The organism is Flavicella sediminum (genome assembly GCF_006381105.1).
In the GTDB taxonomy this organism is placed as follows: domain Bacteria; phylum Bacteroidota; class Bacteroidia; order Flavobacteriales; family Flavobacteriaceae; genus Flavicella; species Flavicella sediminum.
The window spans coordinates 89,808-181,435 of record NZ_VDET01000013.1; the positions used below are offsets into that span (position 1 = coordinate 89,808).

At 34.2% G+C, this 91,628-nt stretch carries 51 protein-coding genes and 1 pseudogene (1 of these 52 only partly in view); 43 read left to right on the forward strand and 9 right to left on the reverse strand.

Annotated elements, in window-relative coordinates:
- Both FGM02_RS12175 and FGM02_RS12180 read right to left on the reverse strand, forming a co-directional pair.
- A protein-coding gene (locus FGM02_RS12175; protein WP_243739398.1) for a right-handed parallel beta-helix repeat-containing protein crosses the window boundary here: on the reverse strand, positions 1-759 show its beginning. It extends 822 nt beyond the left edge of the window; only the first 759 of its 1,581 coding nucleotides appear in the window; its start codon is at positions 757-759; its stop codon lies beyond the left edge, outside the window.
- A gap of 34 nt (positions 760-793) precedes the next feature.
- Positions 794-1,825, reverse strand: a complete 1,032-nt coding sequence (locus FGM02_RS12180) for a glutaminyl-peptide cyclotransferase (RefSeq protein WP_139958653.1) — start codon at positions 1,823-1,825, stop codon at positions 794-796.
- Between the two features lie 124 nt (positions 1,826-1,949).
- On the opposite strand from FGM02_RS12180, the gene FGM02_RS12185 reads away from it, so the two are divergent.
- Positions 1,950-2,201, forward strand: a complete 252-nt coding sequence (locus FGM02_RS12185; protein ID WP_139958654.1) for a type B 50S ribosomal protein L31 — start codon at positions 1,950-1,952, stop codon at positions 2,199-2,201.
- An 87-nt stretch (positions 2,202-2,288) separates the two neighbouring features.
- Here the strand turns inward: FGM02_RS12185 and FGM02_RS12190 are convergent, their stop codons facing one another.
- The gene (locus FGM02_RS12190; RefSeq protein ID WP_139958655.1) at positions 2,289-4,478 is read right to left on the reverse strand and encodes a B12-binding domain-containing radical SAM protein; all 2,190 of its coding nucleotides are present in this window, start codon (positions 4,476-4,478) and stop codon (positions 2,289-2,291) included.
- Between the two features lie 214 nt (positions 4,479-4,692).
- Here FGM02_RS12190 and FGM02_RS12195 point away from each other — a divergent pair, with 214 nt between their 5' ends.
- On the forward strand, positions 4,693-4,980 hold the full coding sequence (locus FGM02_RS12195) for a hypothetical protein (RefSeq protein WP_139958656.1): 288 nt from the start codon (positions 4,693-4,695) through the stop codon (positions 4,978-4,980).
- Positions 4,981-5,042: 62 nt separating this feature from the next.
- Complete coding sequence (locus FGM02_RS12200; protein WP_139958657.1) at positions 5,043-6,902, forward strand: SulP family inorganic anion transporter; 1,860 nt, start codon at positions 5,043-5,045, stop codon at positions 6,900-6,902.
- Positions 6,903-7,292: 390 nt separating this feature from the next.
- On the opposite strand, the gene FGM02_RS12205 is transcribed toward FGM02_RS12200, so the two are convergent.
- From FGM02_RS12205 to FGM02_RS12215, 3 genes are read right to left on the reverse strand one after another with little or no spacing between them, the layout of a single operon-like run.
- Positions 7,293-7,895, reverse strand: coding sequence for a carbonic anhydrase family protein (locus FGM02_RS12205; RefSeq protein WP_139958658.1), 603 nt, complete (start codon positions 7,893-7,895; stop codon positions 7,293-7,295).
- 23 nt (positions 7,896-7,918) lie between these two features.
- A complete protein-coding gene (locus tag FGM02_RS12210) occupies positions 7,919-9,517 on the reverse strand; it encodes a SulP family inorganic anion transporter (protein WP_139958659.1) in 1,599 nt (532 codons plus the stop codon).
- Between the two features lie 34 nt (positions 9,518-9,551).
- Positions 9,552-10,223 carry a TetR/AcrR family transcriptional regulator gene (locus FGM02_RS12215; RefSeq protein WP_166461173.1) on the reverse strand — a complete coding sequence of 224 codons (672 nt, stop codon included), beginning with the start codon at positions 10,221-10,223 and terminating at the stop codon, positions 9,552-9,554.
- A gap of 182 nt (positions 10,224-10,405) precedes the next feature.
- Here FGM02_RS12215 and ligA point away from each other — a divergent pair, with 182 nt between their 5' ends.
- Complete coding sequence (gene ligA, locus FGM02_RS12220) at positions 10,406-12,403, forward strand: NAD-dependent DNA ligase LigA (RefSeq protein ID WP_139958660.1); 1,998 nt, start codon at positions 10,406-10,408, stop codon at positions 12,401-12,403.
- A gap of 10 nt (positions 12,404-12,413) precedes the next feature.
- Here ligA and FGM02_RS12225 read toward each other — a convergent pair whose 3' ends face one another.
- Entirely contained in the window at positions 12,414-13,352 is a 939-nt protein-coding gene (locus tag FGM02_RS12225; protein ID WP_139958661.1) for a phosphatase PAP2 family protein, read from the reverse strand.
- Positions 13,353-13,606: 254 nt separating this feature from the next.
- Between FGM02_RS12225 and FGM02_RS12230 the strand changes: the two genes are divergently transcribed.
- The 33 genes from FGM02_RS12230 to FGM02_RS12390 all read left to right on the forward strand — a co-directional run bounded on the left by FGM02_RS12230 (position 13,607) and on the right by FGM02_RS12390 (position 80,382).
- Positions 13,607-15,172: a sulfatase gene (locus FGM02_RS12230; RefSeq protein WP_243739399.1), complete on the forward strand. Its 1,566-nt coding sequence runs from the start codon at positions 13,607-13,609 to the stop codon at positions 15,170-15,172.
- 11 nt (positions 15,173-15,183) lie between these two features.
- On the forward strand, positions 15,184-16,689 hold the full coding sequence (locus tag FGM02_RS12235) for a sulfatase (RefSeq protein ID WP_139958663.1): 1,506 nt from the start codon (positions 15,184-15,186) through the stop codon (positions 16,687-16,689).
- A gap of 473 nt (positions 16,690-17,162) precedes the next feature.
- A complete protein-coding gene (locus FGM02_RS12240; protein ID WP_139958664.1) occupies positions 17,163-20,228 on the forward strand; it encodes a SusC/RagA family TonB-linked outer membrane protein in 3,066 nt (1,021 codons plus the stop codon).
- Between the two features lie 15 nt (positions 20,229-20,243).
- Positions 20,244-22,010 carry a RagB/SusD family nutrient uptake outer membrane protein gene (locus FGM02_RS12245; protein ID WP_139958665.1) on the forward strand — a complete coding sequence of 589 codons (1,767 nt, stop codon included), beginning with the start codon at positions 20,244-20,246 and terminating at the stop codon, positions 22,008-22,010.
- Positions 22,011-22,023: 13 nt separating this feature from the next.
- Positions 22,024-23,649 (forward strand): SwmB domain-containing protein, encoded by a 1,626-nt coding sequence (locus tag FGM02_RS12250; RefSeq protein ID WP_139958666.1) that lies wholly within the window; start codon positions 22,024-22,026, stop codon positions 23,647-23,649.
- A gap of 277 nt (positions 23,650-23,926) precedes the next feature.
- Positions 23,927-28,042, forward strand: coding sequence for a hybrid sensor histidine kinase/response regulator transcription factor (locus FGM02_RS12255; protein WP_139958667.1), 4,116 nt, complete (start codon positions 23,927-23,929; stop codon positions 28,040-28,042).
- A gap of 377 nt (positions 28,043-28,419) precedes the next feature.
- Positions 28,420-29,835, forward strand: a complete 1,416-nt coding sequence (locus FGM02_RS12260; protein WP_139958668.1) for a glycoside hydrolase family protein — start codon at positions 28,420-28,422, stop codon at positions 29,833-29,835.
- A gap of 21 nt (positions 29,836-29,856) precedes the next feature.
- On the forward strand, positions 29,857-31,377 hold the full coding sequence (locus FGM02_RS12265) for a sulfatase-like hydrolase/transferase (protein ID WP_139958669.1): 1,521 nt from the start codon (positions 29,857-29,859) through the stop codon (positions 31,375-31,377).
- 10 nt (positions 31,378-31,387) lie between these two features.
- Entirely contained in the window at positions 31,388-33,265 is a 1,878-nt protein-coding gene (locus FGM02_RS12270) for an arylsulfatase (RefSeq protein ID WP_139958670.1), read from the forward strand.
- A 51-nt stretch (positions 33,266-33,316) separates the two neighbouring features.
- Positions 33,317-34,831, forward strand: a complete 1,515-nt coding sequence (locus tag FGM02_RS12275) for a sulfatase-like hydrolase/transferase (protein WP_243739400.1) — start codon at positions 33,317-33,319, stop codon at positions 34,829-34,831.
- A 3-nt stretch (positions 34,832-34,834) separates the two neighbouring features.
- Positions 34,835-35,056 carry a hypothetical protein gene (locus tag FGM02_RS12280; protein ID WP_139958672.1) on the forward strand — a complete coding sequence of 74 codons (222 nt, stop codon included), beginning with the start codon at positions 34,835-34,837 and terminating at the stop codon, positions 35,054-35,056.
- Positions 35,053-36,885 (forward strand): glycoside hydrolase family protein, encoded by a 1,833-nt coding sequence (locus FGM02_RS12285; protein ID WP_139958673.1) that lies wholly within the window; start codon positions 35,053-35,055, stop codon positions 36,883-36,885. Before FGM02_RS12280 ends, FGM02_RS12285 begins: the two co-directional genes overlap by 4 nt.
- A 113-nt stretch (positions 36,886-36,998) precedes the next feature.
- A complete protein-coding gene (locus FGM02_RS12290; RefSeq protein ID WP_139958674.1) occupies positions 36,999-38,969 on the forward strand; it encodes a right-handed parallel beta-helix repeat-containing protein in 1,971 nt (656 codons plus the stop codon).
- Positions 38,970-39,179: 210 nt separating this feature from the next.
- On the forward strand, positions 39,180-41,429 hold the full coding sequence (locus FGM02_RS12295; RefSeq protein ID WP_139958675.1) for a glycoside hydrolase family 3 C-terminal domain-containing protein: 2,250 nt from the start codon (positions 39,180-39,182) through the stop codon (positions 41,427-41,429).
- Positions 41,430-41,515: 86 nt separating this feature from the next.
- The gene (locus FGM02_RS12300) at positions 41,516-43,177 is read left to right on the forward strand and encodes a 3-keto-disaccharide hydrolase (protein ID WP_139958676.1); all 1,662 of its coding nucleotides are present in this window, start codon (positions 41,516-41,518) and stop codon (positions 43,175-43,177) included.
- A 194-nt stretch (positions 43,178-43,371) separates the two neighbouring features.
- Positions 43,372-44,700: a hypothetical protein gene (locus FGM02_RS12305; protein WP_139958677.1), complete on the forward strand. Its 1,329-nt coding sequence runs from the start codon at positions 43,372-43,374 to the stop codon at positions 44,698-44,700.
- Positions 44,701-44,849: 149 nt separating this feature from the next.
- Positions 44,850-46,853 carry a glycoside hydrolase family 127 protein gene (locus FGM02_RS12310; protein WP_139958678.1) on the forward strand — a complete coding sequence of 668 codons (2,004 nt, stop codon included), beginning with the start codon at positions 44,850-44,852 and terminating at the stop codon, positions 46,851-46,853.
- A gap of 77 nt (positions 46,854-46,930) precedes the next feature.
- Positions 46,931-48,259, forward strand: a complete 1,329-nt coding sequence (locus FGM02_RS12315) for a glycosyl hydrolase family 28-related protein (protein ID WP_139958679.1) — start codon at positions 46,931-46,933, stop codon at positions 48,257-48,259.
- A 171-nt stretch (positions 48,260-48,430) separates the two neighbouring features.
- Positions 48,431-49,759: a hypothetical protein gene (locus FGM02_RS12320; protein WP_139958680.1), complete on the forward strand. Its 1,329-nt coding sequence runs from the start codon at positions 48,431-48,433 to the stop codon at positions 49,757-49,759.
- Positions 49,760-51,838: a T9SS type A sorting domain-containing protein gene (locus FGM02_RS12325; RefSeq protein ID WP_139958681.1), complete on the forward strand. Its 2,079-nt coding sequence runs from the start codon at positions 49,760-49,762 to the stop codon at positions 51,836-51,838.
- 592 nt (positions 51,839-52,430) lie between these two features.
- Positions 52,431-55,505 (forward strand): SusC/RagA family TonB-linked outer membrane protein, encoded by a 3,075-nt coding sequence (locus FGM02_RS12330; RefSeq protein ID WP_139958682.1) that lies wholly within the window; start codon positions 52,431-52,433, stop codon positions 55,503-55,505.
- 15 nt (positions 55,506-55,520) lie between these two features.
- Entirely contained in the window at positions 55,521-57,278 is a 1,758-nt protein-coding gene (locus FGM02_RS12335; protein ID WP_139958683.1) for a RagB/SusD family nutrient uptake outer membrane protein, read from the forward strand.
- A gap of 12 nt (positions 57,279-57,290) precedes the next feature.
- Positions 57,291-58,964 carry a hypothetical protein gene (locus tag FGM02_RS12340; protein WP_139958684.1) on the forward strand — a complete coding sequence of 558 codons (1,674 nt, stop codon included), beginning with the start codon at positions 57,291-57,293 and terminating at the stop codon, positions 58,962-58,964.
- A gap of 248 nt (positions 58,965-59,212) precedes the next feature.
- Positions 59,213-63,316 carry a hybrid sensor histidine kinase/response regulator transcription factor gene (locus tag FGM02_RS12345; RefSeq protein WP_139958685.1) on the forward strand — a complete coding sequence of 1,368 codons (4,104 nt, stop codon included), beginning with the start codon at positions 59,213-59,215 and terminating at the stop codon, positions 63,314-63,316.
- A 383-nt stretch (positions 63,317-63,699) separates the two neighbouring features.
- Positions 63,700-65,217, forward strand: coding sequence for a sulfatase-like hydrolase/transferase (locus FGM02_RS12350; RefSeq protein WP_139958686.1), 1,518 nt, complete (start codon positions 63,700-63,702; stop codon positions 65,215-65,217).
- Between the two features lie 26 nt (positions 65,218-65,243).
- On the forward strand, positions 65,244-66,923 hold the full coding sequence (locus tag FGM02_RS12355; protein ID WP_139958687.1) for a glycoside hydrolase family protein: 1,680 nt from the start codon (positions 65,244-65,246) through the stop codon (positions 66,921-66,923).
- A gap of 11 nt (positions 66,924-66,934) precedes the next feature.
- On the forward strand, positions 66,935-68,470 hold the full coding sequence (locus FGM02_RS12360; RefSeq protein WP_139958688.1) for an arylsulfatase: 1,536 nt from the start codon (positions 66,935-66,937) through the stop codon (positions 68,468-68,470).
- Between the two features lie 80 nt (positions 68,471-68,550).
- Positions 68,551-71,601, forward strand: a complete 3,051-nt coding sequence (locus FGM02_RS12365) for a glycoside hydrolase family 2 TIM barrel-domain containing protein (protein ID WP_139958689.1) — start codon at positions 68,551-68,553, stop codon at positions 71,599-71,601.
- Positions 71,602-71,647: 46 nt separating this feature from the next.
- Positions 71,648-73,180: a sulfatase family protein gene (locus FGM02_RS12370; RefSeq protein WP_166461175.1), complete on the forward strand. Its 1,533-nt coding sequence runs from the start codon at positions 71,648-71,650 to the stop codon at positions 73,178-73,180.
- A gap of 10 nt (positions 73,181-73,190) precedes the next feature.
- Entirely contained in the window at positions 73,191-74,702 is a 1,512-nt protein-coding gene (locus tag FGM02_RS12375; protein WP_208021512.1) for a sulfatase family protein, read from the forward strand.
- A gap of 414 nt (positions 74,703-75,116) precedes the next feature.
- The gene (locus tag FGM02_RS12380; RefSeq protein WP_139958691.1) at positions 75,117-76,700 is read left to right on the forward strand and encodes a glycoside hydrolase family 27 protein; all 1,584 of its coding nucleotides are present in this window, start codon (positions 75,117-75,119) and stop codon (positions 76,698-76,700) included.
- 100 nt (positions 76,701-76,800) lie between these two features.
- The gene (locus FGM02_RS12385) at positions 76,801-78,234 is read left to right on the forward strand and encodes an arylsulfatase (protein WP_208021513.1); all 1,434 of its coding nucleotides are present in this window, start codon (positions 76,801-76,803) and stop codon (positions 78,232-78,234) included.
- Between the two features lie 213 nt (positions 78,235-78,447).
- Positions 78,448-80,382, forward strand: a complete 1,935-nt coding sequence (locus FGM02_RS12390; RefSeq protein WP_139958693.1) for an FAD-dependent oxidoreductase — start codon at positions 78,448-78,450, stop codon at positions 80,380-80,382.
- A 68-nt stretch (positions 80,383-80,450) separates the two neighbouring features.
- Here FGM02_RS12390 and FGM02_RS12395 read toward each other — a convergent pair whose 3' ends face one another.
- Positions 80,451-81,830, reverse strand: a complete 1,380-nt coding sequence (locus FGM02_RS12395; RefSeq protein WP_139958694.1) for a hypothetical protein — start codon at positions 81,828-81,830, stop codon at positions 80,451-80,453.
- A 199-nt stretch (positions 81,831-82,029) separates the two neighbouring features.
- Here FGM02_RS12395 and FGM02_RS12400 point away from each other — a divergent pair, with 199 nt between their 5' ends.
- The 6 genes from FGM02_RS12400 to FGM02_RS12425 all read left to right on the forward strand — a co-directional run bounded on the left by FGM02_RS12400 (position 82,030) and on the right by FGM02_RS12425 (position 91,041).
- Positions 82,030-83,361 (forward strand): glycoside hydrolase family protein, encoded by a 1,332-nt coding sequence (locus FGM02_RS12400; RefSeq protein ID WP_139958695.1) that lies wholly within the window; start codon positions 82,030-82,032, stop codon positions 83,359-83,361.
- 114 nt (positions 83,362-83,475) lie between these two features.
- A complete protein-coding gene (locus FGM02_RS12405) occupies positions 83,476-85,089 on the forward strand; it encodes a sulfatase-like hydrolase/transferase (RefSeq protein ID WP_139958696.1) in 1,614 nt (537 codons plus the stop codon).
- A 268-nt stretch (positions 85,090-85,357) separates the two neighbouring features.
- Positions 85,358-86,776: a hypothetical protein gene (locus tag FGM02_RS12410; protein WP_139958697.1), complete on the forward strand. Its 1,419-nt coding sequence runs from the start codon at positions 85,358-85,360 to the stop codon at positions 86,774-86,776.
- Positions 86,777-86,859: 83 nt separating this feature from the next.
- Entirely contained in the window at positions 86,860-88,146 is a 1,287-nt protein-coding gene (locus tag FGM02_RS12415) for a glycoside hydrolase family protein (protein WP_139958698.1), read from the forward strand.
- A gap of 14 nt (positions 88,147-88,160) precedes the next feature.
- On the forward strand, positions 88,161-89,783 hold the full coding sequence (locus tag FGM02_RS12420; protein WP_139958699.1) for a T9SS type A sorting domain-containing protein: 1,623 nt from the start codon (positions 88,161-88,163) through the stop codon (positions 89,781-89,783).
- A gap of 190 nt (positions 89,784-89,973) precedes the next feature.
- Entirely contained in the window at positions 89,974-91,041 is a 1,068-nt protein-coding gene (locus tag FGM02_RS12425) for a GntR family transcriptional regulator (RefSeq protein WP_139958700.1), read from the forward strand.
- Between the two features lie 97 nt (positions 91,042-91,138).
- Here the strand turns inward: FGM02_RS12425 and FGM02_RS12430 are convergent.
- Positions 91,139-91,628, reverse strand: a pseudogene (locus FGM02_RS12430) (hypothetical protein); the annotation flags it as partial.

Genomic DNA, 91,628 nt, shown 5'->3' on the forward strand with positions numbered 1-91,628 from the left:
TTTATTATCTAAAGTTCCATTAATTTGTATTGTTGCGTTTTTTTCGATAATCAAAGCAGCTTTGTCGTGGAAAAACAATTGCGCGCCAGCATCAATGACCAAAGTTTTATTTTCAGGAACAATGCAATAATTATACAAAGAATAGGATTTTGCATTCGTAAAATGTAGTTCACTATTTGTTAAAACTCTTTTGGCAACGGTATCTCCATAAATATCGGTGGTTTCAAAGCTTGTAAAATGAGCAAGTTTTCGAACGGGATCTGTAATGGTGTCTCTTATTTTTTTTAATTGAGCAGTTGTTAAATCTGAATAAATAAAATGAGCATCTTTTACAGTGGTAATTAATTTTACATCTTGCAATTTTTCTCCAGAATGAAAAACTATCGAATCTTTGTAAATAGGGTCACTCAATAAGTCAAAATCAATGGTTGCTTCAATTAAAACATACAAGCTGTCTTTGGCAAGTAGGGGTGTGTTCTCAAAAGATTTTCCTGGTATTCCGTCTACATTTAATCGGTAAAAAGAATTGTCTCCTCTTCCTAAATTGATAGAGGGGATATGGATGTCTTTGTTACTTTTGTTATAGACTTTTAAAGCATAGGTACTGCTACTAATATTGGTGAAAATGGTATCTAAAAAAATGGTATCTCTTGAGAAAGTTAAGTTTCCAGTACTTTCAATAGTTGAAAAATCTTTCCGACAAGAAATAGAAAATGCAATCAGACAAAAAATTACTAGAATAGAATAGAGGTTTCTCATTAAAATGGACTTTTGGTAAAGATACTATTTCTAATTATTTCTTAGCGACTAATTCGATTTCAAAAGTTTTGTTCCAATTTTTTCCCGTAACAAAGAGTCTGTTGTTTTCTTGGTCGTAGGCAATACCATTTAAAACATAGTCCTTGTTATTTGCCGAATGATCTACCAGTTTACTTAGTTCGTTTAAGTTGGCAACGCCTTCAATAGTTCCGTTTTTTGGATCGATAATAATGATGGTGTTTTTTTGCCAAATATTTGCGTAAATTTTTCCATTGATGTATTCAATTTCATTTAATTGTTCGGCTTTTCTTTTGTTGGTATAGGCTTCAATAAAATGAATTTCTTTGTGATTTTCTGGGGTTAAAAACCAAATACGTTCTGTACCGTCAGATTTGATCAATTCCTTATCGTTATGTGTTAGTCCCCAACCTTCAACGCTTTTTCCGTAAGAAAAAGAGCCTTCTTGTTCAAAGCTTTCCAAATCGTACACAAAACCTATTTTTCCTTGCCAAGTTAATTGGTGAATTTTATTGTTAAAGATGGTGATTCCTTCTCCAAAATATTTAGCATCTAAATCTTGCTGCTGCAGTACTTTTCCTGTGGTAATTTCTGTTTTTCTAATAGAAGACTGTCCTTTTTGTCCGGTGCTCTCATATAGAAAACCATTGTGGTATTCAAAACCTTGCGTAAAAGCTTTGGCGTCATGCGGAAAGGTATTGATCAGTTTAAAATCGTAAATAATGGGTTTTTTATCCGCTAAGAAATAAATGGCATTGTGCAAAGATTTGCTTTTTCCTTCGTAATAAACTACGGCAGTTAATGTATGTTTTCCTAGAATTTCATTTTGGATGTTTATTTCGATTCCATTTTGAGTCGCAATTTTTTTTCCATCAAGTTTAAATTCAATAGAATCAAATTCTTTTCCATTTAATTCTTGGACAGAAAAACTCAATTTTTTATCAATATTAATTTTTTTCGGACTATTAAATTTGAATTCGATATCTTCGTTACATCCTATGATTAGTAGGCTAATACTTAAAAATAAGGCTGAAATTCTTAATGACATTTGTTAAATTTTGATATTTAAAACTATTTCAAGCAAATAAAACAATTTATTTGTTTGAAATCTAAAAATTATAGTTAAATTTGCAATCTCAAAAATAAGAATTAAAGTTTAAAAATATAATAAGATGAAGAAAGGTATACATCCAGAAAACTACAGAATGGTTGCTTTTAAAGATATGTCAAACAACGATGTATTTTTAACACGTTCTACTGCTAATACAAAAGAAACTTTAGATGTTGATGGAGTTGAATACCCATTAATCAAATTGGAGATCTCTAGAACATCTCACCCTTTTTACACAGGTAAAACGAAATTGGTGGATACAGCTGGACGTATCGACAAGTTCAAAACGAAATACGCAAAGTTCAAAAAGTAAGCTACTTTTTAACTTTAAACTTATAAAAAAACCTATCATATTTTATGATAGGTTTTTTGTGTTTTCTAAACGTAAGGAAATAGATCCTTACAATACCAACAATCCGTTTTCTTTTATTTGAGTCATTTGTTTTGAAAACCAAAACAATTCAAAATCTTCAAATTGCAATTCGAAGTCTTTTTTTAAGGCAGCGTAGGTACTAGTTGTACTTGTTGTGTTGTATTGGCTTAAGATTCCTTGCAACCAAAGTCCTTTGTCTTCTTCAAATTGAATAGCAATTGTTTCTGTTTTGCTAAATAGTGTCATTTTTAGCATGTTCCAAGAATTATTTCTTTTGGTTTTTGTGTAAATCTCGATTTCAGGTTGTACACCAAGCCATATAATTTTTGCGTTGGGTTTTGTATTGAATTTATTTTCGGATTGTAAACAGTTTTCAATATAATTTAAAGGAATGCTTGTTTTGGGGGTTATAAATTCGAACCAATCATTTACGGGCAGATCAAAACCGATACCATGCATAAAATTGAAAATTGATTTTTTCAATCCATAGCTAAATTTATCATGTTTAATATTGGTCTTGTCCTTAAATTCAACATCGTTGTGCGCAAAGCTGATTTCTTTTTGTAAAGGGGTAATACCAAAATTTGCAGGTTTTAATCCAATTGGACTATGCGCTGTTAAAGAAAATTGATGCCAAAATCCAGATTGAATAATTCCAAGTTCAAATAATTGTTTTACCATTTCCAAACTATCTATGGTTTCTTGAACGGTTTGTGTAGGGTAGCCATACATTAAATAGGAGTGTACCAAAACTCCTGCATTTGTAAAATGATGGGTTACCTGCGCTACTTGTTCTACCGTTACACCTTTGTCTATTAATTTTAACAAACGGTCGGAGGCGACTTCCAGTCCGCCAGAAACGGCAATACAACCTGAGGCTTTTAATAGCAGGCATAAATCTTTGGTAAAGCTTTTTTCAAAACGAATATTGGTCCACCAAGTAACCGATACATTTCTTTTTAAAATTTCTAAAGCAACCGCACGCATCAAAGCAGGTGGTGCAGCTTCATCAACAAAATGAAATCCAGTTTCTCCGGTTTGTGCAACTATTTCTTCAATTCTGTCTACTAACAATTTCGCAGCAACAGGTTCGTAAATTTTTATATAATCTAAAGAAACATCACAAAAAGAACATTTCCCCCAATAGCAACCATGTGCCATGGTTAATTTATTCCAACGACCATCACTCCAAAGACTGTGCATAGGATTGGCAATTTCTATAACGGAAATATATTGGTCTAACAATAAATCAGAATAATCGGGTGTGCCAACATCTTTTTGTTTGTAGTCAGATTTTGTAGATGTGTTGTTGTAATAAACAGCGCCATCTTTTAGTTGAAAGGTTCTTTTGAATTGAAATTTTTCCAGGTTTTCTTCTTTCAAAGAAGCTACCAATAATTCAACAGGAAGTTCACCGTCATCTAAGGTGATATAATCAAAGAATTCAAAAACACGAACATCGGTCAAACTTCTTAATTCAGTGTTCGGGAAACCACCTCCCATTGAAACTTTAATTTCAGGATATTTTTTTTTGATGAACTGCGCACATCGAAAAGCACTGTATAAATTTCCAGGGAAAGGAACTGAGATTCCAATTAATTTTGGTTTTGTTTCTTCAATTCTTTCTTCTAAAATGGCAAGTGTTAATTTATCTATATAGGTCAGTTTTTCTTCTAGCTTGCTGTATAGTGGGTCAAAAGAATGTGCGCTTTGACCAATACTTTCGGCGTAACGACTGAAACCAAAGTTTTCATCTATGCACTCAATAATAAAATCTGAAATATCTTCTAAATAGAGCGTAGCCAAATGTTTGGCTTTGTTTTGCTGTCCCATAGCTCCAAATGCCCAATCCAAATCGTCTAGTTGTTGAAAACGATTAGCTTCGGGTAAATAATTTTCGCTACAAATTTGACGAGATAAGGTTTGATTTTTTCCTTGTAAAAAACGCACAACCGTATCAATGGTTTGAAAATAGTCATTTCTTAAGGCATAAATTCTTTTGGCATTGTCAGTTTGTATAGTATTCTCTTGAAAAGCTTTGTCAAAAATCTGCTGCAAACTCGATTTTGAAAACAAGGCTAAAATTACTTCCATTCCTAAATCCATTTGAAAACAACTAATATTTTTAGTGTTTAAAAAACCTTTTAAGTAGGCAGTTGCAGGATAAGGCGTGTTAAGCTGAGTAAATGGGGGAGTTATAAGTAGTACGTCCGTCAAATTTCTATATTTTCGATAAAGATACAAATCATATGTGTGAGACCCATGTTGCTAAATTATAAAATCTTAAATTTAGGTGTAGTTTTTGATATCTAAATAACAATCGCATTTATTGAAAGAATTTTAGAGTACGTTGTTTTTAAAATAAGTCTTTAAAAAAAACGCTAAGCTTTGCTCAATGACTACATTTGTATGCTACCTTAAAACGATCACTATGAAAAAAAATAAATTCTTTTCTTTTTTATCTAGACAGCTAGTGCTGATAGGTATTGCTTCCTTTATGCTAAGCGGACCGGCTTTGGTTTTGGAAGATTTTTTAGATATTGAAGAAGTAGCATGTGTTTTAGAAAGTGACATGGATCAAGAAAGTGAAAAAATATTGGAAAGTATTGAATTGCTGCTTATTGAAAGTCATTGGGTAACAAATTCAAAAATAAATAAAAAACCGCTCTATGTTTATGAGAGTTTTGTAGTGGATACAAGTCCACCACCAGAAAGTTAAATAGTAGTTGACATTTAAAGTGTATTACAATTTTTTATTTTACTAATTAATTATTATTTGACATGAAAAAATTATTTTCAAACATCAAAGGAGATGCTTTTGGTGGTATTACGGCGGGTATTGTTGCCTTGCCTTTGGCTTTGGCATTCGGTGTGTCCTCAGGTTTAGGACCAAGTGCAGGTTTGTATGGAGCTATTTTCTTAAGTTTCTTTGCCGCACTTTTAGGAGGAACAAGTACGCAAATTTCAGGACCAACTGCACCAATGACCGCAGTAAGTATGCTTGTTATTTCAGGAATTATAGCCATGAATGATGGCGATGTAAGCAAAGCATTACCTGCAATACTTACCGTTTTTGTGATGGCTGGAGTTTTTCAAGTGGGCTTAGGTGTTTTGGGGTTAGGAAAGTATATAAAATACATACCTTATCCGGTTGTGTCGGGATTTATGACAGCAATTGGGGTTATTATTTTGATTACCCAAATTTTGCCTACCATCGGGTATTATCCAAAAGAAGATGCTGAATTTGTAAATCAGTTCAAACCTCAAGCAGAGGAAATTATTCTAGAATCTATTTTAAAGGAAGAAGTAGGAGAAGGGATTTTGGTTTTAGAAGATTTTTCAGAAACCATTAAAAGAGCACAAGGTATTGATGCAGTAGCAATCCGGAAGGAAACAAAAACACTTGCAGCAAACTATGCTTCAGGAGTGTTAGGAACTTTAAAAGTATTGCCTAGAGGGCTTTCGCATATTAGTTGGTTAGAATTGATTTTAGCCTTAAGTACTATATTTATTATTTACGGATTTAAAAGAATAACGATGGCAGTGCCAAGTACTTTAGTGGCCTTGGTTGTTGTTTCAGGAGTAGCCTATGGTTTCGATTTAGGGTATAAGCCAATTGAAGAAATACCAAGTGGTTTGCCTTTGCCAAATTTGGCTATTTTTACAGAATTTAGTCTTTCAAGCGTTACGCCCTATATTTTTACGGCAATTACTTTAGCGCTATTAGGAGCTATAGATTCTTTGCTGACCAGTGTTGTGGCAGATAATATGACCAAGACAAAGCACAACCCGAACAAGGAATTGATAGGTCAGGGATTGGGAAATAGTATTGCTGCAATTTTTGGAGGAATCCCTGGAGCTGGAGCCACTATTAGAACTGTTGTAAATATCAATTCCGGAGGAAAAACAAAACTTTCAGGAATGATTGCTGGGGTGATGTTGCTAGTTATTCTTTTAGGTTTAAGTCCTGTAGCTTCAAAAATACCAGCAGCCGTTTTGGCGGGTATTTTAATAACTGTAGGAATAGGAGTAATGGATTATAAAGGTTTAAAGGCAATACCTGCGATGCCTAAAGATACCAAGCTAGGTCCCTTTAAAATTAGTTCCGATGTAATGATTATGGTTGTTGTTTTGGTCTTGTCTACTTTTTGGAATTTGGTAAACGCCGTTGGTATTGGATTGATCATTGCTTCTTTAATTTTTATGAAGAAAATGGGGGATTTAACCGCAAAAAGGTCAGATGTGAAGTCCCTGAAAAAAGAAACAAACTGGAAAGATGAAGCCAATTTTCCAGAAAAACTGAAGGAAGAGGTATTTATAAAACACCTAAAGGGACCATTGTTTTTTGGTTCGACTAGTAATTTTCAGGAATTGGCAGAACAGATTCCTGATACCGCATCTACAATAATTATTAGAATGGGACGCATGCAGTATATTGACCAGTCTGGTTTGTTTGTTATTGAAGATATTTTGGTCGATTTAAAGAGTGCGGGTAAAAATGTGTTATTGGTTGGTTTGTTAGAGCAACCGCGATATATGCTAGAACGAATAGATATAATTCCCGATTTAATTCCGAAAGAACATGTATTCAAAAACTTTGAACTTTGTTTAGATTGGGTAAAGAAAAACCTAAACAAATAGCAAAAAAAAAGATTCTTATCAAGCGATAAGAATCTTTTTTTTTTAGTAAAGTTCTGTTTGTAAAAACTGAACTTCTCCATTGTTTACATGGTAAGAAACTCCAATAACTTCAATTTGTCCGTTCTTTTCTGCAAATGTAAGAGTAAGAATTTCTTCTCAAATTCTTTCAATAGACATCTTTTTTTAAGGCGATATATGGATCAGTCTGTTTTGAGAGGTTTCGATATATGCTAGAACGAATGGCTATAATTCTCGATTTAATTTCAAAAAAACAGGTATTCAAAAACGTTGAACTTTGTTTAGATTGGGTAAAGAAAAATCTAACTAAATTGCAAAAAAAAAGATTCTTATCAAGCGATAAGAATCTTTTTTATTTAGGTAAAGTTCTGTTTATAAAAACTGAACTTCCCCACTGTTTACATCGTAAGATGCTCCAACAATTTCAATCTCTCCATTCTTTTCCATCTCGGCAAGAATTGGGCTTTCAACGCGAATTCTTTCAATAGACAATTGTACGTTTACAATGGCTGTTTCTTCAATAGATTCAGTGGTAACTTCTTTGTTTACCTTTTTAACGGCAGGTTGAATTTTTTCTAATAAAGTAGTTATGTTTCCTAATTCAACATGGTTACAGGCTGCAGTAACAGCTCCACATTTTGTATGTCCTAAAACAACAACAATTTTAGAACCTGCAACTTTACATCCGTATTCAATAGAACCTAAAACATCTTCGTTGATTACATTTCCTGCAACTCTAACACTAAATACATCTCCAATTCCTTGGTCAAAAACCAATTCTGCAGGTACTCTAGAATCGATACAGCTTAAAATTACTGCAAAAGGAAACTGTCCGTTACTTGTTTCTAATACTTGTTGTTTTAAATCTCTTTGTGCTTTAAGATTTTGAACAAATCTTTTATTCCCCTCTACTAAAATGTTGTGTGCTATTTGAGGAGTTAATGTTTCTTGTATTTGTTTTGTTTGTGTTTTCATATGGTGTGCGATTTATAAGGTTATTATTTTAAGGCCAAGTCACTTTTTGGTCTAGATTTAAAAAAATCTATAAAACTATCAGGATTTTCCACAACTCCTCTTTTAGATGTTAGCTTAATGCTAATGTTTCTGTTAGAGGCTTTGTCTAAGAAGTCTTCAAAAATCTCGATAATATCATGGTCTAAAAATCGTGTTTTTAGCAAATTAATTTCTAAATGCGTGTTTTCAGGAATGTTTTCTAATTCTCTCATAATGGCACCTTTGTTGAAAAAAGTTACTTCTTCAGCTAAATCCATTTTTACATGGTGATAGGTATTGTCTCTTTCTTTAATGTGTAAGAAGTGAGAGTTTTGGAAACTTTTGTAGAGAACAATAATAATTCCAATACATAGTCCAATTCCAATTCCTATTAATAAATTGTATTGTACAAGAAGTACAGTAATTAAAAAAGGAACATATTGTTGCCATCCTAATGAGAACATACTTTTGAATGTTTTAGGATTGGCTAATTTATAACCTACAACCAAAAGGATTGAAGCTAAAACAGCCAATGGAATCATATTAAGAACTGTCGGAATAATTAATACAGAAATCAATAATAAGAAACCGTGCAATATAGCCGATAATTTTGTTTGTCCACCAGACTGAATGTTAGCAGAACTTCTTACAATTACTTGGGTAATTGGAAGTCCACCGATCAAACCAGAAATAATATTACCAGAACCTTGAGCTACAAGCTCTCTGTTTGTTGGTGTTACTCTTTTTCTAGGGTCAATTTTATCGGTTGCTTCAACACAAAGTAAGGTTTCCAAACTTGCAACTAAGGCAATGGTAAAACCAGTAATCCATACTTCTTTGTTACCAATGGCTCCAAAATTAGGAAAGCTAAACTGATTTAAAAAAGAATCAAAATTTTCAGGAATTGGCACATTTACCAAATGTTCTGCTGAAATTGACAAGGCTGTGTTATTACGAGTTACTAAGAAATAGATAACACCAATAATCACCGCTACAAAAGGTCCTTGAATCAACGTGAAAATTTTTGATTTTTTCTCCAATACATTAGCCCATAGTATAATAACGGCAAGCGCAATAGCTCCAATTAAAGTGGCTCCAAGACTGATCCCGTTGATAGAATTGATGATTTCTGAAAAAGTATTGCTTCCATCTACTTGGAAAAAGAAGAAATCTCCTTCAGGATCTGCGTCATAACCGAAAAAATGTGGAATTTGTTTTAGAATAATAATCAAACCAATTCCTACTAACATTCCTTTAATAACAGAAGAAGGGAAATAATATCCAATAACTCCAGCTTTTATAATACCAAACACAATTTGTATGACCCCACCAATTACGACAGCTAATAAAAAGCTTTCATAACCTAAAGATTGAATTGCCGTCATAACAATTGCAGCCAATCCTGCAGCAGGTCCACTAACTCCAACAGCGGAACCACTAATGGCTCCAACAATGACTCCTCCAATAATACCGGCAATCATTCCAGAAAATGGGGGTGCTCCACTTGCTAGGGCAATTCCTAAACATAAAGGTAGGGCAACAAAGAAAACAACAATACTTGCTGGAAAGTCGTTTTTGAAATTTTTGAATAAATTTGTGTTCATAGACATTGTTTAATTTAATTATTGATTTGTTACTTTATTTTAAATAGCTAAAAACTAGTTCTTTGTAGAATTTAGTAATGGCGTTTTGTTCATTTGTAAGATCTGTTAGTTCCGGAAGATGTTCAGAAAAATATTTTTGCTGATGCGCTCCTTCAATAACCGTAGAAATAAGCATATGGGGGTATTTAAAGTCGGGGTTGATTTCCAAAACGATGGCACCAACTCTGTTTACTACAGATTTATAGGCTTTAAAACATCCTTTTTTATTTTCTTCATCAACATCTTTTGTATGGTAGGCTTTTATAGATTCCGAAAAGATAATTTTACTCAACATAATTTCATTCACATACGAAATATCATCATCAATCAATACAGGTTGTGTTAACAAATCAATAGCAGAATCTAATCGATCTAGAGGAGAAGCTACATTGGTGGTGGCAAAAGCAAGTCTGTATTCAGTCCATGTCCAATACCAACTTGTTAAGTAAATAAGCAACATGTGCTTGTTTACAAAATATCGGTAAATAGAACTTTCTGGAGAATTTATAGCGAGACCTAATTTTTTAAACGTGAAATCTTCAAACCCCATTTCATTGATCATTGAAATACTGTTTGAAATTATCTTTCTTCCTAGTTTTGACGAATCAGGGTTTTTTGAATACAACTCCGGATCTATATCAAATTGAATTTGTAGTTTTTGTATCATAATTAAATTTCGTTTGCAAATATACTAGTATTACTATCGTTTATGCAAACTTTATAACTGTTAAAGAGTGTTAAAATTTTATTTTCTAGCTTTTTTCGTTTTATTTAATGTTGACAAACATTTTTTATTCCTGTTTTTGAAATCGAAAAATAACTGTATTTTTAGCAGGTAAAAGAGAAAACATGTCCACAACTATCCAAGAACAGATTGAGAAATTAAGAGCAGAACTTCATGAGTATAATTACCATTATTATACCTTGGATAAGAGCACAATATCTGATTTCGAATTTGATTCTAAATTGAAAGCCTTGCAGCAATTAGAAAATGAGAATCCTGATTTTTTTGATGCAAACTCGCCTACGCAAAGAGTTGGTGGCGGAATTACAAAGAATTTTGAGACCATTGTTCATAAAAACAGAATGTATTCTTTAGACAATTCATATTCAAAAGAAGATTTGTTGGATTGGGAAACAAGAATAAAAAAAGTAATTGAAGGTCCTGTAGAATATACCTGTGAATTAAAGTACGACGGAGCTTCGATTAATATTACTTATGAAAATGGTGTTTTGATAAAAGCAGTGACAAGAGGGGATGGTTTTCAAGGAGACAATGTGACAAACAACATCAAAACAATTAATACCTTACCACTAAAATTACAGGGTTCGTTTTTAGATTCTTTTGAAATTAGGGGAGAAATTGTATTGCCTTTGCAAGGTTTTGAGCAAATGAATAAAGAAAGATTGGCAGTAGGTGAAGAGCCTTATGCAAATCCGAGAAATACAGCAAGTGGTAGTTTAAAACTGCAAGATAGCTTAGAAGTGGCAAAACGACCATTGGAATGTTTGTTATATCAAGTTGTGGCAGATCAAAAATTATTTGAAACACATGCCACAATGTTAGAAAATGCAAGAGCTGCAGGTTTTCATGTTCCTACAGATTTATTTGTGGCAAAATCTATTGATGAGGTGATTTCTTTTGTGGAGCGTTGGGATATGGAACGTGCCAATTTGCCTTATGAAACGGATGGAGTTGTGATAAAAGTAAATTCTTTACGACAACAAGATGAACTTGGTTTTACGGCCAAAGCACCTCGTTGGGCTATCGCCTATAAATTTAAAACAGAACAGCAAGCTACGGTATTAAATGAAATTAGTTATCAAGTCGGACGAACAGGTGCCATTACTCCCGTAGCAAATTTAGTTCCAGTTGCCTTAGGGGGAACTGTTGTTAGAAGGGCGTCTTTGCACAATGCCGATCAAATTTCAAAATTAGATATTCGCATTGGAGATACCGTTTTTGTAGAAAAAGGTGGAGAAATTATTCCTAAAATTGTGGGTGTTGATCTTACTCAACGACCTGTAAATTCAGTTCCTACAGTATATATTAGCAACTGTCCAGAATGTGAAGCTGAGCTAGTTAGAACAGAAGGTGATGCCAAACACTTTTGTCCAAATGAGTTTGGTTGTCCGCCTCAAATAACCGGAAGAATTCAGCATTTTATAAGTCGAAAGGCAATGGATATTGAAGGGCTAGGTGGCGAAACGGTAGATTTATTAAGAAAAGAAGGCCTTATTTCAAATTATGCAGATTTGTATGAATTGACCCTGGAACAAATAATTCCTTTGGAAAGAATGGCTGAAAAGTCGGCGCAAAATATGCTTGCTGGAATTCAAAAATCTTTAGAAATTCCGTTTGAAAAAGTTTTGTTTGCTCTTGGTATTCGATTTGTTGGAGAAACGGTTGCAAAAAAATTGGCGAAGCATTTTAAAAGTATGGAGGCTTTGATGAATGCTAGTTTTGAAGAATTGGTAAAAGTGGATGAAATTGGCGATAGAATTGCGGAAAGCATTGTCGCTTTTTCTAAGGATGCATTAAACCGCGACTTGGTGGCTAGACTGAGAACTTATGGCGTTCAACTAGAAGTTTCCGCAGAATCCTTAGTAGGGAAAACAGAAAAATTAGAAGGTGCTGTCTTTGTCGTATCGGGAGTATTTCACAAAATGTCTAGAAATGAATTGAAAAAAGCCATTGAAGATAATGGAGGAAAAGTTTCAAGTTCTATTTCTAAAAAGACAAATTACGTGGTGGCCGGAGAGAATATGGGACCTAGTAAATTAGAAAAAGCGTCTAGTTTAGGTGTACCAATTATCAGTGAAGACGATTTTATAAAGATGTTGTAAATTATTATCCCTAAAAAGTTCCCACAAAATGAAGTCCCACCATGTTTTCTGAAACTTGAGGAATCAGTTGTTTTCTTAGCTTAAATTTCTTTTTAGAATGTTGAGATAAGCCTTTGTTTTCTTTTGCTTTTTGTTTTCTGCTACTCAAAACTACAGATCTACCAATGATGGTTCCAATAATTCCGCCAACCACCATGTCTGATACCCAGTGTTGGTGTGAAGGGAAATCTGACATAAAAACAATTGAAATAAATCCATAAGGAATCCAGTAGTTGTCAAATTCCATTTGCATAACTTTTGCCACAGAGAAAAAAGCAGTGGCATGAAAAGAAGGCATTCCCGTTCCTCCAGGTTTACTATTAAAATAGATAGGGTGATAGTTCCCAAAATCCCAATTATTATCGGTCCATTCAGAAGGGTCTTGATCACTTCCTTCTCTATAAGGTCTATTTCTAGCAAATAAAGTTTTTAAGGCAACATGAGAAATCACATAAGAATAGAGTAAGGATTTTACGGCATTTGTCGCGGCCATTTGTCCTTTTTCATAATTAAAAGCAAAGGAACCTGCGTATAAGGAAGCAATGGAAGCAGAGATGTAAAGATCATTTCCTTTAAACCAGTCAAAATTACTATTGAAAACTTTTGTTTTGGGTAGCGAATAATCGATTGCTGGTTCAATATGATTGTGTAAAAAATCGGTGGTGTATTTGTCAACGGCAATAAGTCCTAAAATTCCTCCCGCATACATGGCGGTTCTTTTCCAGTCCTTAGAAAATGTTTTTCCCATTTCGGAAAAATCTCCTGGAACTGAAAATAAATTGTTTTTTAACACTCTTCCAGCCACTTTAAATCGACTCTCATTCTCTATTTTTTTTAGTTGTAAACTATCCACTTGTGCATTGGCTAGTGATACAGAACAAATACAAATTATTAAAAGGAATTTTTTCATAGGTAACAAACAATTTTACGAGCCAAAAATAGGGATTATCTGACAAATAATGAGAGAAGATTCAAAAAACGAAAAACAAGGAATTTTCAATGGGAATACACTTTGTTAACGGAGATAGAATTTTTTGTCTTAGAAAAGTACGAATTTGAACTTGTAGAAACATTGTACATACTTACACAGACGCTTCCTTCTAAAAGAAAAAATACATTTGTATACTAATTTTTGTTAATTGAATAAAACACATAATGTATAGAATGAAGAGTTTTAAAAAAATAATGTCACCATGTAAATGGAGTTTTGTTTTGCTGTGTATGATCGTTTTTACTTCTTGTAAATCTCATAAAAAAGCAGAAAATAATTCTTCAAAAGAAAAAACTAAAAAGACAAATATTGTTTTTATCCTTGTTGATGATTTGGGCTACGCGGATGTTGGGTTTAATGGATCTACATATTTTGAAACTCCAAATTTAGATGCCTTGGCCAATGAAAGTTTGGTTTTCGATAATGCTTATATGTACCCTACGTGTTCTCCTTCAAGAACCGCAATTTTTACAGGGCAACAATCTTTTAGAACTGGAGTTTATGGAGTGCCTGTTTTAGAAAAAGGAACAGCTGAAGAAAATATTTTTTCTCGTTGGACGGTTGGAAAGGAGTTTCCTATTTATGCAGAGCCATTGGCAAAAAACGGGTACAAATCTATTCATATTGGAAAGTGGCACATTGTAGGTCCTTATCCTAAAAAAGAATTGAATAGCGAATGGCCAATTGCACAACGTTTGTCACAACCAGATCCGGGAGATTTTAGTTGGGTGAAAGCGCACAAAACTCCAGAAATTCAGCAATATTATCCTGAAGGACGTGGTTTTATAAAAAATGTTGGTGGTACATTTAGAGGAGATCCTGCTTTAGAAGAAGGAGGGTATCATAGTGAAAGAGGTGGCTATTGGGCTCCTTTTGAAAATCCATTTATAGAGCAAAAAACAACAGACAGCTGGTTAACAGATAGATTGACGGATGAAGCAATTGAGTTTATGGACGTACATAAAGACGAGCCATTTTTGATCAATTTAGATTATTATGCTGTACACAAACCTATTCGTTCTAGAAGTGATGAATTGTATGCTAAATATATTGGGAAAGAAGATTCTATTACCGGACAAGGTGTGTCAAATAATGCGAAGAAAAAGAAAGAATATACCGCTTATGCAACCATGGTAGAATCTGTGGATACGAATATTCAAAGAATTATAAAGTATTTAAATGACAATAACTTGCGTGAAAATACGATGATTATTGTAACTTCAGATAATGGTTACAATGGTGGTCAAAGTAGAAATAACTTATTACGTGGGGCAAAAAGAGATGTATACGAAGGAGGGATAAAAGTACCAATGTTGGTCAACTGGCCAGCTAAAATAAAACCAAGAAGAACAGATATTCCAGTTTCATGTTTGGATGTTTTTCCTACAATGATGGATGTTTCGGGAACTGCGCACAAAGGAATTTTAGACGGGAATTCTTTGACAGATATTTTTATGCAGGACACGGAAATTTTTAAAGAAAGACCTTTGTTTTGGCATTTGCCTAGTATGGTAAGTAAACATGGTACATGTTCGGCTATTAGAAAACAAAACTATAAGTTGATCCAATTTTTAAAAGATGGGAAATTGGAATTGTATGATTTGAGTAAAGATTCTAAAGAAGCGCATAACCTTGCCGCTGAAAAATCTGAAATAACATCAAGCTTATTGAAAGAATTGGTTGCATGGCGTGTGAAAAATAAAGTGCCATTGCCTCCTAACTCTAGTTTAGAATTTTAAATAAATTAAAAATGAGATTAGTATTAATTTTATGTTGCTGTTTAAGTTTCAATAGCTTCGCTCAAACAAAAAAGAAACCCAATGTATTGTTTATTGCGATAGATGATATCAATGATTGGGTAAGTCCACTAGACGGAAACAAACAAGCCATCACACCAAATATGGACAAATTTGCGAAGCAAGGAGCCATGGTTTTTAAAAACGCAGTTACGGCTGCGCCTATTTGTGGACCTTCTCGTTCGGCTATGTTGTCTGGTTTTTTACCTAGTACTTCAGGGGTGTATGGAAATGCACAAAATATGATTTATTCAGATGTAGTCAAAAAAAATGCCACCTTACCAGAATATTTTTCTAAAAATGGATACCACACATTGGCCAATGGGAAAATTTTTCACAAACATGCCGCAGCAGGTGGAGTAGATTTTGGACATTGGGCTTTTGACGAATTTGCAAGAGGAAGACGTTATAACAATGACGTAGCAGATAAGAAATATGTAACAGCTTCAAAATCAGGAGTGATTAACGGGAGACAAGATCCTAGTTTTAAAAGCAAAAAATCGAAATTAAGCTGGGGACCAACTGTTGATACGTTTGAAGAAACTGTAGATTATGCGGTTGCGGATTGGGCGAAAAATCAATTGCAAAGAGATTTTGACAAACCCTTTTTTATGGGCGTTGGTTTTATAAAACCACATTTGCCTTGGTACGTGCCTAAAGAATTTTTCGACTTGTACGATTTGGATAAAATAAAAGCGCCTATTGTTAATGAACACGATTTGGATGATATTTTAAAAGCCAACGGAAAACCTGATTTTCAACCAAGTGGTGAATATAAATGGATTAAAAAACATGGTTTAGAAAAAGAAGCTACGAGAGCTTATTTGGCAAATATTAGTTTTGTAGATAAATGTTTAGGAATCGTAATGGATGCCTTGGAAAAAAGTGGACATGCTGAAAATACTATTGTTGTTATATGGGGAGATCATGGTTGGCATTTGGGAGAAAAACTTCGTTACCTAAAAAACACCTTGTGGTCGGAAGCAGTAAAACCACCTTTGTTTGTGCGATTGCCAGGTATGAAAAAAACACTGTATTGTGAAGAACCTGTAAGTTTGTTAGATATTTATCCAACTTTAGTCAATCTTTGTAATTTACCCAAAAAGCCAAATATTGAAGGACATGATTTTACAAGTCTATTAAAAAATCCAAAAGCAAAATGGGACTATCCAGGGGTTACTGTATCTGTAGGTGGGACTTCTGTTATGACCAAAGATTGGCATTATATCCAAAACCTATCAGGTACGGAAGAGTTGTATGATGTAGATAAAGATCAATTGGAATGGAATAATTTAATACATCAGAAAAAATATAGTGCACTTATAAAGGAATTGAAAAAATGGGTGCCAAAAACTAGGCAAACGCCTAAAAAAGAACATTACGACAAACCTCCAAAATATGTGGATGCAGATGAAGACCCAACCATAAAGCCAACTAGAAATTTAAAAACCTTGCACTAAACGAAATAGTTAAGAAGCATCAGATACTTTTGTTTTTGAAATTAAAAATAGGAACGTAGTTTTAAACGTTTAAAAAGTAAAAACCCAAGATTATAGAATCTTGGGTTTTTTTATGCCTTTTATTTTGCGAGAACTACGGAAATATAGGCATGGATTGATTTCGTTTTTTTAGAAAACTCATCAAATTCTAAGCATTCATAATTCTGTTGTTTTGAAGTTATAGGGTTGTAAATCAAGGTTTAATACAGTGTTTTTTCTTTAAAGTACTAGGCTGATTATAGGGAGTTTGCACTCATAAGCACAATATTAAATCCATTCAAAACAATTTGAAAATTCATTTATTCAATATTTGAGTCTATTAAATTAACTGATTTTATAACGAACTAAAACAAACTATTAAAATGACAAAAATTACCTACTAAATGATGAATTCAGAATTGCAAAGTGAAGAGTAACTAATTAAACCAATCAAAATGAATTTAAAAAATGTATTAAAAATTAAAAAATCGACTAGAAAATTATACTTTCTATGTTCGTGTTTTTTATTGTGTTTTGTTTTACAAGGGCAAGCACAAAAAATAACGGTTAGTGGACTTGTTACAAGTTCAGATGACGGCTTGCCTATTCCGGGCTTATCCGTATTAGTATTAGAAACAGGAAAAGGTGTTGTTACTGATTTTGATGGTTTGTATACCATTAAAACGGATATAGGACACAATCTTTCTTTTTCTTATGTAGGAATGGAAAAAAAAATAATTAAAGTAACCAAACCGACTTTAAACATAAAAATGACTTCCTTGTTAGAAAGTTTGGAAGAGGTTGTCGTAATTGGATATGGGGCCATTGCTAAAAAAGAAGTGACAGGAGCAGTTGCTCAAATAAAGGCTGAAGAAATTGAAGAATTTATCACTTCAGATTTGGGAACAGCTTTACAAGGACAAATAGCGGGTGTAACGGTAACTTCGTCTTCTGGTGAACCTGGTTCTGAAGCAAATATTGAAATTCGAGGAATTACCTCATTGGCAGGAAGCAACAACCCACTTTATGTGGTTGATGGAATTCCTCAATTAGGAAACCCTGGAATGAGTCCCAATGAAATTGAAACAATTGATGTTTTAAAAGATGCTGGGTCTACCGCTGTTTATGGAGCTAGAGGGGCTGCAGGTGTTATTTTAATCACCACAAAAAGAGGAAAAGCAGGAACGGCAAAAGTTACGTTTACCAATACCTACGGAATTCAAAACTTAAAACAAGGTTTGCCCTTAATGAATGCAAAAGATCAATTGTATTTTAATTCAGTACAAGAGTTTTATTTTGATGGAAAAATAAGAGATATAAACCAAGAGTCTTGGTTAAATAACGACAATAGTTTTACGGACTATGTGGTGGTTGATAATGCTGCAACTAAAAAATACGATCTTAATATCACAGGAGGTACCAAAGGATTTACCTACAATGCTGTAGTCGGGTATTTCGATCAAGATGGAATTATCATTAATTCTAATTATCAAAGATTCAATTCTAGGCTTTCAACAACTTATAAATCAGATAACTGGAAAATTGACGTAAGTGCTGCGGTTGCAACTGATAAAAAAGTTTCTTCAAGTAGCAGTTTATTTCAAAATACAGCTTTTTATTCTCCTATCTATCCAGAAATTGATCCTAATTCTGATGTGGCCTATACCAATGGAAGTGGTACGGTTTCTACTCCTTTAGAAAGACTTTTAGGCTCTATACGAACTAGCGCTCCTAGAAATAAAGACAGTATGAATTCGAGTGTAAGTGTTTCTCGAAATTTTGGAGAAAATTTTATTTTGACAACTCGTTTTGGAGGTTCAGTAACCAATGAAATAAGAAATACATTCAAACCGAATACTACGATTATAGATATCAGTGATAATTCAGTAGATATTGATCCAACCAGAAGTTCTGTTTCTGCTGAAGCAATTAGATCGGCCAAATACAGTTTTGATGGAATTTTGAATTACAAAAAACAACTAGGTGAGCATGCCCTAAATATTACGACTTCTTTTTCTGCTGAAAAAGGCTCTAAGGAATCTTTTTTAGGTTCAAAAGAAGGGGTGGCCAATAACAATATCATGGTGCTAAATGGGGCTACCATTAATCCAAGAGTGACCAGTGGAAATAATTACACAAAAACCACAGTCGGTTCCATGGGAAGAATTCAATACAATTACCAACGTAAATATTTGTTTTCAGTTTTAGCTAGGTACGATGGCTCTTCTAGATTTGGCGAAAAACATCGTTGGGGCTTGTTTCCAACAATTTCTGCTGGTTGGAATGTTTCTGATGAGGATTTTTGGACACCATTAAAACATGTGGTTAATAATTTACGACTGAGAGCAAGTCAGGGAATGGTTGGAAATGATAGTTTTAGTGACTATGAATTTGCCAGTACTTTGGTGCAATCAACAGATTATATTTTCGATCCAACCGATCAAAGTCAGTCTTTTGGATCTATCGTAAAATCGTATTCCAATAAAGATGTTAAATGGGAAACCTCAGTTTCAACAAATATTGGATTGGATGTAGGGTTCTTTAAAAATAAACTTACCCTTACAGCGGATGTTTATCGAACTAAAAAAAGAGACATGTTGTTTCCTGTTCGTTTACCAGGTTCTTTAGGAGGCTATTATGACAGTCTGTTGACCTTAAATGTGGGGAATATGGAAAATCAAGGAATTGAATTGTCGGCTCGTTATAAAAAACGTGTGGGGAATAGCAATTTTACTTTGGGAGTTAATTTTGGGAAAAATGAAAATGTGGTGACTAAAATGGCTGGTGAGACCACGATAATTTTTAATTCAGGTTCAAATCTTGGTGGAGTGCCAGTTACTGTGTTGGAAGTTGGACGAGAAGTGGGGGCATTTTACTTATACAAAACCAACGGAATTATTAAAACAGAAGAACAACTTGAAGCCTATAAATTACATCCTTCAAGATCCACAGCTACTTTAGGTGACTTGATTTATGTGGATACAAATGGAGATGGAGATATTTCAGATTTAGACAGGCAATATTCGGGTAGTGGTCTTCAAGATTTTGATATGGGATTGAATTTTGGATGGAAATATAAAAATTGGGATTTAGCCATGAATTGGTATGCATCTGTTGGTGCTGAAATTATCAATGGTCAAAAGCGAGAAGCCTATAGCAGAGGACGCCATAAAGATTTGGTAAATATGTGGACACCAGAGAATCCTAATTCGAATACACCATTTTACAAAGGAAGAACGAGTGTGGAGAATTTTGCTGCAGAAACAGATAAATGGTTAGAAAGTGGAGATTATTTAAGATTGAAATTAATTACTATAGGCTATAGCTTGCCTAAAAAAGTATGTGAAGATATCGGACTGCAAAGTTTGAGATTGTTCGGTACTTCTCAAAATCCATTAACATTTACAAAGTATGAAGGTTTTGAACCTGAAATTGGAGGAAATGTACAAAAAAGAGGATTGGATTTGGACAGGTATCCTACTTCTATCTTGTATTCTTTCGGACTTAAAGTGGTGTTTTAATTAAAACGATAAATTATGAAAAATTATATATATAAAATCTTAGTAGCTATCGTATTGGTAACTTTAGTTCCGTCGTGCGATGAGTACTTGATCGAAACCAATCCAAATGAAGTTTCAGAAGATTCTTTTTGGAAAAACCTAATCGATACCGATAAAGGATTGACAGCGGTTTATGGTTCAATGTTGAATCAAAAAATTTATGCCGTTATAGCGGAAGCTTGGAGATCTGACATGGCATTTCCCAATCAACGGAACAAACCAACGACCAATGTATTCTACAAACAATTGTTCAATAACAATTCTAGAGAAATCAATGATCGTTGGACGGCTATTTATCAAATTATTTGGAGAGCAAATCAAGTCATTGATGGCTTAAATAGTTTAGATGCTGAAACCAAGCAACGAGAAGAATGGGTCAATCAAATGGGACAAGCTCGATTTTTTAGAGGACTCGGACATTTTTACGCGCATTCGGTGTATAACAACGGAAGTATTATTATTCGAGATAAGATTCCTGCAAATGCTTCTGAAATTCAAATAGCGCTTTCTTCTCCTGAAGATGTTAGAGCTTTTTTTAGAGCGGATTTTGAATATGCCTATAAAAATCTTCCTGCTCAATTTGAACAAAAAGCAAGAGTAGATGCAGGAGTAGCTGCAACAATGTTAGGAACAAGTTATTTGTATGAAGGGAAATATGCGGAAGCAAAAGTATATTTTGAAGATGTGTTGACAAATCCTGCATATGGATACGAATTGGTACAAAATACAGAGCTCATGTTTACTTCTGCTGGAGATTTTAATTCAGAATCTATTTTTGAATTAAATTATGGCTTTTTACAGGTAGAAGATTCCAATTTTGATGAAGAAAGTTTCTTTACAATTTTAGCTAGGAACACGGCAGCAAGCGGTAGAGGAGGAGGAACAGGCTCACATACAGTTCCGTCAGCATGGCTTACAGAAGCATATGCTTCAGAGGCATTAGATGCTCAAGATTCTAGAAATTATGTAGACAATGGAGTTGGAGGAGTAAAACTTAGAAATGTTTCCTTGAGAGCTTCTGCTATGATTGCCTTGGTGAATGATGAAGATACGCCATTTTATTTGCAGCCATCAGTTCCGTTGGCAGCCGATTTTGGTTTGAAATTTTCATTTTTCAAACATTTTTCCAATCATGATATTATCTCAGAAGAAGCTTTGTTAGCAGATACTTCGTTAAAATCACCAAAAAACTTTTTGCTAAATCGTTTAGGACATGTGTATTTGATGCAGGCAGAATGTCTTCTTAAAACAGGCGATTTGAATGGAGCTATAGGTCTAATCAATACAATTAGAGCTAGATGGGGACTCCGATTATTAGGACTTGAAGATGGTTCAAATCACGATTTTGACGGTGTTATTTATACGGAAGAAACTTTAATGGAGCGCTTAATGTATATCGAAAAACCTTTAGAAACGTCTATTGAAGGTTTTTCAATTAGAAATATTGACATGCAAAGATGGGGAATTGCAAAAGCTAGATTTGAAGACTTAGCTGCAACAAATTACTACTTGATCAATTATGAATACAAAGGAATTGATGGAGAACCTGTTGTTGCTAAAAATTCAAGAATTGTAAAAAACACAAATTTAGAAGAAAGCAATTATACTTTAATCGATATGGAATACAACCAAGCAGCTCAGTTTTATGATGCAAAACTACATGCTTTTTTGCCTTTGCCTTCCATTGAGGTTTTAAATAACAACCAGGTTTTATCTAATTTAAATGAAAATGATGAAAAATAAAATATATAAAACAATGCTAGTACTACTTGTTTTGGTAACAAGTTGTACGAATATGGACGAATACGATGTGCCAAGTGGAAATTACTCTAGTTTTTGGGCTCGAACTACAAAAGACAATAGTGCCGTAGATAAAATTTGTAATATAAACGATTATGTTGCTTTTTACGACCTATCACGAAATGTCTTGAGTCATGAATGGACGACTCCTTCAGAGACAAAATTTTTAAGCAAAGAATTTACTGAGCAAGATTCTGTTTATAGCAAGTTTGTCATAGGAAATGGAGGAAAATCGAAAGAGGATTTGATCAATGTGTATTTTCCAAAAGCGGGTGTATATGAAATTAATTTGTTAAATACTTACAAAGATTCTGTTGCAGAATCCGTTTTTGTTGAAGCTACGGGAGTTTGGATGGTTGATAAAAGTTATTCTGTGGATGTTTTCGCAGATCCAAATCCGGCAGGAGCCATTTTTTATAAGGAAGAAAAAGTGTTTTCATTGAAAGAAACAGAGACACCTTCCCTAGAAAATAAAGCTAATTGGCCTGTAATTAATATTGAAGCAGGTGAAGAATTGGTTTTTATGGACGAATCTATTACCGGAAGAGCTGATGGGGCAAAATGGAGTTTTGAAGGTGGAAAACCAGAAACATCATCAAAAGATTCTTTAGGTGTGGTGTACAATAAATTAGGACAATTCACAGCAACCTTGACTTCCACAAGAAAAGATCCTTCTAAGTCGGTAGGAAAATACATGCCTGTTATTGTCCAAGTAAATCCTTCTTCAAAACCATTTACTATTAATGGAGCTGTTAGCATGGATGTTCAGAAAGTAATATCTTTTGCGGTAACCGGTGAAGTAGCTTCTGTTTTAGGAGCTGCGGCAAATTTTACGGTTCATGTAAGTAATACAGCTGCTGGTTTTGATCAAAATATAGAAGTAGCTTCCGTACAAATTAATACAGAAGATGCGACCGTACTTGAATTGGAATTGAAAGAACCTATTTACAATACAGATGAGGTTACAATTGCTTATGCAGGTACGAGTTTAATTTCTGTGGATGAAAGAGTATTGCAAAATTTTGATGCAACACCGATTACTATAGAACGTGGATATAGTATTCTTATTGATGATCATGTTGGTTTTGAGGTTCCGTTTGATGGGAATAAAGCTTCAAAACGTGCTTTTACCAATCAATATTGGTGTGCAGGAACAAATGACGATCCTATCTTTTTTCAAAGAACAGAAGAGAAGTCTTATAAAGGAATGGCTTCTATGAAATATACCAATGAAGCAGGAGTATTTACAGACGTTTATTTAAGAAGTACCGATTTTTCTAAACCGAATGGTCTTATTTCGGGAGCGAAGTATGTGTCTTATAAAATCTTCTTAGAAGAAGGAAATACCATGAAAGGTTTTACGACAAGTTTAAATGAGCCAGCTTTAGAATTGGATTGGGATATCGAAAATTTACCTAGAGGAAAATGGGTGGAAATTGGTCAAACAATTACAACTGATGAAATTATTTCTGGTGCGCAATGGGTTGTAAAAATACCTGCCGCATCCAATCCAGGAGTTACAGGAAGTCAAACCATGTATTTTGACGATTTGCAAATGATTCCGCTAGTGCCTAGACCTTAAAAAGAAGGATGAATTCTAAAATTTTGTTTTAATAAAAACCTACTAAGGCTATCTGATTTTATTCAGGTAGCCTTATTTTGCTAATTTTAAGCACTTATTTATGTTGAGGAATTGAGGGTTTTATTTCAAAATTGCAAATATATTTTTTTTGACTTTTTAAGGAGTTTGCCATTGTTTTGTTTTAATTTAACATCTTTATTAAAATTGGCAATTTCAGAAGAATTCAACAGCGCTTTAGAAAACTTTAGCAACTAATTTAATTATCAAATCTTACAGAATGACAACCCTAATAAAATATTTTTTCGCACTTTTTATATATCTAAGTTTAGGTTCGGTAATGGCGCAAAATGGTGTTTTTCAGAACTATAATAATCTTACGATCTCTGATGGCTTGTCAGACAATGGTGTGACGTGTATGTTGGAAGATTCGAAAGGGTTTTTGTGGTTTGGAACCTATTCCGGAATCAATAGATATGATGGGTATAAAGTAGTGCCTTTTAAAAATGTAAATAAAAGTAAAATATTAATTAATAATAGGGTTCAAAGTTTAGCAGAAGATAAGAATGGCAATATTTGGATTGGAACAGAACGTGGAATCACCATATTTGATACCTCTAAAAAGAAATTTAAGAATCTTGAAATACTTGTCAAAGATTCGCTTGAAATTTTTAAAAATAGGAATGTTCATAAATTAATCGTTAGCAAAGAAAAAAATACAATTGTCAGTATTTCTGAAACAAGAGGTGTACAGTTATTTGCTGATAATTTTGAACTTTTAGGTGAATACCTTTTAAAAAAAGACCTACTAAAAAGCAATATTAAGATTACGGATGCAATTTTACTTAATGAAACCCATGTGCTTATAACAACAAATATTGGATTGATTGATTTCGATTTAATGTCGAAAAAATTCACCTATATTTTGCAGAAAGAGGTGAAGTATTGCGCTTCCGTTTCAAGGGTAGACAATGATAAATTACTTGTTGCATTTGATAGAGGAATAGGGCTTGTAAGCTATGACCTTTTCGAGAATTTAATTTCTTATAAATTAAAAGAGGTCTTTTTAAAAAAACAAAGAATTGCTGCTACAGCTATTGACGACTTTGGCGGATTGTGGTTGGGTACCCAAAGAACAGGGGTTGTTTATATCAAATCACATAAAACCTTTTTAGAAAAAGGCGAGGTGAAAATGAAGCATTTTAAAAACGGAACCGATTTGTTGGTTTCTAGCAAATTGTTTGTTGGAGCAAATAATATTTGTTGGTATGGGACTTTTAATTCGGGAGTTTTTAAATTCAATACCAAAGAAAATTCTTTTGTAAACGGCAATCTTGCAGGCAATGAAAATAAAGTATACAATGTTGAAGAAATAGGCGATTCTAAGATTGTCATTTCAAGAGGTTATAAAATGATTTCTGGTTTTAACTTAGCAAGCAATCAACATGAGGAACTTCCTTCTAAATTACTAAAAAACACAAATTATTTCTTTTTAGATTCTAAAGGAGATTATTGGGCAAATGAACCTAGAAAAAGTTTTTTCAGATTAAAGAAAAATTCGAATAAACCTGAGGAAATTAAAATTGAAAGTTCAGATCCTAAAGATGTTATTAATAAAACCCGATTTATAGCGGAAGAAATAAATAAAGAGGCTCGATTTATTTGGGTAGGGGCTAGAAGTACGTTATACCGTATTAGTTTAGGAAAGGACGATGCAATTGAAAAAGTAGAATCTTTAAATGACAACCCTTTTTTTAAAAGAAAATATATTTCAGAAATCAGATTTATTTACCAAGATCCAATTTATAATTTTATGTGGGTGGGTACAGATAATAAAGGTTTGTATCGATTAAATACGGCAAATAGTACATCAATTGAAACCATTGAAATTGATCAATACATTCCCAATTTGGAAGATGAGTTTTCCATTCCTAGCTTTTTTGTGTCTTCAGTTTTAAGATTGCCAAATGATGAATTGTGGATTGGTACGGAAGGAAGCGGAGCTTGTAAAGTAGAAGACAGTCAGGGTATGGCTCGTTTTATTCCGTTTACGGAAGCCCAAGGTTTGTCTAATAATGTGGTAAAAAGTATGGTCAGCGATGCGGATTCAAATTTATGGTTGGCCACTAATTTTGGGCTGAATAAATTGGATACGAAAAGCTTTAAAGTGACCAAATTTGGAAAGTACGACGGCTTGCCTTTTGATGATTTTTACTATGGATCAAAAACAATGAAAAATGGTACCATCGTTTTAACAGGACAAAATGGTTTGTGTTATTTCAATCCAAAAGATATTTTTACTTCAGAAAAACTTCCGAGAGTTGAATTTGAGAAATTTAAAATTTTTGACAAGCTTGTTGAAGTAGATGATGTGGTGGGCGATAGAGTGGTTTTGGAAAAATCGATTACTGAGATTGACGAAATTAATTTGCGGTATGACGAAAATGTTTTTTCTATAGATGTGCTAAGTTTGCATTATTCAAATCCTGAAAATCATTTACTGAAATACAAACTAGAGCCGGTTAATAAAAGTTGGGTTGAGGTAGCTTCAAACCAAAACACCATTACTTATAGTGGTTTGCAACCGGGTAATTATGCCTTGCAAGTTTCGGTGTCCAACTCATTAGGAGAATGGAGTGTGCCAAGGGAAATAAAAATTACCGTACATCCTCCTATTTGGAAAACCTCATGGGCATATGTAGGCTATCTGTTTTTGGTTTTAGGAATAGGTTATTTAATTATCAGAATTGTTTTAAAAATCCATCTTTTAAATCATAAAATTGAAATTGAACAATTAGAAAAAGACAATGCAAAGGATATCAACGAAGCCAAGTTTAGTTTTTTTGCAAATATTTCTCATGAAATTAAAACGCCGTTAACGTTGATTTCAAACCCGATCAATAATTTATACGAACGTTTTCATAAAAATCCAGATTTAGGAGAAAAATTAGGCATGGTATTGCGCCAATCTAAAAAAATTCATGAGCTCATAGAACAGGTTCAGGATTTTAGAAGATCGGATGCCAATATGTTGAAAATGAATTATTCGCGTTTTGAATTTAATTCTTTTATCAATGATTTGGTCAATGATTTTATGTATACCGCCTATAGCGATAAAAAAGAATTGAAATTAATTGGAGATGAATTGCCTATTATTGTTTCGGCAGATAAAAATAAGCTAGAAAAAATAGTCAACAATCTGTTGAACAACGCTTTTAAATACACCAAAGAAAATGATTTAATCAAAGTATCATATTACTATGAAGATAAAGATTTGATTCTTTCTATTGAAGATACTGGTAGAGGAATTGATGCCATTGATGTAGCACACGTATTTGAAAGATTTTACCAATCACATCTTCCAGATAACAAACATTTAGGAGGTTCTGGAATCGGATTGGCTTTTGCCAAAAGATTGGTAGAAATGCATTACGGGTATATCAGTGTAAAAAGTGAATTAGGTAGAGGTTCCAAATTCACGGTTAAACTACCAATTATCAAAGCCCATACGGCCGAAGATAAATTAGGAACGGAAGACTTGGTTTTACCACAAGAAAAGGAATTTTCTGTAAATGCAATTCAAAACAATGAAGAATGGTCTAAAATAAAAGCTTCGGGTGAGTTTTCAGAATCTTTAATTTTTTATGCAGAAGACAATGATGAAATGCGAAATTATATTACCCGTTTTTTATCGCAGTTTTTTAAGGTGAAAAGTTTTAGAAATGGGAAAGAATGTTTAGAGGCTTTTGACAATGAATGGCCAGATTTGGTGGTAAGTGATGTTCAAATGCCTGAATTAAATGGATTGGATTTGTGTATTCGAATAAAATCAGATTTAAAAACAAGCCATATTCCAATTATTTTACTAACGGCACTCACAAATTTAAAAGATCATTTACAAGGAATTAAAGATGGGGCAGATGCCTATATAAAAAAACCTTTTAACTTGGAGCAACTGTTAGCTACAGTAGAGGCTAGACTGAATAATAGAAAGCAATTAAGAGAGCGTTTTCAAATAGGAATTCCTTTAACAAGAGACAATAAAAACAGTAGAAACGACAATGCTTTTTTGGAGAAATTTTACAGTCTGATAGATGAAAATTTAGACAATCAAGATTTTGATTTAAAAACGCTTGCTTCGGAATTGTGCTTGAGTAAATCTGCTTTTTATCAGAAGGTTAATACGCTCACAAATCAAACTCCTTTTGAGTTGATAAAAAATTACCGTTTGAAAAAAGCAACGGAATTATTATGTCAAGAAAATTTGTCGGTTACTCAGGTTTTTTTAATGACCGGTTTTAAAAGTAGATCGCATTTTTCAACCAAATTCAAAGAAAAATACAAAGTTACTCCTGGTAAATATGTCAGTCAAATTAGAGCAGATAATATAAAGTAAGCATGAATTTTTAAGCGACCACTTTTTCTAAAGGAAGATTTTACAGCGACCTTCTTTTCTCAACCTATAATGAGAGAAGAAGGTTTTTCTTTTTTTGGAGAATAAGAGAAAACAAATTGTATAAAATAAGGTCGTTTTATTTTGTTGTATTCTTCTTCTAGCTTATATAAATTCCTTTAAAAGGGGCATTTTCTTTAAAAATACACTCTCAGGCACATTTCATTAGCTAATAGAAACAACTATTTTTTACTCTCGAATTAATTTAGCAGTAGCTTGTTTAGCTATTCAGTAACAAATTGTTTGTTACCAAAGTCTAAACCTATTTTATAAGTGAGTGAGCGTTTCAGTTTGTGCTAACTCGAATTAATTCTAACGACATGAAAATTACATATTTAAAAGCGTTTTTTGTGAGCTGCATAGTTTTGGGGTCAAACTTAGCAAAGGCACAAGTAAAAGAAAATTGGGCAATTGATACGCAAGTTCAATGGGAAGAAGCCCTGTCCAACACACAAGACATAAAAATAAAGAACGCAAAAGCGGTTTCAGGAGAAGGGAAAAGTTTTTTTTCTAGTAAATTAAAATCTTTCAAAAAAAAGAGGAATTTAAAATCCATAGTTTTTAAACAAGCAGCTGATTGGAACAACTGGAAGGAAATACCAAAAGTTAGAACAGAAGAAATGTTAGACGCTCCTGTTTTAATTTCAGTAAAAGCAAACGATTATTATTTGCTAGCGCGTCGTTACGACACACATCCTGAAAGAATTCACAATACTAGAAAAATACATTCGGATGCCGAATTGGGTTATCATGCTTGGCATAGTACGGATATGAAAAACTGGAAACATTACGGGCCTGTAAGTGGTTATGTGCAACGTTGGGTTACCACTGCAGAATATAAAAACGGTAAATTTTATATCTACTACGACAATCCCAATGACGAAGATCCTCATTTAATAATTGACAAGGATTTAATGGATGGAAAAATGGGCAAAAACATTGGAATGGTGTTTAATGACCCAACACATGGATCTGACTGTGCTGTTTTGCGAGATGAGGATGAAATGTTTCATTTAATATATGAAAACTGGGATTACAACAATGCCCGTAAACATTCTTGGGACGCCCCTGTGGGCGGACATGCTATTAGTAAAGATGGAATTCACGATTTTAAAATTGTTCCTCCTGCGGTAGATGAACGAACTACTTCTACAGGGAGCTATGCTACTTTTTTGCATCCCTACAAAGCGGAAAATTATACGACCATGAAATACGAAGTTTATGAGCCAGAACAAAATGCATATGGCGATTGGACAGCGATAAAAATAGGCAAGCAATATTATCTCTTTGGAGATAATGATCCTGCCGGTGGACGCATTAAAGTGGGCAAATTTACCAGTGATTCCATGTCGAAAACATTTACGTATTGTGGTGAATTTGGTATGGGGCATCCCGATCCGACGATTGCTTTTGCTGAAGGACAATTTTATTTGCTACAACAACAAGGAAAAGTAGATTTTGTAAGTCCAGGCCCTTGGGTACCTGGAGTGGAGGCTAGAGTCGGAGTAGATACAAATAACGATGGTAAAATTAATCAATGGACCGACTGGAATGTTGTTGCAGAAAGTTACCAACATAAAAAAGGTTTTGCACGTGTGGTTGCCGTAGAAGAAGCAACAATAGATGTATCAAAGTTGCCTGCAGCTTATGGCGTCCGTTTTGAATATCGAACAAAAGCTGTTGCTAATAAAAAAGAATTGATTCAAATGAAGTCAATTTTACTAAGCTTTGAGTAAATACTAATTCCAATAAAAACAATGATGAAATACAGTTCAATTATTTTTTTAGTAGGCTTAGGAATCCTTCTAACTTCTTGTTCTAAAAAAAAGATACATTCAAAACCGAATGTAATTTTAATATATGCTGATGATTTAGGAAGGGGCTTGTTAGGAACCTACGGACAAGAAATCATAAAAACACCAAATATAGACAAACTCGCAAGTGAAGGGATTAGTTTTAAAAATGCTTATGGTTGTAATTATTGTGCACCAGCAAGGGCTAGTTTGCTAACGGGGATGCATGATGTTCGACCTAATCAATGGAAAATTACCAAAGGGGGCATGTATCTGAATTTAGATAACGGAATGACCTTCCAAGAAATTAAAGATTCGATTCATAAAGTAGCCCAGCCAGCAAAGCCTAATGATGTTTTTTTGGCTGAAGTAGCGCAAAAAGCAGGCTATAAAACAGCAGCCTTTGGAAAGTTAGAATGGGGATTTTCTACAACGCCGGAAAGAATTAAAAGACATGGTTGGGATGAACATTTTGGTTTTTACGATCACAACAGATGTCATGGGTTTTATCCACCATTTTTGTTTGAAAATGGCGAAAAAATTACTATTGAAGGAAATACCAGAGTAGATTGTGGAAATACTAATAATGTTGAAACTCCCGAAGCTTATGCAGAAAGGTGGGACATGACAGGAAAGTCTTTTTATTCTGAAAATATCATTATGGAAAAGTTGCTTGGATATTTGGACAATTATAAAAAAGAAGAAAAACCTTTCTTTTTGTTTTTTCCAACACAACTTCCACACGGACCTATTTCTATTCCAGAGGTGCATGCCGATTTTAAAAACGACAAACGCCTTACTGAATTTGAAAAAGAATATGCTTCAATGGTAAAAATGTTGGATACAGATGTAGGGAGAATTCTAAAAAAATTAGAAGCTAAAAATTTATTGGAAAATACAATTGTTGTCTTTACCTCAGATAATGGGCATGAGATTTATACTAGAGAAGAAGGGCGTTCGTATAAAGACACAAACGTACTTACCAATGAAAAATATGACAATATCAAAACGCGATTTTTAAGTGAATTTGGAAAAGATATTTTTGATGGAAACGACGGTATGTCGGGTTTAAAACGTTCTAACTGGGAAGGTGGAACTCGGGTTCCTTTATTTTGGTATTGGAAAGGAAAAATAAAACCAGGAGTGGTTTCAGAGCAAAGAGTAGCCAATTATGATTTCCTAAATACACTAGCAGAAATTACAGGTCTTCAGGAGCTTAAAGAAAAGGACGGTGTTTCGTATGCAAAAACCTTGTTTGGAGGAAAAGCCAAAGAACGACCTTATACAGTTTATAATTCAAAAATAGGACCAGCATTGGTAACCAAAGAGGGGTGGAAGTTGCGCTATCATAAAAAGAAGAACATCTTTCAATTATATTTTTTACCTGAAGATTATAAAGAAATGAAAGAATTATCGGCGAAATATCCTGAAAAAGTAGCCTTGCTAAAAGCGCACTTAACAAAAGAAGCGGGTGGAACTTTATAAAAAAATAAAAATGAAATATAACCACTATGCATGGGTCTTAGGTCTTTTTGTCATTCTTATAGGATGTGAAAAGAAAAAATCAACGAAACCTAATGTCATTATTCTCTTGACTGATGACCAAGGCTATGGCGATTTATCTTGCCACGGAAATCCAGATGTGAAAACACCTAATTTAGATGCCATGTACAAAGAGTCTATTCGACTTACCGATTTTCATGTTTCTTCGGTGTGCACCCCATCACGGTCACAATTGTTAACCGGTTTGGATGCCGTTAGAAATGGTGCCTCTGGAGTGAAAGGAAGTATCGCAACTATATTTCACACTTATAAAGATACTTTAGGCAAGGAATCAAAAATTCATTTGTTACCCGAGTTTTTTAAAGCAAATGGTTATAGTACAGCACATTTTGGAAAATGGCATTTAGGTGATGGTACTACCTATCGTTCTATGGATCGTGGATTTGATGAAACCTTGACATTTCCGGGCGCTTCCATTTGGCAATCTCCAAATTATTGGAATAACGATTGTTTTGATGATGTGCAGCTAAGAAATGGAAAAGAGGAAAAAACAAAAGGCTATTATACCGATGTTTATTTCGAGGAGTCTATAAAATTTATAAAAAATGAAGCTGCCAAAAAAACGCCATTCTTTGTTTATTTGCCAACAGGTGCCATGCACACACCACAATTTGTGCCTGAAAAATACAGCAAGCCTTATCGGTATTTGCCAAAGTTAACGGCGCAGTTTTACGGTATGGTGGCCAATTTTGATGAAAATGTAGGTCGTTTAGAAAGCACTTTAACAGATTTAGGAATTAAAGACAATACCATTGTTATTTACCTTTCCGACAATGGCGGTACTTTGGGCGTTGACTTTTACAATGCAGGAATGCGTGGAAGTAAAGGTTCGCTTTATGAAGGTGGGCATCGGGTGTCTTGTTTTATACGATGGAAGGATGGGATACCTAATTTGGGTAGAGATGTAACGGAATTAACATTGGTGCAAGATCTACTACCTACGCTTATTGATTTTTGCCAATTGGACATGCCTTGGGAACAAAAATTTGATGGGCTAAGTTTAAAAAAACACCTGCTTGAAGGGAAACAAGATTTTAGTAAACGTATATCTGTTGTTCAATACGTGCATCGAAAAAAATTGGAGGACTTTACGGTGTTAAAAAATAAATGGAGACTGATAAATAACAAGGAACTTTACAACGTAAAAAACGATATCGGTCAAACAAAAAATGTAATTCAAGAATTTCCGGAAATCGCAAAGGAGCTTGGAACATATTACAAAGCTTGGAAAAAATCTGTTCAGCCATCAGAAGCAAAACGAACAACTTTAAAAGCAGGACTTGTCAATCAAAAAACGGTTCAATTATCTTGTTTTGATTGGGTAGCAGAAAAAATTGAAGGAAAGGGCAATGCTTCACAAATGATGGATATTAGACAAGGAAGCAGTATAAAAGGGCCTTGGCATGTTGAGTTTGTGGAAGATGCAATTTACGAATTTACCTTTAGGCGTTGGCACAAAGCAGCAAATACCGAAATATCCAAAGGCTTACCGCCTTATTTTACAGAATTTTCAAAGCAAATAGGACTCACAGAAGTAACAGACAATTCAGGGGACTATCAAATTTGGAAAACACTTTGTAAAGATGGAATTTACCCTAAAGGGAAAGCCTTGGCAATAACCCAAGGACAATTTATTGTAAACGGTATAAAGGATTCCTATGTAGAAATTCTTCCTACGGATGAAAAAATAGTCATTAGAAAATTTATAAAGAAAGGAATTTACGATGTAGAATTCAACTTTTTAGATGCACAGGCTCAAATACTTTGCGGAGCTTATTACGGAGAAATAAATAGAATTTGGAACAATTAAATATTAAAAATGGTTAAACAACACACATTAATAATCGCGTTTTTTTTGTCGATGACAATTTTTGCGCAATCAGAAAAAAAGCCTAATATTATTTTTTTATTGACGGATGATCAGGCTTATAGAACTTTAGGAATTACCGGAAACGATCAGGTAGTCACACCAAATTTAGACAAGCTTGGTAGTCAAGGACTTGTTTTTGACAGGCATTACAATACCACTGCTGTTTGTAAAGGGAGTCGCGCCTCTATCATGACAGGGATGTATGAATACAAAACAGGTTGTAATTTTATGCATGGTTCTATGGGAGCAGAACAATGGTCTACCTCATACCCCGTACTCCTAAAAAACGCCGGATATAAAGTCGCCAATATTGGAAAATTTGGTTTTGGGGTGAGTAAGGTGAAAAATGTGGATCATAAAGGAAATGAAGGGGAAGGAGTTCAAAATGCTTTCGATTTGTATTTAACAAAAGGTGGGCAGTGCAATTACGCAACCGACAAAAATAAAGACATGGATGTTTATGCAGAAAAAGATCCGCACTTAACACAAGCATTGGCAACCGCGGCTTTAGAGTTTGCAAATGCTGCTAAAAACGAAAATGAACCTTTTTGTTTAACGGTCGGATTTAAATCGCCACACAAGCCGTTGATACCAGATACCCAGTTTGACCATGTTTATAAGAATACGGTTTGGAAAAAACCGATCAATTACGGACGGGAAGCAGGATTGCATTTAGCAGCACAATCACGTCAAGACAGGCAGTATAAAAAATATTGGGAAGAAGCGTATAGCACAGATGAAAAATATCAAAAAACGCATCGATTGTACCACCAATTAATTCATGGAGTAGATGTCGCTGTTGGGAAAATTAGAGAAGGTTTAAAAACACTTGGAATAGCAGATAATACGATTATTATTTTTTCATCAGACAATGGTTATTTAATGGGAGCACATGGTCTTGGAGGAAAAGTATTGCCGTATGAAGAAGGTTCTAGAGCCCCCTTAATTATTTACGATCCTAGAATTCCAAAGAACAAAAAAATCCGTAGAACAGCATCACTAAGTGGAAATATAGATATCGCTCCTACCATTCTTTCGTATGCAAATATTGGTATTCCTGAGGTTTACGATGGAAAAAGCTTGTTGTCTATTGTAAAAGATGAAAAAAAGAAAGTACGAAATGTTTTGCCGGTTATTCAGGTTTTTGGAAAGGAAGCTACCAGATGTTTTTCTATGATTGATGGAGAATACAAATATATTTACTGGTATTTCAAAAGTGAAAAAGAGAATCTGTATCCTACGGAAGAATTATTTCATTTGACTACAGACCCAATGGAAATGAAAAATTTAGCAAGCAATAAAAGCTATAAAAAAGTATTGAAAAAAATGCGCAAATTCTATGATGATGAGGTAAAGAATTGGGGAGCTCATAGTATTTCTTACAATGGTTATTTAGAATATGGAACACTTTTTAATAGAGCTATAAGTTGGGATAAAAAAGCAGTACTTATAAAAGAAAAAGATGCAAAATTGACACCGTATAAAACGCCCTCTAAAAAGAAATAAAGGATGAATCATAAGCCTATCGTTTTCTTTGTAGTTGTTTTGTTATCCATGGCGCAACTGATTTCTCAAAATTTAGGAAAATCAAAACCTAATATTTTATTTATCATGTCAGACGACCATACCTCACAAGCTGTTGGGGTTTATGGAAGTAGGTTGGCTAAATTTGATCGGACTTTAAATATTGATAGAATAGGTAAAGAAGAATTAAAAACTATAAAAATATGACTACAAAATTTTCAAAATTAATAATGATCAATTTTATAGCCTTTGGGCTCATAGCTTGTTCTAGCTCTAAGTTGTCTAAAGCGAGTGCTGATCATTCAGTTGATTTTACATTACAAAATGATTATCCAATTGGTAAGAGTGTTAGCGAAAGTCAAAATTGGATTTCATTGAATGCGAATGAAGTATTTAAGAGTACTGAAAAAGGGATGCTAGTTTTACCCGGAAAAGAGGCTGCCTTTAGTTCAATACAATATCGCAATCCGATGGTTGCTCCAAAAGTTGGAGAGGCCATTACTGCGTCTATTGATTTTACATATGACCAAATGAAAAAAAGAACCGAAAAAGAAGTGATTCGTGTTGGTTTTAGCAATGGTTCTAGTAATTTAATGGCAACATTTAATCGTAAAGGTTGGGGAGATTATCATTCTATAGGAATGGAAGATTATGTGGTTGGTATTGTTTTTCATACTTCCGAAATTGGATTTAAAAACAATGCAGCTTTAGGAACCAGTAATCCACTTCAACTGTCCATAACATTGACACGTGCTAAAGGTGATTTATGGAATATGGTTGTTCTTCTTAAAAATCTTACACCAACTTCTAATTGGAGTAAAAGATGGGAAAAGAACGGTTTAAGTTTTCCTTCAGGAAACACAGATAAATTATTTGGAGTTATTCAAGCTGGTGCATCTGATGCTGATGCAGGTATTGCCAATCGTTTGGTGACTCGCTTCGATTTAAATACAAAAAAAGCGCCACCTGCCATAGCAAAAACATGGAACGGAGTTGATTTTAAAAAATACATCCTTCCTATGAAACCGCAAGGGCCATTGGTAAGTGAAGGAATTTGGGGAAAGGATATTTTACCTCGTGATCCAAAAAATGGATTGGAAGATGCAAGCATGGAAAACTGGTGTTATTGGGATGGAAGTATCGTCAAAGACGATGTCGGTAAATATCATATGTATGCAAGTCGTTGGACACAAGAGCAACCGCATGGAAATGGTTGGAAAGAACATTCTAAAGGAATACATGCCGTTAGTGACAATGTAATGGGACCTTATAAAGATTTGGGCTTAACCTGGCCACAATGGAAAGAAGGACTAGGACACAATGTTATTGGCCTACGTATGTTTGACGGACGTTATGCAATGGTTACTAGTGACAGAACTCGTGGAGAAGTTTTTGTTTCTGATCATCCAAATGGACCGTTTAAATTATTAGGAGAAATTCAAGTGGATTCCAATGGCTTTAATCCAGGATTGGCGCGTTACCAAAGCGGCGATTCTAAAGGGAATATGTCTAATGTGATGATTATTCCTAGAGAAGATGGCCGTTACATGATTGTTGCACGTTCAACTGCAATTATGATCAGTGATAATGGAATTCTAGGGCCCTATAAAATTATGTCCGATAGAATTTATGCAGATATGCCAGAAATTCCACAAACACGTATGGAAGATCCAACGGCTTGGTATAGTGGAGGAATGTACCATATGCTTGTAAATCATTGGCCAGGGAAAACAACCTATCATTTTTCTTCTAAAGATGGAATTAAGGACTGGAAGTACCGCAGTATTGCTTACCGAAAAGATGAATCTATATTTCGATATACCGATGGTACAGTTGACGAATGGTATATTGTGCAACGCCCAACAGCATACACAGAAAATGGGCATATTACGCATTTTAATTTTTCGGTTATAGACGTAACGAAAGGAGCTGATAGAGGAAATGACAAACATGGTAGTAAAATTATTGTAGTTCCTTTTGATGGAGAAGCTTTTGATAAGGACATGCAAGCCATTATTGCTGCTGAAAAGAAATAATATTTATTTATAACCGCGACATAGGAGAGAGTTGTACTTTCTCCTATTTTTTGATGAGGTATTTAGTAAAATGAACGTTAGTTTCGAATTGTTAGGTTAAAAAACATAAAAAAATGAAATCAAAAAGTATTCTAATCTTGTTTTTGTTAGTCTCAATAAATTTTTTGTGGGCTAATGAATTTTTTGTCTCAACCCAAGGATCAAATCAAAATTCGGGAACAAAAGAGTTTCCTTTTCGTACCATTCAAAAAGCCGCCAATAGTGCAATTTCAGGCGATACAATAACGGTAAGAGAAGGTACTTATCGTGAATGGGTTTCACCGGCTCATGGAGGCTATCATAAATCGAAACCAATTGTCTATCGCGCTGCTAAGGGAGAAAAGGTTCATATAAAAGGATCGGAAATAGTAAAGAATTGGAAAAAGTATAAGAAAAATGTTTGGAAAACTAGCGTTGACAATTCTGTATTTGGTGACTTTAATCCTTTTGCCACGTTTGTAGCAGGAGATTGGTTATTGACTGCTAATAAGTTCCATTTAGGAGAGGTATATCTTAATGAAAAATCTTTATACGAAACAGGTGGATTGGATCAATTAGAAAACCCTGTGGCACATAAAAAAGCCCAAGATAAAGCAGCGGCAAAGTTGCAATGGTTTGCAGAGGTAAAGGATAAGGTAACCATTATTTATGCAAATTTTGGTAAAGGAGTAAATCCCAATAAACATCTTACAGAAATTAATGTACGTCCTACGTGTTTTTTTCCAAAGAAAACAGGGGTCAATTATATTACAGTACAAGGATTTTATATCTCTCAAGCAGCAACCCAATGGGCTCCACCAACGGCAGAGCAGATTGGTGCCATTGGCCCACATTGGAGCAAAGGGTGGGTTATTGAAAACAATAACATTAGAAACTCTAAATGTACTGGAATTAGTATAGGAAAAGAATTTGCATCGGGCGACAATGAATTTTCGAAAAGAAAGAATTTGAGAGGATTTCATCGCGAAATAGAAACCGTATTCAAAGCAATAGATTTAGGTTGGAGCAAGGAAAATATAGGATCTCATACAATTCATAATAATACTATTTATGAATGTGGTCAAACAGGTATTTGCGGGCATATGGGAGCTGCCTTTAGCACGATTACAAACAACAAAGTTTATGACATCAATTGTAAAAAAATGATGTTTGGTGCTGAGGTGGCTGGCATTAAGTTGCATGCTCCTATTGATGTATTAATCGCACACAATTATGTGAGCAATACTTACAAAGCTATTTGGTTAGATTGGCAAGCGCAAGGAACTCGTGTTACAGGTAATTTATTTACTGACAATGAATGGCAAGATGTATTCGTAGAAGTATCTCATGGTCCTACACTTATTGATAACAACATCATGCTTTCTCATAATTCATTAACTATAGGGGCACACGGAGTGGCTGCTGTACATAATTTATTTGGAGGTACCATTCGAACTTTACAAATTACGCATAGATATACGCCATATCATTATGCACATTCAACAAAATTAAAAGGAGTTGCAGCCATTGGAGGTGGAGATCATCGTTTTTATAACAATTTATTTGTTTCCAATGAAAATTTAACTAAAGGTTTGGATGCTTATGGTTTGGATGCTTTCAATGATTATCCTGTTTATTACGAAGGTGTTTTTGATACTTATACAGGAAAAACAGCTGAGGGAAAAAAAGTAACATGGTTTAATTATCCTGTTTATATGGGACAAAATATATACTTCAACAAAGCCATACCCTATAAAAATGAGACCGGAAGTGTGCTTACAAAGCAACAGGCTAAGGTTTATTTAGAAAGAAATAAGGGAATTGTTAATTTGCATTTGGATATAGCAACTGCGCAATTGAAAAAAATGAAAACACAGTTTGTTAGCACAGAAAAACTTGGATTAACAAGTATTTCAGAAGCAAGCTATGAAAATCCTGATGGCAGTCCGATCCTTATCAATACAGATTTTTTCGGGAAGATACGAACAGGACAAACACCCATAGCAGGGCCTTTTAATGAAATACAAGAAAAATCAATGAAGCTATTCGATTTAAATTCGTTTTAAAAATTTTTCGAAAAATAAAAAAGGAGCATAGCATTAAAGTGGCTTATGACAAAACAGGATTAAAATAGTTGCTATTTAAATCCTGTTTTTTTGATCAAAATACCCCTGAGAACAATTATTGGTAGCCTAAGCACTTTGCTTAAAAGAGAGCCTACTAACTTGCTTGAAATTTCGAGCACGATTAAATTATAAATTAACAAAGTAAATAGGATGAAAATAAGAAGCTTAAGCAAGTCTATAACGAATGTAGCATTTCTATGCAGTATCGTTTTGTTTTTTGGTTGTCGTCAAATAAACGGACAAAATAAGTATAAAAATGCTAAAGAAACTCCGGAAGTTAGAGCAAAGGATTTGATGTCTAAAATGACCTTGGAAGAAAAAGTGGCGCAATTAAGTGGATTGGGAAATAGCCATGGTGTTTTTGGTGATGTCAAAGCTGGAATTTTTGGAACAAAAGGAAATGAACGTTTAGGAATTCCAACTTTAGTAATGGGGCATGGAATTACAGGAGTTCGATCTGGTCGTGATGTAGCTGTAAAATCTACCTATATGTTAGCGCCAATTGGAGCTGCCGCTACTTGGGATACCGATTTGTATGCTAGAGCAAGTGTGGCTATTGCCAAAGAAATGGTGGCATTGGGGCAAAATTTAAACTTAGGAACTACCTTGAATATTATTCGTCATCCCTTAGGAGGAAGGGGATGGGAGTGTTTTTCTGAAGATCCTTATTTAACGGCTAGAATGGGGGTAGAACATGTAAAAGCAATGCAAGCAAATGGCGTAATTAGTGGTCCTAAACATTTTGTGGCAAACAATCAAGAATTGCACAGACACGATATTAACAATGAATTAGAAGAGCGTGCTTTGCGCGAAATTTATTTACCTGCTTTTAAAACAGCTGTGGTAGAAGGTGGGGCCTTGAATATTATGGCGGCATACAATCGGGTAAATGGGACGTTTATGTGTGAAAATAAATGGCTTTTAACAGATGTTTTAAGAGATGAATGGGGATTTAAAGGTTTTGTTTTATCAGATTTTGGAAAAGGAGTTCAGTCAACAGTTCCAACTGCACTTTCAGGAATGAACATCGAAATGAGTTCGGCAAAATGGTATGGAGCTAAGTTAGTTGCTGCTGTAAATAATGGAGAAATTAAGGAAGCCGTTGTAGATGGTTTGGTTTACGACAAACTTTTTACCATGTTTAAAATGGGCTTGTTCGATCATAAATGGAAAGAAAACAAGGAAGTGGTGCACAGCCAAGCGCATCAAGATTTGGCATTGGAAGTGGCTCGTAAATCAGGTATTCTTTTAAAAAACAAAAACAATGTATTGCCTTTAGCCTTAGAAAAAGGAAAAAAACTTGCTGTAATTGGTCCAAACGGAAAACGTTATGTAGGCGGTGTTTATTCAGAATTCCTCCAAGGAGGAGGAAGTGGAGGTTGTTATTATTTTGAAGATGCAGTAAAAAATCCTGTAGATGAAATCGCAAAACTAGCGAAAGGAATGCAGGTTAGTTATGCTCGTGGCGCTCATATAGAATTAAAAAAGAAGCAAAAGAAAATTGAAGCAAAAACATTGATTCCAGATGCACAGGATTTAGCGGATTTGAAAAAGAATGACAAGCAATTGATAGATGAAGCAGTTGTTTTGGCAAAAAAGTCAGATCAGGTAATTTTAATTGTTGGAATTACGGGTAGCCAAGAGTCTGAAGGCCGTGATCGTAAATCGACAAGATTGCCAGCAAATCAGGAACGACTTATTAAAGAAGTAACAAAAGTCAACAAAAATGTTGTGGTGGTCATGGTTGGTGGATCTTATTTTGATGCGTCACCTTGGATTGATAAAGTTGATGGAGTTGTTAATTATTTTTATTGTGGAGAAAAAATCGGTCAAGCTATGGCAGAGGTATTATTTGGAAAAGTAAATCCAAGTGGAAAACTACCAATTTCTTATCCTAAGTCTGATTCTCAATATCCTAAAGGAAGCATATTTAAAGGAGGAAAGTATTCTGATAAAAAAATCAGCAATGTATATGCTGAAGGAATTTTTGTGGGGTACCGATATTTCGATAAAGAGAAAGAAGAAATGCGTTTTCCTTTTGGTTACGGACTAAGTTATACTTCTTTTGAGTATAGCAAATTAAAAGTAAAAAAAGGAAAAGTAGTTGAAGTTAGTTTTACCCTAAAAAACACTGGGAAAATGGATGGAGACGAAGTTGCCCAACTATATATTCACGACAAAGAAAGTTCTGTTCCTCGTCCGATTAGAGAATTGAAAGGATTTAAAAGAGTGTCTTTAAAATCTGGAGAATCAAAAGAAGTTCGTTTTGAATTAAATGATGACGCTTTTGCTTTTTGGAGTCCAACTAAAAAGGATTGGACTGTAGAGTTAGGAGAATTTGATATAGAAGTAGGAGCTAATTCAAGAGATATAAAATTGACTGAAACAATAAAGAAATAAAGTGATTTATAGCTCTTTAGAACGTTGAATTTAAATCCATACAGAATGCTCAGTAGAAGTTTTGTATGGGTTTTTAATTAAATAAAATGATGAAAAATAAATTACAACACATTGCGATTGCTTTATTAATTACAATTGGAGCTTGGGGACAAACCATTCCGTATACAAAAGGACGGATTGCAATGAGTTCCGATGGAAATGCACATGATCCAGATGATTGGGGAGCAACTGTTGCTAGCTTAGGAATTATTGCAGCTAAAAATTTACAAGATAAATTGACAGTATACACCTACGCAGATCATGTGTGGAGTAGCAAGGAAAAACATAGGGCGCAAATTACGAAGAGTGCTATTTCTGGCGGTGCACAATTTGGTTTTGATACCAGTCGGTTTATTGCTGCAGCCGATAATCCAGAAATGGCTTATGCTAAAATGAAGGATGAAATTATTAAATCAACTTCTAAGGATCCTTTAACCATTATTGCTGCGGGCCCAATGCAGGTTATTGGTGAAGCACTGCGTTTAACTAAAATCGAAAACTCTGGTGCACTAAAACATGTTCGTATTATTTCTCATTCAAAAAGTAACAACCAGCATGCCGATAGACCTAGTAAAAGTGAAAAGCCACATGAAGGTTGGCATTGGGAGGAAATGAAAGAAGCTTTTACGAAAGAAGGCGTTGTCTTCGATCTTATTTTAGATCAGAATGATAAAACAAATAAACTCGTTGGTTTTTCTTCTAACAATGCAGCTGAAAATGGAAAAGCTGATTGGTCTGTTTGGGAATTTTTAAAAGATTATCACAAACATTCTGTAAGAGTGAATAATGCCATCCAATTGATTTATACACAAATGAAAGCTTCGCACAAAGCCGATATTTCGGATGCAGGAATGCTTTATTATTTATTTACAGGAGATGTGCATGGAGGTCCGGAAAAATTGAAAGCAGTTTTCGATAATGGATTTATAGGAGAAGAGGGTTTTCAAACCATTTTTAATGGAAATAATTTTGACGGTTGGTATTTAAAAATTAAGAAAGGGGACCCCGAATTGGCTAAAAAAGTTTTTGCTATTGAAGACAATACGGTCCATGTTTTTAATAATGAATTTCCTGATCAGTACCAATTGGGAGATAAAGACTGGAAAAAAAATAAAATTCCTGTAAATAATCAAAATCGCACACACGGACTCTTCTACACCCATAAAAAATACAGCAAATACATACTTCGTTTTGAATACAAATGGGGAAGTAAAATAGCCAATAATTTTATAAAATGGCAATACGATGCAGGGCTTTATTACCATGTTGTTGATGATAAGGTTTGGCCAAAAGGAATTGAATATCAAGTCCGTTACAATCATTTAACCAACCAAAATCATACAGGAGATTTTTTTACTGGTGGTGCATTTACTTGGTATGCCAATAAAGAAGGAAAAAGGTTTGTATCTCCAATGTTAGGGGGAGTAAAAATTGAAAATAGAAAAAGTGGACTTCTAGCTTCTATTCCAAAAAACTACCATGCTTTAGACGGACAGTGGAATTATTGTGAAGTTATTGTAATGGGAGATGCCTATACAATTCACAAATTGAATGGTGAAGTTGTGAATATGGCAACCGATTTACCTTTTAAAGAAGGTATTATTGGATTTCAGTCTGAAACGGCAGAAGTGTTTTATCGGAATATTGAAATAAAAGAATTTGAGACAATGGTTCCAATGAATGAAATTTTAAAAGATTCAGTAAAATAAACTTCTATATAATAAAAGAAGCTTTTGCATTTAAGAAACAAAAAGGTGCTGAGAAGCACAATTCGTGGAATGACGGAAGACTTTTTTAACTGCGGGTTTGATAAATTTGAGTTGAAATAGATCAGTCTATAAAGCTGTAGGTCTGTTTTTATGTTTAATGCCAAATCATAGGCGATTTTTTACACTTATTATAAATGAAGATAAAATATTTGAAAGTCATAACTGTATTTATTTTATTGTTGACAGTTTCTATGCATGCCCAATACAAAGAAACAATGAATCCAAATGGATTCCGTTTGAATTTGAAGAATGATTATGGCTTAGTAGATGATAATGCTACAACTGATCAAAGTGCTAAATTAATAAAGGCAATTGCTAGTGTAAACAAAAAAGGAGGAGGACAACTGATTATACCTAAAGGAGTCTATAGCTTTTCGGGAATTAAATTAAAATCGAACGTTCATTTATTAATTGAAGCGGGCACTATTATAAAGCCGAAAGGAAATGTCGTTTTTTTATTTGATAGCAAAACAGGAAAAGGTCAAGATTATATAGAGAACACTAGTGTAAGAGGTGTTGGAGGAAAATTTATTATCGATTTCCATACATTAGTCTACAAGCAAAAGCAACGAGCTGTAATTATTAGAATGGCGAAAAACTTTCTAATAGAAAATATGATTGTAAAAGACAATTATTCAACCTATTCTAGCATCGTTTTAACATTAACCTTGACAAAAGAAGATATATCGGATTGGGTAATTTCTCGTCCAACAGATGGGCTTATTCGTAATATTTGCAATTTTAAAGCCAATCCAGGTTATGGCTTGGTACAGTGTCATGGAGCGCAATCTGTTCATTTTGAAAATTTGTATTCTTTAGGAGGAATAACATTAAGACTAGAAGCAGGAGCGGATTTAATTCATGCGGGTGTTTTTGACCTTTCGGCGAAGAACATCATAAATGAAAATGGAAGAATGACCGTGTTAATGGCACCGCACTCAGCTAAATCTGGCGTAGTTACTATAGATGGTGTTAGCGCTATAAGTTCTACCTATGCGGTAGGCATCAGCAATGGGTTTGTTAAAAAAAATGCACCAGATCCTATACCTGGATATTTTGATAATAAGTCTTCTATAAAAAACATACACGTTACGTATGGCACCAATGGTCAGTCAAGATCTGACCAAGCCCTTTTGTCGTTGCCAAATAAAGAATTATACCATCTTTTTAAAGCATGGCGTCCAGAAAACGGAAAGTTTTTCGATGGTCCAGCTATTACCGCGGTGTATAAGCACAATACGGCGTACAATGTTACTGTTCAAAACATAACAATGAAAGGGTATCCGCACTATAATGACAAGCCAATTATTACAAAAGCAGATGTAAGAAAAGGAAAAGGTTGGGATGAAAAAAAATCTTGGTTAGCAGCACATCAAGAAGATGAATGGAAAACAGACAAAGGTGTGGCTATTTATGATTATAGCGTTGAAGCTTATATTTATAAGAATCCTTTTAAGGAATAAATACTAAGAATCAAACAAATTTCGGTTTTACAAATTTGGAATTCAATGCTATACGTTTTGATGAAGAGTTGTTTAATTGTATTGGTTAACTGGAAGTTATAACTAAAGGATGTGGTTGTTAGGAGCATCATAAAAAAGAGGAATTAAATATGAGAAAAATAATATTTGTATTAATAGTATTCATGTCTTTAATCTTGCATTCTCAAGAAAAAGGAATTATAAATAATGCAAACAGTCCCCATATAAAATTTAAAAGTATTGATATAAAAGATTGTAAATGGACAGAAGGATTTTGGGCAGAAAAGTTTAAAGTAGCAGAAGAAGTAATGGTTCCTAATATGGGAACTATTTTAAAAGGAGATATAGGAGGAGCTTTAAATAATTTTAAAATTGTAGCTGGAATTAAAGAAGGAAAACACTTTGGAACCAATTGGCACGATGGAGATTTTTACAAATGGATGGAAGCAATGTCTTATTTATATGCTCAAAATAAAAATCCTAAATTAATTGAAGAACTGGATGAGATTATTACAATTATAGGAAAAGCGCAAGCCAAAGATGGCTATATTTCTACTTCAACGATGTTAAAAGATATAGAACGTTATTCTAATACAAGACAGCATGAATTGTATAATAGTGGTCATTTATTAACAAGTGCATGTATTCATTATAGAATTACAGGAAAGAGTAATTTTTTAGAGATAGCTATAAAACATGCAGATTTTTTATACAAAACATTTCAGCCTCAAACGGATGAATTGATGAGGTTTGGTTTCAACCCGACTCAAATAACGGGTTTGATAGAATTATATAGAACGACAAAGGACAAGAGGTATTTAGAATTAGCGCAAATATTTATTGATAAAAAAGGAACTAGAAAGGAAATTACACGTGGTACAAGCCCTAATTTTTCAGGAGATATGAATCAAGATCGTATTCCTTTTAGAAATCAAAAAACAGCAGAAGGGCATGCTGTATTGGGAATGTATTTATATGCGGGTGCTGCCGATTTGTATGCCGAAACAGGCGAAAAAGCAATCCTTATATCCCTTGATAGGATTTGGGATAATGTGACCAATAAAAAAATGTATGTTACGGGAGCCTTAGGACAGACACATCACGGAGCATCTTCTCATAATGATTTGGTACACGAAGCTTTTATTAATGAGTATATGATGCATAATGATAATGCATACAATGAAACTTGTGCCAATATCTGTAATGCTATGTTTAATTATCGAATGTTAGGAATAACAGGAGATGCTAAACACACATATGTAATGGAGTTGGTCTTGTACAATAGTGCTTTGTCTGGAATTAGTGTTGATGGGAAAAATTATTTTTACACAAACCCATTACGCAGACATGATAAAAGTGAGATTGATAATAATGTTGAGTTTGGTACTAGAGTTCCCTACATAAAATGTTTTTGTTGTCCTCCAAACCTTGTTAGAACCATTGCTAAATTATCAGGATGGGCTTACAGTTTAACAAAAAATGGTGTTGCGGTTAATTTATATGGTGGAAATGAATTAAATACTAAAATGTTAGATGGTTCAACCTTAAAAATCGTACAAAAATCAGCATATCCTTGGAAAGGAAATGTGAAATTAACAATTGAAAAAAGTAAAAAGCAAGCGTTTGATGTATTACTTAGAATTCCGGGGTGGGCAACTAAAACCAAAGTTACTGTAAATGGAAAACCAGTAGCTCAAAGGGTGGTTTCTGGTGAATATTTGAGCATTCATAAAAAATGGAACAAAGGAGATCTTATCAATATTGAATTTCCAATGGATGTTAAATTAATAGAAGGAAATCAATATATAGAGGAAGTTAGAAATCAATTGGCTGTTAAAAGAGGTCCTGTAGTATATTGTTTAGAATCTGCCGATTTAGGCTCAAATCGTAAGGTTTTAGATACTTACATTCAACCAAATTCCAAATTTGAGGTTCGCTATAAACCCAATTTATTAGGCGGACTTAGTACTATTGAAAGTGAAGTAAAAATTCGTAAGTCGAATTCAAAAGAAATGTACAGTGAGTTCGTTGCTCCTACTTGGGAAAGTTTAAAAATTCAATTTATCCCTTATTACGCATGGAGTAACCGTGGCGTAGGAAATATGAGTGTTTGGTTGCCTATTCACCATAATTAAAGTTTCAAAAGGAAATGTCAAGAATTAACGATCGATAGCAGTCCATATCTGCGATACTTATAAAAATAAAAATTAGAATGATTTTAAAAACGAATAAATTTTGGAGTACAACTTTAGTGTTATTGTTTTTTACAACAATAAATGCGCAATATAAAGAAACGTTGGATCCAAATGGATTCCGTGTGAATTTGAAGAATGATTATGGTTTAGTTGATGATAATGCTTCAGAAGATCAGAGTCAAAAACTTTTAAAAGCAATTGATGCAGTAAATAGAAAGAGAGGAGGAGGGATAATTGAGATTCCAAAAGGGACCTATCAATTATTTGGAATTAGATTAAAATCAAACGTACACTTACTAATTGATGCGGGTACTGTTATAAAACCATCAAAAAATAGTGGATTGGTTTTTAGTTTGGATTCGAAAACGGGTAAAGGACAAGCTTATATTGAAAATGTTAGTATACGTGGCGTTGGAGGAAAATTTATTATCGATTATCACACGCGTAAATATGGAGAAAAACAACGAGGAATTATGGCCAGAATGGTCAAGAATTTTTTGATTGAGAATATGATTGTAAAAGACAATTACTCTACTTATTGCGGCATAATTCTAACCTTAACAAAAACGAATGAAGACATTTCAGATTGGGAAGTTTCGCGTCCTACAAATGGCATTATTCGGAATATCAATCATTTTAGAGCGAATCCTGGTTATGGTTTGGTACAATGTCATGGCGCACAGTCTGTTCATTTTGAAAATCTATATTCTTTAGGAGGCATCGCATTAAGATTAGAAGTTGGTGCTAATATATTGCACGTTGGTGTTTTTGATATTACGGCTAAAAATATTGTGTGTGAAAAAGGTGGAGTTGCTGTATTAATGGGGCCTCATTCAGCAAAATTCGGTACTGTTAAAATAGATGGGGTAACCTCAATAGGCTGCGGTTTCGCTGTAATAATTACAGATGGGCATGTTAAACATGGTGCTCCAGATCAAACTCCAGGGTATTTTGGTAATGATTCTTATGTGAAAAATATACGTGCTATTTTTGGTACAGAGGGACTGTTTAAAGGAAATTATTTTTCGTTTGCAGCCAATGACGCATATTACGATCTCGTTAAAATTTGGTACAAAGGGAAGTTTTTAAGTGCACCTTCAATCGCAGCAGTTAAAGTTCGAACAACAACTTATAAGGTAAAAGTAGAAAATATAACGATGGAAGGCTTTACATATTTTAATGACAAACCTATTCTTACCGATAATGATACAACAATAAAAAATTGGCAACAAGAAAAAAACAAATGGGTGAAGGGGCATCAAGGTCCGCAGTGGAAAACAGACAAAGGAGTCATTGTGTCTGATTATAGTGTTGAAAACTGGATCACTAAAAACCCATATGAATAGAACATAAATTAAAAAGTGTTGTGTAAATAGATTTTTTTGCTGAAATCAAAAAAGCGCAAAAAATCACATTATAACAATATGCAAATCGATAACAGGTATTTATTGTTTTTAAAAAAAGACATTGATTCTGTTTAACAAATAACAAAAGCTAAATCTTTCAATTAAAACAAAATGAAAAAAACAAATTATGTAGTGAATCTTCTTGTAATGATTCTTTTGTGTACGATAAATAATGTACATGCACAGTACAAAGAAACGATGAACCCAAAGGGCTTAAGCAAAAATCTAAAAAAAGATTATGGTTTGGTAGATGACAATGCGGCAACCAACCAAAGTGAAAAATTAACAAAGGCAATTGATTTTATACATAAAAAAGGAGGAGGACGAATTATCATTCCAAAAGGGACTTACAATTTATCAGGGATTAAATTAAAGTCGAATGTACATATACTAATAGATGCAGGAACGGTGATAAAACCGAAAGGAAATTCAGTATTTACATTTGATACCAAAACAGGTAAAGGACAAGGTTATATTGAAAACACAAGTGTAAGAGGGGTTGGCGGTAAGTTTATTGTAGATTATCATACCCTTTTATACAAAGATAAACAACGTGCTATTGTAGCCAGAATGGTGAAGAATTTTATGATTGAAAACATGATTGTAAAAGATAATTATTCTACGCACTGTGGTATCATTTTCACACTTACTAAAACCATGGAAGATATCTCTAAATGGGAAGTTTCACGTCCAACGGATGGTATACTTCGTAATATTTGTCACTTTAGAGCCAATCCAGGTTATGGTTTGGTACAATGTCATGGCGCACAATCTATACATTTCGAAAATTTATATTCTTTAGGAGGCGTTACGTTGCGATTAGAAGTTGGGGCTGACTTATTGCATGTGGGGGTTTATGACCTGACCGCTAAAAATATAATCAATGAAAACGGTAGAATGGCCGTTTTAATGGGACCTCATTCTGCTAAATCTGGCGTGGTGACTATAGATGGTGTGACGACAATTAGCTCAACTTATGCAATTGGTATGAGTGATGGACATGTTAAAAAGAATGCACCAGATCAAACACCAGGGTATTTTGATAACAAATCATCTATAAAAAATGTGCATGCTATTTTTGGAACAAATGCACAGTCAAGATCTGATCAGTCTCTTTTATCCTTACCAAATAATAATTATTATGATAGCTTTAGAGCATGGCGTGCTGAAAACGGGAAATTTTTTGATGGACCTTCTATAAGTGCAGTCTCTAAACGTAATGAAACGTACAATGTGACACTTACAAATGTTACAACAGAAGGTTTTCCATATTTTAAAGACAAACCAATTCTTACACCTGCTGATGTGAGAAAAGGAAAGGGTTGGGATGAAAAAAAATCCTGGTTAGCGAAACATCAAGGTGATAAATGGTTGTCGGATAAAGGGGGAATTATTGAAGATTATAGTGTAGAATCTTGTATAGATAAGAATCCTTATTAAATGAAAAGCAAACCTCATTTTTTAAAGTTACTACTGTTTCTATGTGTATTCAAACTAATGCATGTAAATGCGCAGTACACAGAAACTATGGATTCCGAAGGGGTGTATAAAAACCTAAAAGACGATTATGGTTTGGTGGATGACAATGCGAGCACAAATCAAAGTCAGAAATTAGTAGATGCTATTAATGACCTAAGTGCATTGGGTGGAGGAAGAATTATCATTCCAAAAGGAGTTTATAATTTTTATGGAATTCGCTTGCAATCCAATATTCATATTTTAATAGAAGGGGAAACCGTTATTATTCCTCCAGAAGATAGTGGTACGGTTTTTAATTTGGATACAGAAACAGGAAAAGGGCAGGGATATATTGAAAATGTGAGTATTCGCGGATTTGGAGGAAAATTTATAGTAGATTATCATACGCGTCTTTATAAGGAGAAGCAACGGGCAATTATTGCCAGAATGGTTAAAAATTTCCTTATTGAAAATATGATAGTAAAAGATAACTATTCTACCTATTGTGGTATTATCTTGAGTCTGACAAAAGAAAAAGGGGATATTTCTACCTGGGAAGTATCTAGGCCAACCGATGGAATTCTTCGCAATCTATGTCATTATAAAGGCAATCCTGGTTATGGCTTGGTGCAATGTCATGGTGCGCAATCGGTTCATTTTGAAAACTTGTATTCTTTAGGAGGTGTTACGCTTAGGTTGGAAGTCGGGGCCAATATTACACATGTAGGCGTATTCGACATCACAGCAAAAAATATTATTTGTGAAAACGGAAGAATGGCACTGCTAATGGCACCGCATTCAGCTAAATGTGGAACGGTTACGGTAGATGGTTTGACAACTATTAGTTGTACGGTGGCGGTTGGTATTGGAGATGGTGCTGTAAAAGAAGGTTCGCCAGATCAAACGCCGGGTTATTTTGCCAACGATTCTTCTATAAAAAATATTCATTCAATTTTTGGTGTAGAAGCTCAGTTCAAAGGAGGCGGTTCTTTTTTGGCAATTCCGAATAGAGATTATTACGATGCCATTAAAGTATGGATTTATGGGAAGTTTTTTGACGGTCCTTCGGTAAGCGCTGTAAGTTATGGGGTAACCACTTATACCGTAGGAATTGAAAATGTGAGTTTAGCAGGATTTCCAAACAATTACAACAAACCGATTGTTACCGAAGCAGATGATAGGCCCGGGAGTAATTGGAATGAAATAGATTATTGGTTAGTAGGGCGTTCAGATGAAGATGGAAATCCGAAAGCAGAATGGATTTCTGATAAAGGCGTTTCTACAGCTGATTATAGCGTTGAAGATGGATTGGATGGAAGTGTGTTTAGATCGAGGATTGTGGATGAAGAAATTGAAAATGATCATTTTCTAATTAAAGTAATTGGAGAAACTTGTCCAAACCAAAACAATGGTAAAATTGAAATTAAGGCAAAAACCAAAAGAGCGTATCAACTAGATTTAAAGGGTGTCGCTTACAGTTTTACAGATGAAATTGTCATTGAAAATTTGGAACCAAACAGTTATGAATTGTGTATTTCGACCTCAGAATTGTCCGATGAAAATTGTTTTAGTGCAATAATTCCAAAGGCACAAACAATTTCAGCGAAAGCAATTGTAAATTCAGGAAAGGCTTCTGTGGTTATAAATTCAGGAACACCCCCTTATCAAGTTTTTTTAAATGGGAACACCTTATTCAAAACTTTGCAAGAAAATTTTAAGGTGAAAGTTCAGGCTGGTGATTTGTTAGAAGTTACTTCAAGCAAAACTTGTGAAGGTTTGTTTACCAAAAACATGGAAACGGTAAATGAAATGAGCATCTATCCCAATCCCGTTAGCACAGAGTTGACTATTAAAAGTAAGGCGCTCTCCTTTAGTGTTGTAGAAATAGAAATATTAGATCTGCTTGGGCGAAAAATAGTTCACTTAAAAAAGAAAGTTTTAGAAAACGGACTGCTAAAAATGAACACGCAAGGAATTCCGTCGGGAACCTACTTTATAAATGTGTATGACTTAGTTTCGAGAAAATTACTGGCGCACAAAAAACTTTTAGTTATAAAATAAGTTATAAAAAAACAAACGTATTTGTATAAACAAGCATTGAAAAATCAGATTAAAATGAAGATTTGACGAATAACTGATTCCTACTATTGTATCCTAAAAAGGTAAACCATTTGTAAAAAAAGCAAACGGTTTACCTTTTTTTTGTGGATTTTTTTTTGATGAAATGAATGGGGATTTCCACAAGTTTTTTTTCCTGAAAATAGACTAATAATTGCAACAAAATTCGGAATTCGTTTCTTAAGTATCGTTTTTTTTCAATTGTTCACTATTTGCTTTCGTTTGATTTTGTCAATAAATTCAATGGCTGTAAACCATGTCGTACTCAGAGAGACCTCATTAAATCTACAAAATACACCATAGAATTATAATAGTTGAATCTTTGACAAGTACCGCCAAAGGACACTCTCTTTTTTTACGAAACAGCAATTTCTAGTAGAATTTCGAAAATCGGTTGTTGTAAAGTAAGGAGCTATGAAAAGGCTGTTAGAAGACGTATTTATTAAAAGCTTAAACTAAAACCAATGTAGCAAACCAAAAAAAAGAAACTTTCAGAGAACTAGTAAAGACCAATAACTAAATTAATCTAAATGAAATGAATTTAAAAAAACTATTAAGAAATAAAAAAAATAGGAAGACGACAGTCTATCTGTGTTTGTGTTTTTTCTTGTGTTTTGCAACGCAAATACAGGCACAAAAAATAGCGGTAAGTGGTGTGGTAACCAATAGTGAAGACGGTATGCCCGTTCCTGGTTTATCTGTTGTAATTAAAAACACCAACAAAGGAGTGGTAACCGATTTTGACGGAATGTATACCATCAAAGCAAAAGTAGGCGATGTATTGACATTTTCTTATGTAGGGATGCAAGAGATGTCAGTGAAGGTTTCTGGAACCAAACACAATGTAATAATGACAGCCCTTTTAGAGAGCTTAGAAGAAGTGGTTGTTATTGGATATGGAACTCAAAAAAAGAAAGAAGTTACAGGTGCTGTTGCACAGGTAAAGTCGGAAGAAATTGAGAATTTTATTACGGCAGATTTAGGTTCGGCATTGCAAGGTCAAATAGCAGGGGTTTCGGTAACATCTACTTCTGGGCAGCCGGGTGATGAATCCAGTATTTTAATTAGAGGAATCACGTCATTACAAGGTAGTAATGAACCTTTGTATGTTGTCGATGGTATTCCTCAAGTTGGAAATCCAGGAATAAGTCCTACCGAAATTGAAACCATTGATGTTTTAAAAGATGCAGGTTCTACAGCCGTTTACGGAGCTAGAGGAGCAGCGGGGGTAATTTTAATTACCACCAAACGTGGAAAAGATGGTAAAATGCAAGTAACCTATACCACTACCTATGGTATTCAACGATTAAATAAAGGTTTGCCGCTTATGAATGCGGAAGACCAATTGTATTTTAATATTGCAGGTAGGTATTATAATGATGGCGTTTTAACAGAGCTAACACAATCGAAGTGGTTAAATAACGACAATTCATTTACAGATTATGTAGTACGTCCAAATGCTGCTACGGATACGCATGTATTGAATATTACAGGGGGTAATAAGGATTTTAGCTACAATGCGGTAGCTGGTTATTTAAATCAGGAAGGTGTTATTATTAATTCTGGTTTTAAAAAATACAACGGGCGTATCTCTACGACCTACAATTCTGATAATTGGAGTATTAGTTCAAGTATTGCCATGTCTACACAAAAACAAACAAAAATTTCAACGGCATTGTTTCAAAATGCAGCCTTTTATTCACCACTATTTCCCAAAGTAAATCCAGATTCTGATGTAGCTTATTCTAACGGAAACGGATCTGTGACTACACCTTTAAATAGATTGTTAAGTTCAATTAGAGGAGACAATACAGGAACAAGTGAGCGTACCAATGCTAGTTTAAGTATTAGAAGAAATTTTGGAGAAAATTTTTCTGTAACAGCTAGAGGGGGTGCTGCGATTAGAACAGATATCAATAATAATTTCAATCCGTCAACAAAAATCATAGATATTACCGACAACTCTATAGACGATGATCCTACAAAAAGTTCTGTTTCTGCAGAAGCTATTCGATCTATAAAATCGAGTGTAGATTTAATTTTGAATTATAAAAAATCGATAGGAGATCATAATTTTAATGCAACAACTTCTTTATCGATAGAGTCGCAATCTAAAGAATCTTTTGAAGCATCTCGACAAGGAGTTGCCAACAATGAAATCAAAGTAATCAATGGTGGTACTATCAATCCGCAAGCTTTTAGTGGAAGTTCAGGAATCAACCTCACTAAAAATACAGTGGGAACCATGGGTAGAATTCAATACAATTACAAAGGGAAATATTTGTTCTCGGCTTTGGCTAGATATGATGGTTCTTCTCGATTTGGTTCAGATTATAGATGGGGAGTGTTTCCAACAGTTTCTGCCGGATGGAATGTTTCTGATGAAGCGTTTTGGGATTCTATTAAAGGAACTGTAAACAATATGAGAGTGCGTGCCAGTTATGGAAAAGTAGGAAACGATAGTTTTTCTGATTATGAATATCAAAGTACCTTGGCACAAGGGTCTGATTATATTTTTGATACGACGGATTCTGTGGAGTCGTTTGGAGCCATTGTAAAATCCTATTCCAATGCGGATGTCAAATGGGAGACGTCTATTCAGACAAATATAGGGATAGATATGGGCTTCTTTAGAAATAAGTTAACGGTCTCAGCAGATTATTACAAAACAAATAAAGAAGACATGTTATTTCCAGTGCGTTTGCCTGGGTCTGCAGGAGCTGTTTATGATAGCTCGTTAGTACTGAATGTTGGTAATATGAGCAATGAAGGATTTGAATTGGCAACAAAATATAGATACAATATTGGTAAAAGCAAAATAAATGTAGGGCTGACTTTTGCAACAAATAAAAATGAAGTCACCAAAATGTTTGGAGATACAGATTTGATTTACAATTCAGGGTCTAACATTGGAGGAAACCCGACAACAGTATTAAGTGTTGGACGTGAAGCGGGTTCTTTTTGGTTGTACAAAACAGCGGGGATTATCAATGATACTGAGGAATTAGCAGAATACCAACAATTTTCAGCATTTACAAGTACTGCTAAAATGGGAGACATCAAATTAGTAGATACCAATAAAGATGGAGACATTACGGAAGACGACAGAGTTTATTCAGGAAGCGGCCTTCCAGGTTATGAAATTGGTTTTAACTACAGCTGGATGTATGCGAATTGGGATTTATCTATGAATTGGTATTCTACTTTAGGATCAGAAATTATCAATGCTCAAAAAAGAGAAGCTTATGTGCGTGGTAGACATCAAGATCAAATCAGTCAATGGACACCAGATAACCCAAATTCAAACATTCCATCTTGGGAAGATAAAGCAGATGCAAATTTTATTGGAACAACAGATTATTGGTTAGAAGATGGAGATTATTTACGATTAAAATTGGTAACCCTAGGCTATAATTTGCCAAAACAAGTTTGCACAGCTATTGGTTTGAGTAGTTTACGAGTATACGCTACAGGGCAAAACTTACTAACGTTTACAAAATATAGCGGTTTTGAACCTGAAATAGGAGGAAATGTACAGAAACGAGGAATCGATTTAGATAGGTATCCTACATCGGCTTTGTATTCTATGGGAATAAAGGTTTCATTTTAATAAAATTAAGAGAATATGAAAAATTTTATATGTTTAATGACATTATTTAGTAGCATTAGCTTATTACAGTCTTGTGTGAATTTTTTAGAAGAAGACAATCCGAATGAAATTACAGAAGTTGCTTTTTGGTCGGATTTAACGAAGACCAATACGGGTTTGACAGCTGCGTATGGGGCCTTGCAAGATGAATTTGTATACAGCGTTTCAGATGAAATGTTGCGTTCAGACATGGGTTTTTTAAAAGATAGAAATAGAATACCTACCAATTCATTTTACCGACAATCATTTGATGCAAATACTAAAAATATAGGTAAAAGATGGGAGTCTATTTATCAGATTATTTGGAGAGCAAATCAGGTAATTGAAGGATTAGAAGGTTTGGATGCTGAATTTAAAACGGGACTTAATGAAGAAGTCTGGAAAAATCAAATGGGACAAGCAAGGTTTTTAAGAGGTCTTGGACATTTTTTTGCCCATTCTGTTTTTAACAAAGGAAGTGTAATCATTCGAAATAAAGTACCTAGATCTACAGCAGATTTTAATAAACCCCTTTCTACACCCCAAGAAGTAAAAGATTTTTTTAGAGCTGACTTCGAGTATGCCTATAAAAATTTACCAGCGCAAGCAGAAGAAAAATCAAGAGTAGATGCAGGAACTGCTGCCACTTTGCTAGGAACTAGTTATTTGTATGAAGGGAAATATGAGGAAGCAAAAGTTTATTTTGAGGATGTGATTCATAATTCAGCTTATGGGTATGAATTGGTCAAAGATTATACCTTGATGTTTACCAGAGCAGGTGGTTTTAATTCAGAGTCTATTTTTGAAATTAATTATGGAGAGCTACAAGTTGAAGATAATAATTTCGACGAAGAAAGTTTCTTTAACCGATTAGCAAGGTATACTTCTGCAACTTCAACAGGTGGAGGTACAGCAAATCATACGGTTCCTTCGGCTTGGTTAACAGAAGCTTATGTGACCGATGCTTTGGATACTCAAGACCCTAGAAATTATGTAAGTAATGGAAGCGGGGGTACAAGATTGCGAAAGGCATCTTTTAGAACATCTGCCATGATGGCCGTTGTAAATGATGAAGATACACCTTACTATTTGGCACCTTCAGCTCCTATCAAAGAATCATTTGGAGCTTTGCGATTTTCTTTTTTCAAACATTTTACCAATCATGATTACACCGATCATGAATCAAATATTGCATTAACCTCTTTGAAATCAGCAAAAAACTTTACGCTGTACCGTTTAGGCCATGTATATATGATGCAGGCAGAATGCTTGATAGAAACTGGAGATTTAAGTGGAGCACTTGCTTTGATTAATACCGTAAGAGCACGTTGGGGATTAAGGTGGCTAGGACTTTCTGATGGATCGAGTCATGATTTTGACGAAGTAGCTTATACGCAAGAAAGCTTAAGAGAACGCTATAGAAATTATGAGAAACCATTAGAAACTTCGGTTGAAGGCTTTTCTATGAGGAATATAGACCTACAAAGATGGGGCAATGTAAAGCAACGTTATATGGAATTGGATGCAGCTGTGTTTTATTTGATTCCGTATCAATACACAAATGAAGAAGGAGGAACCGCAACTCGAAGTGCAAGTTTTATTACAAAAACAGTTCCAGGAAGTGTGGCGCCAGAAGATGTAACGATAGTAGATATGGAGTATGCAGAAGCGGCACGGGTGTATGATGAAGACAAGCATGCTTATTTGCCATTGCCTACCGTGGAGTCGTTAAACAATAGAAATGCAACGAATTAAAATATTGAAAAAATGAAAAATACAATGTATAAATCGGTTTATTTTTGCTTATTCCTTTTAGCTATAGGCTGCGGCGGTAACGAGTATGAATTGCCTTACAACGATTATTCTAGTTTTTGGTTGACAACCACCGAAGATGCTGGAGATCAAACAGAATTTGATAAAATAGTAAATCAAAAAGAGTTTATTGCCTTTTTCGACTTGTCTAGAAATGCTGTTTCTCATAAATGGATTACGCCAACATCAACAAAATTTTTAAGCAAAGATTTTACAGAAGGCGATTCTATATACACAGATTATATCATCGGTAATAGAGGAGAATCTACTGATAAATTGGTGAATGTTTATTTTCCAGAAGGCGGACAATATGAGGTAAAACTCGAAAATACATTTAGAGACTCTGTAAATACAGGGGTTTATTCCGTTGAAAAAGATCTTTGGGTGGTGCATCAAACCTTTAGTGTTGATGTCTATGCAGATACGAATCCGGCAGCAAAAATACTTTTCAATGAAGTAGAAGTTTTTGTAATGGAGGATACGGAAAATCCATCTTTAGCTAATAAAGCATCTTGGCCGGTATTAAATATTGAAGCTGGTGATGAATTGGTTTTTGTGGATGCTTCTACGGAAGGTAGACCAAGCGGTAGTAAGTGGGTGTTAGAAGGGGCAAAACCAGAAACTGGAGGAAAAGATACCTTAGCTGTTTTGTATAATAAATTTGGTGAATATACCGTAAGCCTAGCGTCGGTAAGAAAACAACCTTCTAAAACAGTGGAAAAACCACTTCCAGTGATTATAAAAGTAAATCCTTCTAACAAACCATTTGTAATTAATGGAAAGGTAACGATGGATGCGGATGGAGTTATTTCATTTGCGGTTACAGGTGAAGTGGATGCTGTGTTTGGACAAGCAGATAAATTTAAAGTGCATGTAACCAATAATAGTGCTGGTTTTGATGAAGCTATTGCCGTAGAATCTGTGGCGATTAATAGTGAAGATGCAACGATTATTGAGTTAACATTGGCAAGTCCAATTTTTAATACTGATAAAATAGACTTGTCTTTTACAGGAGGAAATATTACCTCAGTCGATGCAAGGGTTCTTGCTGATTTTGGTCCTTTACCAATAAGTGTGGCTTTAGGAAATACGGTACTGATTGATTCATGGGCCGGTTATGAATTGGAAGCTACAAATTGGAAAAAAGCCAATGCCGAAGGTTATTTTGTAGGAAAAACAAACGGAACAGAAGTTGCACCCGTTTTTTCTAGAGTTACCGATAAATTGTTTTCAGGAAATGCGAGTATGCGTTATTCTTCAGAAGGTATTTCGACAGTTACATTACAAGGATCAAATTTTTCTGTACCTAATGGAGTGCCTAGTGGAACTTATTTTGTTTCTTATAAAGTGTTTTTAGAAACGGGAAACACCATGCAATCTTTTACCACCATTGTCGATCCAAAAGGGGGCGATAAAAAAAAAGAAACGAACTGGGATGTTAGTGAAGCAAATAGTGTAGAACGAGGTAAGTGGATTGAAATTAGTCAAGAAATTGTGCTTGAAAACTCCATAGATTCTGGAGTTCGCTTCGATTTAAAAGTAGATGAGGCTACCAATGTAGGAGTCACAGGAACTCAAATAATTTATTTTGACGATTTGAAATTTATACCACTTGTTCCAAGAGAATAATTTTAGGGTTTAGCTAAAATAGAATATTTAAATGCTGAAAACTATCCAATTAAATTTGGGTAGTTTTCTGTGTTAAAAAAAGTTGTGCTAACATCCTATAAAAAATAGAAATTGAAACTAATTTTTAAGTTTTCGTTCGAAAAAAAAAATTATCTTCAAAAAGAATATATAAACAGACAACTAAAAGAGGAGATTGTATAAGTAAGTTTGAAATTTATCTTTTTTTTTAGTTTTATTACCCTTAAATCATGTTGAAAATAGTTCGCTTCGTATTCCTTTTTTTGTTTTTTGTTCAGCTAAATGCACAAGAAAATATATTTCAAAATCATAAGAACTTATCTATTTTAGAAGGTTTGTCGCATAATGGCGTCACCTCGGTTTTGGAAGATTCTAAAGGCTTTATGTGGTTTGGTACCTTTTCTGGAATTAATAGATACGATGGCTATAAAACACAAACTTATAAAAACACCAATACTAAAGAAATATTAAATAGCAATCGAGTACGTACTTTGGCTGAAGATCGTTCAGGTAATATTTGGATTGGAACAGAAAGAGGAATTACAATTTACAATACCTCCCTTCAAAAATTCACAAAGCTAAGAACACTGTTTGAAGCACCAATGCCCGATTTTTACAGACAGCGAATTGTTAAACAAATCATCTTTTCTGAAAGAGATAAATTAGTGCTGTGTGTTTCCGAAAACAAAGGAATTCAGGTGTTTACAGAAAATTACCAATTCCTAGGTGAATATAAAATCGTCAATGATATTCAAGAAACAGGAATTAAAATAACAGATGCCATAAAAATAAATGAGTCTCATGTTTTGCTATCATCTAGTATTGGATTGATCGATTTTAATATCAAGACAAGAAAATTCAAGCAGCGTTTGAAAAAAGAAATTAGCTATGCCAGTTCCTTAACTCCACTGAATGCGAATAGAATTTTGGTGAATTTACACAAAGGAATTAGTTTGGTTAGTTACAATCAGTTTGAAGAGTTGATTTCTTATGAAAAAACCAAACACTATTTACACGAGTATAAATTTACAAGTAGCAGTATTGATAGTAATGGGAGTTTGTGGTTGGGTACACATAGGGCGGGACTTATATATATAAAAGAACGGGATTCGTTTTTGCAAGGTGGGAAATTTAGTATAGAAAAATTTGATGATAATTTAAATGTATTGGTGTCAAGTAAGGTTATTTGCACCTCAAAAAACACTTGTTGGTACGCTACCTTTAATGCGGGGGTCTATAAATTTAATACCAACGAAAATCCTTTTGTAAAGATTAAAATGGACGGAAATGAAAATAAAATTTCCAATGTTCAGCAAATTTCTGAAAATAAAATATCTTTTTCTGCGGGCTTTAATGGAATTTCAACCTACCATTTGAAGAAGTTAAAACATGAAGCGTTTGTTTCAAATTCATTGAAAAATATAGATTATTTGTTTATAGACTCAAAAGGAGATTATTGGGCAAATGATATAAAAAGCAGTTTTTTTAGATCCAAAAAAGGAACAGCTCAACGAGAAAAATTTTTATTTGAAACAAAAAAAAGAAAGGAAGGCTTAAAAAAAATACGCTATATCTCTGAAGAGTTAGGTGAAAACAGGAAAATATGGGTAGGTACTCGTTCCAATGTTTTTCGGTTAAGTATTGATAAAAATGATGAGATTGTTAGAACAGAATCGTTACACAAAAATTTGATTTTAAAGAATAAAAAAATCACAGGGGTTCGCTTTATTTACCCAGATCCGATCTACGATTTCATTTGGATTGCCACGGATCATAAAGGATTATTTCGAATTAAAAACTTAGCAAGTAAAAAAGTAGAAGGTCTAGAAATTGAACAGTTTATCCCCAAGGGGAAAAATAAATTTTCATTGTCTAGTTTGTTTGTGAGTTCTATGGTACGGTTACCAAATAATGAATTGTGGCTGGGAACTGAGGGCGGCGGTTTGTGTAAAGTAGAGAACAGTCAGGGATCACCTAAATTTATATCCTTTACAGAAGAAGATGGCTTGTCAAATAATGTAGTGAAAAGTATCTTGTCTGATGAAGATTCCAACTTATGGGTTTCTACGAATGTAGGATTGAATAAAGTAGATCCTAAAAGTTTAAAAGTTACGAAATATGGAAAATCTGATGGTTTGCCATTTGTTGATTTTTATTATGGTGCCAATAAATTAAAGAATGGAACTTTGGTATTTACCGGTCAACGTGGTATTTGCTATTTCAATCCAAAAAATGTATCCGACAAAGAAGAAATTCCAGCAATAGAATTTGAAAATTTAAAAATATTTGACAAACTAATTCATGTAAATGATACCATTGAAAACAGAGTCGTTCTTCCAAAATCAATTAGTGAAGTTGGGCAAATTGATTTAAACTACAACGAAAATGTTTTTTCTATAGATGTCATTAGTTTGCATTATTCCAATCCTGAAAATCATTTGTTACGCTATAAATTGGCACCAATAAATAGAAATTGGGTAGAGGTACCTTCCGATCAAAATACCATTACTTACAGTGGTTTACAGGCAGGTACATATGAACTACAAGTTTCTGTATCTAACTCCCTTGGAGAGTGGAGTTCTGCTAAAAAAGTAAAGATTGTAATACACCCACCTTTGTGGAAAACCTATTGGGCTTTTGCTTTGTACCTCGTGTTAATTATTTTAATAAGTTATTTTATCAATCGTATATTTTTAAAAATTCATTTGTTAAATCATAAAATAGAAATTGAGCAATTAGAAAAAGATAATGAGAAAGAAATAAATGAGGCTAAATTGCGGTTTTTCGCGAATATTTCACATGAAATTAAAACACCCCTAACACTTATTTCTAGTCCTATAAATAATTTGTATTCCAGATTTAGCGGAAATCCAGATTTGGGTGAAAAATTAAGCATGGTTTTACGTCAATCTAAAAAAATTCATGAATTGATTGAACAGGTGCAAGATTTTAGAAGATCTGATGCCAATATGTTAAAGATGAGGTATACGCGTTTTGAATTTAATTCCTTTATCAATGAAGTGGTTAACGATTTTATGTACGCTGCTTATAGCGATAAAAAAGAGCTGGGTATTATTGGAGAAGAAACACCAATAATTGTTTCTGCAGATAAAAATAAGCTAGAGAAAATATTTAATAATTTACTGAACAATGCCTTTAAATATACCAAAGCCAGTGATCAAATAAAGGTTATTTATAAAAGTGATGACAAAGATTTGATCATTTCTTTTGAAGATACTGGACGAGGAATTGATGCCATTGATGTAGAACATGTTTTTGAACGGTTTTATCAGTCGCATTTAGAAGGAAATGAGCATATTGGTGGTTCTGGAATTGGATTGGCTTTTTCGAAACGACTTGTGGAAATGCATTATGGCTATATTCATGTAGAAAGTGAAGTAGGGAAAGGATCAAAATTTATTGTAAAACTACCAATTGTTAAAGAACAAGAGCTAGGAGATAAGTTGCTCATCGATCAAATTGTTTTGCCAAAAGAAAAAGAAATTTCGGTAAAAAACATCGAAAACACGAAAGATTGGTCAACAATACGGGCTTCTGGTGATTTTGCCAAATCTTTGATTTTTTATGCCGAAGACAATGATGAAATGCGAAATTATATTACCCGTTTTTTAGCTCAATTTTTCAAAGTGAAAAGCTTTGCCAATGGGAAAGAATGTATAGAGGCCTTTGAAAATGAATGGCCAGATTTGGTTATTAGTGATGTTCAAATGCCTGAATTAAATGGATTGGATTTATGCATTCAAATTAAATCAGATTTAAAAACAAGTCATATACCTATCGTATTGCTAACTGCTTTAACGAATTTAACAGACCATTTACAAGGAATCCGTGACGGTGCCGATGCATACATCAAAAAGCCTTTTAATTTAGAGCAGTTAATTACAACAATTGAGGCGCTGCTAATCAACAGAAAACAATTGAGAGAGCGATTTCAAATTGGAATTCCCTTAACCAGAGATAATAAGAATAGCAGAAATGACAATGCCTTTTTAGAAAAATTTTACAGCATTGTAGATGAGAATTTGGACAACCAAAATTTCGATTTAAAGGATTTGGCTTCTGATTTGTGCTTGAGTAAATCTACTTTTTATTTAAAGGTAAATACGCTAACCAATCAAACTCCTTTTGAATTAATTATTAATTATCGTTTAAAAAGAGCAAGTGAATTTTTGGCACAAGATAATTTATCTGTTACTGAGGTGTTTTTAATGACAGGTTTTAAAAGTAGAACACATTTTTCAACCAAATTCAAAGAAAAATATCATGTTAGTCCAAGCAAATATGCAGAACATATTCAAGGTGAAAAGGAATAGTTGAGCACCCATATATTCTTCAGAAATCTGTTTTATTTTTTTTAAAAGATAGGGGGATATAGTCTTTAGCTGTAGAGGAAAAGTGATGTTTTCTTATAGAACTTTGTTTTTTTATTGTTAGATAATGAATAAGAGTCGCGGATGGGCGGCTTTTTTATTTTTAGCACTAGGGGAATATAGTCCTAAGCCTATTTTTTTAAATTTTCGAAATTTTTGCTAAAAACAGGCATTTTAATGGTGATTTTGAACTCTAGTGAACATTTAATCTACCAATGGAGACGTTCTCTAGCTTGTTTGAAACTAATTTAGCAACAGCGTAACAAACAAAATGATTCTATTGAGTACCAATTGTTCGTCGCTAGTTAGACCTTTAAATTTATCGTATGAAATATTTAGCAATTTTATGTATTCTAGTAATGACTTTTAGTTTTGCGGGTTGTAGCTTGAAAAAAAAATCAAAAAAACCGAATGTCATCTTAATTTATGCCGATGATTTAGGGAGAGGTTTGTTAGGGACTTATGGACAAAAAATTATTAAAACACCCCACATTGATAAATTGGCAAAAGATGGCATGCAATTTAGCAATGCGTATGGCTGTCATTATTGTGCACCAGCCCGTGCAAGTCTGTTGACAGGAATGCACGATGTTCGTAAAAATCAATGGAACATTACCAAAGGAGGTATCTATACAAATTTAGACCAAGGTATGACCTTTCAGCAAATAAAAGATTCCATTCATACCATGGCAATGCCGGCTAAAAAAGACGAAGTGTTTTTAGGAGAGGTTGCTCAAAAGGCAGGCTATACAACCGCAGAGTTTGGGAAATTAGAATGGGGCTTTGCAACGACTCCTGAAAGAATGGAGCGTCATGGTTGGGATTATCATTTTGGCTATTACGATCATCAAAGATGTCATGGTTTTTACCCTCCTTTTTTGTTTGAAAATGGGAATAAAATTGACATCCCAGGAAATACACATATCGATTGTGCAAAGACAAATAATGAAGAAACTCCTGAAGCTTATAAAGAACGTTGGAATATGAAAGGAAAAGCTTTTTATTCTGAAGACATTATCATGGAAAAATTATTAGGTTACTTAAATACGTATAAGGAATCTGAAGAAGAAAAACCATTTTTCATGTATTTTCCAACCCAATTACCTCACGGACCCATTGCGATTCCAGAAGTGCATCCCGATTTTAAATACGACGATCGTTTGACGGAATTTGAAAAAGAATATGCCTCTATGGTTAAAATGTTAGACACCGATGTTGGACGAATTGTTGCTCAGTTAGATTCTTTACATTTATTAGAAAATACCATTATTGTTTTCACCTCAGATAATGGTCATGAAGTATATGCGCAAGAAGCAGGCAGAACGAATAAGGATGTAGATTTGGTAACAAATAAAAAATACAACAATATAAAAACACGCTTTTTAAGCGAATTAAGTAACGATGTGTTTGATGGAAATGATGGAATGTCTGGTTTAAAAAGATCGAATTGGGAAGGTGGTGTTCGTATTCCTTTGTTTTGGTTTTGGAAAGGAAACATTGAAGCAGGTGCGGTTTCAGAACAACGAGTTTCTAACTACGATTTTTTAAATACACTTGCTGAAATTACAGGGCAAAATGAAGTAGAAAATAAGGATGGAAAATCCTATGCAAAAACTTTATTTGGTGGAAAAGCAGAAGAAAGACCCTATACCGTTTTTAATTCAAAATTAGGTCCGGCCTTAGTAACTAAGGATGGATGGAAATTACGCTATTATTTGAAAAAAGACATATTTCAGCTCTATTTTTTACCCGATGATTACCGCGAAGAAAAAGAACTTTCTAAGAAATATCCAGAAATGGTAGCCACATTAAAAAAACAATTACTAGCGGAAGCTGGAATCTAAATAAGTAACAAAAATCAATCAGAAAAATGAAAAATAAAATTTTTATACTCTTAACAAGCTTACTTTGTCTCAATGGAGCTTTTGCTCAAATTTCGTATAGGCCACTTCCTGCTGAATGGGAAAAATTAGTTGAAGGTGGTAATTTTATGGATAGAATTTTACCCATGCCCGATGGAAAATTAGCTAAAAATGTTTGGGGAGATAAAGCAGTTCTTCCTAGGTATATAGATAATGGTATTGAAGATGGTATTACTTCTTATTGGGGAGGAAATATCCTAAAAGGAGACGATGGGAAATTTCACTTTTTTTTATGTGGATGGCCTGAAAAAAATCCAGACGGTCATATGGGTTACAAAACCTATTCTACCATGTATCACGCCGTTGGTGATAATAGCGTTGGGCCTTTTAAGGTAAAAGAAGAATTGGGTGAAGGTCATAATACAGAAATTATACAATTGAAGGATGGGCGTTATATGATCTATCATGTAACAGGACATGAAGTAGATAAACATTGTAATTATTTAATCTCAGACAATTTAAACGGACCTTGGGAAAGAAAAGTATTGCCATTAGATACTCGTGACAGACCTACACGTATAGGAGGTGGAAATTGGTTTCATAATTTGTCTTTTACAAAAAGAGAGGATGGTTCTGTATTAATGTTAAGTCGCCAAGGCTCTATTTGGGTGAGTAAAACAGGGACAAGTCCTTATCATTTAATTACTACAAAATCAATTTATCCTATGGTGTCTGGTAGGTATGAAGACCCTGTAATTTGGAAAGATCATATTCAGTACAATGCCATTGTAAACGATTGGATTGGCCGTACTGCATTTTATATGCGCTCTAAAGATGGTGTTAATTGGGTGATTGAAGAAGGTAGAGCTTATGCTCCGGGAGTTGCTGTTCATAAAGATGGAAAAAAAGAAGATTGGTATAAATACGAGCGTATTCGTATGTTTCAAGATGAATATGGTAGAGCTATTCAAGCCAATTTTGCGGTGATTGATTATGACAAACATCAAGACTTACCAAACGACAAGCACAGTTCAAAAAATATAAGTTTGCCACTAAATCCGGGGATGTTATTGACCATAGAAAACAAAACTCCTATTGAATATAAAACCAAAGAAATTAAAGTTAGAATTAAAGCAGAGAAAAATTTCGATCCCATAAAAGAGGTAGATCTAAGTTCTCTACGTTTTGGAGCTTCATCAGAAGTAAATTATGGTAGAGGGGCTAAAGCGATCAAAAGTGAAAAAGATGGGAAAGATTTAATTGTTGTTTTTACTGCTAAAGATCACTGCATTAGTGACGATGTATTTGCTCCTAAAATGTTAGGGAAAACCAAAAAAGGAGCTTTGTTGTTTGGTTATGCACGTTTGCCTTGGTTAGAGTATATAGCTCCAATTTTATCAGCAAGAAAACCAGAGTATAAAAATGGGGAATTTACAGTAGTTGTAGAAAATGATGGACAAGTAGCTTCTAAAAAAACATTTTTAACAATTAACAGTCCTGCTGAAAATGGAGTTGTAAAAGAGTTAACAAGTGTGCTTGTTCCTGAAATTAAGCCTTATGGAAAAGCGGAAGTAACTTTCCAATTGAATAAAACATTCGTAAAAGACAAGGAGTATCCTGTAGTCCTTAAAATTTTATCAAGAAAAGAAAAACCAATCACTTTTGAAACAACAATTTCTAAGAATTAATAAAAAATAAAATGAAGACAACTATTATATATGCATTGACATTGACAGCATTGTTTTTTAAGCTATCTACTATGCATGCGCAAGCATTAAAAAACACAAAACCCAACATCGTTTTAGTCATGACCGATGATCAAGGGTTGGTTTTAGGTTCCTTAGGGCACCCTGTCGTAAAAACACCTTTTTTAGATAAGTTTGCTGAGAAATCAGCACGTTTTTCTAATTTTTATATGAGTCCCAATTGCGCACCTTCTAGAGCTGCATTGATGAGTGGAGCACATGAGTTTAGAGTTGCAGTTACCGCAACACATGCTGAGTGTGAACGCATGGCATTAGACATCACAACGTTTCCTCAGTTATTGCAAAAAGAGGGCTATGAAACAGGTTTGTTTGGTAAATGGCATTTAGGAGATTTGAATGAATATTTACCTCAAAATAGAGGGTTTTCAGAAGTGCTGATGCATGGAGCTGGTGGAATTGGACAAAGAGAAAGAGGTGTTAAAATTACGAGTTATGCCGATTTTCCTCCAAATCAAGGAGATGGTAAAAAAGCAAAATATTTTGACCCTGTTTTGTTACACAACAACACAATTGTGCAAACCAAAGGGTATTGTACCGATATTTTCTTTAATGCAGGTTTGGCTTGGATGAAAGAACAAAAGGAAAGCGAAAAACCATTTTTCGCTTATATTTCTACCAATGCTCCACATTCCCCCTTAATTGCTCCAAAAGAGAATTTAGACCGAATGATAAAACGTGGAATGAAAAAAGCAGAGCCTAGGTTGGCCATGATTGAAAACATTGACGACAATTTTGGGGTGCTAATGGAAAAATTAGAAAAATGGGATATGTTAGACAATACCATTGTTATTTTTACTTCAGACAATGGAGCTCCAGGTACAGACCCTAATTTTATGCAAGGACACAAAACAGGAAAAGGGACTCCCTTTGAAGGTGGCGTGCATGTTCCCGCATTTTGGTATTGGAAAGGGAAAATAAAAGAGAATGTTGATATTGATGCTTTAACAGCACATGTCGATTTGTACAAAACGTTTTGTGAACTAACAGGAGCCGATATTTCTAAAGTGACTCAAGAATTAGAGGGGAGAAGTTTGTTGCCTTTGTTAGAAAATCCTGATAGTGAATGGAAACCAAGAATTATTCAAACCCAAAGAGGAAATATTGCCAAAAAACCAGAAGCTTCTGCAGATAAATTGTGGTCTGTAAGAACAGATCGTTGGAGATTGGTAGGGAAGGAATTGTACGACTTAAAGAACGATCCTTATGAACAAAAGGATGTGGCTTCAGAATATCCGTTTGTGGTAGATGCATTGACAAAATCTCATTTTAAATGGTACAAAACCATGATTCCATATATGATCAATCAAAATAATGTTTGGACAGACCCTCAAGCGCCATTTGAAAAATTATATACCGATCAGAAAGCAGCAAAAGGAATTCCAAATTGGGCACCTGCAAATACCGATGAGCCTGAAGTGTCGCATAACAATGCGAAGGTTTTGAATTGGAAAAGAGAAAGCATCGATTAGTGATTTACGACGAGAACTGAAATCCGAAGTTTAAACATTTAGCCTAATTTTAGTGATTTAGGTACAATAAATTAAATACAATGAAATTATACATAACTTATTTATTGATTTTAAACTCGTTGTTGTTTTACGGGCAAGAAAAATTAAATTTTAACGAGAATTGGAAATTCGCCTTGGATATAAAAGCGGATGCATCTAAAGAAAAATTTAATGATACTAATTGGAGAGTCTTAGATGTACCGCATGATTGGACAATTGAAGGAGTATATGACAAGAACAATCCATCGGGTGTGTTTTGTGGTTTTCTTCCTGGCGGAATTGGCTGGTACCGTAAGACAATAGAAATACCTGAAAATTGGAAAAATAAAAATGTAAGCATTTCTTTTGATGGTGTTTTTAGGAACAGTACAGTTTGGGCAAATGGAATAAAATTAGGACATAGACCGTATGGTTGGGTTTCTTTTTCTTACGACGTTTCTTCCGTTGTAAATTCTGCTAAAAAAGTCACTTTTGTTGTTAAAGTAGACAATTCATTGCAGTCGGCTGCAAGATGGTATACCGGAAGTGGGATTTATGCAAATACCTATTTAGAAGTTAAAAATAAGATTCATATTCCGAAAGATGGTGTTTTTGTAAGAACAGAAGGCACTACTGTTTTAGTTGATACAGAGGTGTTAAATAAAACGAGTAAAAAGTCAAAAGTAACTTTGATTTCTTCAGTGATTGATGCAAATGGAAAAATTATCGCGACTCAGAAAGCTAATTTATCGGTTTCCAAAGGAGGTAAAAAGAAAGCTTCGGAACAGCAAAAAATTGTATTAAAAAATCCAAGCCTATGGAGTCCGGAATCACCGTATTTATACAACTTAGAAACGAAGATTGTTTCAGGAGGAATTGTATTAGATAAAGTACTTACACGTTTTGGAGTGAGAGATGTTAAATGGGTTCCAGAAACGGGTATGTGGTTGAATGGCGTAAATACAAAGTTACAAGGAATTTGCAATCATCAATCAGCGGGTGCTTTAGGAGCAGCAGTTCCTGATAAAATATTACGATTTAGAATTCAGCAATTAAAAGACATGGGCGTAAATGCCATTCGTACCGCGCACAATGCACAAACACCTCGTTTTTATGAGATGTGTGATGAGATGGGTATGATGGTAATGGATGAGTTTTTTGATGGTTGGCATAAAAAAGCGGAGCACGACTATGGGGCACATGATTTTGCTGATTGGTGGGAACGTGATTTAATTTCTTTGGTGAAAAGAGATAGAAATCACCCATCAGTTGTTATTTATAGTGTAGGAAATGAGTCGAAAGGAGATTATGGAAAAAAATTAGTCGCTACCTGTCATAAATATGACAATTCTCGTTTGGTAACTTCCGGTCATGCTGGGCCTGATGATATGGACGTATTTGGTGAAAATGGTGGAAGTGAGAAAAAAGGATTCTTTGAAACCTTAGAAAAAGATAGAGCTTTTATTGGAACAGAAAATGTACATACCTGGCATACAAGAAGTTTTTATAGAACAAAAATGTGGTATCGAGATGGTGTTCGAGGGAAAAACGGGAAAAATGAATTGTATTTATATCCTGATTTAACCAAAAATGAAATTTTCACCTATGATTGGACCAATGGTACGAAACGTACCAATGCTAGACAAACTTTACGTTCAAGTTATGACAATTCAATCATCGGTTTAACGGTTCGTCATAATATTCAAAAATTGAGAGATATACCTAATTTTGCAGGTTCATTTCGTTGGACAGGCTATGATTATCTAGGTGAAGTAAAATACCATGGAGGTTGGCCGTTTAAATCCTTTTCTGGTGGAGCCATTGATTTAGCAAATTTTGAAAAAGATTTATTTTATTTATACCAAAGTCAGTGGACTACCAAGCCAATGGTACATATTTTACCGCATTGGACGCATCCAACTATGAAATTAGGAACTGAAATTCCAGTATGGGTATATTCAAATTGTGATGCCGTAGAATTGTTTTTAGACGGAACATCTTTAGGGAAACAAAAACCAAAAAGCAATCATGAAGAAATGCAATGTTCTTGGATGGTTCCTTGGAAGCCAGGGGAATTAAAAGCGATAGGCTATAAAGATGGAGTAGAGTTAACGCAAAAAATAATTCGCACGGCAAATGCACCAACTAAAATTCGATTATCTGTGGATGGAAAACCATTGCTAAATAAAAAGAATGATATTGTTCAAGTACGCGTAACAGCAACTGATACAAAAGATGAATTGTATCCGTATGGAGAAAATAGAACTTATTTTAAAGTGATCGGAAATGGTAAAATTCGTGCTTTGGATAACGGAAGTCCATTGGATAAGGAAACGTATTTTGAGGCAAAAAGCAGAATTGGTTTTTTCGGTCTGACAAGAGCTTATATTGAAGCAACAAAAGCAGAAGGATCTATTAATTTATTGGCCGCTTCTATTTTAGGCGAAAAAAAATTAATCACTTCAAATAAAGTGAGTATTGATGTGAAATGGATCAACCTAAGAGGTGCTGATTTGTACAATAATACCGTTTCCGTATTTTATACAACCGATGGAACAAGACCAACTAATAGGTCTGAACGATATCAAAAACCATTCAAAATAAAAAAAGGAACAATCGTAAAAGCCTTGGTGTTGTTAAATGAAGAAGAGGCTTTTGTGATGGAAGAAAAATTTGCTGATAATGAAGGGTTTTATTGGGACACTGTAGTAGAACCTGCAGAAATGGGAGGAGATCAGGCAGAAGAAACCAAATATAAAATTGGCGTTGTAAGTGCGACGGGTAAAAATTTTAACGGGAATGGATTTTTAGAATTTGGACCAGACAGTAACGATACAGGTTTTGTTGAATGGTATTATGAAAATGACCGTAGTGATGGTGAATTTACACTTAAATTAAAATACAGTGGATCTTCTAAAACAACCCCCTTTCAAAAAGTGTATGTTTCAATTAATGATAAAATTCAAGAAGTAGATTTAAAATCTAGCAAGAAATACAGGTCAGAATGGAAGGTTTTTAAAACAAAGATCAATTTAAATGCTGGAGCAAATTATATAAAAGTGATTCCAAAAGATGTGACGGGTTTATGTATTGATGAATTGGTGGTTGAATAATGATTGGCGAATTAAAAAAATAGTAAAAAACAAAAAGTTAGAATTCATGAAAAAAATAGGACTACTACTTATTTGCTGTCTGATAAAACTGACCTCAGTCAATGCACAAGAAAAACCAAATATAATTTTTCTTTTTTCAGATGATCAAACCATCCATACGCTTGGCGCTTATGGTAATAAAGAAATTATAACGCCAAACTTAGACAAGCTTGCGGGTATGGGGGTGCGATTTACCAATCATTACAATACTACTTCTATTTGCATGGCAAGTAGAGCTTGTGTGATGACCGGTTTATATGAGTACAGACATGGAACTAACTTTGGACATGGAGACCTAGAGAAGGAGCTGTTTCAAGAATCGTACACAAATAAATTAAGAGAAGCAGGTTATTATACAGGGTTTGTAGGGAAAACGGGCTTCAATATTGAAGGGCAAAAATTTGATGCTTTTGATAGGGAATTTGATGAATTTGCTGGAGGCCCTGGGCAAACATCTTATATTACAGCTAGTAATAAAAAACTGGTAAAGTATGCCAAGGAATATCCACACGCTACAAGAGCAAACGGTGCATGGGCAAAAGATTTTATGAAAAATGCAAAAGCCACAGGAAAGCCATTTTGTATGAGTGTTAGTTTTAAAGCACCACATAGACCAACAACTCCTGATCCAATCGATTTAAAACGTTATAAAGGTAGAACTAAGTTTACAAAACCAGTAAATTATGGTGTTGAAAACGGGGAACATTTATCTGCGCAATCACATACTTCTCGTGCGGCATTACAATACCGATATTGGATGACGGATTATGACAATACGGTTAAAGATTATTATGCCTTAATTTCGGGAGTGGATGCTGCTGTAGGAATGATTTTAGAAGGATTAAAAGAACTAGGATTGGAAAAAAACACCATCATTATTTTCACTTCTGATAATGGCTACAATTGTGGGGCACATGGTTTTGCAGGTAAGGTTTTGCCCTATGAAGAAGGATCTAAATCGCCTTTACTTATTTATGACCCACGTTTGCCAAAAAAATACAATAGTAAAGTGAGTGATGCCTTAACCACGAATGTAGACATGGCAGCAACAATTATTGATTTTTCAGGTTTGTCTGTATCAAATAAAATGGATGGTAAAAGTTTAGTGCCACTCTTAAAGAATCCTAAAAAAGAAATACATAAATCTGTGCCTTTGTTCAATTTTTGGGGCGTTGCGGAGGCACATTCTATGGCAATTGTAACCAAAGAATGGAAATATGTATATTGGTATTCTGAATCCAACGGAATGAAGCCTATTGAGGAATTGTTTCATCTTAAAAAAGATGCTTTCGAAATGCAAAATGTTGCAGAAAAGAATCCAAATGTTTTAGCTGAGATGAAATTAATTTATGCTGTTGAGCTTAAGGCAATGAAAGAAACACTAATTGAAGGTCATGGTTATAATGAATATCCTATACTTTTCGATCAGAATATTGACTGGAATAAGAAAAAGTCATTGGCAAAAAATTACGATGGTACCAAAGATCGAAAGAAAGGGAAGCCTTCAAAGAAAAAAGGAAATAAAACTAAAAAACATTAAGATAAATATAATGAATACAAACTATATGTATAAAGGATTCGTTTTTGGAGTAGTAGGTTTGCTGAGTTTTTTTAATACCACCATTGAAGCGCAATCTAAAAAACCAAACATCCTTTTAATGATGGCAGATGACCTAGGCTATGGGGATACAGGGTTTACAGGGCATAAAATTATCAAGACACCAAATTTGGATGCGTTGGTAAAGAAGGGCATGTTGTTAAATCATTTTTATGCAGGAAATTCCGTCTGTTCACCTACGCGAGCTACTTTGTTAACGGGTAGGCATCACGATCGTATGGGGATTTATACGGCTAATAAAGGACATTTACCTGCGCAAGAAATTACGCTAGCTAAAATGTTGAAATCTAAAGGATATACAACAGGGCATTTTGGAAAATGGCATTTAGGAACTTTAAATAAAGTAGTTTCAGCAAAAGGAGCAGGAAGAAAACCTGAAATTAATTTTGCACCACCTTGGTTACGTGATTATGATACTTCTTTTGTAACAGAATCAGCTGTGACTACTTGGAATCCTGGAATTGGAGTTAGAGCAAAAAACAATCCTTTTTATGAAAATGGAATCGCTTTAAAAGGTGAAGGAAATGAAAGTTTGATGGGAGGAGCAGCAAGAGTTATTGTGGATAGAGCCGTTCCTTTTATTGAAAAAGCAGCAAAAGATAAGAAACCATTCTTGTCAGTGGTTTGGTTTCATGCGCCACATAAGAATGTGGAAGCAGGTCCAAAATATTTAAAAAAATATAAAGAACATGGAGAAGCTGCACATTTTTATGGATGTATCACCGAATTGGATGAACAGGTTGGTCGTATTATTGAAACTTTAAAGAAATCAGGACAGTTGGAAAATACGATTATCTTTTTCTGTTCTGATAATGGACCTGAAGGAGGAAAGCCTGCAGGTAGAACCGCAGGAACAACAAACGGATTAAGAGGTAGAAAACGAGCCTTGTATGAAGGTGGCGTAAGAGTCCCAGCTTTTGCTATTTGGCCAGGAGTGATCAAAGAGAATTCAGAATCAGAGGCCGTAATGTCTACTTTAGATTATTTACCGACCATTAAGAATATTGTAAATTATGATATGCCAGACAATCGCCCAATTGATGGTCAGGATATATTACCAATTCTTAGAGGAAAAGAAAAAGAAAGAAGTAATTCAGTGGTATTTAGATATGGATCAGGAACTACATCTATTGTTAAAGGGCATTATAAATATCTATTACCTGCTAAAGAATTATATGATCTTTCTAAAGATTATGCAGAAGAAAATAATTTGGCTTCCAAAATGTCAAAAAAAGCAACTGAAATGGAAGAAGAGTTGTTAGAACGTTTTAAGAGCATAGAGAAAAGTCACTCAGGAGCGGATTATAATGATGCCAGTTTTCAACCTGTTGAAGCTTGGGCTCCTGTGATTTTAGATGTGAAAAAACTTGATGCTAGAGGAGGGAGATTGAAAAGCAATAAAAAAGGTTCTAAAAGCAAGAAAGAAAAAAAGAAAAAGAAGTAAATCTATTTTTAATATTCCTAAAAGAATAGATTTTAATAAAGACTCCTGTTTTACGAAATAGGAGTCTTTATTTTAGAAAACGAACCTACTTTGAAAAATATCAGTGACGTATATTAAAATTTTATAAAAATAGTTGTTGAATTTTTTTGGAGATCTTATGCGTTTCAAACAAAAGCAATAACAAACTTTCTGCATAAAAAATATACCGTTAATTTCACGTAAAATTGACCCATACACACAAGGAATAGACTCAGGAAAGTTTTTTTTATAAACATTGAAATATATTTGAGCTTTACTTCACAAATGATCTTATATAGCGAAGTTTTTTTACGTTTTTATTCTGTAAAATAGTGCGGTTATAAGGATTTGGTTTTGTGAGGTACATTCAATAATAGTAACAAAATTTAAGTAGTTATGAGAATTCCTAGAATCAATATTTTTTTTATAGTAGCAGTTATGGCCTGTGTTGCTTCCTGTGCAAACGATGCTAAAATATATGATCCCATATGTGAAGAAGGTTTTTATATTTTAACGCCTAAAGTAGCAGAAAAGCCAAGAATCAATGGACCACAAGTTTTTGGAGTCCGCCCAGGCAATCCATTTTTATATACAGTTCCTGTTACAGGAATCAAACCAATGAAAATTACGGTAGAAGGACTTCCAGAAGGTTTACAGGTAAATGAAAAAGGAATAATTTCGGGGACTATAAAAAATAAAGCACATCAAAAATATCAGCTTAAGTTCTTGGCCGAAAATAGCAAAGGAAAAGATTCTAAAGATTTTGAGATTATAGTAGGAAAGGAAATTTGTTTAACACCTCCTTTAGGTTGGAGTAGTTGGATTGCTACAAAAAAAACGCTTTCGCAAGAAAAAGTAATGGACAATGTAAAGAGTCTTTTAGATTGTGGCTTAAATAATTTTGGTTATAGTTATGTAAACATTGACGACTGTTGGCAAGGTGCGCAACGTGGAGGTGAATACAATGCTATTATGCCAGATTCTGTAAAGTTTCCAAATATGAAAAAAATGGTTGATGATATTCATGCATTAGGACTAAAAGCAGGTATTTATTCTACACCTTGGATTACTTCTTATGCAGGTTATATTGGTGGAAGTAGTAACAATAAAGAAGGTCATTGGGATCCGAAAATGCGTTTGGCCTTGAAACAAGCAAAAATAGAAGGGCGCGCTTCTTTGTTAGGAAAATATAATTTTGATGAAAATGATGCAGCACAATGGGCAGCATGGGAATTCGATTATATGAAATATGACTGGAATCCAAACGATTCGACAAGTACCGTGAATATGGCATTGGCGCTTAAAAATAGTGGAAGAGATATTGTTTTTGCAATTTCTAATTCTTGCCCTATCTCTGAAGCCATTCGCTGCAAAGAATATGTTCAGGTTTTTAGAACAGGTGGCGATATTCGCGCTCGTTGGAATACAGATGGGAGTCACCTTAATTTAAGAGAAAACTGGGAGAATCATAACAATTGGTTAGAAAAAGGTTTTGAAGGTAGTCCAGGGCATATTCCTGATCCAGACTTTTTGATGGTAGGCTTGCAAAAATATGGAAGTAAAGAAAGTTTAACCGCCGATCAATTATATCATCACATGTCTTCCTTCGCTTTGTGGGGAGGTCCATTATTGTTAAGTACAGATTTGGAGAAATTAAATGATTTTGAAGAAAGTTTGCTTACAAATGTAGAAATACTAGATATCAACCAAGATAAATTGGCATTGCCAGCAAAGTGTGTTTATGCTAAAGATGGTATTGAAGTATTGGTGAAAGAGTTGGCGGATGGTGAAAAGGCAATTGGTATTTTTAATTTTAACACAACAGCAACCCTTGCTATTTTAGATTGGGATACTTTAGGATTGAAAGGAACAAAAACATTACGTGATGTTTGGAGACAACAAGATATTGGGAAATACAATGGAAAAATTAGTGCTAAAATTAGACCAGATGGTGTTGTTGTATTAAGAAGCAAAGACTAGTTCTCATTAGAACTGTGGTGTTTTATAGAAGAGCCAAAAAAATTAGATAAAGATGTTTATAGTGAAAAGAATTCTTTTATTTATCGTAGTACTATTGTGTGTGAAAAATTCAAAGGCACAAAAGTTAGCCGGTACAAAACCAAATATTATATTGGTCATGACAGATGACCAAGGTTCTAATTTATCATATATGGGACATCCATATGTAAAAACACCTCATATAGATGCGTTTGCAAAAAAGGCAATTCGCTTTAATGAATTTCATGTAAGTCCGACTTGTGCACCAACCAGAGCGGCAATTATGAGCGGTCGTCATGAGTTTAGAAATGGCGTAACACATACCATTCACGAGCGTGAATTAATGGCACTTTCTACAACCACTTTTCCAGAATTATTAAGAACAGAAGGTTATGAAACTGGAATTTTCGGAAAATGGCATTTAGGAGATATTGATGAATATTTACCAGGAAATAGAGGTTTTAGTGAAGCTCTTACACATGGAGCGGGTGGAATAGGGCAATTGTATCCAGGAAGTTGTGCTGATTTTCCGCCAAACACAAAATCTAAAAATAAGTATTTTGACAATGTTTTGTTGCATAACGAAACAATCGTACAAACAAAAGGCTATTGTACCGATTTGTTTTTTGATGCTGCTTTAGGTTGGATGAAAAAAAACATTGAAGAAAAGAAACCATTTTTCACTTATATATCTACAAATACACCACATTCACCTTTAATTGCACCGGATGCTAAAGTGAATGCACTTAAAAAAAGATTTCCAGATTTAGCAAAACCGATCATAAACCGTTTTGGTATGATAGAAAATATTGATGATAATTTTGGGGAATTGATAGCTAAACTTACAGCTTGGGGTGTTTTGGAAAATACCTTAATTATTTTTACAACAGATAATGGGGCACAAGTAAAAGATGGAAAAGAAAAAACACCATGGAATAATAATTTTAGAACAGGTAAGGGTTCTCCGGGTGAAGGAGGAACGCATGTTCCTTGTTTTTGGTATTGGAAGGGTAGCTTACAAGAAAATAAAGAAGTAAAAGCATTGACAGCTCATATTGATTTATACAAAACATTTTGCGATTTGGCAGGTGTTCGGATTCCGAATACTATTCAGAAAATTGATGGTAGATCTTTGTTGCCTGTTTTAAAAAATCCTGATGTTCTATGGGAGGATGATAGAATGTTATTTATTAACTCTGGTCGTTGGGCAAAAGGAACAGCCCCTGTAAAAGAAGGACGATGGGGAATACGTTCTCAAAAATGGAGATTGGTGCAAGGAAAGTTATACGATATTGAAAACGATGCAAAGGAAACTAAAAATGTAGCCAAAGAATATCCTAAAGTATTTGAAAAGATGAAAAAAGAATATTCCATTTGGTGGGAAGAAACAATGCCGCTTATGATCAATGAAAATCGAGAATATGGTGGTGTAGAGCCTCCTTTAGTTACACGATATAAAAAACAAAAAGCAAGTCAAGGTATTCCTAATTGGAGCCCATTACCTATAAAAGACTAATTTTAAGAAAGCTAGAATGGATCTAGAAAATGCAGAATACTTAAAGAAAATAACAAGCTTTAATGTAAAAAGTATTCAGAAGAACAATTGAACGACTTACAGAAACAGGTAAAAAGTTTGAAATTATTTACTTTGAAAGGTGTATCGGTTTCTAAAAACAGATACTGAAATAATTGAAAATTAAGGATTCATTTTTATTTTAATACAGAATACATGAAAAGAAGAGATTTTTTTAAAAAAGGTGCCCAAGGAGCTGTCGCAGCATCGATTATTCCAATGAGTGCTTTTTCACAAGGTAATGTTAGTGCCGATGCAGAACTTCCTAAATTGGATAATTGGCAAAAAATGGGTTCTGATAAAAAAGGAATGCCAAAAAGGAATAAAGATATTTATGTAGATGTTTTAGTTGCAGGTGGAGGTGTGGCAGGTTGTTGTGCTGCTGTTTCGGCTGCCCGTAACGGAGCTAAAACTATTTTAGTACAAGACAGACCTGTGCTTGGAGGAAATGCATCTAGTGAAATAAGAGTGCATTTGAACGGTGTAACGCATCTTAAAGGTGGGCATCCTGAAAGAGAAACAGGTGTTGTAGAAGAAATTTTATTGGCAAATCGTTTTCGAAACCCTCAAGAATCATGGCACGTTTGGGATCATGTAGTTCATGATTACGTTACAGAAGAACCAAATCTAAAAGTTTATTTAAACACACAAGCTATAGAGGCCAAAACGAAAGGAGATAAAATAAAATCGGTAAAATGTTGGCAGTCTACAACAGAAATGACCTATACGATTTATGCCAAACAATTTATTGATTGTTCTGGTGATGGGTTGATGGCGGCAACGGCAGGAGCCTTGTATAGAACAGGAAGAGAAGGCAAGGCAGAGTTCAATGAAAAGTATGCGCCTGACGAACCAGATGGTTGGCAAATGGGATCTACATTAATGTTTAGTACCAAAGACATGGGTAAACCGATGCCTTTTGAAGCGCCACATTATGCAATTCCCTTTAAAGACGAGCAAGCTGAAAAATCGCATAGAAAAATCAAACAATTCAAACAAGGATTTTGGTGGGTAGAAGTCGGAAGTGACGATGATATTATAGCCGAGGCAGATGAAATTCGACATCGCTTAATGGGACATATGTATGGTGTTTGGGATTATATCAAAAATTCAGGAAATCATCCAGAGTCGGAAAATATAGCTCTTGATTGGGTGGCCTCTTTACCTGGCAGACGAGAATCAAGACGGTTTATGGGAGATTATGTGTTAACAGAACAAGATTTGTTAAATTATCGTCATTTTGAAGATGCCGTGGGTTACGGAGGTTGGTCTTTAGATGAGCATAATCCTGGTGGAATTGAAAATTTGCAAGATCCACCTAGCTTTTTTCATTTCAAATTTGGCAAGGTTTATGAAATTCCTTTTCGTAGTCTGTATTCTCATAATATTTCAAATTTGTTGTTTGCGGGTAGAAATATAAGTGTGAGTCATATTGCACTTTCATCTACACGTTTGCAAGGAACCTGTGCAACTATGGGCCAGGCTGTTGGAACAGCCGCAGCACTTTGTCTTCAAAAAGGAATAAATCCTCGTACTTTAAGAGAAAAGCACATAGATGAATTACAGGAACAGTTATTAAGAGATGATGCTTATATTCCGAACCGTCCTTCAAAAGATGAAAAGGATTTGGCAAAACAAGTAGCAACTATTTTTGCGAGTTCCACAAGTTCTGGTGAAGCGAAATTACTAACCAACGGGTATTCTAGAGATGTTCAAGAGAGAAAAGAAATCAATCACTGGCAATCTGAAGCTTTGCCAGCTGATGTGGTTTTAGAATGGAATACTCCTCAAGAAATTTCTCATATAGCCATAAAATGTGATACCAATACTCGTAAAAATTTAATGTTAAGACATAATGGAGAGAACAATGCTAAATTTAGCAATAGGGTTCCTCCAGAATTAATAGAATCACTGTCTGTAGAAGCAAGAGTAAATGGGCAATGGCAAGAAGTTGGAGAAATTAAGAAAAACAAACGCAGACTAATTAAATTTAGTTTTGATCCAATTAAAGCGACTGCCATAAAAGTACTATTGAAAACTACGTATGGAGAAAAAGTAGGTCGACTTTATGAGGTGAGTTGTTATAAATAATTGAATCTTTTAGAGATAAGAAAACCCTGTGAATTTTAGTTCGCGGGGCTTTTTTTTAGTTTTAAAGATTAATTTTCAGCCTTCTTCTTTGTTTTATTTACACTCTTTTTGTGTTTTTTAGGAACAGGTGCAAGTCCACTATAGCTGCAGTTTTTTATGATTTCTTTCATAGATTTGACGAATTTCTTATTTTCTAATTGCCCATCTATTGTTGGGAAATCTAGCATTTTAAAATGAGGAAGATTTACGGTATAATACCCTTTCGTTTTTTCTTTTCCATCCAAAGCAAAATAAATAATTCCTGCCACGGTTGGACCTTTAAAACTTTCTAAATCTGTATTTCTTGTTTGTGCCAATAATTTTCTTTGACTACAAGGAACAAAAGCACGTCTTTGCGGTCTAAGTTGAGCTTGGGTACCGTAAACAACGGTAACATTTGAAATACTAGAATTGCTATCAAAATACCCATAGGCATAACCAGGAGTTATAGTACCACTTTTGTCCTTTTCTCCTTTTTTGGCACTTAAAAATCCACTTGCAATAATAAGTCCTGCCTCACAACTTACGGCTTTTACATTGTCTATAGTAACCAAGCCATTGTTTATGGTATGTGGAGATAAAGTTACTGCTGCTTGTCCATTTTTACATTGAATATTATAAGCGTAAATTTTGTCCAGTCTTATAGAACGATCTATGACATGTGGCTTTCCTATGGCTCCAGATTCTAATCTTAATGTAGCGCCACCTTCTCCGTTTAAATTTCTATAAAGTATATTAATTCCAGCTTGGTTTTGTACGGTCCCGTATCCGTAATGGCCATTTTCAGTTTTTAAATGTTCAATAATACCATCTTTAGCAAATAAAAATTCGGTTTTAGAAATAGTCAATAGGTTTACCGTTATTGAGGAAAATTGTGTGAAGTTATCTTTTACATGAAGGTCTGCAATTTTAAAATTTCTAACACCACCAAGGGAAACAGCAATGGAACCACCTTTTTGTTCGCCTGCAATTCTTTTTGAAAAGTCAAAAGTAAAATAGCGATCAGGATCTGAACAGGTCATACTAAAATTAGAAATAGGTGTTTCCTCTTGTTTTCCTGCAGAGAAGAGCGTTATTTTTCTAGGACTAGAAGTTGTAAAAACAACATCAGGAGCTACTTTGATGTGTACATTAGACTTTAGAATAATTTCATTTTCTATTTTATAGATTTTGTTTTTTTCTGAAGCTTTTATAAATAAGGTTCCTCCTCCTTTTTTTTCAAGTGCATCAATGGCATTTTGCAGTTGCTGTGCATTGTTTGTTGAAATGTCAGGTTCCTGAATTGTTTTTTCAGTTGTAGTTACTTTAGGATTGTAAAAGTTTTGATCATCAGGGAAATCAACGGTTTGTGCGTTTAGAACAGTATAAAAAAAGCAAAGAATAAAAGTTATGGAATAAGAATGTTTCATGGTTTAGTTTTTTGTTTGGACTTATAGGTTTTGAAATGGTTTAATTACTTTTTTTTATGAAAAGGCTCCATTTTTTACGTTTTATTAAAAAATGTACTTATGAGGACATAGAAGTTATGCATGAGAACTATGATTATTTATTGACTCAATATCTTGCATATATATAATTAAGAAGGCACAATAAAATAATTTTAGATCTATGATTAAAAAAGTACTGTTTTTGTTCGTTGTTATTACTGTAAGCTGCTCCTCGGCGCAATCTTTAAAAAAGAAGCCTTTAATTGCTGGAGCATCGTTTATAGATCGGTTTTTGCCTATTGAAACTCGAGCAATAAGTTCTGCTGTTTGGGGGGCACAAAATGTAATTCCTAGGGATATAGAAAATGGGATTGAAGATGGGGATTATTCTTATTGGGGAGGAAATATAATACACGGTGATGATGGCAAAGAACATTTATTTGTGGCTCGTTGGCCAGAAGATATTTCCAAAAGGAATGGGAAAAGCGGTCATGTTTTGTGGTGGGATTCGGAAGTAGCACATGCTGTAAGTGATACGCCTTTGGGGCCTTATAAGGTTGTTGAAGTTTTAGGGAAAGGTCATAATCCAGAAATTTATCGCCTTAAAAACGGGACGTATATTGTGGGGGTAATGGGAGAAAAAGCCTACCAAGCCAAGCATATAAATGGTCCGTGGAAACAAATAAAAACGACTTTCGATTTTGTAACTAAAAAATTAAATACTTCTAATAGAACCTATGTAGTAAGAGCTGATGGAAGTGTGTTAATGATGAATAAAGAAGGGCATCTATTTGAAGGCGGAGAAGGAATAGAGCATTTTAAAGAATTGGAAAATGTAGTTCCTGCTTTTAAACGTAAAAAGGGGACACATGAAGAAGATCCTGTTATTTGGAAAGATGAGGTGCAATACAATTTAATAATGAATGATGCCTTTGGAAGAAAAGCCTACCATTTAACTTCTAAAGATGGAATTCACAATTGGGTTTATGAAGATGGAATTGCTTATGATCCTGAAATTTTACAAAGAGTTGGTGGTACATTAGGAAATTGGTGGAAACTAGAACGCCCTAAAGTTAGACAAGATGCTTTTGGAAGAGCAACACATATAAACTTTGCAGCCATAGATACCTTAAAAAATAATGATGTGGCCAACGACAATCACAGTTCAAAAAATATTGTTTTACCACTTTTGGTTCCAAAAAGAGGACAACTTTTGAATAAAACAAAAATTTCAAAAAAAACGAAGACTATAAAATTAAAAATTCTAGCGGAAGAAAATTTTAACCCAATAAAAAATATCGATTTAAGCTCCTTGAAATTTGGGAATTCTTTTGTTGTAAATAGAGGAGGAGGGGCAAAAATTTTGACTTCTGAAATAGCGGGAAAAGATTTAATTGTTGTTTTTGAAGCGGCAACATCAGGAATTTTAACGACAGATTATAAGGCCAAATTTATAGGTAAAACAAAAATAGGAGAATTATTTTTTGGGTATGTGCTTTTGCCCAATAATTAATGCAAGTGTTGGTTTTTAGTTAGTTTAGGACTTGTAGAAACAGGAATCGGAGGCATAAGAAACTCTATTCTAAAGAACTTGATTAGCTTGCTATACATTTGAAAAATAATAAATATGAGGTTTTATAAAATATGGAAAGGACTTTTAGCAGTTCTTTTTTTAGGAATCGTGTCTTGTACACAAATAAATAAAAAAAATAAAGAGGCTGCGAATGCTGTTGAACAAAATGAGAAGCCTAATATAATTCTTATCTATGCCGATGATTTAGGAAGGGGGATGTTGGGAACTTATGGTCAGAAAATTGTAAAAACACCAAATATTGATCGATTGGCAAATCAAGGAATGAAATTTGAAAACTCCTATGGATCTCATTATTGTTCTCCTGCCCGAGCAAGTTTGTTAACCGGAATGCATGATGTTCGTAGAGATTTGTTCAATACCACTACTGGCGGTATTTATATGAAATTAGATAACGGATTGAGTTTGCCTCAAATTGAAGAAAAAATCGAAAAAATTATGATTCCTGCAAAACAGGAGGAAGTTTTTTTAGGACAAGTGGCACAGCAAGCAGGGTATACTACCGCTGAGTTTGGGAAGTTAGAATGGGGCTTTGCTACAACGGCTGCTAGAGTGAAAAGGCATGGGTGGGATTATCATTTTGGTTATTACGATCACAGACGTTGTCATGGTTTTTACCCACCTTTTTTGTTTAGAAATGGTGTAAAAGTCGATATACCTGGCAATACATTGGTAGATTGTGGAAAAGGACCTTCAGAAGAATCTCCAGAGAATTACAAAAAACGATGGGACATGACCGGGAAAAAAGTCTATTCCGAACATATTATTATGGATGAAATGTTGGGATATCTAGATAAGAACAACCCTACAAAAACAGGAAAACCATTCTTTATTTATTTTCCAACACAATTGCCACACGGTCCTGTGGCTATTCCAGAGGTTCATGAAGATTTTAAGAACAATCCGAATCTAACAGAAATAGAAAAAGAATATGCTTCTATGGTAAAAATGTTGGACACAGATGTGGGAAGAATTTATGAAAAACTAGAAAAAATGGGGATACTAGACAATACTATTTTGGTCTTTACCTCAGATAACGGACATGCCATGCCTTATCCAGAAGTAGGAAGGCTAGATGATAAAAGAAACATACACACGGGGCAAAAATACGATGATATTCAAACAAGATTTTATTCTGAAACGAGTGGCGATGTTTTTGACGGAAATGATGGCATGTCGGGGTATAAAAGATCCAATTGGGAAGGTGGTTCAAGAGTTCCATTAATTTGGTATTGGAAAAATAAAATAGAATCAGGAACCTTAACAGAGCAACGTGTGGCGAATTATGATTTTATGAATACCATGGCCGAACTGATAGGAGTGCCAGAAGTTAAAAATAAAGACGGTGTTTCTTATGCCAAAACCTTATTAGGCGGCAAAAGTAAAGAGCGCGCTTATACCGTACTTTCTTCTCATACCATGGGGCCTTCTCTAATTACTAAAGATGGTTGGAAATTGCGTTACTATTTGAAAAAAGAAATTTTTCAATTGTATTATTTGCCCGATGATTATAAAGAGGAACATAATTTATCAGAAAAATTTCCAGAAAAGTTAGAGGCCTTAAAAACACTATTGTATAAAGAATGTAATGGCGATTGGGAAAATGGTTTAGGTCCAAAAAAAATGAGTGCTAAATTATACGGAATTTAAGAAAGTTGATTTTAAGAAAAGGAGGTTCTGAGTAGCATCAAGACCTTCTTTTTTATTAAAAGGCTTATTTTTTCTTCTTGTTATCATTGATTCTTATTGACTTTCTTTCATTTCAAGACCTACAGGAACACACAAAGTGCTAGCGCAGACGCGTTAATACTTGGCTATTGCTAATTTTATAGTTGAAAAGTTAGCAATACTATTATAAAACTAGAAAAGTGTTGTTGAACAATAAATGAAACAAGTAAAATTTAAAACAAAAAACATAATGATCACAAAATTTTTAAAGTTGATGAGTGCGCCTATAATCGTGTTGTTTTTTTCAACAGCCAATGCGCAGTATACCGAAACTATGAATCCTAAAGGTTTTCAGGTAGATTTAAAAAAAGACTATGGTTTGATAAACGACAATGCGGCAACCCCTCAAGGGGAGAAATTGCAAAAAGCCATAGATGCCGTTTCTAAACGAAAAAACGGTGGAAATATTTTTATTCCAAAAGGGGTTTATAGTCTTTCGGAAATTCAATTAAAATCCAATGTGCATTTATTAATAGAAGGGGGGACGGTTTTAAAATCTGGTAGAGCTACTCAAATGGGAGCCCAAATACCTCGTGGTCCTAAAGGTCAGACTAGAAAAATAATTGATGTTAACGGAAAGGAGTTGAAAAAATCAGAAGTCAAAACGGGTGTGTTTTTTAAATTATCTTCAGAAAAAGGCGGGACTGATTTTATTGAAAATGTAAGTATAAGAGGAATTAATGGTGCATTTACTGTGGATTATCACAACCTTAAAAGTAGAGATAGACAAAGAGTAATTGTGGCAAGCATGGTGAAAAATTTTCTTATTCAAGACATGATTGTAAAAGATAATTATACCGTTTATTGTGGAATTACCTTAGCTCCTTCAAATGAAAAAGTAAAGGATGTAAAAAATTGGGAAGTTTCTAGAGCGACCAATGGTACTTTGCGCAATATTACCCACTATCAGGCAAGTCCAGGATATGGATTGGTGCAATGTCATGGTGCTCAAAATGTTTATTTCGAAAATTTATATGCTGAAGGAGGCGTGTCTCTTAGATTAGAAGTAGGTGCCAATAATAAAAATGTAGGTGTATACGATTTAACCGCACAAAATATTATCAATAAAAATGGTCGATGCGCTGTTATGCTAGGGGCTCATTCTGCAAAAAATGGAATTGTAACGATTAAAGATGTTACGTCTATTAGTTCAACTTTTGCTGTGAAAATTGGGAAAAGTCATGTAAAAGCTGATGCTCCAGATCAAACACCTGGTTATTTTCACAACGATTCTTCTATAAGTAATGTACATGCTATTTATGGAAAAGATGCGCAAGTAAAAGGAGCAGCAACACCAAGTTATCCAAATACAGCTGCTTATTACGATTATTTTAGAATGTTTTCAGATGCTAAATTTTTCGAAGGTCCTTCAATAGGAGCTGTTGAATATTACCCAACTACTTTCGATATAAAAATTAAAAATGTTAGCATGGAAGGCTTTCCTCATAACAATGACAAACCTATCATGCTTCAAAAAGATATAAGAAAATCGAATTGGTCTACAGAAACAAAAGCCTGGATGAAGTCACATACCGCAGCCAGATATAAATCAGATAAAGGAGTAGCAGCAAACGATTTTAAAGCGACTGCTTATGCTTTTAAAAAATAAGTAATTAGTTAAAGAATTTATAAATCATAATACACAATAAAATGAGGCTTACACGAATTTTAAAAATTTTAAATTTAGCAATTTTGTTAGTTTTCGTAACGACGGTTTCGGCACAGTATAAAGAGGTGATGAACCCAAAAGGCTTGACAAAAAGTTTAAATAAAGACTATAATTTAAAAGACGACAATGCCAAAAGTGATCAAAGTGAGAAATTGATCAAAGCAATAGATGAAATTAGCAACAAAGGTGGAGGGATTCTGAAAATAGCGAAGGGAGTTTATAGTTTTTCAGGAGTAAGTCTAAAATCGAATGTACATGTAGTTTTGGAGGCAGGTACAGTAATTAAGCCTATAGGTGGTGTTGTTTTTGTGCTTTCAACAGAAAGAAAAACAGAGAAAAAAAATCCGAAAGAATTTATTGAAAATGTGAGTATTCGAGGAGAAGGTGGTGCTTTTATTATCGATTATCACTTTAGAAAATACAAAGACAAGCAACGTGCTATTATCGCTTCTATGGTAAAGAATTTCTTAATTCAAGACATGATTGTAAAAGATAATTATTCGGTGTATTGCGGAATTACCTTAGCACCATCAGGTGAAAAAGTAAATGATGTCAAAGACTGGGAAGTTTCTCGTCCTACAAACGGAACCATTCGTAATATTAGCCATTATAAGGCAAGTCCAGGCTACGGATTGGTACAGTGTCATGGTGCACAATCGGTTCATTTTGAAAATTTATATGCTGAAGGCGGCGTTTCTTTTCGACTGGAAGTCGGAGCTAATAATAAAAACGTTGGTGTTTTTGATTTAACGGCGAAAAACATCATCAATAAAAATGGGAGATGTGCCGTTATGTTAGGACCTCATTCGGCAAAGAGTGGAATTATAAAGGTAGATGGGGTGACTTCAATTAGCTCAACTTTTGCTGTAACCATTGGAGATGGTGGTGTTAAAAAAGATGCGCCAGACCAAACTCCGGGTTATTTCCATAAAGATTCTTCAATAGACAATGTATTGGCTATTTATGGTGAATCAGCCCAAGTTAAAGGACCGACTTTGTTAGAGTTTCCTAAAGTAGAAGATTATTTTGATTTGCTAAAAGTATTTTCTGATGGCAAGTTTTATGAAGGGCCTTCTGTAACGGCTGTTCATTATGGACCTACAACCTATTCTATAAATATTGGAAAGAATATAAAAATGAAGGGCTTTCCGCATTTGAATGATAAGCCAGTGGTTACTCGTGCAGATGCAAGAAAGGCTTCTTGGGGAACAGAAAAAAAAGAATGGAAAAAAGCTCATCCAGGAAATGAATTTATTTCTGATAAAGGAGTTCTCGTGAAAGATTATACGGTGAAAGCATATGCATTTTAAACTAAAAGTTTTTTATGCTAGCAAAAATAAATTCTTTGAAAAATGTGTTAAGTCTACTCTATTTGGTTGCTGTAACTGGCTTTGCTCAATATACGGAAACCATGGACTTGCATGGCTTGGTTAAAAATATGAAGGCAGATTATGCTTTGGTGAATGACAATGCAGAAAATGACCAAAGCAGTAAATTAATTTCAGCCATAAACGCTGTACACGATCAAGGTGGGGGAGTTATAAGGATTTCAAAAGGAGTTTATCTTTTTTCAGATGTTTATCTAAAATCGAATGTGCATTTAGTAATTGAAGCTGGAACCGTTATAAAAACGGATTCAGAAAAAAAAGTGGTTTTTAAATTAACTACAGAAAATTCGGTTCAAAAAAAGGATGCTCAGGCATATATTGAAAACGTGAGTATTCGTGGAGAGGGAGGTGCTTTTGTTGTGGATTATCACACCAGATTATATGGCGATAAACAAAGAGTTATTGTTGCAAGTATGGTCAAGAATTTTCTGATTCAAGATATGGTAGTTAAAGACAATTATTCGGTGTATTGCGGAATTACTTTGTCTCCTTCAAGTGAAAAAATAGCGGATGTTAGCGATTGGGAAGTTTCTAGACCTACCAACGGTACTCTTAAAAACATTTCACATTATAAAGCAAGTCCTGGTTATGGATTGGTGCAATGTCATGGAGCGCAAAATGTGCATTTTGAAAATTTGTATGCAGAAGGCGGTGTTACATTTCGATTAGAAGTAGGGGCCAATAATAAAAATGTAGGGGTATACGACTTAACAGCTAAAAATATGATCAATAAAAATGGTCGTTGTGCGGTGATGTTAGGTCCACATTCGGCTAAAAATGGTATTATTACTGTTGATGGAGCTACTGCTATCAGTTCTACCTATGCTGTAACAGTAGGAGATGGTGGTGTAAAGGAAGGAGCGCCAGATCAAACGCCTGGCTATTTTCATAACGATTCATTTATAGACCATGTTTTGGCAATTTATGGGGAGTCGGCACAAGTAAAAGGGCCTACTTTATTGTATTACCCGAGTGTATCTGATTATTTTGAAAAGCTGAAAATTTTTAGTGATGGTAAGTTTTACGAAGGTCCTTCGGTAACTGCTTTGCTTAATGGTGCTCAAAATTATTCCATCACAATAGGAACGCATATTTCTTATAGAGGATTTCCAGAAACAATGAGCAAAACGTTGATAGACCTTTCTGACAAAAGAGCTGCCAGTTGGGGAAATGAAAAAGCAGATTGGAAAACGGCCCATCCAGGTGATGAATATATTTCAGACAAAGGCGTGTCAACTAATGACTATGAAGCTGTAGCTTACGATTTTTCAACGAATTTAAGTGTTCCTATAATTAATACGACTGAAGGTATAGATGTATATCCTGTTCCGGCAAGTGAGTATGTCTCTTTAAAAAGTGAAAATTGGCAAGAGAAATTCTTAGATGTGTTTTTTTATAACGCCATAGGAAAACGAGTTCAAGAAAATAAAAATTTGAAAGTTCAGAATGGCGTTTTAAAAATTTCTGTAGTGAATTTAAAGAAAGGAATGTATGTGCTTAAAGTGAAGAATAATTCAGGAGTTTTAAAAGTAGCGAAGCCAATACTAATTTCAAAATAAACAGTTTTTTCTTTTTTTAGTAAAGTATTAGGCAATTGCTATATTTGAAAAAGCATTCTATACAAAACCTTAAGTCCTTCAATTCTATTTATTTTTATAAATTAGCATCTGTCGCTTAAAAGTAATCATGTACTAATAAAACTGTGAATAGGTTTTCTGGACGCGAATGCTTATGATAAAGAAGAGATTTATGGAAAGAAAAGCTAAAATAACCGATGTCTTAAAACTTATTTCGATTGATGAAAATTCAAGGAAACCTAAATATTTACAACTTGTAGACTCTATTAGTTATCATATATCTGTAGGGAATCTAGAAATAAATCAACAAATTCCTTCTATAAATAAGGTAAGTGAAGAGTTTTATTTATCCAAAGACACCGTTTCAAAAGCCTATAAAATTTTAAAAGAACGAAATATTATCAAGGCCACCAATCGTATTGGTTATTATGTTAATAAGACAAAGTTTGCTTCTAAAGTAAATGTGTTATTTCTTGTAAATAAATTAAGTTCCTACAAAATGCGTATTTACAATTCATTTATACATACCATGGGGGCAAATGCGGTTACCGAATTATATGTGTATCACTGTGATGAACTTTTGTTCTTAAATTCATTAAAAAAGAACAGCTCAACATTCGATTATTACATTATTATGCCGCATTTTAAAACAGGGGATTTAAAGCATGTGACCTATACGAAAGAGGTTGTGAAAGCTTTGAGCCAAATTCCTAAACAAAGACTACTTCTTTTAGACAATGGTAAAAATGAAATTGAAGGGAGTATAGGAGAGGTATATCAGGATTTTGAGAATGATATTTATTTTGCTTTAAAAGAAGGATTGTCAAAAATAGCCACCTATAAAAAAATAATTCTAGTCTACCCAGAAGAGGCTGTTTATCCATATCCTCGAAGAATATTACATGGTTTTAAGAAATTTTGTTTAGAACATGCGCTCAACTTTGAAGTTATCGATCAAGTATATGAAAATATCCTTTTGGAAAGAGGCGATTTGTTTATTACTATTGAAGAAGAAGATTTGGTAAACTTGGTGAAGCAAATTAGAGAAGATGAATTTGTTTTAGGTGAAGACATTGGCGTTATTTCCTATAACGATACACCTTTAAAAGAATTATTAGGAATCACAACCATATCAGCCGATTTTAAAGCAATGGGAGAAAAAGCAGCAAATGTTATTCTGAATAATGAAGTAGGTTCCTTTAAAGTACCTTTCCGATTTATAGAAAGAAATTCTATTTAATTATTTTAGGTATACAAAAAGCGAGGGCAAAATTATTTTGCCCTCGCTTTTTGTAGAAATATTTCCTATTAAGGAAAGTAACTAAAATTAGTTACACCTATTTATTTTGATAATACTTACTGAATACTAAGAAAAGGACACCACACAAAATCCATGAAGGAAGGGTTACAAAAGATAAAAAGACATCAAATTGTACAGAAATAAAATAGAACAATCCAAAGCTGATGACCCATGCCCAAAAGACAGATTTGTTAAAGGATAAGTTTGCAGCTTCAGCGTAATTTTTTACAATTCCAAATCTCTTATGGAAAAAGTGTTCAAACACAATAATGGCACCAAAAGGCGCTAAAATAAAACCGTAAAGAGCGACAAAACCTAGAAGTTTCATGGCAAAAGCAGGAAACAAACCTGCAATGGTTGCTATGGCACCAGCCAAAATAGTCACCTTTGCAGTAGATAGTTTTGGTAAGATAGCCTGAAAGGCCAAACCTGCTCTATAAATAGTTGGATTCGCAGTGGTCCACCCCGCCAATACAACAGCAACAATTCCTAACAATCCAATTGCATTATGGGCTAAAGGTCCAGGA

What these genes read in the sequence shown, in the direction of transcription:
- FGM02_RS12180 (WP_139958653.1), bottom strand. Translation starts at nt 1,825, where the DNA reads ATGTCATTAAGAATTTCAGCCTTATTTTTAAGTATTAGCCTACTAATC.
- FGM02_RS12185 (WP_139958654.1), top strand. Translation starts at nt 1,950, where the DNA reads ATGAAGAAAGGTATACATCCAGAAAACTACAGAATGGTTGCTTTTAAA.
- FGM02_RS12195 (WP_139958656.1), top strand. Translation starts at nt 4,693, where the DNA reads ATGAAAAAAAATAAATTCTTTTCTTTTTTATCTAGACAGCTAGTGCTG.
- FGM02_RS12200 (WP_139958657.1), top strand. Translation starts at nt 5,043, where the DNA reads ATGAAAAAATTATTTTCAAACATCAAAGGAGATGCTTTTGGTGGTATT.
- FGM02_RS12205 (WP_139958658.1), bottom strand. Translation starts at nt 7,895, where the DNA reads ATGAAAACACAAACAAAACAAATACAAGAAACATTAACTCCTCAAATA.
- FGM02_RS12210 (WP_139958659.1), bottom strand. Translation starts at nt 9,517, where the DNA reads ATGAACACAAATTTATTCAAAAATTTCAAAAACGACTTTCCAGCAAGT.
- FGM02_RS12215 (WP_166461173.1), bottom strand. Translation starts at nt 10,223, where the DNA reads ATGATACAAAAACTACAAATTCAATTTGATATAGATCCGGAGTTGTAT.
- ligA (WP_139958660.1), top strand. Translation starts at nt 10,406, where the DNA reads ATGTCCACAACTATCCAAGAACAGATTGAGAAATTAAGAGCAGAACTT.
- FGM02_RS12225 (WP_139958661.1), bottom strand. Translation starts at nt 13,352, where the DNA reads ATGAAAAAATTCCTTTTAATAATTTGTATTTGTTCTGTATCACTAGCC.
- FGM02_RS12230 (WP_243739399.1), top strand. Translation starts at nt 13,607, where the DNA reads ATGAAGAGTTTTAAAAAAATAATGTCACCATGTAAATGGAGTTTTGTT.
- FGM02_RS12235 (WP_139958663.1), top strand. Translation starts at nt 15,184, where the DNA reads ATGAGATTAGTATTAATTTTATGTTGCTGTTTAAGTTTCAATAGCTTC.
- FGM02_RS12240 (WP_139958664.1), top strand. Translation starts at nt 17,163, where the DNA reads ATGAATTTAAAAAATGTATTAAAAATTAAAAAATCGACTAGAAAATTA.
- FGM02_RS12245 (WP_139958665.1), top strand. Translation starts at nt 20,244, where the DNA reads ATGAAAAATTATATATATAAAATCTTAGTAGCTATCGTATTGGTAACT.
- FGM02_RS12250 (WP_139958666.1), top strand. Translation starts at nt 22,024, where the DNA reads ATGCTAGTACTACTTGTTTTGGTAACAAGTTGTACGAATATGGACGAA.
- FGM02_RS12255 (WP_139958667.1), top strand. Translation starts at nt 23,927, where the DNA reads ATGACAACCCTAATAAAATATTTTTTCGCACTTTTTATATATCTAAGT.
- FGM02_RS12260 (WP_139958668.1), top strand. Translation starts at nt 28,420, where the DNA reads ATGAAAATTACATATTTAAAAGCGTTTTTTGTGAGCTGCATAGTTTTG.
- FGM02_RS12265 (WP_139958669.1), top strand. Translation starts at nt 29,857, where the DNA reads ATGATGAAATACAGTTCAATTATTTTTTTAGTAGGCTTAGGAATCCTT.
- FGM02_RS12270 (WP_139958670.1), top strand. Translation starts at nt 31,388, where the DNA reads ATGAAATATAACCACTATGCATGGGTCTTAGGTCTTTTTGTCATTCTT.
- FGM02_RS12275 (WP_243739400.1), top strand. Translation starts at nt 33,317, where the DNA reads ATGACAATTTTTGCGCAATCAGAAAAAAAGCCTAATATTATTTTTTTA.
- FGM02_RS12280 (WP_139958672.1), top strand. Translation starts at nt 34,835, where the DNA reads ATGAATCATAAGCCTATCGTTTTCTTTGTAGTTGTTTTGTTATCCATG.
- FGM02_RS12285 (WP_139958673.1), top strand. Translation starts at nt 35,053, where the DNA reads ATGACTACAAAATTTTCAAAATTAATAATGATCAATTTTATAGCCTTT.
- FGM02_RS12290 (WP_139958674.1), top strand. Translation starts at nt 36,999, where the DNA reads ATGAAATCAAAAAGTATTCTAATCTTGTTTTTGTTAGTCTCAATAAAT.
- FGM02_RS12295 (WP_139958675.1), top strand. Translation starts at nt 39,180, where the DNA reads ATGAAAATAAGAAGCTTAAGCAAGTCTATAACGAATGTAGCATTTCTA.
- FGM02_RS12300 (WP_139958676.1), top strand. Translation starts at nt 41,516, where the DNA reads ATGATGAAAAATAAATTACAACACATTGCGATTGCTTTATTAATTACA.
- FGM02_RS12305 (WP_139958677.1), top strand. Translation starts at nt 43,372, where the DNA reads ATGAAGATAAAATATTTGAAAGTCATAACTGTATTTATTTTATTGTTG.
- FGM02_RS12310 (WP_139958678.1), top strand. Translation starts at nt 44,850, where the DNA reads ATGAGAAAAATAATATTTGTATTAATAGTATTCATGTCTTTAATCTTG.
- FGM02_RS12315 (WP_139958679.1), top strand. Translation starts at nt 46,931, where the DNA reads ATGATTTTAAAAACGAATAAATTTTGGAGTACAACTTTAGTGTTATTG.
- FGM02_RS12320 (WP_139958680.1), top strand. Translation starts at nt 48,431, where the DNA reads ATGAAAAAAACAAATTATGTAGTGAATCTTCTTGTAATGATTCTTTTG.
- FGM02_RS12325 (WP_139958681.1), top strand. Translation starts at nt 49,760, where the DNA reads ATGAAAAGCAAACCTCATTTTTTAAAGTTACTACTGTTTCTATGTGTA.
- FGM02_RS12330 (WP_139958682.1), top strand. Translation starts at nt 52,431, where the DNA reads ATGAATTTAAAAAAACTATTAAGAAATAAAAAAAATAGGAAGACGACA.
- FGM02_RS12335 (WP_139958683.1), top strand. Translation starts at nt 55,521, where the DNA reads ATGAAAAATTTTATATGTTTAATGACATTATTTAGTAGCATTAGCTTA.
- FGM02_RS12340 (WP_139958684.1), top strand. Translation starts at nt 57,291, where the DNA reads ATGAAAAATACAATGTATAAATCGGTTTATTTTTGCTTATTCCTTTTA.
- FGM02_RS12345 (WP_139958685.1), top strand. Translation starts at nt 59,213, where the DNA reads ATGTTGAAAATAGTTCGCTTCGTATTCCTTTTTTTGTTTTTTGTTCAG.
- FGM02_RS12350 (WP_139958686.1), top strand. Translation starts at nt 63,700, where the DNA reads ATGAAATATTTAGCAATTTTATGTATTCTAGTAATGACTTTTAGTTTT.
- FGM02_RS12355 (WP_139958687.1), top strand. Translation starts at nt 65,244, where the DNA reads ATGAAAAATAAAATTTTTATACTCTTAACAAGCTTACTTTGTCTCAAT.
- FGM02_RS12360 (WP_139958688.1), top strand. Translation starts at nt 66,935, where the DNA reads ATGAAGACAACTATTATATATGCATTGACATTGACAGCATTGTTTTTT.
- FGM02_RS12365 (WP_139958689.1), top strand. Translation starts at nt 68,551, where the DNA reads ATGAAATTATACATAACTTATTTATTGATTTTAAACTCGTTGTTGTTT.
- FGM02_RS12370 (WP_166461175.1), top strand. Translation starts at nt 71,648, where the DNA reads ATGAAAAAAATAGGACTACTACTTATTTGCTGTCTGATAAAACTGACC.
- FGM02_RS12375 (WP_208021512.1), top strand. Translation starts at nt 73,191, where the DNA reads ATGAATACAAACTATATGTATAAAGGATTCGTTTTTGGAGTAGTAGGT.
- FGM02_RS12380 (WP_139958691.1), top strand. Translation starts at nt 75,117, where the DNA reads ATGAGAATTCCTAGAATCAATATTTTTTTTATAGTAGCAGTTATGGCC.
- FGM02_RS12390 (WP_139958693.1), top strand. Translation starts at nt 78,448, where the DNA reads ATGAAAAGAAGAGATTTTTTTAAAAAAGGTGCCCAAGGAGCTGTCGCA.
- FGM02_RS12395 (WP_139958694.1), bottom strand. Translation starts at nt 81,830, where the DNA reads ATGAAACATTCTTATTCCATAACTTTTATTCTTTGCTTTTTTTATACT.
- FGM02_RS12400 (WP_139958695.1), top strand. Translation starts at nt 82,030, where the DNA reads ATGATTAAAAAAGTACTGTTTTTGTTCGTTGTTATTACTGTAAGCTGC.
- FGM02_RS12405 (WP_139958696.1), top strand. Translation starts at nt 83,476, where the DNA reads ATGAGGTTTTATAAAATATGGAAAGGACTTTTAGCAGTTCTTTTTTTA.
- FGM02_RS12410 (WP_139958697.1), top strand. Translation starts at nt 85,358, where the DNA reads ATGATCACAAAATTTTTAAAGTTGATGAGTGCGCCTATAATCGTGTTG.
- FGM02_RS12420 (WP_139958699.1), top strand. Translation starts at nt 88,161, where the DNA reads ATGCTAGCAAAAATAAATTCTTTGAAAAATGTGTTAAGTCTACTCTAT.
- FGM02_RS12425 (WP_139958700.1), top strand. Translation starts at nt 89,974, where the DNA reads ATGGAAAGAAAAGCTAAAATAACCGATGTCTTAAAACTTATTTCGATT.